Origin of the sequence: Hydrogenophaga sp. (assembly GCF_036675665.1) — a bacterium.
Classification (GTDB): domain Bacteria; phylum Pseudomonadota; class Gammaproteobacteria; order Burkholderiales; family Burkholderiaceae_C; genus Hydrogenophaga.
Genome location: NZ_JAKFEO010000010.1, coordinates 1 through 112,856 on the forward strand (window position 1 = coordinate 1; position 112,856 = coordinate 112,856).

Genomic DNA, 112,856 nt, shown 5'->3' on the forward strand with positions numbered 1-112,856 from the left:
GCGTGCCAGCATGATCAGCGCGGTGGCCTCTTCAGGCGTCTGTGCGGTGATGTCGGTGAGCTCGTCGGTGGCCAGATCGGCCAGCTCGTCGCGGGTGTGGATGCCGGCGTCGGCCAACTTGGCAATCAGCTCGGGGGTCACGCCTTCGAGGTCGCGCAGATCTTGCGAAACCTCTTCGACGCTTTCTTCCCGGGCGATTTCCATCGTCAGCAGGGCATCCTTGGCGCGGGTGCGCAGCTCATTGACCGTGTCTTCGTCGAAAGACTCGATCTCCAGCATTTCCTGCAGCGGCACGTAGGCCACTTCTTCGAGGCTGGTGAAGCCTTCTTCGATCAGGATGTCGGCAATCTCCTGGTCCACGTCCAGCTTGGCCATGAAGATCTTGCGGATGCCGTCGGCCTCTTCGGCCTGCTTCTGGGCCGATTCATCGGCCGTCATGATGTTGATGCGCCAGCCGGTCAGTTCGGACGCCAGGCGCACGTTCTGCCCTCCGCGGCCGATGGCGATGGCGAGGTTCTCCTCGTCCACCACCACGTCCATCGCATGGCGCTCTTCGTCCACCACGATGGAGACCACGTTGGCCGGAGCCAGCGCGCCGATGACGAACTGCGCGGGATCTTCCGACCACAGCACGATGTCCACACGCTCGCCAGCGAGTTCGTTGGTCACACCGTTGACGCGCGAGCCACGCACACCGACACAGGTGCCGATGGGGTCGATGCGTTTGTCGAAGGTGTGCACGGCGATCTTGGCGCGTGAACCCGGGTCGCGGGCGCAGGTCTTGATCTCCAGCAGGCCTTGTTCGATCTCGGGCACTTCCTGGCGAAACAGCTCGATCATGAAAGCCGGAGCCGAACGCGACAGCAGGATGGGTGCGCCGCGCAGCGTCAGGTCCACGTCCATGATCATGGCGCGCACGCGGTCCCCCGTGCGGAAGTTTTCCTTCGGGATCATCTCGCCGCGCTTCAAGCGGCCTTCGACGCGGCCGCTCTCGATGATCAGGTCGCCCTTGTCCATGCGCTTGACGGTACCGACGAAGATCTTGTCGCCGCGCGACATGAAATCGTTGAGCAGCATTTCGCGCTCGGCATCGCGGATCTTCTGCAGGATCACCTGCTTGGCGGCCATGGCGCCGATGCGGCCGATCGGCACGCTCTCCACCGGTTTTTCGATGAAGTCACCTTCTTCGATGTCGGAGAGTTCGTCGCGGGCGTCGGTCAACAACTCTTCGGCGTCCGGGTTCTGCAGGCCGGCCTCATCGGGCACGACCAGCCAGCGACGGAAGGTCTCGTAGGCACCGGTATCCGGGTCCATGGCCACGCGGATGTCCACGTCGCCCTTGTAGAGTTTTTTGGTGGCCGAGGCCAGCGCCAGTTCCACGGCGCCCAACACGACGTCGCGCTCGACGTTTTTCTCGCGCGAGATCGCATCGATCAGCATCAACATTTCGCGGTTCATTTCACTCGCCCACCTTTCCGAATAGCTTGTCCTGGGTCACTTTGATTTCTCTCATTCATCACTGTCTGGAGCATTTGCTCCGGGAGCCTGCCGGCCCTTGAAATTCACGATCGGCGCCAACCGCGCCTGCTGGATGTCGTCCAGCGAAAATGTCATGGCCTGCATGGGCACGGGTGCGCGCTTCTTGCTCACCCGCGCGCCAGGCTTGGGTTCGGGCGCATCGCTCCAGACCACCTGCCACTGCACGCCGTCGTCGGCACGCTCGAGCGTGCCCCTGAATTTCTTGCGATTCACCGCCACGTCGGTCCCGGTGGCACCGATCGGCGCCTTCAAGGTGAGGTCGATCACGTGACCTTCAAACCGCACGTAATCGATCTCGCGCTTCAGTGGCCGGTCGATGCCCGGCGAACCCACTTCGAGGCGGCGGTATTCCAGGCCCTCGACTTCCAGCAGGTATTGCAACTGACGCGTGATCTTTTCGCAATCCTCGACCGTAACGAAACGCTCCACAGGCACCGGCTGACCTTCAACAGGCGCTTCCCACGGCAGATCGATCGTGACCTTCAACAGGCCACTGCCCGAGCGCTCCAGCTCCACCAGGTCAAAACCCAGTCCGGTGACGGTCTGCTCTACGATCTCTTGCCAAGCCATGCTGATGGTGTCTGCCCAGGGGTGTGCCGTTGAATCCGCCCTGTGGATTACCCCAGGGTCAAAAGCGTTCGGCCAAAAAAAATGGGCCGGTATTTACCCGCCCATTTGGTCGTGAAGCTCATATTGTAACGCCTGCCAAGGCCAAATGGCAACCCAATGGGCCACTCGGCGCTGAACACCGTTCAAATACCCAGAACCCATTGAATGAGGTTTTTGGCCAGAAACCCCAGCATGCCGAACGACAGCACCAGAAACAGCACGAAGGTGCCGAACTTGCCGGCCTTGGATTCGCGCGCCAGGTTGAACACGATGAAGAGCATGTAGAGGATGAAGGCGCCAACGCCGAAGGTCAGGCCGAACTGTGCGATCTGGCCCTCGGTGTAGCCAAAAAGGGTATTGCCCATGGTTCAGCGCGCCGTCCGATGGGCGGTCAGGTCGCGGTAGGCGTGCCAGCTGGCATGGGCCAGCAGCGGGGTGATCGGGATCAGACCCAGCAAGGCGGTGGCCATGCCCAAGCCGACCAACAGGGCGATCACCACCGCCCACAAGACCATGGGTCCGGGATGGCTGGCCACGGCCCGCCAGCTCTCGGCCACCGCTTCCATCACCGAGGCGCGGGTGTCCACCAGCATGGGCAAGGCGACCACGGTGGAGGCAAACACGGGCGCGGCCAACAAGGCACCGAGCAACAGCCAGACCTCGAACAGGCCGATCTCGCGCACCAGCACCACGTGACGCAGGAAGTCCAGCGGCCTGAGGATGGGCACGGGCGACCCCAAAGTGATCAGCCCGGCCGAGGTGAGCACCCAGCCGGTGCCCGCCAGCCCCAACAGCAGTCCGAACTTCACCAGCCGGCCATCACCCGAACGCCAGAGATGGACCACATCACCAAGCCCGGCTCGCCGCTGGCGGCTGACTTGGTACAACCCGGTGGCCAGGATGGGCGCAACGATGAGGAAGCCCGAGAAGGCGCCGGCCAGCAACCAGAACTGGTCACGTGCGGCCCAGAGCAGCAGCCAGCCAAAGGCGGTGAGCAGGAGCCCGTGAACCAGCCCGGGCACAGGGTTGCGCCGCAGGTCGCCCCAACCCAGGGCCAACCAGCGCCAGGGCGACTGCAGTGTGACGGGAAGCGTTGGCGGCGATGGATCGGTCATGGGGAGCGGTTATACGCTGCCCATCTCGCCTGAGCACTGATGCAGGTCAAGCCTGCGAAATGCTTCAGGCAGCCCCCTGTACCAGCGTTCGGGTGTAGGGATGTTCCGGGGCGCGAAGGACCCGTTCGACGGTGCCGCTTTCCACCACCACTCCGTCCTTCATCACGATCACCTGGTGCGCCATGGCCTGGATCACGTCCACGTCGTGCGTGATCAGCAGGTAGCTCAAACCGCGCTCGCGCTGCAGGCGCTGCAGCAAGGCCAATACCTGCTTTTGCACCGTCACGTCCAGCGCGCTGGTGGGCTCGTCGAGCACCAGCAATTGCGGATCGATGATGAGCGCGCGTGCGATGGCCAGACGCTGTCGCTGTCCACCGGAGAACTCGTGTGGGTAGCGCTGAAGCCAGTCGCCGCCGCGCCGGGGTTCGTCAACCAGACCGACGTCGGCCAGCGCCTTGACCACCCGTTCGCGTCGCTGGGCCACCGACAACTCGGGCTGGTGCACGAGCAGGCCCTCGCCCACGATCTGCTCGATGGTCATGCGCGGCGAGAGCGAGGAGAACGGATCCTGGAACACCACCTGCACACGCTGACGCAGCGCCCTGCCCTGGCCGCTCTTGAGGGCTTGTGCCCAGTCGGACCCGGTCACCTGCAGGCTGCCCTCGTGGGGCAACAAGCCGAGCGCAGCGAGCGCCAGCGTCGACTTGCCGGAGCCCGATTCTCCGATGACACCCAGCGTCTGGCCGGGCGCCACGTCCAGATCGGCACCCTGCACCGCCACGAATTCGCCTTTTTTGAACCAGCCTTGCAACCCCGGCAGGGACACGGGGTAGCTCACACGCAGACCACGAGCCTGCAGTACCGGGGTGGCGTCGGCAGCCGGGGGCTCGGCGGGCGCCACGTCGCGCTGGGGTTTGCTGGCCAGCAGCATCTGTGTGTAGGCATGCTGGGGAGCGGCGAACACGTCGGCCACCACGCCCTGCTCCACCAGATGGCCTTGCTCCATGACCGCCACGCGGTTGGCGAAACGGCGCACCAGGTTGAGGTCGTGCGTGATCAGCAGCACCGCCATGCCGTGCTGTCGCTGCAGGTCGGCCAGCAGGTCCAGGATCTGGCCGCGCAGGCTCACATCGAGCGCGGTGGTCGGCTCGTCGGCCAGGAGCAGTTTGGGCGCGCTGGCCAAGGCCATGGCGATCATGGCGCGCTGGCGCTGACCGCCACTGAGCTGGTGCGGAAAGGCGTTGGCGCGGCGCGCGGGCTCCGGAATGCCGGTGGAAGCCAGCAGTTCCACGGTGGACGCGAGCGCCTGCCGGGGAGTGAGGCCTTTCTTGAGCTGCAGCACTTCGCCGATCTGGTCGCCCACGGTGTAGAGCGGGTTGAGTGCCGTCATCGGCTCCTGGAAGATGATGGCCACCTCGTCGCCACGCACACCGCGCAGTTGGTGTTCGGTCATCTGCAGCAGGTCCCGGCCTTCCAACACAGCCGAACCGCTCACGTCGGCGTTGTGCACCAGGCGCAGCAGCGACAAGGCAGACACGGTCTTGCCCGAGCCAGACTCGCCCACCAACGCCAGCTTCTCGCCGGTCTTGATGGAGAAGTCGATGCCGTGCACGACTTCCTGACCGCCGAACGACACGCGCAGGCCTTTGACCTGGAGGAGCGTGGAGTTGGTCATTTGTCGACTTTCCGTGGGTCCAACGCGTCGCGCAGCGCATCACCCATGAAGGTCAGCAGCAGCAGCGTGATCACCAGCACCGCGAATGTGGAGAGCGAGATCCACCACGCATCGATGTTGTTCTTGCCTTGGCTCAACAACTCGCCGAGCGAAGGCGTGCCGGGCGGCACACCCAGGCCCAGGAAGTCGAGCGAGGTCAACGCCAGAATGGCGGCGCTCATGCGAAACGGCAGGAAGGTGACGACCGGCGTGAGGCTGTTGGGCAGCACGTGGCGCCGGATGATCTGCCAGTTGGACAAGCCGAGCGCACGCGCCGCGCGCACGTAGTCCAGCTGGCGGTTGCGCAGGAACTCCGCTCGCACGTAGTCGGACAGGCCCATCCAGCCGAACAGGCTGAGCAGGATCAACAGCAGGCTGATGCTGGGTGCGAACACAGCCGAGAAAATGATCAGCAAGTAGAGCTCGGGCATGGAACCCCAGATCTCGATGAAGCGCTGGAAGGCGAGATCGGTCTTGCCTCCGAAGAAGCCCTGGATGGCACCAGTGACCACGCCGAGCAGCACGCCGGTGACGGTGAGCGCCAGCGCGAACAACACGCTCACACGAAAGCCGTAGATCAATTGCGCCAACAGGTCACGTCCGCGGTCGTCGGTTCCAAAAAGGTTGTCCAGCGTGGGCGGCGACGGGTTGGGTAGTTTGGCAAAGTAGTTCAGCGTCTGGGGGCCGTAGGGGTTGGGTGCGTAGAGCGCCCAGTTGTCGCCTTTGGTGAGCTGCTCGCGGATGAAGGGGTCGAGGTAGTCGGTGGTGGTGTCGAAGTCGCCGCCGAACACGGTCTCGGCATAGTCCTTCACCATGGGGAAATAGGTCGTGCCCTCGTAGCGCACGATCAAGGGCCGGTCGTTCGACAACACCTCGGCGAACAGGCTGCCCACCACCAGAACGCAGAACACGATCAGGCTCCAGTAGCCCAGGCGGTTGCGCTTGAAGCGGCGCCAGGCGCGCCTGCCGGGGGACAGCGAAGGTGTCACGGCTTCAGTCGAATTTGACACGCGGGTCCACCCAGACATAGCAGAGATCGGAAATCAGCTTGGTCACCAGACCGATCAGCGTGAAGAAGAACAAGGTGCCGAGCACGACGGGGTAGTCGCGCCGGATCACGCTCTCATAGCTCAGCAGGCCCAGGCCGTCGAGCGAGAACAGGGTCTCGATCAGCAACGAACCCGCAAAGAAGGCGCCGATGAAAGCCGACGGAAAACCAGTGACGATGGGGATCAGCGCGTTGCGGAAGATGTGCTTCCACAGCACCTGCCCCTCACTCAGGCCCTTGGCGCGCGCGGTCATCACGTACTGCTTGCGGATCTCTTCCAGGAATGCGTTCTTGGTCAGCATGGCCGTGACCGCAAAGCTGCCCAGCACCATGGCCGTCACGGGCAAGGTGATGTGCCACAGGTAGTCAACGATGCGCGCGCCCCAACTGAGTTCGTCCCAGTTGGACGAGGTCAGGCCGCGCAGCGGAAACCACTGCAACTGCCCGCCGAAGATCACCAGCAGCGCCACGCCCAGCACGAAGCCGGGGATGGCGTAGCCGATGAGCACGAGCAAGGTGGTGACCAGATCGAAGCGCGAGCCGGCACGCACCGCCTTGGCCACACCCAGCGGCACCGCCACGCCGTAGCTGATGAGGAAGGTCCACAAACCGAGCGAGATGGAGACCGGCAGCTTCTCCACGATGAGTTCGGACACCGCCTTGTTCTGGAAGAAGCTGGTGCCCAGATCGAAGCGCGCAAACTGGCCCAGCATCTGGAAGAAGCGCTCGTGCGCGGGCTTGTCGAAGCCGTACAGCGCCTTGATCTGTTCGATGCGCTTGGGGTCCACGCCTTGCGCCCCGCGGTACACCGAGCCACCCTCGGCACCGGTGCCTGCTCCGGTGCGCGCTTCGGCCAGGTACTGGTCCACCGGCCCGCCCGGCACGAACTGGATCACCACGAAGGTCAGCAGCAGCACCCCGAACAGCGTCGGGATCATGAGCAGCAGGCGTTTGAGGATGTAGATCCACATGGCGTTCAGTCCTGACGCGGTGGCTTTGCCCACCAGGTGTCGATCGCCCAGGCCTCGCCTGCCGCATAGGGTGGCATGTCCTGCGGGCGCGCCAACCGCCAGGCGTTGTAGGCCATGCGGTGTGTGGTGGCCGTCCATTGCGGGATCAGATAGTGGCTGTGGGTGACGGCGCGGTCCAGCGCCCGGCAAGCGGCCAGGAAGTCCGGCTGCGTGCGGGCGCCGGTCATGTGGGTGATGAGGGCGTCCACCGCCGGGCTGGACACGCCAGCGTAGTTGCCGGAATCCTCCGTCTTGGCGGCCTGGCTGCCGAACATGTCGGCGTACTCGGAACCCGGGTTGTTGGTGCCCTGGAAGTTGATCGAGATGATGTCGAAATCAAAACCGCGCAGGCGCTGCTGGTACAGCGCGAAGTCCACCGGGCGGAAGCGCAGCTCGATGCCCAGCTTGGCGAGATTGCGGATCCAGGGCGTGACCACGCGCGCGCCGGTCTCTGCGCTGTCGAGGTACATCAGCGACAGGGCCTGGCCTTGGGCATTGCGCAACTGGCCGCTCTGCACCGTCCAACCGGCCTCTTTCAGCAACGCCTGGGCCCGTTTGAGGTTGCCGCGCAAAGAACTCTGACCGTCGGTGCGTGGCGGCTTGTACATGGGCCCGAAAACGGCCGGCGGCAACTGCTTGCGCCAAGGCTCCAGCAGGGCCAACTCCTCGGGCGAGGGTGTGCCCTGCGGTGAACAATCGGTGTTGCCAAAGAGGCCTTCCACGCGCTGGTAGGCGTTGTAGAACATCTGGCGGTTCATCCACTCGTAGTCCATCGCCAGGCCCAGCGCCTCGCGCACGCGGATGTCGTTCAGCGGCGGGCGGCGCGTGTTGAGCACATAGCTCTGGAAGCCCATGGGCAGCCGGTGCGTGAACTCGCCCTTGACGAGTTCACCGGTGTCGAAGCGCTTGCCGTTGACGCGGCGTGCCCAGTCACCCGCCGAGAAGAAACGCATGAGATCGAACTCGCCCGCCTTCAGCGCTTCGAGCCGCGCGGTGTTGTCCTTGTAGATCTTGACCACGATGCGGTCGAAGTTCGCGGTGCCGCGGCGCACCGGCAGGTCGCGCGCCCAGTAGGCCGGGTCGCGCACGTAGGTGATGTCCTTGCCGAACTCAACCGGGCCGATTCTGTAGGGCCCACTGCCGATGGGAATATCGGTCACGACCTGGTCAAAGGTCTTGCGCTGGCCGGTCTTGGGATCGATGGCATTGCCCCAGGCACGGCTGAACACCGGCAATCCGCCCACGGTCAGCGGCAGTTCGCGGTTGGGCTTCTTGAAACGGTAGCGCACGGTGCGCTCGCCCAGCACGTCCAGCCCGACCACATCCTGCAGCACGGTCTTGAACGCCGGCGAGGTGTGCGGGCCCATGAGCGTGTCGAAGCTGTGCTTCACGTCGGCTGCGAGCACCGGGTCCCCATTGTGGAAACGCGCAGTGTCGCGCAGCTTGAACGTGACCGACAGGCCGTCGGGGGCTGCGCTCACGTCTTCGGCCAGCAGGCCGTAGCCGGCACCGTTCTCGTCCAGCGCGCCGGTGAGCAACGAATCGAACATCAGGTCCGACAGGTAGGCCGGTGCACTGCCGCGCAGCGTGAACGGGTTGTACTTGTCGAAGGTGGACAGCCGAAGGTTGCTCACCAGGCGCAACTCACCACCCTTGGGCGCGGTCGGGTTGACGTAGTCGAAGTGGGTGAAGCCGTCGGGGTACTTGAGCTTGCCCCACAGCGCGTAGCCGTGTGCGGCCCGACCCAGCGGGCTCCAGAGCAGCAGCAACACGGCCAGGGTCAGCGAAACGAGTCGGTGGCCGGGGCGGGTGCTGTGAATGTGCATGCGACAATTCTGAAGGATTTTTCACTGGAGACTGAAACATGGGTTTTCTCGCTGGCAAGAAATTGCTGATCACGGGCGTGCTGTCCAACCGATCCATCGCCTACGGCATCGCCAGAGCCTGCCATCAACAAGGCGCCGAGCTCGCTTTCAGCTATGTCGGTGAGCGCTTCAAGGACCGCATCACCGAGTTCGCAGCCGACTTCGACTCCAAACTCATCTTCGATTGCGACGTGGGCGACGATGCCCAGATCGACAAGCTGTTCGCCGACCTCGCGCTGGTGTGGCCCAGGTTCGACGGCTTCGTGCACAGCATCGGCTTCGCGCCACGCGAAGCCATCGCCGGTGACTTCCTCGACGGCCTGAGCCGCGAGAGCTTCCGCATCGCGCACGACATCAGTGCCTACAGCTTTCCCGCGATGGCCAAGGCCGCGCTGCCAATGCTCAACGACAAGTCGGCCCTGCTCACCCTCACCTACCTCGGCGCCCTGCGCGCCGTGCCCAACTACAACACCATGGGCCTGGCCAAGGCCAGCCTGGAAGCCTCGGTGCGCTACCTGGCCGAGTCGCTCGGCCCCAAGGGCATGCGCGTCAACGGCATCAGCGCCGGCCCCATCAAGACGCTCGCGGCCAGCGGCATCAAGGACTTCGGCAAGCTGCTGGGCATGGTGGCCAGCGCCTCGCCGATCCGGCGCAACGTCACCATCGAGGACGTCGGCAACGTGGCAGCCTTCCTGCTGAGCGATCTGGCCGCTGGCGTGACCGCCGAAATCACCTACGTGGACGGAGGCTACAGCCACACCACGGGCGTGAGCCGCGACAGCGACGCGTTGAACTGATTCGTTCCGGTTTGGGGAACGCACACTGCGCTGCAATGCCATGAGGCGACGCGAGCTGCTGGCCTGGCTGGGCGTCACCGCGTGTGGCCTGCCGACCGCAGTACGGGCGGGCGATGCGCCCGCCTTGATGCTCGCCAACGTTTACCGACCCGGCGTGCCGCTGAATGAGTACTGGTTGAGCGAAAAGTACGATGGTCTGCGCGGCTTCTGGGATGGCCAGCGACTGATCACCCGCGGCGGTGAGGTGATCGTGGCACCCGCCTGGTTCACCGAAGGCTGGCCCGCCGAGCCCATGGACGGCGAACTCTGGATGGGCCGTGGTCTATTCGAAGAAACACTGTCTGCTGTGCGCCGGCAGACGCCCATTGATGACGCGTGGCAACGGATCCGCTTCATGGTGTTCGACCTGCCCGCGCACCCGGGGCCTTTCACCGATCGCATCCAGGCCTACCAAGGGCTCGTGCGGCAAATCGATCGCTCCTGGGTGCAAGCAGTGCCGCAGGAACGCGTGGTCAGCCACGCCGAGCTGATGGCGCGACTGGACCGCATGGTGAAGGACGGCGGAGAAGGCCTGATGCTGCACCGGGGCGACTCGCTCTACCGCACGGTGCGCAGCGACGACCTGTTGAAGGTGAAAACCCACGAAGACGCCGAAGCACGCGTGCTCGCGCACCTGCCCGGCCAGGGCCGACATGCCGGCCGCATGGGCGCCCTGCTCGTGCAGACACCCCAAGGTGTGCGTTTCCGGCTGGGCACCGGCTTCACCGATGCCCAGCGCGAGCAACCGCCCGCCGTGGGCGAGTGGGTGACCTACCGCTTTCGCGGCGTCAACCCGAGCGGCGTGCCACGCTTTGCCAGCTTCTTGCGGCTGCGTCCGGACGCACCGCGCTGACACTCGGTCGGTCAGGCCTTCACGCAGTCGGCGAAATAGCGCTTTCTGCCGTCATCGCCCATCATCTCCACGAGACCGTGGATGTCGGTCTCGAAGCCTGGACACTGCTGGTTGAACTCGCGCGCGAACTTGAGGTAGTCGACGATCTTCTTGTTGAACACCTCACCCGGAATCAGCAGCGGGATGCCCGGCGGGTAGGGCGTGACCAGGCTGGTGGTGATGCGGCCTTCGAGTTCGTCGATCGGCACGCGCTCGGTGGTGCGCTGCGCGATGTGCGCAAACGCGTCGGTCGGCTTCATGGCCGGCGTAAGGTCGCTCAGGTACATCTCGGTGGTCAGGCGCGCGATGTCATAGCGTGCGTAGAGCTCGTGCACGTGCTGGCACAGGTCGCGCAGGCCCATCTGCTCGTAGCGCGGGTGCTTCTGGCAGAACTCGGGCAGGATGCGCCACATCGGCTGGTTCTTGGCATAGTCGTCCTTGAACTGCTGCAGTGCGGTGAGCAGCGTGTTCCAGCGGCCCTTGGTGATGCCGATGGTGAACATGATGAAGAAACTGTACAGGCCGGTCTTCTCCACCACCACACCGTGCTCGGCGAGGAATTTGGTGACGATGGACGCTGGAATGCCTTCGGGCTCGAAGCGGCCGTCCAGATTGAGGCCCGGCGTGACGATGGTCGCCTTGATCGGGTCCAGCATGTTGAAGCCCGGCGCCATGTCGCCGAATCCGTGCCAGTCCTTGGCCGTGGCCTGCGAGCCGGCCGGGTCGGGGTTGAGCACCCAGTCGGTTGCCTCGCCCATGCCCTCCTCGGCCAGATCGTCCGGGCCCCAGACCTTGAACCACCAGTCGTCGTCGCCGAACTCGGCGTCGATCTTGCGCATGGCGCGGCGGAAGTCCAGCGCTTCAAAAATGCTTTCTTCCACCAGTGCGCGGCCACCGGGTGGCTCCATCATCGCGGCAGCCACGTCGCAGCTGGCGATGATCGCGTACTGCGGGCTGGTGCTGGTGTGCATCAGGTAGGCCTCGTTGAAGAGGTGGCGATCGAGTTTGACGTTCTGCGAGTCCTGCACGAGCACATGGCTGGCCTGGCTGATGCCGGCGAGCAGCTTGTGGATGGACTGCGTGGCGTACACCACCGACTCCATGGGTCGCACCCGCTTCTTGCCCATGGCGTGGTAGTTGCCATAGAAAGGATGGAACGCCGCGTGCGGCAGCCAGGCCTCGTCGAAATGCAGGTTGGCCACATAGCCGTCGAGCATCTGCTTGATGGCCTCGGTGTTGTAGAGCACGCCGTCGTAGGTGGACTGCGTGAGCGTGAGCACGCGCGGCTTGACCGCGTCGGCGTCCACGCCCGCCAGCAGCGGGTTGGCGCGGATCTTGGCCTTGATGGCATCGATCTCGAACTCGCTCTGCGGGATCGGGCCGATGATGCCGTAGTGGTTGCGCGTGGGCTTCAAGAAAACGGGGATTGCGCCCGTCATGATGATGCTGTGCAGGATGGACTTGTGGCAGTTGCGATCCACCACGACCACGTCGCCCGGCGCCACCGTGTGATGCCAGACCATCTTGTTGCTGGTGCTGGTGCCGTTGGTCACGAAAAAGCAGTGGTCGGCGTTGAAGATGCGCGCCGCGTTGCGCTCGCTGGCGCCAATGGCGCCGTTGTGGTCCAGCAGCTGGCCGAGTTCTTCCACCGCATTGCACACGTCGGCGCGCAGCATGTTCTCGCCGAAGAACTGATGAAACATCTGACCCACCGGGCTCTTGAGAAAGGCCACGCCGCCGGAATGGCCGGGGCAATGCCACGAGTAGGAGCCGTCTTCGGCGTAGTCGAGCAAGGCCTTGAAGAAAGGCGGCTGGATGCCTTCGAGGTAGCTCTTGGCCTCGCGGATGATGTGGCGTGCCACGAACTCCGGCGTGTCCTCGAACATGTGGATGAAACCGTGCAGCTCGCGCAGGATGTCGTTGGGCAAATGCCGGCTGGTCTTGGTCTCGCCGTAGATGTAGATCGGCACGTCCGAGTTCTTGCGCCGAACCTCGTCGATGAAGTTGCGCAGGTTCAGCACCACCGGATCGAGGTCGGCACCGTGACTGAACTCCTCATCGTCGATCGACAGGATGAAGGCGCTGGCGCGGCTTTGTTGCTGGGCGAACTGGCTCATGTCGCCATAGCTGGTCACACCGACGACCTCGAAGCCCTCGATTTCGATGGCCTGCGCCAGCGCGCGGATGCCCAGACCCGAGGTGTTTTCCGAGCGAAAGTCTTCGTCGATGATGACGATGGGGAAGCGAAATTTCATGAGATTCTCCAGCCGCGGGGGCGGCCATCAGGCAAAAGAAGGCAGACAACGAAAGCGCCGTTGATGGCAAAGCAGGCGCGAAGTGTACGGACAACGTGTGTCCGCGCCCTGGGAGCGCATGGCATTTGCCCCAGAATGTGGCGCTGGTCCTACACACGCCGCTCCCGGACACGGGGCCAGCGGCGAGCACACAGGCCAGTCGTACTTGATCAACAAAGCGGGAGCATGCATGTCGGATTCAACATTGTGGTGGTTGTTGGCGGGTTCCACCGTCGCGCTGGAGCTGTTCACGGGCACCTTTTACCTGCTCATGCTGGCCGTGGGCATGGTGGCTGGCGCGTTCGCGGCCCACGCCGGCCTGGACATGGCGGGACAACTGATTGCTGCCGCCTTCACCGGGACGGCGGCGGTCGTGGCCTGGTACGTCGTCAAGAGGCGACGCACCACCGACCCGTCCGTGCGCGCCATGCGCAGCGTGAACCTGGATGTGGGCGAGATCCTGCAGATCGACGAATGGAACGCCGATGGCACCGCCAGCGTCAAATACCGGGGTGCCCTGTGGACCGTGATCCAACGCCCGGGCAATCCACCCGTACCCGGTGCCTACCGCGTGGCCGAATTGGTCGGTAGCCGTCTGCTGGTCGACAAGGTCTGAGCTTCGACCCCCACCATGCCCTTGCGCTAACCTCACCCTCTTCCAACTTTCCTGAGAACCACCCCGCCATGGAAATCGCCATCCTGTTGATCATCGTCGCTGCCATCTTCATCACGCGCTCCATCAAGGTGGTGCCGCAGCAAAACGCCTGGGTGGTGGAACGCCTGGGAAAATACAACTCGTCGCTCGCTCCGGGCCTGAACTTTCTGATCCCCTTCATCGACAAGGTGGCCTACAAGCACAGCCTGAAGGAAATCCCGCTCGACGTCCCCAGCCAGGTCTGCATCACGCGCGACAACACCCAGTTGCAGGTCGACGGCATCCTGTATTTCCAGGTCACCGACCCCATGCGTGCCAGCTACGGCTCGTCCAACTACATCGTGGCCGTGACCCAGCTCGCCCAGACCTCGCTGCGCTCTGTCATCGGCAAGCTGGAGCTGGACAAGACCTTCGAAGAACGCGACATCATCAACGCCCAGGTGGTACACGCCATCGACGAAGCCGCGCTGAACTGGGGTGTGAAGGTGCTGCGTTACGAAATCAAGGACCTCACGCCACCCAAGGAAATCCTGCTGGCCATGCAGGCCCAGATCACCGCCGAACGTGAGAAGCGCGCTCTCATCGCCGCCTCCGAAGGCCGCCGCCAGGAGCAGATCAACATCGCCACCGGCGAACGCGAAGCCTTCATTGCCCGCTCCGAGGGTGAGAAGCAGGCCGAAATCAACAACGCGCAGGGCGAAGCCTCAGCCATCCTCGCCGTGGCCGAAGCCACCGCCGAGGCCATTCGCAAGGTGGCAGACGCGATCCGTCAGCCCGGTGGACAGGAAGCCGTGCAGCTGAAGGTCGCCGAGCGCGCCGTGGACGCCTACAGCAAGGTCGCCGCCGACGCCACCACCACCCTGATCGTGCCCAGCAACATGACCGAGGTCTCTGCCCTGATCGCCTCGGCCATGAAGATGGTCGGCGCCACCAAGACCAACTGACCCTCCGCCCTTGTCGAGACCACCATGACCCTCGCACGCAACGTTCTCGGTGGCGAACTGCTGCCCTGCTCCTACGACCCACTCACCGGGTTCTACCGGGACGGTTGCTGCGAGACCGGCCCCGACGATCAAGGCACCCATGTGGTGTGCGCACGCGTCACCGAGCCATTTCTGGCGTTTTCGCGCGAGCGGGGCAACGACCTCAGCACGCCTCGGCCGGAGTGGCGCTTCGCCGGCCTCAAACCCGGCGACCGATGGTGCGTTTGCGTACAGCGCTGGCAGGAAGCGCTGCAGGCAGGCGCCGCCCCGCCCGTGGTGCTGGAGAGCACCAACGCCGCCACCTTGCAATACGTGAAGCTTGAAGTGCTGCAACAACATGCCTGGCACAAGACGGCCGACGGCAGCCCGACCGCCTGAGCCAGCCAGCGAGGCTGCTACAATCGTGGGCTTCGCGGAGAGGTGGATGAGCGGTTTAAGTCGCACGCCTGGAAAGCGTGTGTGGGCTAATACCCACCGCGGGTTCGAATCCCGCCCTCTCCGCCAGGGATCAAGCAAAAACGGGCCTCACGGCCCGTTTTTCATTTCTGCACCTCTCGCATCCGCCGTCATCCCGCGAGCACGGTCCGCATGCGCTTGAGGTCTCGCCGGTACTTGCCAGCCAAGCTGCTCTTCTGCGCATCGCTCAGGATTTTCCCGGACAGCTGGAAGAACTTGGTCTCCTCTTCCTTGAGGTGGTGGTGCACTTCGTGTGACAGCTTCCTGGCCAGCTCGGGCCAAGCCTTCGGGTCTTCGTGCGCTTCGCCCAACGCTTCGACGCACTCGTCGATCTCGTGGTGCTCGGACAAGGCGTGCCGCGATGGCTTGAGGCCCAGGTCGTCCAGCAGGATGGGGGCATACAGGAATCGCTCTTCCGCAGCAGCGTGGGCAGCCAATTCGATGCGCAGCGCCTTGTAGGTTTCCTGTGCACGCGGATCTTCAGGTCTGATGCGAACCAGTTGCCGACACAGCTTGCGCTGAACCTCGTGACTCTCCCTCAGGGCTTCGTAGATGTTGTCCATGTGGATCTCCGTGGGTGTATTGCCCTTCACGATAGCCGCATCGAGGTGCCGGTGATGTAGGACATCGGCGCGACGTCAGGTTCAGACTGCCTTTCCAGATCAAGCGGCGACTCGACACCCCCAAAAAAGGAAAAAGCCACCCGAAGGTGGCTTTTTCAAAAGAACCGGAGCGCTGGATCAGCGGATCACGGCCAGGGTGGTGCGAACGCCGCCCTTGTAGGTCATGAGCGTCAGGGCGCCGTTCTTGATGTCGCCTTTTTCGTCAAACGCGATGTTGCCTGTCACGCCTTTGTAGTTGGTGGCCTTGAGTGCGGGCAGGTAGACCTTGGGGTCTGCGGAGCCAGCGGTCACCATGGCGTTGGCCATGACTTTGACAGCGTCGTACACGTAAGGTGCGTACACCTGAACGTCGGCACCGAACTTGGCCTTGAAGTCGGCGCGGAACTTGTCCATGCCTTCTTTCTGCTCGCCTTCAACACCACCGGCTTCGGCGCAGTACACCTGCTCGTCGGCCATGCCGTCGGCGGCCAGCTTGGGCAGCTCGCTGGAGCAGATGCCGTCGCCGCCCATGAACTTGGCGTTGATGCCGAGTTGCTTCATCTGCTTGAGCATCGGGCCGGCCACGGCGTCCATGCCGCCGAAGAACACGACGTCAGGCTTCTTGGCCTTCAGGGTGGTCAGGATGGCGTTGAAGTCGGTGGCTTTGTCGTTGGTGAACTCACGGCCCACCACGGTACCGCCAGCAGCGGCCACACCTTTTTCGAACTCGTCAGCCACGCCCTGGCCGTAGGCCGTGCGGTCGTCGATCACGGCCACGGTCTTGGCCTTGAGCGTTTCCACGGCGTACTTGCCCAGCGTGCCACCGAGGTGCACGTCGTCAGCCACCATGCGGAACACGCCGGCGTAACCCTGGCGGGTGTACTTGGGGTTGGTGGCCGATGGGGAAATCTGGGGAATGCCAGCGTCGTTGTAAATCTGCGAAGCGGGAATGGTGGTACCGGAGTTCAGGTGACCGATCACGCCAGCAACCTTGGCATCCACCAGCTTGGTGGCGGCTGCGGTGCCCTGCTTGGGATCGGCAGCATCGTCTTCAGCCAGCAATTCGAAGGTGACTGGAGCGCCAGCGATGGTCAGACCAGCCGCGTTGAGTTCTTCAATCGCCATCTTGGCGCCGTTTTCGTTGTCCTTGCCGAGGTGGGCAATCGCACCACTGGTGGGTCCGACGTGACCAATCTTGATGACCTGGGCTGCAGGTGCAGGAGCCGCCGCAGGTGCTGCGACCGGCGCGGCTTCTTCTTTTTTGCCGCAAGCGGCAAGGGCGACGGCCGCAGCAAGAACGGCCAGTTTCAGGTTCAGTTGCATGGTTTTCCTCGAAAAGGATTGAAAAAGTTAAGCGATGGGAACTTTTGCCATCACGCGCACAAAGATACTCTAAAAATGCCGTGAATTTCACATGCATGACAAGGCGAAAGCGCTATCGAGGGTTTTCCCAGACGACATCATCGCGATGAATGACGCATTAGCAGGGATCATGTCCCGCCGGGAAGCCGCCTTGTCGAACTGCGCTCAGTCCGACGGTGCCAGCTGAAGATCGTGCCGCAAAGGCTCCAGCCCGAGCGCCTTGTACTGGCGCCAGCGCTCGCGAGCGGGTGCGCGATCGGCCTCGTCGAGCGTCACGACCTCGATGATCCGGCTGAAGGCGGCCGGATCATCGGGCATGTCGTGGCGCAAGTTCACCAGAATGAAGGCCCCGCGCTCATCGGGCAGCCGATGGCCCAGTTGGATGGGTGAGCGGCTTTTCAGCAGGTCGGCGTCATCGGCGCGGCAATGCGGGACGAATTCGCCCGAGCCCATGGTCCACAGCGCAGCATCGAGTCGGGTCAGATCGCCCTCTGACACCCAAACAAACAGGCGGGCCTTGCGCAAGTAGGCCTTGCGCAACAGCCGGCAGGCATACCCCAGCCGATCAGGCGCGTTGAAGTGGAAGGCGACTTCGGGCAAACCGGCCTCAGGCTTTGGCGGCGCGACGGGCCGGCTTGGCCGAAGGCGCTGCCTTGTGGGGTACGTTCGCCTGATCCAGCAGGTATTGCAGCAGCAGCGGCACGGGCCGGCCGGTGGAACCCTTGGCCGCGCCACTCTTCCAGGCGGTACCGGCGATGTCGAGGTGGGCCCACGGCAGTTCGGTGGCGAACTTCTGCAGGAACTTGGCTGCGGTGATGGCGCCGCCGGCGCGACCGGCCACGTTGCCCATGTCGGCAAAGTTCGACTTGAGGCCTTCGGCGTACTCGTCGTCCAGCGGCATGCGCCAGCACAGGTCGAGCGACTTCTCGCCCGCGCTGGCCAGCGCCTGGGCGAGGTCGTCACGGGCCGAGAACAGCCCGGAGCGCACACCACCCAGAGCGATCACGCAGGCGCCGGTGAGGGTGGCAATGTCGATCACGCTGCGGGGCTTGAAGCGCGCGGCGTAGGTCAGCGCGTCGCACAGAATCAGGCGGCCCTCGGCGTCGGTGTTCAGGATCTCGATGGTCTGCCCGCTCATGCTGGTGACCACATCCCCGGGTTTGACGGCCTGGCCGTCGGGCATGTTCTCGCAACTGGGAATGAGGCCCACCACGTTGATGGCCGGCCTGAGCTCGGCCAAAGCCGCAAAGGTCCCGAGCACGCTGGCAGCGCCACCCATGTCGAACTTCATCTCGTCCATCTCGGCGGCTGGCTTGATGGAGATGCCACCGGTGTCGAACGTGATGCCCTTGCCCACCAGCACCACCGGCGCGCTGTCCTTGGCGCCGCCGTTGTAATGCATGACGATGAAGCGCAGCGGCTCCACCGAGCCGCGCGCGACCGACAGGAAAGAACCCATGCCCAGCGCCTCCACCTGTTTGGGGCCCAGCACGTCGGTCTTCATGCCGGGCTTGCGGCCGAGCTTGCGCGCCGCTTCGCCCAGCATGGTGGGGGTCGCGTGGTTGGCAGGCCGGTTCGCCCATTCCTTGGCGAACTCCACACCCACCACCTGGGCCTTGCCCACCTCAAAGCCACGCAGCACATCCCCCGCCTTCGCCACGCCCACCACCACTTGCTTGACGGTGCGCGCTTTGGCGCTGGGCTTGGTGGTGGTGTAGCAGTAGGTGGCGTCGGCACAGGCCTGCATGGCAGCGCGCACGCCGTCCTCGGTGGCTTCCATCAGGCTGAACACCAGCCCGAGCTTCTGAATACCGGGTTGTTTGAGCGAGCCCATGCCGGCGGCAACAGCCTTGCGTACCGAGGCGGCCGATCCATCGCCCACCCGCACCAGGGTCACGCGCGAGGCCTTGAACCCTTCCGGCCGGTAGCAGGCCAGCAGCTTGGCCACGCCGTTTTCAAGGTCCTTGAGCTCGACGGCCCGCGCCACCAGACAGGTCAATGCCTGGTCGGCGGACTTCGTCGTCGGGGTCGTGTCGGGCACCAGCACCAGCAGCGCGTCGACGGGCAGTTGGGCCACTTGTGCAGCGCTGAGGGATTTGAGTTCGAAGTCCATAATTGTGGTTTCCTGTTGTGAATCGATGTTATTCCATTCTTCCATCCGCAAAGAGCTGGCGCGCAGCTTCGGGGCCACCTTGGTGGTGCTGTTCACCATCGTGTTGACGATGCTGCTGATCCGCACGCTGGGCCTGGCTTCGCGGGGCAGCGTGAACCCGCAAGAGATCGCCTTGGTGCTCGGCTACACCGTCATCGGCCGCATGCCCACCATCCTCACGCTGGCCTTGTTCGTGGCCATCGTCTTCACGCTCTCGCGCATGTACCGCGACAGCGAAATGATCATCTGGTTCTCCAGCGGGCGCTCGCTCGGGGGCTTTCTCGGGCCGGTGTTGCGCTTCTCCTGGCCGATTCTGGTGGTCATCACGCTGATGGTGTTCTTCGTCTGGCCCTGGGCCAACCAGCAAACCGACAACCTGCGCAGCCGGTTCGAGCGACGCGGCGATCTCGAGCGGGTGGCGCCCGGCCAGTTTCAGGAGTCGTCGAGCGGACGTCGCGTCTTCTTCATCGACAAGGACACGGCTGGTGGAACCGAAGGCCGCAACATCTTCATCTCAAGCACCGAGGACGACGGCCGCGAAACGGTCACGTCCGCACGCTCAGGGCGGATCGAATGGATCAACGACCAGCAGTTCCTCATGCTCAACAACGGCCAGCGGCTGGAGACGGCCGCCGACGGGAGCGGTTTGAAGGTCAGCGAATTCGAGAGCTACGGCACGCAGATCGGATCCAGCTCGATCGCTGAAGGAGGCGCACAGGCGCTCAAGTCGCGCAGCACGCTGCTGCTCATCACCGAGCCCGACCGCGCCAACCTCGGTGAGTTGGGCTGGCGCATCGGCATGGCGCTCACCGCGCTCAACTTCGTGCTGATTGCCTTGGCCACCACCACGGGCAATCCGCGCGCCGGCCGTGGCGGCAACCTGTTCTTCACGCTGTTTTCGTTCGTGTTCTATTACAACCTGCTCAACCTCGGCCAAAGCTGGGTGGCCGGCGGGCTGGTGGGGCTGGGCGGCTTCATGCTGTTGCTGCACGGAGGGGTGTTCGTGCTGACCGTGCTCTGGTTGATCAAGCGGCACTACAACGTGAGCATGCGCAGCTGGCTCAACAGCCGTCGCAACGCCAGCGCAGCGGAACAAGGGGCCGCTGCATGAAGACGATTCGACGTCTGATCTACGGCGAAATCTTCCTGGCCGTGGGCTTCGTGCTGCTCGCCTTCCTGTCGCTGTTCTTCTTCTTCGACTTTGTGGACGAGCTGCCTGCGCTGGGCAAACCGTCGGCGCTGGATTCCACGCTGATATACGAAGTGCCCCATGCCCTGTTGTATGTGGGCCTGCTCATGCCCAACCGCATCTACGAACTGCTGCCGATCTCGGTGCTGATCGGTGCGGTGTTCGTGCTGGCGCGGCTGGCGCAGGGATCCGAATACACGATCCTGCGCACCAGCGGGCTGGGGCCCTGGCGCGCACTGCGCACGTTGCTGGGCCTGGGCGCCGTGTTCGTGGTGCTCACCTTTGCGCTGGGCGACTACGTGGCCCCCCTCTCGGACCGTACGGCCCAACTCCTCAAGGCGCGCTACCAGGGCAACATCAGCGTCGGCCAGACCGGCGCATGGCTCAAGGAGCGCCAGCCCTACAGCAACTTCTCGGTCAACGTCGGCTCGATGTCCTCTCAGGGTGGGCTGGGCAACGTGCGGATCTTCGAGTTCAACAACCAGGGTTCACTGGTCTCCACACTCACGGCCGCCACCGGCCAGATCGAGGCAGACGACTCGTGGACCCTGCGCCAGGTTCAGCGGCGCGAATTCGACACCGCCGGCAAGGCGTCGGCCCGCATCGTGCGCAGCGAGCTGGAGACCTTCCGCTGGCCCAGCGGGATCAACAGCGAGATGGTGTCGGTGGCCTTGCTCAAGCCCGAAACCATGCGCACGGCCGACCTGTTCGGCTACATCCGCCACCTGCAGGCCAACGGGCAGACCGCACAGCGCTACGAGATCGAGTTCTGGCGCAAGGTGTTCTACCCGCTCAGCTGCCTGGTCATGGTGGTGCTCGCCCTGCCCTTCGCTTACCTGCATTTCCGCTCGGGCAGCATCACCGCCTATGTGTTTGGTGGCGTGATGATCGGCATCAGCTTCTTCCTTCTCAACAACGTGTTCGGCTACATCGGCAACCTCAACCAGTGGCAGCCCTGGCTGGCGGCGGCCTCACCCGCGCTGATCTATTCGGTGTTTTCGTTGGCCGCGTTTGGCTGGCTCGTCTTGCGAAGGTAGCGTGTCCATGCTCGGTGTGATCGTGTTTGCCCATGGGTCGCGCGACCCGTTGTGGCGCCTGCCGGTGGAGGCGGTGGCGCAGCAGATCGCGCGCACCGACCCCACTGCCGCCGTGTCTTGCGCCTACCTGGAACTGTGCGAGCCCGACATGGCCTCTGCGGCACGCCGAATGATCGAGGCCGGCGCCACCTGTGTGCGGGTGCTGCCGCTGTTTTTCGGCATGGGCAAACACGCGCGCGAAGACCTGCCCCAACTGATGCGCGAACTCCATGAAGCCCATCCGCGGGTGCGGTTCGAGCAACTTCCCACTGCGGGCGAAGATCCCCGGCTGACCGCATTGCTCGCGCAGATCGCGCTGGAGAACTCAATGGAGAGCGCGCCATGAACCTGCACCAGTTCCGCTTCGTCCAGGAAGCCGTGCGCCGCAACCTGAATCTGACCGAAGCGGCCAAGGCCTTGCACACCTCGCAGCCCGGCGTGTCCAAGGCCATCATCGAACTCGAAGACGAGCTCGGGATTGAAATCTTTGCGCGCCACGGCAAGCGCATCAAGCGCGTGACCGAACCCGGCGTGCAGGTGCTCAAGAGCATCGAGATCATCCTGCGCGAGGTCAACAACCTCAAGCGCATCGGCGAGCAGTATTCGGCCCAGGACAGCGGCACGCTCTCCATTGCCACCACCCACACCCAGGCCCGCTACGTGCTTCCCGGGCCGGTGGCCGCATTGCGCCAAGCCTATCCCAAGGTCGGCATCAGCCTGCACCAGGGCTCGCCCGACCAGGTGGCCAAGATGCTGATGGAAGAGGTCGCCGAGATCGGCATGGCCACCGAGTCGCTGGTCAATTACCCCGAACTCGTCACCCTGCCCTGCTACGAATGGCAGCACGTGCTGGTGTTCCCGTTCGATCATCCCCTGCTGGAGCGCGAACGCATCACGCACGAAGACCTGGCCCAGGTGCCCCTGATCACCTACCACCCGAGCTACACCGGCCGCACCCGCATCGACCAGGCGTTCGCACTGCGCCATTTGCAGCCCAACATCGTGCTGGAAGCGATCGATTCCGACGTGATCAAGACCTACGTGAAGCTGGGCATGGGCGTGGGCATCGTGGCCGAGATGGCCATGGCGGGTGACAACCAGACGCCCGACCTGGTGTCCCGCCCCGCGGCCGACCTGTTTGGTCACAACCTGGCGCGCGTGGCCTTCAAGCGCGGCACCTACCTGCGCCACTTCGTGCTGCGCTTCGCCGAGCTGCTGAGCGAACGCCTCACGCGCGACCAGATCATGCGCGCGATGAGCGGCACCCCTGACGACTACCAGCTGTGATTTCATGAGCCCGAATCCACCCCGCACACCCACTCTCACCTCCCGCCTGCCCAACGTGGGCACGACCATCTTCACCGTCATGTCTGCATTGGCGGCCGAACACAAGGCGGTCAATCTGGGCCAAGGATTTCCGGATTTCGATTGCGACCCTGCCTTGGTCGACGCTGCGACGCGGGCGATGCAGGCCGGCCACAACCAGTACCCGCCCATGCCGGGCGTGCCGTCGCTGCGCCAGGCCATGGCGACCAAGATGCAGGCGCTGTACGGCCTGAGCTGCGACCCGACCACCGAGATCACCGTGACCGCCGGTGCCACACAGGCCATCCTGACCGCCCTGCTCGCCGTGGTGCACCCCGGCGACGAGGTGATCGTGCTGGAGCCCTGCTACGACAGCTACGTGCCCAACATCGAGCTGGCCGGCGGCGTACCGGTGCGCGTGCCGCTCACCCCCGGCAGCTTCCGCCCCGACTTCGACCGCATTGCCGCAGCCATGACGCCGCGCACGCGCGCCATCGTCATCAACAGCCCACACAACCCCAGCGGCACCGTATGGAGCGCGGCCGACATGCAGCGCCTGCAAGACCTGTTGGACCCCACCGATGCGCTGTTGATCAGCGACGAGGTCTACGAGCACATGGTGTTCGACGGTCAGCACCACCAGAGCGCCGCACGCTTCCCCGGCCTGGCCGCGCGCGCCTTCATCGTGAGCAGCTTCGGTAAGACCTACCACGTGACCGGCTGGAAAGTGGGCACCGTGGTGGCGCCCGCTGCGCTCACGGCCGAGTTCCGCAAGGTGCACCAGTTCAACGTGTTCACGGTGAACACGCCGATGCAGCACGCCCTGGCCACCTACATGGCCGACCCCGCGCCGTACCTCGAACTGAGCGCGTTCTACCAGCGCAAACGCGACCTGTTCCGCGAAGGCCTGGGTGCCACGCGCTTTCGCATGCTCGCGGGCGAAGGCACGTATTTTCAGTGCGTCGACATTTCCAACCTGGCCGTGCCCGAGCGCAACCTGCCCGAAGGCGACTTCTGCCAATGGCTCACACGCGAGATCGGCGTGGCCGCCATTCCTTTGTCTGCCTTCTACGGCGACGGGTTTGATCAACGGGTGGTGCGGTTCTGCTTCGCGAAGAAGGACGACACTTTGCGCGAAGCGTTGAAGCGGTTGTCGCGGCTCTGATTGCCCGGCCTGGGTTTGTTTCTCGCCTGCACCCTCGCGGGCTCGTGAGCGCACGGGGCAGCGAAATCAAGGAGGAGGAGCCAAAGGCCCCGGGGGACATTCGCGGAGCCGTGCCCCATGGCCGCCGATGACCGGAACCCCCCAGCGAAAAAATCAACAGCGAACAGGGTTGCGGCAGTATCGGTCGAGTTCGCGCACCGTGCTTTGCCGCGCCACCGTCTGTTTGGCGTTCGGCCCCACTTCCAGACTCAGCTTCATTTCGTACTTCTTGAAGAAGTCGTCGAACAATTCACCGCCCAATGTGCCGGTGGCCGTCAGCTGATCGGTCGTCACGTCGTGTTCGATCAGCACCGCGCACAGCGGCTGCTCGGCCGGTCCATCGAGAACCTGGGCGCCGCGCGCCGGGTCGTACTGGCTGTGATCGGCGCAGCAATGGATCAGATCGTTGCCCTTGCTCGGCGTCTGTGGATTCACCGCCGCGCCCTTGCGAAAGCTGATGAAGCTCAGCTCTTTCGTGGGGTAGACCAGCTTGTGCGCGCAGATGGCCGAGAACGCCACCAGGCTGCGCTGTGGGCCGACGCCGCCGGGCCACTGGTAGGTCTGCTTCTCGCGCGTGACGAGCCGGGTTGCTGTGGCCGGCTTGCCCAGGTCGAGCAAAAAGACGGGCGTGGCCTCGAAGGGATAGTGAAACACGTAGTTGGTCTGAGCGCGCAAGCTGGCGGCCTTGAGCGGCCGGCCGTGTTCGTCCATCAACAGCACGCGGCCGTAGCTGCGGGGCTTGGTGTCGGCCGCCCAGGCCGTGCCGGACAGCGCTGCGGCCAACGAACCCGCGCCCAGCGCGCAACTTTCCACGAATTCACGACGATCCATCGGTAGACCCCCAGTGCGGTGAAACAGCGACCACGACCGTGGCCTGCTCCGCAGTGAAACGCATCGGCGACCATGGTGTCAACCAAGGCGCACATGCCCCAGTCGACCAGGGGGACAAGCGGTTTTTTGCCTGTGCCCACCGCGCGCTGGGCGCAGAGCCACTCACAGATTGATTTGCGCCCAGGCCTTGTCCAGCCGTTTCACGCTGACCGGCTGTGGCGTGCGCAGCTCCTGCGCGAAGAAGCTCACCCGCAATTCCTCCAGCAGCCAGCGCAGTTCCTGCAGGCGCGCGTCCTGCACACCCTTGCGCTCGGCCACCAGGCGCCAGAAGCGCTGGTCTTGCGGGCGCAACTCGGCCAGCCTTGAAGCGTCGCGCGCCGGGTCGGCCCGCAGCTTGTCCAGCCGCAGCTGCACCGCCTTCAGGTAGCGCGGCAGGTGCTGCAGCTGAGCGTAGGGGGTGAGCAACAGGAAGCGCTTGGGCACCAGCCGAGCCAACTGCTGCCCCACATCGGTGGCCACATCGGCGGGTGGTTTGCTGTCCTTGAGCTTGCGCGCGGCGGCGGCGTATTCGGTGAGGATGGCGCCGGCGCTGCGCGCGATTTCGCTGGCAATCAGCGTGAGGCGCCCTCTTCCTTCTTCCACACGCTGCTTGAAGGCCGCCTCGTTGGTGGGCAGGGGCTCGGCCAGGAAGGCGCGGTCCAGCGCCAGTTCCAGGATCTGCGTGCGCAGTTCTTCCAGCGTGCCACCGCCGCCCGACTCCTTGCCCACCTGCATGTAGGCTGCGGCCATGGTCTGCAGGCCGGGCAGGTTCTTCTCCAGATACTTGAGCGCGTCGCGGATCTGCAGCGCACACAGGCGGCGCAGGCCCTCACGGTGTCGGACCTTGGCCACGTCCGGCTCGTCGAACACCTCCAGCCGGACCGCATCACCGTCGTCGATGAGCGCGGGAAAACCGATCAACGATTGCTGGCCTTTGCGGATCTCCATCAGCTCGGGCAGTTCGCCGAAGTCCCAGGTGGTGTGGCGTTGTGCCGCGCTCACCGCAGGCGTGGCGGGTGCTGCTTTGCCTGCAGCTTTGGCCAACTGCGCGGCAGGTCGCTGCTCCTGAACAGGCGCAGCCGGGCGCAGACTGTCCAGTTTGATGGAAGCCAGCGCCTGGAAAGCACCGCGCGCCTGGCTGCCCAGCTCGGCCTTGAGCGCGGCCAGACTGCGGCCCTGGCCCAGTTGACGGCCGTGTTCGTCCACCACACGCAGGTGCATGAAGTGGTGTGGGCTGAGCATGTCGACCTTGATGTCGTTGCGCTGGATGTCGAGCTGCGTGGCTTCGCGCACGAGTTTGAGCAGTGCGTCCATCAGGTTGCCCGCGCCAAACACCGCCGGTTCGCACAGCGTCTGTGCAAAGCGTTCGGCCGTGGCCGGCAAGGGCACCAGGCGCGAGCGCGGACGCTGGTGCAGCGTCTTGAGCAGCGCCAGCAGCTTGTCCTTGAGCATGCCGGGCACCAGCCAGTCGCAGCGGTCGTCGCTGGCCTGGTTCAGCGCAAAGATCGGCAGCGTCACCGACAGGCCATCGCGTGGGTCGCCCGGCACGTGCAGGTAGTCGCAGGCGCAGTCCACGCCGCCCAGGCGCAGGGTCTTGGGAAATGCCTGCGTGGTGATGCCCGCAGCCTCGTGGCGCATGAGCTCTTCGCGCGTGAGCAGCAGCAGTTTGGGGTTGCGCCGCACCTCGTCCTGGTACCAGCGCTCGAAGCTTGCACCGTTGCAGATGTGCGCGGGCAACTGCTGGTCGTAGAAGGCGTAGATCAGCTCGTCGTCGACCAGCACGTCCTGCCGGCGCGACTTGTGTTCCAGCTCGGTCACCTGCTGCACCAGCTTCTGGTTGGCGGCCAGGAACGGCAGACGCGTCTCCCATTCGCCCGCCACGAGCGCTTCGCGAATGAAGATCGCCCGTGCGCCCACCGGGTCCACGCGGCCGTAGTCGGTGCGCCGGTTGTTGTAGACCACCAGGCCGTAGAGCGTGGCACGCTCCAGCGCCGTCACCTGGGCCGACTTCTTTTCCCAATGCGGATCGAGCAGCTGCTTTTTGAGCAGGTGCGAGCCCACTTGCTCCAGCCACAGCGGCTCGATGCCGGCGATGCCACGGCCAAACAGGCGGGTGGTCTCCACCAGCTCGGCACAGACAATCCAGCGCCCGGGCTTCTTGCTCAGGTTAGCGCCCGGGTGGCGGTAGAACTTGATGCCGCGCGCGCCCAGGTACCAGTCTTCCGCCTCGCTCTTCTGGCCCACGTTGCCCAGCAGGCCGGCCAGCATGGCCAGGTGCAGCTGCTCGTAGCTCGCGGGCTGGGTGTTGATCTGCCACTTGTGCTCGGCCACCACGGTGTGCAGCTGGGTATGGATGTCGCGCCATTCACGCACCCGGCGCACGTTGACGAAGTTCTCGCGCAGCAGGTTCTCGTACTGACGGTGGCTGAGCTTGTGGTCCTTGCCATGGCCGCCTTTCGTGTCTTCAAGCCATTTCCAGAGCTTGAGCGTGCCGCTGAATTCGCTCTTCTCGTCGTCGAACTTGGCATGCGCCTGGTCGGCCTGGGCCTGCTTGTCCAGCGGTCGGTCGCGCACGTCCTGCACGCTCAGGGCCGAGGCGATCACCATCACCTCGTCGAGCGCGCCGCGCTGCTGCGCCTCCAGGATCATGCGTCCCACGCGCGGGTCCAGCGGCAGGCGCGAGAGTGTCTGGCCGATGGGTGTGAGTTCGTTGTCGTCGTCCACCGCACCGAGTTCGGCCAACAGCTGATAGCCATCGACGATGGCACGTTTCTGCGGTGCTTCGATGAAGGCGAAGTCTTCCACCGCGCCCAGGCGCAGCGCCTTCATGCGCAAGATCACGCCGGCGAGCGAGCTGCGCAGGATCTCGGGGTCGGTGAATTTCGGGCGGCCGTTGAAACCGGCCTCGTCGTACAGGCGGATGCAGATGCCGTCGGCCACGCGGCCGCAGCGCCCGGCGCGCTGGTTGGCCGCGGCCTGGCTGATGGGCTCCACCATGAGCTGCTCCACCTTTTGGCGGAAGCTGTAGCGCTTCACCCGCGCGTTGCCGGCGTCGACCACGTAGCGGATGCCGGGCACGGTGAGCGAGGTCTCGGCCACGTTGGTGGAGAGCACGATGCGCCGCCCGCTGTGGTCCTGGAAGATGCGGTCCTGCTCGGCCTGCGACAGGCGCGCAAACAGCGGCAGCACCTCGGCGTTGCGCAGCGTGGGGATGTGGCTCAGGTGCTTGCGCAGGTGGTCGGCCGCCTCACGGATCTCGCGCTCACCGGGCAGGAACACCAGGATGTCGCCCCCCTGGGGACCGCGCCACAGTTCATCCACCGCATCGGTGATGGCGCTGTTGAGGTCGTAGTCGCGGCTCTCTTCGAACGGACGCCAGCGCACTTCCACCGGAAAGGTGCGCCCCGACACCATGAGCACCGGCGCGGGGCCCTTCTTCGACGCGAAATACTGCGCGAAGCGGTCGGCGTCGATCGTGGCCGAGGTCACGACCACCTTGAGGTCGGGTCGGCGCGGCAGCAGCTGGCGCAGGTAACCGAGCAGGAAGTCGATGTTGAGGCTGCGCTCGTGTGCCTCGTCGATGATGATGGTGTCGTAGGCGCGCAGGTCGGGATCGGTCTGTGTCTCGGCCAGCAAAATGCCATCGGTCATGAGCTTGACGGACGCGTCCTTCGAGAGCCGGTCCTGAAAGCGCACCTTGAAGCCGACCACGTCGCCCAGCGGGGTCTTCAATTCTTCGGCAATGCGCTTGGCCACACTGGAAGCGGCGATGCGCCGCGGCTGCGTGTGGCCGATCATCTGGCCGCGTTGCCCGGGTTTGGCGTTGCACTTGCCTCTGCCCATGGCCAGCGCAATCTTCGGAATCTGCGTGGTCTTGCCGGAGCCGGTTTCACCGCACACGATGACCACCTGGTGCTCCCGCATGGCCTCCTCGATCTCGTGGCGGCGGGCCGAGACGGGCAGCGTCTCCGGGAATTCGATGTGCAGCGGTGTGGAGGACAAGTGGAGAACTTCGGTCAGAATCGGGCAGCCGGCCATTATCCGCGCCCGGCCCACCGCCTGCCCGCCATCCGCCCCATGTCCACTGTCTTCAACTTCACCTTCGTTCCCTGGTTCCGTTCGGTCGCGCCCTACATCCACAAGCACCGGGGCAACACCATCGTGGTCGGCATCGCGGGCGAAGCCATCGCGGCCGGCAAGCTGGAGAAGCTGGCGCAAGACCTCGCGCTGATCCAGAGCATGGGCGTGGAGATCGTGCTGGTGCACGGTTTTCGCCCGCAGGTCAACGAACAACTGCGACTGAAAGGCCATGAGGCGAAGTACTCGCATGGCATGCGCATCACCGACGAGGTGGCGCTGGACTGCGCGCAGGAAGCCGCCGGCCAGCTGCGCTACGAGATCGAGGCGGCCTTCAGTCAGGGCCTGCCCAACACGCCCATGGCCGGCGCCACCGTGCGCGTGATCTCGGGCAACTTCATCACCGCGCGGCCCGTGGGCCTGATGGACGGGGTGGATTTCCTGCACTCGGGTCTGGTGCGCAAGATCGACACCGAGGGCATCCAGCGCACGCTCGACATGGGCGCCATGGTGTTGCTCTCGCCCTTCGGTTTCTCGCCCACCGGTGAGGCCTTCAACCTGACCATGGAAGACGTGGCGACCTCGGTGGCCGTGGCGCTGCAGGCCGACAAGCTGATGTTCCTGACCGAGGTGCCCGGCATTCGCGTCGACCAGGCCGACCCGGAAAGCGACATCGACACCGAACTGCCGCTGGCCGACGCGAAGAAGATGCTGGCCGCCCTGCCCGCACCCACGCAACCGACCGACACCGCGTTCTACCTGCAGCACTGCATCCGCGCCTGCGAAGGCGGCGTGGAGCGCAGCCACATCCTGCCGTTCTCTGTGGATGGCGCACTGCTGCTGGAGATCTACACCCACGACGGCATCGGCACCATGATCGTGGACGAAAAGCTGGAGAGCGTGCGCGAAGCCACCATGGACGACGTGAGCGGCATCGTGGCACTGATCGAGCCGTTCGAGAAGGACGGCACACTGGTCAAGCGCGACCGCACCGAGATCGAACGCGACGCCGGCAACTACACCATCATCGAGCACGACGGCGTGATCTTCGGCTGCGCCGCGCTCTACCCCTACCCGGAAGCGCGCACCGGCGAGATGGCCGCCCTCACTGTGTCACCCGATACGCAGAGCCAGGGCGACGGTGAACGGCTGCTCAAACGCATCGAGGTGAGGGCCAAGGCCCAAGGCCTGCAGAGCATCTTCGTGCTCACCACGCGCACCATGCACTGGTTCATCAAACGCGGCTTCGTGCAGGTCAACGCGGACTGGCTGCCCGAGGCCCGCAAGCGAAAGTACAACTGGGATCGAAAGAGCCAGGTGCTGGTGAAGAAGCTGGGCTGAACCCCAGCGCGCCACCTTCAGGCGGGGGTGCGCTTGACCCAGAGCACGACTGCCGCCAGTGCAATCGCGGTGAAGCTGAGGAACGACCAGTTGGCGATCGACAAGCCCAGAAAGGTCCAGTCGATCACCGAGCAGTCGCCACTGCCGCGGAAGATCATGGGAATGGCGCGGCGCAGCGGAAACGACTCGATCATTCCGAAGAAGTCGCGTCCGCAGCTCAGGACCTCCGGCGGATTCCATTGCAGCCAGCTCTGGCGAGCAGCCACGAACGCCCCGAAAACGGCGAGCACACCCATCTTGATGATGCCGCCCAGCAGCCAGAAGCGGCTGCGAAGAAACGCCGTGACCCCGGCCACCAGCGCCACCCCGATCAGCGCGTAGCGCTGCACGATGCACATCGGGCATGGCTCAAGACCCACCACGTGCTGCAGGTAGAGGCCAAAAGCCAGCATGCCGATGCACACCAGAGCAATCAGGCCCAGAAGCTGGCGGGGGTTGCGTTCGAGAAAGGAAGGCCGGGCGGTCGGGATGGTGGTGATCAAGGGAGACCCTGTGGTTGAACGGTGCTTCGGAACAGAGCGCTCACAGACCGCTCAAGTTCCTGCGAACGCACGCTCGATCACGAAAGCGCCCGGCCGGCTGGTGTTGCCTTCTTCGAAGCCCAGCTTTTCAGCCAGCGCCTTGAGATCACGCAGCATCTCGGGGCTGCCGCAGATCATGATCCGGTCTTCCGCCGGGTTCAGCATGGGGATGCCCAGGTCCTTGGCGACCCGGCCTTCGGCCAGCAGTTGCGGGATGCGGCCCTGATGCACGAAGGGCTCGCGGGTGACCGTGGGGTAGTACAGCAGCTTCTGCTGCACCATCTCACCCAGGAATTCGTCGTGGCGCAGCGCATCGCTGAGGTACTCGCGGTAGGCCAGTTCCTTGACCTGGCGCACGCCATGGATCAGCACCACCTGCTCGTAGCGCTCGTAGGTCTCCGGATCGCGGATGACGCTGAGGAACGGTGCCAGCCCGGTGCCGGTGGCCAGCAGGTACAGGCGCTTGCCGGGCAGCAGGTAGTCGATCAGCAGGGTACCGGTGGGCTTGCGGCCCACGATGATGGTGTCGCCCACCTGGATGTGTTGCAGTCGCGAGGTCAGCGGACCGTCGGGCACCTTGATGCTCAGGAACTCGAGGTGATCGGCGTAGTTGGGGCTGACGATGCTGTAGGCACGCAGCAACGGCTTGCCATCAACACGCAGGCCGATCATGGTGAAGTGGCCATTGGAAAACCGCAGCGACGCGTCGCGCGTGGTGGTGAAGCTGAACAGCCGGTCGGTCCAATGGTGAACGCTGAGCACGCGCTCTTCCTGAAATGCACTCATGAGGGGTCCTGTGAAGGCGAAGATGTCTATTGTAAAAAGGCGTCGTGGCAACAAGGCCACCATGGACTTGCGCACCAGAGATCATGCAGACTGCAGCCCTGATGACTTTGCGGTCGATCAAAGGTTGCTACAGTCGCCTTCTGCCGCACGAAGCCGCATCATGCCGGCCTTCGCAAGACACTGGAACGAATAAATTCTTCCATTCGTTATAACCAAATCATCTGACCCACACCAAGGACACCCCCATGGCACGCACCGTCAACTGCATCAAGCTCGGCAAAGAGGCCGAAGGCCTGGACTTTCCGCCCTACCCTGGCGAGCTGGGCAAACGCATCTATGAAAGCGTGAGCAAGGAAGCCTGGGCCGCCTGGCTCAAGCACCAGACCATGCTGCTGAACGAAAACCGCCTGAACCTGGCCGATGCGCGCGCCCGCCAGTACCTCGCGCGCCAAATGGAAAAGCACTTCTTCGGCGAAGGCGCCGACGCCGCCGCCGGCTACGTGCCGCCACCTTCGGCCTGATCCGCGCAACCCACGCACCCCCGCCCGTGTCTGACGCTCGACGCCATGCCTTGGTGATCGGCGCTGGTCTGGCTGGCGCGGCGGCCTGCTCCACGCTGGCTCGACGTGGCTGGCGCATCACGTTGCTGGATGCGGCTGGCGGACCAGCCAGCGGCGCATCGGGCCTGCCGGTGGGCATGCTCAGCCCCCACGTCACACGCTCACCCACACCGCTGTCGCGCCTGTCGGCCCTGGGCGTGACCGACACCCTGGCCGAGCTGCGGCGTCTGGTGCCAGAAGGATCGGGCTGGCAAGCCTGTGAGGTCGACAACCTGGCCCACGATCCTGGCCGCTGGCCCGCCGCCCTGGTGCGTCCTTCCGCATTGGTGCAGGCCTGGCTGAATGAGGCGACGGGCCTCGACGCGCTGACCTGTCTCTGGAGCGCACACGTCCACCGGCTGAGTCTCGACACGAGCCGCGACCCGTCTTCCCCCGCGGTCTGGCAAGCCTGGGACGCAGAAGGTCACCCGCTGGCCGACGCACCGGTGGTGATCGTCGCGGCGGCACTGGGCAGCTTGAGCTTGCTCGCGGGCGGTTCGGGTCAACTGTCAGGCGGTGATTTGCCGCTGCGCCCGGTGCAGGGACAAATGAGCCTCGCAGCGCTGGAAGGCCCTGCCCTGGCCGAGCGGCCTCAGCGCAACGACGGCGTGTTCGTGCCGCGGTACCAGGACAGTGGCCTGCCGCCTCAGTGGCCCGACACGATCTGGACCATGGGCTCGACCTATGAACGCGGCCTGACCCACACCGACGTGAACGCTGAGGCCCATGAGCGCAATGCCCGAAGCCTGCACGCCATCCAGCCGGCGGCCGCCGACCGTCTTCGATCCACTCTGGCCCAAGGCCGGTTGCTGGGTTGGGCGCAGGTGCGTTGTGCCTCGCTGGACCGGCTTCCCCTGGTGGGCGCGGCGCCCGACACCGCCGCGCTTCGCGACCTCATGGCATCGGGGCGCGGGCAACGTGTTCGTGTGCAACTGGCAGATGTTCCCCGCTGGCCGGGTCTCCATCTGCTCAGCGCCATGGGCTCGCGCGGCCTCACCCTGGCCCATTGGTGCGCAGAGCAACTGGCCACGCAACTGGCGGGTGAAGCCACACCGGTCGAACAGGGTTTGCTGGAGGCACTGGACCCAGCGCGGTTTGCCCTCAGAAACGCCCGCCGTCAGGGCGCCGCACAGGAACGGGCTACAGCAGGTTGAGCCAGACCGAGATTTCGGGCGGCTGAATTGGGCGCGCCAACAAGGCCGAGACGCCCGCGCGCTGGGCATGGCGTCGCACGCGGCGCCGACTCCACCATCCGGCCGATGGACCCGCAAGCTCGCTGGTGGCCAGGGTCAGGGCCTTGGGGTTGTGCTCGGCAAACAGCCGCATCAACAGCCAGACATCCAGTTGGGGATCGTCCAGATTGAAGACACCGCAGACATAGTCACTGCGGGCAATGATCGCAATCGCGGCTTCGGTGGTGGTGACCTCGTCCACCTGCGCCACGCCGGCCAGGGCCAGGCGGGTTCGCAGATAGGTGCGCTCCTGCTCGTCGGCACCGGCCACCAAGGCACGGCGCACCCCGATGACGTCTTCACCAAACGCCACGTCGAGCGGTGCAGGGGCGGTCACATCCAGATCGAGCAGACCGGAGTCGGCCTGCTTGGCCGCATAAACCGCATCCAGATCGTTCAGCACGGCGGCCCAGTCGATTGGCCGGTTCATGACGCGCCACGCATGGTCTGGTGCATCCCGGCCGACCCAGATCAGGCGCTGCCCCGTCGGCATTTCCTTGGCGTGCGACAACACCGCCTCGGCACTCTCCCCATCCACCAGAGCCACTTCAGACACCCCCTTGGGCGCGGCCACACCAGGGGCGGTCAAGGGAACGTAGGGGGCATACGACAGATCCCGGGACTGGGAAAGGCGGAACACGGTGTTCAAGGCGTGTCGCTCCACGTCGGAGAAACCCACCACGCTGACCAGAACACGCTGTTTTTGCATGGCGGCGATGTTACGTCAGCGCCTCTGCGCGCCGCAGCGCGCGCGTCAGCCCGTGGGGACCGACGTGCAAAGCCACACGCTCGGACTTCTATATTCACCTGAGGCATACCCCCATAAAGAAAAAATCGTTTGGGATATAAGCCCGGCTCCGTAAAGTCGCGCCCATGCCTGACATCGCCATCATCCTGGCCGGATTTGCCGTGGGACTCATCGTGGGTCTCACGGGTGTGGGTGGCGGTTCGCTCATGACGCCCATCCTCATCTTCTTCTTCGGCGTCAAACCGTACCTCGCGGTCGGCACCGACCTGCTGTTTGCGGCCTTCACCAAGATGGGCGGCACCGTCAACCTGGCGCGCCAGAAGCTCGTGCCATGGCGCGTGGTGGGACAGCTTTGCGCGGGCAGCATCCCCGCCGCGCTGATCACCCTGGGCGCCCTGCACCAGTTGGGCCCCGCCAGCCCCCTGGTGCAATCGCTCATGACCAACACCCTGGGCATGGCGCTGCTGCTCACCGCCGCCGCCATGCTCTACAAGGCCGCGCGCGGCAAGCAGTTGCCACGAACCCTGGCCGCAGGTCAGTTGGAAGCCGCGACACACGCTCGCCACTGGAGCCTGCCGGTGCTGTTTGGCGCAGTCATCGGCACGCTGGTCACGCTCACCTCGGTCGGCGCCGGTGCCATCGGCGTGTCGGTGCTGTTGCTGCTGTTTCCGCTGCTGCCCCTGCCGCGCATCGTCGCCGCCGACATCGCCTACGCCGTGCCCCTCACGCTGGTGGCCGGCCTGGGTCACGCCAGCATGGGCTCGGTCGACTGGCCGCTGCTGGGCAAGCTGCTCGCGGGCTCGCTGCCCGGTATCTGGCTCGGCACCCGTCTGATGCGCCACACGCCCGAGCGCCTGGTGCGCTCTGCGCTCTCGGTGTTGCTGGCCTACGCCGGCATGAAACTGATCGCCCTCTGATTCTTACTGCCCCACGACGACGATGTACCAATATTCCGACTTTGACCGCCAGTTCGTGCAATTGCGCGCCGACCAGTACCGCGACCAGCTTACCCGCTGGCAAGCCGGCACGCTGGGCGACGACGAGTTCAAGCCGCTGCGTCTGCAGAACGGCTGGTACGTGCAGCGCTTCGCACCCATGCTGCGCGTGGCCGTGCCCTACGGCGAGATCAACAGCGCACAGCTCAAGGTGCTCGCAAAGATCGCGCGCGACTTCGACCACAAGGAGGACCACGACGTCTCCAAAGCCAACGCCGGCCTCTCCGAAGTGCCCACGCTGCCCGACCGTTGCGGCCACTTCTCCACGCGCCAGAACGTGCAATACAACTGGATCCCGCTCGCACGATCGGCCGACGTGATGGACCTGCTGGCCAGCGTGAACCTGCACGGCATCCAGACCAGCGGCAACTGCATCCGCAACATCACCACCGACGCGCTGGCCGGCATCGCGGTCGACGAAGTCGCCGACCCGCGCCCGTTTGCCGAAATCATGCGCCAGTGGAGCACGCTGCACCCCGAGTTCGCCTTCCTGCCGCGCAAGTTCAAGGTGGCCATCACCGGTGCGCGCGAAGATCGCGCCGCCACCGCCTGGCACGACGTGGGCCTGCGCCTGCTGCGCAACGTGGACGGCGAACTGGGCTTCCAGGTGCGCGTGGGTGGCGGCATGGGCCGCACGCCCATCATCGGCAGCGTGATCCGCGAGTTCCTGCCCTGGAACCAGATCCTCAACTACCTCGAAGCCGTGGTGCGCGCCTACAACCGCTTCGGCCGCCGCGACAACATCTACAAGGCCCGCATCAAGATCCTGGTGAAGGCCGAAGGCCAGGCCTTCAACGACCAGGTGGAGGCCGAGTACCGCGACATCATCGAAAAAGACGGTGCGCCCCACACCATCAGCCAGGCCGAGTTCGACCGCGTGAGCGCCTTCTTCGTGCCGCCGCAACTCAATTGCGACCGCAAGAGCGCCGACGCCAAGATCGCGCACATCCTCAAGGCCGCGGCCGAGGACGACATGGAGTTCAGCCGCTGGCTCACGCAGAACGTGAAGCCGCACCAGAACCCCGACCTGCGCGCGGTCACGCTGTCGTTCAAGCGCTTGGGCCAGGCGCCCGGCGACGCCACCGCAGACCAGCTGGACCGCGCTGCCGACCTGGCCGAGCGTTTCTCGGCTGGCGAAGCCCGCGTGACGCACGAGCAAAACCTGCTGCTGCCCTGGGTGCGTTGCGACCAACTGCCCGAACTCTGGCGCGAAGCCCGCCGCCTGGGCCTGGCCAAGCCCAACATCGGGCTGCTGACCGACATGATCGCCTGCCCCGGCGGCGATTTCTGCGACCTGGCCAACGCGCGCTCCCTCCCTTTGGCGCAAGCGATCCTGGGCCGCTACAAAGACCTCGACGAGCTGCACGACCTGGGCGAGATCGACCTGCACATCAGCGGGTGCATCAATTCCTGCGGTCACCACCACAGCGGACACATCGGCATCCTCGGCGTCGACAAGGACGGCCAGGAGTGGTATCAGGTCACGCTCGGTGGCTCGGACGGCACGCGCCTGTCGGGCGAGGCCACGCCGGGCAAGGTGATCGGCCCCTCGTTCGCCGCGAGCGAAGTGCCTGACGTGATCGAAGCCTTGCTCGACACCTACCGCACCCAGCGCGTGAGCGGCGAGACCTTCGTGGCCACACTGCGACGTACTGGTGCCGACCCCTTCAAGAGCGCAGCCAACGCTGTGCGCACGAGCACGGCCCGCGTCACCGCCTGAGGACAGACACCATGAGCCAGACCCTTCAACTCTTCAGCGCAGGCGCCTTCACGCCCACCGAATCCGAGGCACAGCGCCTGTCGCTCGCCAACGACACAGACCCACGCGAAGCCGACCTCTCCGGCATCACCGTGATCGAACTGCACTTTCCCAAGTTCAGCGATGGCCGCGCCTTCAGCCAGGCCTTCCTGCTGCACCGCCGCCTGGGCTTTACCGGTCAGATCCGCGCCACCGGCGACGTGCTGATCGACCAGCTCGTGCAGATGCAGCGCAGCGGCTTCACGCAGGCCGTGCTGCGCGCTGACCAGAACCTGGCGCACGGCCAGGCGCTGCTGGCGCACTACCCCGCCTTCTACCAAGGCGATGCGGTGCACACCGCACCCCACTTTGCCGCTGCGTGAGGACTGCCTTCATGAAAGCCCTCGACCTCTACAACAAGCCCTCCAGCGACTTTGCCGCCAAGGTGGAGCGCAGCATCGCACTGCTGAGGGAAACCTCGGCCACCCACCCCAGGCTGACCCAGGCTTCCAGCCTCGGCGCTGAAGACATGGTGGTCACCCACCTGATGCACCTGGCCGGCATCGATGCCAGCGTCTTCGTGCTGGAAACCGGCAAGCTGCACGCCGAGACGCTCGCCATGATCCCGAAGATCGAGCAGCGTTACGGCATCAGCGTGCAGGTGTTCCGCCCGAAGCAGGAGTCGGTCATCCACTTCGTTCGCAAGAACGGTGAAGAGGCGATGTACCAGAGCATCGAACTGCGCAAGGCCTGCTGTGACATCCGCAAGATGGAGCCGCTCGCTCGCGCCCTCGCCGGCCACGATGGCTGGATCACCGGTCTGCGCCGCGAGCAGTCGAATGCACGCGCCGAAGTGGGCGAGGTCATTCAAGAACCAGGCCGCATCAAGGTCAGCCCCATCGTCGAATGGACCTGGGGCGACGTGTGGCACTTCATTGCCCAGCACCAGCTTGACACCAACGCGCTGCACGACCAGTTCTATCCCAGCATAGGTTGCGCGCCCTGCACCCGTGCCATCAGCGTCGGCGAGGACTTTCGCGCCGGCCGCTGGTGGTGGGAACAGGAAAGCGCCAAGGAATGCGGCCTGCATGTGCAGCCCGCCACGTCCTCACTTGTTTCTCCCCTCGTGTCCTCACTCGAACGGACCCCCTCATGAACGCCCGCACCGAATCCGCCGTGATCCAGACCGCCCTGCAGCACGCCAGCGACCACCACCTGAGCAACGCCCACCTGGATGCACTGGAAGAAGAAACCATCTTCATCCTGCGGGAGGTCGCGGCCGCCTTCGAGCGCCCGACGCTGCTGTTCTCTGGCGGCAAGGACTCGTTGGTCATGCTCAAGTGCGCCGAGAAGGCGTTCGGCGCGGGACGCATCCCGTACCCACTGTTGATGATCGACACCGGTCACAACTTTCCCGAGGTGACCGACTTCCGCGATCAGCGTGCGAAGGAACTGGGCGCAGAACTCATCGTGCGCAGCGTCGAAGACTCCATGGCGCGCGGCACCGTGCGCCTGGCGCACCCGGGCGAGAGCCGCAACGTGCACCAGTCGGTCACGCTGCTTGAAGCCATCGAAGAGTTTCGCTTTGACGCGCTGATTGGTGGCGCTCGCCGCGACGAGGAAAAGGCCCGCGCCAAAGAGCGCATTTTTTCCCACCGCGACAGCTTCGGCCAGTGGCAACCCAAGGCCCAGCGTCCCGAGCTCTGGACCCTGTTCAACACCCGGTTGCAGCCCGGCGAGCACTTTCGCGTGTTCCCGATCAGCAACTGGACCGAACTCGACGTGTGGCAGTACATCGCCCGCGAAAACATCGCCCTGCCCTCGATCTACTACACGCACCAGCGCGAGGTGGTCGACCGCCGCGGCCTGCTGGTGCCGGTGACCGAACTCACACCACCGCGCGACGGTGAAACCGTGCAGGTGCGCGACGTGCGATTCCGCACCGTGGGCGACATCACCTGCACCTGCCCGGTGGAGAGCCTGGCCGCCACGGCCGACGACATCGTGATCGAGACGCTGGCCGCCGAGGTCAGCGAGCGCGGTGCCACGCGCATGGACGACAAGACCTCCGACGCCTCGATGGAAAAACGCAAAAAAGATGGCTATTTCTGAAGCCGCGCCGACACAGGACACCGACATGACCACACTCGCTCCCCAGGCCACCGCGCCACAAATCGCCACAGGCCCCATCGACACGCGTTCGGCCCTGCGCCTCATCACCTGCGGCAGCGTGGACGACGGCAAGAGCACGCTGATCGGCCGCCTGCTGGTCGACAGCAAGGCCGTGCTTCAAGACCACCTGGCCGGTGTGCAGCGCCACGGCCAGACCGACCTCGCCCTGCTGACCGACGGCCTGTCGGCCGAGCGCGAACAAGGCATCACCATCGACGTGGCCTACCGCTACTTCAGCACCGAGGCGCGCAAGTTCATCATCGGTGATGCGCCGGGCCACGAGCAGTACACCCGCAACATGGTCACGGCCGCATCCAGCGCCGACGCCGCCGTGGTGCTGGTCGACGCCACCAAGCTGGCCTGGGCCGACGCCGCGCTCAAGCTGCTGCCCCAGACCCGCCGCCACAGCCTGCTGCTCAAGCTGCTGCGCGTGCCCTCGGTGGTGTTTGCCATCAACAAACTCGACGCGGTGGAGGACAGCAAGCTCGCCTTCGAACACATCGGCGCCGCGCTGCGCGAATTCGCCGCGCTGGCCGGCATCCCGGTCACCGCTGTGGTGCCCATCTCGGCACTCAAGGGCTGGAACGTCGTCGACGCCAGCGAACAGGCGGGCTGGTGCGGCTACAGCGGCCCCACGCTGCTCGAGATTCTTGAAGGCCTGCCCGTGACACCGGCAGACAGCACGCTGCCTTTCGCCTTTGCCGTGCAATGGGTGGAGAAATTCAGCAGCTCCGCCGACACCTCACAAGGCCGTCGCGTGTTCTGGGGCCGCGTGGCCACCGGAGGCGTGCAGCCAGGCCAGAGCGTGCGCATCATGCCCAACGGCCAGACCGCCGTGGTGGCCCAGGTGCTCAACCACGTGCGCCAACCGCAGGCCGTGCTCGCGGGCCACAGCGCGGGCATCGTGCTCGACCGCGAGGTCGATGTCTCGCGCGGTGACTGGCTGCTGGCCGATGGCGAAGGCGAGGCTTTGAGCGGCAGCCGCGAGATCCGCGCCACCGTGGCCTGGCTCGACGACGAAACCCTGGTGCCCGGCCGCGTGTACTGGGCGCTGCACGGACATCGCTGGGTCAAGGCCAAGATCAAGCGCATCGTGCACCGGCTCGACATCCACACCCTGGCAGAAGAAGACGCCAACCAGCTGGAACCCAACGCCATTGGCCACATCGAACTGACACTGCAGGAACCACTGGCCACGCTGCCTTTTGCGCAATCGCGGGCCTTGGGTTCGTTGGTGCTGGTGGACACCGCGAGCCACCGCACGGCGGGGGCCTTGCTGGTTCAGTGACCCCTCGCGGGCCGACTACTCGGCCCGCATCCGCTTAACTTGTGTCACGGCAAGGGCCATGGCCCAGCCCGTCCCTGCCGGAAACCCTAAAATCACGGCTTCCACCGATTCCCAAGACCACCATGACTCACGTTGTCACCGAAGCCTGCATCCGTTGCAAATACACCGACTGTGTGGACGTCTGCCCCGTGGATTGCTTCCGCGAAGGCCCCAACTTCCTCACCATCGACCCGGACGAGTGCATCGACTGCGCGGTCTGCATTCCTGAATGCCCGGTGAGCGCGATCTACGCCGAAGAAGACCTGCCCAAAGATCAGTTGCACATGACCAAGCTCAACGCCGATCTGGCACAGTTGCCTGGCTGGAAGAGCATCACCAAGCGCAAGGCCCCCCTGGCCGACGCCGACGACTGGAAAGACCGCACCGGCAAACTTCCCGAGTTGCTGCGCTGATCGGCATGGAGCCGGACCTGAACACGGCGGCCAGGACGACCGCTGCCGTGCGCGAAGGGTTCATCGAAACCGACGCAGTCGTCATCGGAGCCGGCCCCGTCGGTCTGTTCCAGGTATTCGAGCTGGGCTTGCTGGAGATCAAGGCCCACGTGATCGACGCCCTGCCCTACCCGGGTGGGCAGCCGGCCGAGCTCTACCCCGACAAGCCGATCTACGACATCCCGGCCATTCCGGTGTGCACAGGCCAGGAACTGGTCAACAACCTGCTCAAGCAGATCGAGCCCTTCGGCGCGACCTTCCACCTGGGGCAGGAAGTCACCACGGTTGAACAGCAGGATGACGGCCGCTTCTCAATAGCCACCTCCCGTGGCACACGGTTTCTCACCAAGACGCTTTTCATCGCCGCAGGCGTCGGGGCGTTCCAACCTCGTGCTCTCAAGCTCGACGGGCTCGATGCATTTGAAGGAAGACAACTCTTCTACCGAGTCAAGAACCCCGACGAGTTTGCTGGCCAGAACATCGTGATCGTGGGCGGCGGTGATGCGGCGCTGGAGTGGGCCACGACCTTCGCCGCACAGGGTCCCAACCACGCCAGGAGCGTGACCTTGATCCACCGTCGCGATGGCTTCCAGGCTGCTGCTGCGAGCATCGCCCGCATGCGTGAATGCTGCGAGCGTCGCGAGATGCGGTTCATGGTCGGTCAACCCACCGGCATCGAATCCAACGGTGATCGCCTCACGGCCGTGCAGATCACCGACCCGCAAGCCGTGACCCACTCCGTACCGCTCGACGTGTTGCTGGTCTTCTTCGGCCTCTCGCCCAAGCTCGGCCCCATCGCCGAATGGGGGCTGGACATCGAACGCAAACAACTCCAGGTGGACACCGAGAAGTTCTCCACCAGCGTGCCGGGTATCTTCGCCGTGGGCGACATCAACACCTATCCCGGCAAGAAGAAGCTCATCCTCTCGGGCTTTCACGAAGCCACCCTCGCAGCCTTTGGCGCGGCACCCTTCATCTTCCCCGACAGGAAGGTGATGCTTCAATACACAACCACGAGCACCAAACTGCACAAGGTGCTCGGTGTGGCATCACCCATGTTCGATTGAACAGGACAAATTTTCGACAAAATCTGCGTCGTGTCAGAAATCGAAAAATTCAACGCTATAATTTGAGGCTGTTCCCTGATAGCTCAGTTGGTAGAGCGACGGACTGTTAATCCGCAGGTCCCTGGTTCGAGTCCAGGTCGGGGAGCCACCCAACATCCACTCAAAGGCCTTCTTGCGAAGGCCTTTGTTGTTTCTGCAAGCCCATGCCTGCCATGAACCCACGACTGATCAGAGCCATTTTCTGGTGCAGCGCCATCGTGCTGGCCATTGCCTCTCTTGTGCCCTTGGGTTTGTTGCCGCGCGAAGCCGCAACGATCTGGGACAAGGGCCAGCATGCCTTCGGGTTTGCCTGGTTGGCGTTGGTGGGCCTGCTGGCATACGGCCGCAGACCTTGGCCGATGCTCGCGGGGCTGGTTGTGTATGGCGGTGTCATCGAGCTGTTGCAGGCCGCCACCGGTTGGCGCTACGGCGAGTGGCTGGATTTTCTGGCCGATGCCATCGGCATCTTCATCGGCGCGGCCCTGTGGCAGGGTCTGAGGCGCCTCGCAACACCGCAAAACTGAGGCCAGCCGCACAATAGCGGCATGTCGCACGCCCCACCCAATCGCGCCCTGCCCTGGCTGGAACCTGGGCAACCGTTTCCTCCGGTGGAGACAGCGTGGGGCTCAGGCGATCCAGCGCCTGGCCTGTTGGCTGCTGGTGGCGTGCTCGATGTGCCGTCCCTCATTGCGGCCTACTCGCGGGGCATCTTTCCCTGGTTCAGCGCCGGACAGCCCATTCTGTGGTGGAGCACCGATCCCCGCATGGTGCTGGAGACTCAGGCTTTTCGCCTGCACCGGTCGCTGCGCAAGACCATCCAGAAAATGCGCCTCGAAGGCCGTATGGAGATTCGCTTCGACCACGGTTTCGAGCGTGTGATCCGGGCCTGCGCCAGCACGCCGCGGGATGGTCAGGATGGAACCTGGATCCTGCCGGCCATGGTGCAGGCCTATACCCGATTGCACCATGCGGGCATCGCGCACAGTGTGGAGACTTGGATCGATGGCGAACTCGCCGGTGGCCTGTACTGCATCAACCTGGGCGGCATGATCTATGGCGAATCCATGTTCAGCCGGCAAAGCGATGCCTCCAAGATCGCGCTCGCCGCACTGGTGGCCTTCTGCCGGGCCAAGGACTTGCCACTGATCGATTGCCAGCAGAACACGCCACACTTGGCCAGCCTCGGGGGGCGATTGATGTCTCGAGTGGCCTTCTGCCGACACGTCAGCGAGGCCATGTCGCGCCCTGCGCCAAGGTGGGAATTCCTCCCCATATACTGGCAAAACGTCATCCCTGAACAACGTCGGCACGCGTGACACACCTCAAAGAACTCCCGCTCCAGGCGCTGCAGTTTTACGCCACAGCGCCCTACCCGTGCAGCTATCTGCCGGGGCATCAAGCCAGATCACAGGTGGCCACGCCCAGCCACCTCATCCACAACGACGCCTACTCCGATCTGGTCACGCACGGCTTTCGTCGCAGCGGCATGTTCACCTACCGCCCGTACTGCGATGGTTGCCAGGCCTGCGTGCCACTGCGCGTGCCCGTGGCGGGCTTCAAGCCCAGCCGCAGCCAGCGTCGCTCCCACGCGCAGCATGCCCATCTGCAAAGCCGTGTGCTCAAGCTGTGTTTCGTGCCGGAGCACTACCAGCTTTACTTGCGATACCAGAACAGTCGCCACGCCGGTGGCGGCATGGACCACGACAGCATCGACCAGTACACCCAGTTCCTGCTGCAGAGCCGGGTCAACTCGCGCTTGATCGAGTTCCACGAGCCGGGCATGGATGGGCAGCCATCGCGCCTGAAGATGGTGTCCATCGTCGATGTGCTCAACGACGGCTTGTCGGCGGTCTACACCTTCTACGAGCCCGATGACAAGGCCAGCTACGGCACCTACAGCGTGCTCTGGCAGATCGAGCAGGCGAAGGCGTTGGACCTGCCGCACATCTACTTGGGCTACTGGATCGCCCAGAGCAGCAAGATGAGCTACAAGGCGGGCTTTCAACCACACGAGTTGTTGCTCGATGGTCGATGGGTCCCGGGCGCTTGAGACCGAATGACGCACGCACCACACGGCACCTGATTTCATCTCGTAAAATTTCGGTCACACTCGTGCCATGACCAAACGCTCCGACTCCCTCCCCGCCACGCCCACGGTTCAGGTCATTGAACGCATGTTCAACCTGCTCGAAGTGCTTGCCTCCAAAGAAGAGCCGGTGTCGCTCAAGGAGATCAGCGAAAAGACGGGATTGCACCCGTCCACGGCGCACCGCATTCTCAACGACCTCACCATCGGACGCTTTGTTGACCGCCCCGAAGCGGGCAGCTACCGGCTGGGCATGAGGCTGCTGGAATTGGGCAACCTGGTGAAAGCCCGACTGAGCGTGCGCGACGCAGCCTTGCTGCCCATGCGCGAATTGCACAAGCAGATCCAGCAACCGGTCAATCTGAGCGTGCGCCAAGGCGACGAGATCGTGTATGTCGAGCGCGCCTACAGCGAGCGCTCGGGCATGCAGGTGGTGCGAGCGATTGGCGGCCGCGCGCCACTGCACCTCACGTCGGTGGGCAAGCTCTTCCTCGCCGATGACGAGCCACAACGTGTCAGGGCCTACGCCACGCGCACGGGGCTGGCCGGCAACACGCGCAACAGCCTGACCCAGTTGCCCAGCCTGGAACGCGAGCTGGCGCAATGCCGCCAGGCCGGCGTGGCGCGCGACAACGAAGAACTGGAATTGGGCGTGCGCTGCATGGCCGCCGGCATCTATGACGACCAGAACAAATTGGTGGCCGGACTGTCGATTTCCGCACCGGCGGATCGGATTGACGAAAGCTGGCTTCCCAAACTCAGGACCACGGCAGCGGAAATATCGTCGGCCCTGGGATGTTCACGACCGGCGGCCTCCGCAGGACGATGAGCCCAGTGGTGTCAATGAAAAACGGTCCTGCAAGGACCGTTTTTCATCACTCGGGCGACCCCCGATTCAACCCTGCGGGCGCGCGGCCATCATCGGGCGAGGCGTTGTTTCAGTCTGTAATTCCACCCAACGCCGCACGCGCTCCGCGTCCTGCATGCGGCTCAGTTTGCCAGCCGAGTCCAGGAACACCATGATCAACTGGCGACCCGCCACCTTCGCCTGCATCACCAGGCAGCGACCTGCTTCAGAGATGTAGCCCGTCTTTTGCAGGCCGATCTCCCAGTCCGGGTTCTTGATCAGGCGATTCGAATTGTTGTAGTGCAGCGTGCGGCGGCCCAACTCGATCTCATGGCCAGGCGAGGTGGACAGGCTGCGCAGAATGGGCCGCTCATAAGCCACCGACACCAGCGTGGCAAGATCGCGCGCGCTGGACTGGTTCAGGCTGGACAGCCCCGTGGGTTCGACGTAGCGGGTGTCGCTCATGCCGAGTTGCCGTGCCTTGCTGTTCATCAGTCGGACAAACTCGCTCAAGCCGCCTGGGTAGGTGCGTCCGAGGGCATTCGCCGCGCGATTTTCGCTGGACATCAGTGCCAGATGCATCATTTCGCCACGCGACAACGTGCTTCCCACGGCCAGCCGCGAACTGCTGCCCTTGTAGGTGTCCACATCGTCCTGGGTGATGGTGATCAACTCGTTCATGTCCAGATTTGCGTCGGCGATCACCAGACCGGTCATGAGTTTGGTCAAGGAGGCGATGGGCAGCACGGCTGCGTCGTTCTTGCTGAACAGGACCTCATTGGTTTCCTGATCGATCACCAACGCCACGCTGGAGTTGAGTTCCAGGCGATCATCGCTGCCACGCAGGCCCAACTGCTCCCCCATGGACAGCCGCGCTGGTGCGACCACCCGCACCACGGCAGTCTTGTAGGACTTGCTGGCTGCGTTGCGGGAGGTCACCTGACGGGCTGTGGGCTTCTTGCCCGACGCGATCTGAACCTTGACTCGGGATGCCCCGCTTTTCGCCGCGACCACCTTCTTTGGCTTGGCTGTCGCCAGCTTGCGGGTGGGTGCTTGGGCCGACACAGCTTTTCGCTTGGTCGCGACTTTGGCCGACGCTGCTTTTGAGGTCTTGCCGACCTTGGCCGTGCTGGAAGCCGCGTTCACCACCAAGGGCAATGCGCACACGCCCATCCAGGCGGCCACCGTGGCTGCAAAGATCAGTTTTCGAATGCGGAAAACGCCTAGGCTCATGACTTCACTCCAGCACAGGGATTGCGCTGGAGTGAAGTATAGGCACACGCAAAAAAACTAGCAATATCAATTGCTTGGGAAATTCTCTTAAATGATCGGTAGAACAGGTGCTACTTTTGGTGTCATTTCTGACGATCAAAACACTGCGTGTCTTAAGTGGTTGATTTTGCTCACCTTTATCCCTGTGCTGCCACGCGGTCGAACTTGCTGTGCAATTTGTTCAAGGCGCTCAGATAGGCTTTGGCGGAAGCCACAACGATGTCGGGATCCGCACCCACACCATTGACGACGCGGCCACCATGCTGCAAACGCACCGTCACTTCACCCTGGCTCTCGGTCGAACCACTCGTGATGGCATTGACCGAATACAGAACCAATTCCGCACCGCTTTTGACATGGATCTCGATGGCCTTCAGTGACGCATCCACCGGGCCATTGCCATCGCTCTCAACCTGAATTTCCTGGCCATCCACGGTGAACACCACGCTGGCGTGCGGACGTTCACCGGTCTCGCTGCGCTGCTTGAGCGAGACCAGTCCATATTGCTCCTTTTCGGCGGTGACACTCTCATCGCTGCACAACGCGAGGATGTCCTCGTCGAAGATCTCGCTCTTGCGATCAGCCAGTTCCTTGAAAGCAGCAAACGCGGTGTTGATCTCGCTCTCGGACTCCATCTCGATGCCCAGGTCCTGCAGACGCTGCTTGAACGCATTGCGGCCGCTGAGCTTGCCCAGCACGATCTTGTTGGCACTCCAACCCACGTCTTCGGCACGCATGATTTCGTAGGTGTCGCGCGCCTTGAGCACACCGTCCTGGTGAATGCCGCTGGCATGCGCGAAGGCATTCGCGCCCACCACCGCCTTGTTGGGCTGCACCACGAAACCGGTGGTCTGGCTCACCATGCGGCTGGCGGGCACGATCTGCGTGGCATCCACGCCCACGTCAAGTCCAAAGTAGTCGCGCCGCGTGCGCACCGCCATCACGATCTCTTCGAGAGAGCAGTTGCCTGCGCGCTCGCCCAAGCCGTTGATGGTGCACTCCACCTGACGTGCGCCGCCGATCTTCACACCCGCGAGGGAGTTGGCCACCGCCATGCCCAAGTCGTTGTGACAGTGAACCGACCAGATCGCCTTGTCGGAATTGGGAACGCGCTCGCGCAAAGTGCGGATGAACTCACCATACAGCTCAGGCACCGCATAGCCCACGGTGTCGGGGATGTTGAGCGTGGTGGCGCCTTCCTTGATCACGGCTTCCAGAACGCGGCAAAGATAGTCCATGTCGCTGCGGTAGCCGTCTTCCGGGCTGAACTCGATGTCGTCCACCAGGTTGCGCGCAAAACGCACCGACTGCTTGGCCTGTTCCAACACCTGCTCGGGCGTCATGCGCAGCTTCTTCTCCATGTGCAGCGCGCTGGTGGCAATGAAGGTGTGGATGCGGGCCCGGTGCGCGCCCTTGAGCGCCTCGGCGGCGCGCGCGATGTCTTTGTCGTTGGCGCGTGCCAGCGAGCACACCGTGGAGTCCTTGATCACGGCGGCGATCGCCTTGACGGATTCGAAGTCGCCATTGGAACTGGCGGCAAAACCGGCCTCGATCACGTCCACCTTGAGGCGTTCAAGCTGGCGTGCAATACGCAGCTTCTCGTCTTTCGTCATGGACGCGCCGGGCGACTGCTCGCCGTCGCGCAAGGTGGTGTCAAAAATGATCAGTTTGTCGCTCATGGGAAAACTCCGTGGGAAATGATGGACGTGGGCAAGCGGGCGTCAGCGGTGTCGGGCTCACTGGCGTGTGGCCGTGCCACCCGCTGCAGGCCGGACACGATGGCCTTGAAGGACGCGGAAACGATGTTCGCATCGATGCCGACACCGAACAGCGTTTGCGTGTCGTCGACACGCAGTTCCACATAGGCCACGGCGCGCGCCTGCGCGCCGGAGCCGATGGCGTGTTCATGGTAGTCCAGCACCCGCAGCTGGCGACCCGTGGCCGCGGCAAGTCCGTTGACAAAGGCGTCGATGGGGCCGTTGCCCTGCCCGTCCACAGCCACCAGTTGGCAACCGATCTGCAATCTCGCAGATACGCGCACGCCTTGCCCGTCGACGTCCTCCATGACAGGCTGCAGCGGTGCATGCGCTTGCGACAAGCCGTACTCGCGCTCGAAGATGGCCCAGAGGTCTGCTGCGCCCAACTCCTTGCCTTGCGCATCCATCACCGCCTGCACCACCTGACTGAACTCGATCTGCAGGCGGCGCGGCAATTCGAGACCGTACTCGTTCTCGAGCAGGTACGAGATGCCGCCCTTGCCCGACTGGCTGTTGACGCGAATCACGGCCTCGTAGCTGCGACCCAGGTCCTTGGGGTCGATGGGCAGGTAGGGAATGTTCCAAGGCTCGTCTTCACGGCGCGCGGCAAAGGCCTTGCGGATCGCGTCCTGGTGCGAACCCGAGAACGAGGTGTACACCAGCTCGCCCACATAGGGATGGCGCGGATGCACCGGCAACTGGTTGCAATGCACGACGGTGCGGCGGATCTCGTCGATGTTGGAAAAGTCCAGGCCCGGCGAAACGCCTTGCGTGTACAGGTTGAGCGCGACGTTGACCAGATCGAGGTTGCCCGTGCGCTCGCCATTGCCGAACAGGCAACCTTCGATGCGATCCGCGCCCGCCATCAGGGCAAACTCGCCCGCTGCCGTGCCCGTCCCCCGGTCGTTGTGAGGGTGCACGGACAACACGATCGCCTCGCGCCGAGCGAGGTGGCGGTGCATCCACTCGATCATGTCGGCAAAGATGTTCGGGGTGCTGTGCTCCACCGTGGAAGGCAGGTTGATGATGCACTTGCGCTCGACCGTTGGCTGCCAGACCTCGGTCACGGCATCAACCACGCGCTTGGAGAACGCCAGTTCGGTGCCCGAGAACATTTCAGGCGAGTACTGGAAAGTCCATTGCGTGCCGGGTTGCTGCGCGGCGATCTCGTTGAAGAGGCGAGCGTGCGCGCTGGCAAGTTCGACAATCGCATCCTCATCCATGCCCAGCACCACCCGCCGCATCACCGGCGCGACCGCGTTGTAAAGGTGAACGATGGCGCGGGGCGCACCTTGCAAAGCCTCGAAGGTGCGCCGGATCAGGGGCTCGCGCGCCTGGGTCAGGACCTGGATGGTGACGTCGTCGGGGATGAGCCGCTCATCGATCAGGCGGCGCAGGAAATCGAACTCGGTTTGAGAAGCCGAGGGAAATCCCACCTCGATTTCCTTGAAACCGATCTTCACCAGCAACTCGAACATGCGCAGTTTGCGCTCGACATCCATGGGCTCGATCAGCGCCTGATTGCCGTCTCGCAGGTCGGTGCTCAGCCAGATGGGAGCCTGGGTGATGACGGCGTCAGGCCAGGTGCGGTCCTTGAGGCCGACAGGCTGGAAGGCTGGGTACTTGCTGGCAGGTTGTTTCAACATGGTGCTCTTTCGATGGTACTGAAACCCGCAGCCCCAAATACAAACGGCCCGCTGCAGGTGCAAACGGGCCGTTTTGAATGGAATGCGCGTGCGCTACCAAGCCTGCCCGTGTCGGACATCCAGTAGTAGGGCGAAAGCGCGAAAACTCATGCCGCAAACTGTATCACAAACCTGCTGCCACGCGACTCTCAGTCGTGCAGCCCGCGCTCATCAGGCTCATCGGTGGAAGTGCTGATCACGCTGGTGGGGCGGCCCTTGGCCTTGCGCCAGAAGTACACCGCGTAGCCGGACAGGCCATACACCACAAACAGGCCAAACAAAACCGTCGGTGGGTGAATGTTGATCACGGCAATGGCCAGCGCCACCAGCACGATGGCTGCAAACGGCACGCTCTTGCGCAGACTCAGGTCCTTGAAACTGTAAAAGGGCACGTTCGTCACCATGGTCAATCCGGTGTAGAGCGTGATGGCGAACATGACCCAGGTGACGTCCTGAGGGGGTATCTCCAGCTCGGCCATCAGCCAGATGAAACCCGCCACCAAGGCTGCCGCCGCCGGCGAAGGAAGACCTTGAAAGTAGCGCTTGTCCACCACCCCGGTGTTGACGTTGAAGCGGGCCAAGCGCAGCGCAGCGCAGGCGCAATACACAAAGGCAGCGATCCAGCCCCAGCGGCCCAGATCCCTCAAGGTCCACTCATAGGCGATCAGGCCGGGGGCCGCGCCGAAGGACACCATGTCGGAGAGTGAATCCATCTGCTCACCAAAGGCGCTCTGCGTGTTGGTCATGCGGGCCACGCGCCCATCGAGACTGTCGAGCACCATGGCCACGAAGATGCCCACGGTGGCCAGGTCGTAGCGACCGTTCATGGCCATGACCACCGAGTAGAAGCCACCGAAGAGGGCGGCCAGCGTGATCATGTTGGGCACCATGTAAATGCCCTTGGAACGCTTGGGCCGGTCTTCGTGCTGGATATGCTGGGGATCGGAACCGTCGTGCATGAGATTTGTGTTGAAGGGCGCCAGAGGCCACCTCGCAAGATTCAAAGGTGCAGTGTAAGGCAGTGCCCCCTGCGCGCAGAAACAACAAAGGCCACCAAGGTGGCCTTTGCTTCGGGCAGATTCACGCGATCAGGCCATCAGAGGCCTGCGCAAGACCGCTCAGTTGCGGGTCTGGTCGACCAGCTTGTTCTTGGCAATCCAGGGCATCATGGCGCGCAGCTGGGCGCCGACCACTTCGATCTGGTGATCGGCGGTCAGGCGGCGGCGAGCCGTCATGCTGGGGTAGTTGGTGCGGCCTTCCGAGATGAACATCTTGGCGTACTCACCGGACTGGATGCGCTTCAAGGCGTTGCGCATGGCTTCGCGGCTCTGGGCATTGATCACTTCGGGGCCGGTCACGTACTCGCCGTATTCGGCATTGTTCGAGATCGAGTAGTTCATGTTGGCGATGCCACCTTCGTAGATCAGGTCCACGATGAGCTTGAGCTCGTGCAGGCATTCAAAGTAGGCCATCTCGGGCGCGTAGCCAGCTTCCACCAGCGTCTCGTAACCCATCTTGATCAGCTCGACCGCACCACCGCACAGGACGGCCTGCTCGCCGAACAGATCGGTCTCGGTCTCTTCCTTGAAGTTGGTCTCGATGATGCCGGCCTTGCCGCCACCGTTGGCCATGGCGTAGCTCAGCGCCAGGTCACGCGCCTTGCCGCTCTTGTCCTGGTGAATGGCGACCAGGTGGGGCACACCGCCACCCTGGGTGTAGGTGTTGCGCACGGTGTGACCAGGGGCCTTCGGCGCCACCATCCAAACGTCCAGATCGGCACGCGGCACGACCTGGTTGTAGTGCACGTTGAAGCCGTGAGCGAAGGCGAGCGATGCGCCCTGCTTGATGTGGGGAGCCACGTTCTGGTGATAGACCTCGGCGATCTGCTCGTCGGGCAGCAGGATCATGACCACGTCGGCCGATTTCACCGCGTCGTTGACTTCCATCACGTTCAGGCCGGCCTTGCCGACCTTGTCCCACGAGGCGCCGCCCTTGCGCAGGCCGACCACGACCTTCACGCCGCTGTCGTTGAGGTTCTGTGCATGTGCATGGCCCTGGCTGCCGTAGCCGATGATGGCCACGGTCTTGCCCTTGATCAGGGACAGGTCACAGTCTTTGTCGTAGAAAACTTTCATGAGTTGCTCCAGTTGAAATCTTGAAAAAACAAGCGATGTTAGCGGGACAGGGGTTCAGTTCAGTTGGCGCCGTGGAACCGGCTTTGCCGGGCCACAGGCGCCGCCCCCTTGAGGGGAAGCCGCAAAGCGGCGCAGGGGTGATTCCATTTACACGCGCAAGATGCGCTCGCCGCGTCCGATGCCGCTGGCACCGGTGCGCACTGTTTCGAGAATCGCAGAGCGGTCGATGGCCTCCAGGAACGCATCGTTCTTGGTCTGGTCACCCGTGAGCTCGATCGTGTAGCTCTTCTCGGTCACGTCGATGATGCGGCCGCGGAAGATGTCGGCCATGCGCTTCATCTCTTCGCGCTCCTTGCCCACCGCGCGCACCTTCACCATCATGAGCTCGCGCTCGGTGTAGGAACCCTCGGTGAGATCGACCACTTTGACCACCTCGATCAGGCGGTTGAGATGCTTGGTGATCTGCTCGATGACGTCGTCCGACCCGGTGGTCTGGATCGTCATGCGGGACAGGCTGGGGTCTTCGGTGGGCGCCACGGTGAGCGACTCGATGTTGTACCCACGGGCAGAGAACAGGCCAACCACGCGGGACAGGGCCCCGGGTTCGTTTTCCAGCAAGACAGCGATGATGTGTTTCATGTGCGATTCCTCTTTTCGCCGCCCTCCCCTGCGCACGGTAATGCGCAGGCTCGGCGGGCAATAGATTCGTCTGAGGGGATGAAGCAGCGGGCGACCGCTGCTTCGCGGGGGGTCAGAGGTCTTCGGAACCCAGCAGCATCTCGGTGATGCCCTTGCCGGCCTTGACCATGGGGAAGACGTTCTCGGTCGGGTCGGTGCGGAAGTCCATGAACACGGTGCGGTCCTTGAGCTTGCGCGCCTCCCGAAGAGCGCCCTCCACGTCCTGCGGACGCTCGATCAGCATGCCGACGTGACCATAGGCCTCGGCGAGCTTCACGAAGTTGGGCAGTGCGTCCATGTAGCTGTGGCTGTACCGGCCTTCATAGTCGATCTCCTGCCACTGCCGAACCATGCCGAGGTAACGGTTGTTCAGCGCCACGATCTTGATCGGGGTGTTGTACTGCAGACAGGTGGAGAGTTCCTGGATGCACATCTGCACCGAGCCTTCGCCGGTCACGCAGAACACTTCGCTGTCGGGCTTGGCGAGCTTGATGCCCATGGCGTAGGGAATGCCCACGCCCATGGTGCCCAGCCCCCCGGAATTGATCCAGCGGCGCGGCTCGTCAAAGCGGTAATACTGCGCGGCCCACATCTGGTGCTGCCCCACATCCGACGTGATGTACGTGTCGGCGTCCTTGGTCATGTTCCAGAGCGTTTCCACCACGTACTGCGGCTTGATCACGTCGGTGTTGCCACGGTCGTACTTCAGGCAGTCCTTGGTGCGCCATGCCTCAATGGTGTCCCACCATGCGGACAGCGCCTTGCCATCGGGCTTGGTGGTGCTCTCGCGCACCATGTTGATGAGCTCGGTGAGCACGTCCTTCACATCGCCCACGATCGGCACATCGACCTTGACGCGCTTGGAGATGCTCGACGGGTCGATGTCGATGTGGATGATCTTGCGTTCGTTCTGCGCGAAGTGTTTTGGGTTGCCGATCACGCGATCGTCAAAACGCGCGCCCACGGCCAGCAGCACGTCGCAGTTCTGCATCGCATTGTTGGCTTCGATCGTGCCGTGCATGCCCAGCATGCCGAGGAACTTGCGGTCGGACGCCGGGTACGCACCCAGGCCCATCAGCGTGTTGGTGACGGGGTAGCCCAACATGTTCACCAACGTGCGCAACTCGTTCGTGGCGTTGCTGAGCAACACGCCGCCGCCGGTGTAGATGTAGGGTCGCTTGGCCGCCAGCAAGAGTTGCAAGGCCTTGCGGATCTGTCCGCCGTGGCCCTTGCGCACCGGGTTGTACGAGCGCATCTCGACCGACTCGGGGTAGCCGGTGTAGGGCACCTTGTTGAAGGACACGTCCTTGGGGACGTCCACCACCACAGGGCCGGGACGGCCACTGCGCGCAATGTGAAAGGCCTTCTTCATCACCATGGCCATGTCGCGCGCATCCTTCACCAGGAAGTTGTGCTTGACGATGGGGCGCGTGATGCCGACGGTGTCGCACTCCTGAAAGGCGTCCAGGCCGATCGCGGCCGTGGGCACCTGGCCGGTGATGATCACCATCGGGATGCTGTCCATGTAGGCGGTGGCGATGCCGGTGATGGCATTGGTGACGCCAGGGCCCGAGGTAACGAGCGCCACGCCCACGTCACCGGTGGCGCGCGCATAACCGTCGGCCGCGTGAACGGCCGCCTGCTCGTGGCGCACCAGCACGTGCTGGATGGTGTCCTGCTTGTAGAAAGCGTCGTAGATGTGCAGCACAGCACCACCTGGGTAGCCCCAGATGTACTTGACCCCTTCGGCCTGAAGGGCCTTGATGAGGATTTCTGCGCCGCGGAGTTCTTGGGTGGCTGCGCCGGTGGCGGCAGCGGCCGAGGCCAGTTCGGCCTTGTTGATTTCCATGATGAACCTTTCGAGAATTTCTCTGACGAAATACCTTGGGTGCCTCTTGACCAACCCTTGTGGGGCGGTGTCGAGACTTGAGACCAGTGGCCATGAGCGGGCACATACCCCGCCGGACCCTGATCCGTTTGCCGTGTTTTGAAGTGCAGCGTGGATTATCGCACTGCAACACGCGCCCAGCCAAGCCGATACCGGCGCAACGCCCTCAAAAGCTGGCGTCTTGGCTCCAATGCGACAATTCGCGGTTGCGATCAATGGGCCGAATTTCCCGTCCACACATGTCCATCTCCCTCCCATCCCCCTCCACCACACCCACTGATGCGGGCGCTGCCCTGGACCTCATGGCGCCGTCCCTTCGCCGGCGCATGGCCTGCTGGCTCTATGAAGGCACCTTGATGTTCGGCGTGGTGTTTCTGGTGGGCGTGTTGTTCACCACGAGCTACGTGCTGTCGTCGTTCACCGAGTCAGGCAACGCCCTGGACAACCGCCATCTGCAGCAGGCGCTGGTGTTCGTGGCGTTCGGCATCTACTTCGGCTGGTTCTGGGCCAAAGGTCAGACTCTGGCCATGAAAACCTGGCACATCCGCGTGGTCGATCGCCATGGCAATGCCTTGACGCAGGGCCGTGCGCTGTGGCGCTACGTCCTGTCGTGGCTGTGGCTGCTGCCGCCGCTGGCGGTGGCAGGGCTCATGCACCTGTCGGGTCAGCAGCTCTCGGTGCTGCTGGTGGGCTGGGTCGTCATCTGGGCGCTGCTGTCGCGCTTTCATGCCCAGCGCCAGTTCCTGCACGACGCCCTGGCAGGAACCCGTCTGATTCATTTCAAGCCGGTGGAAGACACCGGCAAACCTCGGCGTTGGTGGAGCTGACAACATGAGCCTCAACCCAGACCGGGAACCGGTGAACGCGCAAAAGCTGCGCAGCGGCGTCTCCCGCATGTGGCACGCCTTCGGTTACTCGTTGGCCGGACTGCGCGCAGGCTGGGGCGAGACCGCCTTCCGTCAGGAGGCCATGGCGTCGGTCGTCATGATTCCGCTGGCCTTCTGGATCGGTCAAACCTGGGTGGAAACCGCCTTGCTCGCGGGCTCGGTGATGCTGGTGATGATGGTCGAACTGCTCAACACCGGGATTGAAACCGCCATCGACCGCATCGGCCCGGAATGGCACGACCTGTCCAAACGCGCCAAGGACATGGGCAGTGCGGCTGTGTTGCTCAGCCTGGTGCTGTGTGTGGGCATCTGGCTGGCGGCGGTCTGGACTCGGTGGGTTTGACGACAAGGATCCAGCCGATGAGACAACCCAGCTTCTCAATCTGCGTTTACTGCGGCTCCCGCCCGGGCACCTCACCCGCATTCGCCGACGCGGCGCGTGCCGTGGGCCAATGGATCGGTCAGCATGGCGGTCAACTGGTGTACGGCGGTGGGAGCAATGGCCTCATGGGCATCGTCGCCAACGCCACCCTGGCCGCCGGTGGTCAAGTGGTTGGCATCATCCCGAAAGCGCTGGTCGAAAGGGAGTGGGCCCACCACGGCTGCACCGAGCTGCACGTGGTGGACAACATGCACGAGCGCAAACGCCTGATGGCCGACAAGGCCGACGCATTTTTGGCCCTGCCCGGCGGCATCGGAACGTTTGAAGAGTTCTTTGAAGCCTGGACCTGGCGCCAACTCGGCTACCACGACAAGCCGGTGGGTCTGCTCAACGTGGCAGGCTATTACGACGGCCTCATGGCCTTCATGCGCTCCAGCGTGGAGCAGCAGTTCATGGGTGACGCACAGATGGACTTGATCCGCGTCGACGCGGACATGGCCACCTTGCTGTCCGAACTGGTGCAGGCCGCCGGCATGGCGCCGCAAGCCCGCATCGAAGCCATCTGATCGTTCAGACGGCGGTTTCGTCCTCTTCCCCGGTGCGGATGCGCACCACACGCTCGACCGACGTCACAAAGATCTTGCCGTCACCAATCTTGCCGGTGCGGGCTGCCCGAATGATCGCGTCAACGCAGCGTTCCACGTCACCAGACTTCACCACCACCTCCACCTTCACCTTGGGCAGGAAGTCGACCACGTATTCGGCGCCGCGGTAGAGCTCGGTGTGGCCCTTCTGCCGGCCGAAGCCCTTGACCTCGGTCACGGTCAGGCCGGTCACGCCCTGCTCGGCCAGCGCCTCGCGCACCTCTTCCAGCTTGAAAGGCTTGATGACGGCGGTGATCTGTTTCATGCAATGTCTCCAGGGCGTGGCTTTGGGTAAGGGCGTTGTCGTTTCATTATGCCCAAGGCTCTCTGCGCTGTTCGTACACTGCACAGTCAACCCAAGCACTCGCACATGACATGAATTCACACGCCCTGCCCCGCCACGTGCCCATCACGGTCGCCTACCGCGGCGGCCACCCGGAAAACATCCACCACGGCTCGCTGGCGGTGGTGAACGCGCAGGGCGAGTTGCTGGCCAGCGTGGGCGATGTGGACTCGCCGCTCTTCACCCGCTCATCGCTCAAGCCCTTCCAGGCCATGCCGCTGATCGCTCAGGCAGCCGAGCGTTACGACCTCAGCGACGCCGACGTGGCCCTGCTCTGCGCCAGCCACAGCGGTGAACCCATGCACGTGGAGCGCGCTGCGGCGCTGCTGGCCAGGATAGGCGCGGGTGAATCCAGCCTGGCCTGCGGCAGCCATGTGCCCTTCTTTTTCAGCACCAACGGTGTCACGCCTGAGCCCGGTGCGCGCTTCAACCGCCTGCACCACAACTGCTCGGGCAAACACACCGGCATGCTGCTGCTGGCCCATGCGCTGGGCGCGCCGCAGGGCGGCTATCTCGACGTCGGACATGCCGTGCAACTGGCGATCGCCAGCAGCGTGAGCCATTTCTCGGGCGTGCCGGTGACCCGGCTCGTGCGTGGCACCGACGGTTGCAGCGCGCCCAACTACGCCCTGCCCCTGCGTTCGCTGGCGCATGCCTTTGCCCGCCTGACGCTGACCGAGCCCGATCCGGTCTACGGCAAGGCACCCCGACGCGTCGCACGCGCCATGAGCGAGCATCCCGAGCTCGTGAGCGGCCAGGGACGCAACGACCTGGCGTTGATGCGCGCGGGGCGCGGCGACTGGGTGAGCAAGGTGGGGGCCGACGGCGTGCAGGCGCTGGCCAGCTTCAGCCGTGGCATCGGCATCGCGGCCAAGTGCAGCGACGGTCAGCTGGCACCGCTGATGGTGGCCTTCGTCTCGGCACTGGAGCAACTGGGTTGGCTCGATGTCCAGAGCCATGCCGCGCTGGCCAGTCTGATTCCTCCGCCGTTGAAGAACGCTGCGGGCATCGAGGTCGGGGAAATGCGCGCTGTGCTGAAACTGCAGCGGACTTAAGCCCGGTATTTGCTCGTGATGGGGTAGCGCCAGTCCTTGCCGAAGCTGCGGTGGGTCACGCGGATGCCCACTGGCGCCTGGCGGCGCTTGTACTCGTTGATGCGGATCAGGCGCACCACCTTGTCCACGTCCGCGCGCCCGAAGCCCGCTGCCACGATGCTCTCGGGGCTCTGGTCGTTCTCCATGTAGCGCTCGATGATCGCGTCGAGCACCGGGTACTCGGGCAGGCTGTCCTGATCTTTCTGGTCGGGGCGCAGCTCGGCGCTGGGTGGGCGCACGATGATGCGCTCGGGGATCGGGTTGGCACCGGTGCCGTAGGGGTCGTGCGCGTTGCGCCAGCGGGCCAGCTTGAAGACCATGGTCTTGGCCACGTCCTTGATGACCGCGAAGCCACCGGCCATGTCACCGTAGAGCGTGCAGTAGCCGGTGGCCATCTCGCTCTTGTTGCCGGTGGTCAGCACGATGCTGCCGAACTTGTTGGACAAGGCCATGAGCAGCGTGCCACGGATGCGCGCCTGCAGGTTCTCTTCGGTGGTGTCCTCGGGCAGCCCCGCGAACTCGCTGGCCAGACTGGCCTTGAAGGCCTCGAACTGCGGCGCGATGCCGATCTCGTCGTAGCGCACGCCCAGGCGTGCGGCCATGTCGCGCGCGTCGATCCACGAGATGTCGGCCGTGTAGGGCGAGGGCATCATGACCGTGCGCACGCGGTCCTTGCCCAGCGCATCGACCGCGATGGCCAGCACCAGGGCCGAATCAATGCCGCCGGACAGGCCGAGGATGGCGCCGGGGAACCCGTTCTTGCCCAGGTAGTCACGCACACCCAGCACCAGCGCGTGCCACAGGTCGGCCTCCGGGCTGTGCGCACGGTCGGCGTCGGCGGTGATCTGCCAGCCGGAACCCTGCCGTGTGAAGGCAGCGTCAAACAGCGTCTCTTCAAAACTCACCGCGCGCCCAGCCAGCGCGCCGTCGGCCGCCAGCACGAAGCTGCGGCCCTCGAACACGATCTCGTCCTGTCCACCCACGAGGTGGGCGTAGACGAGCGGCAAGCCCGTGGCCTGGCAGCGAGCGCGCATGGCGGCTTCGCGGTCGCCGCCCTTGCCGGCGTGAAACGGGGATGCGTTGATCACGGCCAGCACCTCGGCGCCAGCGGCCTTGGCATCCGCAGCCGGGCCATCGAACCACGCGTCTTCGCAGATCAGCAGGCCGACGCGCACCGGCTTGCCATCGCTGTCCAGCACGTCGAACACGCAGGTCTCATGCCCCGGCACGAAGTAGCGGCGTTCGTCGAACACCTGGTAGTTGGGCAGCTCGCGCTTGGCATAGGTGTGGGTCACGGCCCCGGCGTGCAACACGCTGGCGGCGTTGTGCAGATGGGCCACCGACACACTGCGTTCGCGCCGCTGTCCGGCTGCCGCCGAGGGCCGTGCCGGGTGTCCCACCACGATGTGCAGGCCTTTGAGGTGGGCGGTACCGGCCGCCACGGTTTTGAGGGCATCATCACAGGCATCGATGAACGCGGGCCGAAGGTACAGGTCTTCGGCGGCGTAACCGCTCAGGGCCAGTTCGGGCGTGAGCAGCAGGTTCATGCCGCGGGCGTGGGCCGCTTCGGCGGCATCGATCATCTTTCGGGCGTTGCCCGCCATGTCGCCCACCACGAAGTTGAGCTGGGCCACGCAAATGGAAAGAGTCATGGGGTCTGAAAACGTTGCGGAATGGGCTTTGAGCTCGCTGTGTGCAGGAGCTGCAAGTGACTGAAATCGATTATGTCACCCGGGTCTTTTCATCGCCGTCGCAGATCGAAGCGTCCGCATGGAACGCCCTGCTGGCGCTGGAGTCCGACCCGAGCCCGTTCATGCGCCACGAGTACCTGGTGGCCATGCACGAGAGTGGCAGTGCAAAACCGCGCGCGGGCTGGCAGTCGCAGTTCGTGACGCTCTGGCGGGGCAACGAACTGCACGCTGCCTGCCCGATGTACCTCAAGAACAATTCGTATGGCGAGTACGTGTTCGACTGGGCCTGGGCCAACGCCTATGCGCAACACGGCCTGGACTACTACCCCAAGGCGCTGGTGGCCGTGCCGTTCACGCCAGTGCCCGGTGCGCGGCTGCTTGCGCGCGACGGCGGGGCGCGCACCGCCCTGGTCAAGGCCCTGATCCAGCGGGTGCGCGAGGAAGACCTGTCGTCGGTCCACCTGCTCTTTGGGCAACCCAAAGACATCGCTGCCTGCGAGGACGCCGGCATGATGTTGCGCCACACGGTGCAGTTCCACTGGAAGAACGTAGCCCCCACGCTCCCCACTGCGTTGGGTTCGCTGCCCCCCGGGGGGGCTCGTTTCGCCTTGGGACGGCCCGGCGGCGAAACCTTTGACGCGCCTTTCACCAGCTTCGAGCACTTCCTCGCCAGCCTGCAGCAAGAGAAGCGCAAGAAAATCCGCCAGGAACGGCGCAAGGTCACCGAAGCCGGTGTCACGTTTCGCTGGTCACGCGGGGCCGACATTGCTGACGCCGACTGGGCGTTCTTCTACCGCTGCTACGAACGCACCTACCTCGAACACGGCAACGCGCCCTACCTCAACCGCGATTTCTTCCGCCGCGTGGCGCAGACCATGCCGCAGCACTGGCTGCTCTTCGTCGCCGAGCGCGAAGGCCAGGCCATTGCCTGCAGCCTGATCGGCATCGACGACGTGGCCCGCGTGGCGTACGGTCGCTACTGGGGCGCCCTGGAGCGCGTCGACTGCCTGCACTTCGAGGCCTGCTACTACGCGCCGCTGGCCTGGTGCATCGAGCACGGTTTCCAGCGCTTCGAGGGCGGCGCCCAGGGCGAACACAAGATGGCGCGCGCCCTGCTCCCGGTCAAGACCACCAGCGCGCACTGGCTCGCACACCCGTCGTTTGCCGAGGCGGTCGAACGTTTCCTGGAGCGCGAGAGCCAGGGCATCGGCCAATACATGGACCACCTTGCCCAACGCAACCCGCTCAAGCCGGGCCTGGCGGTGCGTGATGTGGCACCGCCCGTCACGGAGTTGTGAAGCGCTGGCGTTGCGCGGTGCCCCGCTAAACTCGGTCGCCATGGACGAAACCGACGCCTTCTTCACCCACACCATCGTGGGCGCGCCCTTCTCGGTGCTGCTGGGGCGCCGCCAAGGCCCGGCAAGTGTGTCCACGCAGGGGCTGGAAGTCTCTCTTGCCGATGGCAGCGCTGATCTGAGCGAAGGCTGGCGCAGCTGGGCCGTCCTCGACCATCTCGACACACCCGCCGGACAACCCCGGCGCCGACCCAGGCGCTTGCGCCGCTGGCTGGAACGCCATGCCTTGCTCATTGCGCTCGTCGGCCTCCTGATGCTGCTGGGCAGTGCGCTCATATGGGCAATCACATTGCTGCCCGCCATGGGCTGGGTGCCTGTGAGCTGGATGGGGCGCTGGCCATGGAACTGAAAACACCTCAGGACACGTTGACGATCGACCCGGTGGCGATGAACGTCGTCAACCGCGTTGCGGCAGGCGGCCAGCTGCAGGGGGAGCTGGAATTCAACGGCGGGCTGCTGGTGCAAGGTGAGATTTCGGGCCACATCCGCGTCAACGGTCCTTTGATCATCTGGACCGGTGGGGTCGTGCGCGGACGCATCCGTGTGCTGGGCGATCTCTACCTGTTCGGCAACCTGGGGGCCGCCGGCGCCAGCGCGGTCGAGACCAGCCTGGAGTGCCAGGGCATGGCCTATGTGTCCAAAACCGGCGTGTCCACCGGCACGCTCATGGCGAGGCGCCTGCAGCTTTACGACGGTGCCAACTTGCAAGGCCCCTTCAAGACCCTCAAACTCGGGGACAACCTGCCCGTGCTCAACGACGTGCTGGCCGACCCCACCTGAACGTTGCCCCAGGCAGCGGCACGCGAACCGGGAAACCCGACATGAACCAAGACGCCGACCAAGGCCCCTATCCCTGGGTGAATTCGTCCAACGACACAGCGCAGGGTGACGAGCAAGACCCGCAACCGCACCCGACCACCACGCTTGAAGTGCCGGTGGGCAATGCCCTGCCGCCCTTGCAGTCGGCCACCATCCCGGTGCTTCAACCCCTGAACGTGTCCGTGGACGTGAACCAGAACGCCGAAGGCGTGCCCGGGCGCAGCATGCTGGCCGACGGCATGCATTTCGTGGGCAACGCCGTGTTGCGCGGCCCGTGCAGCATCGCCGGACTGCTGGAGGGCAACCTGATGCAGGACCAGGGCGCCGAGGTGTCGGTGGTCGTCACGGAAACCGGACGGGTCAAGGGCGACATCACCGCACAGAAAATTTCCGTGATGGGGCAGACCGACGGCATCCTCGACGCGGGCCAGGGCGAGGTATCGCTGCACGACACGGCCCGCGTGCAGGGTTTGGTGCGGTATGGCCGCATCCAGGTCAATGGTGCCGACCTCAATGCCACGCTGGAGCGGGCCAACCCGCCCCAGACCGTGCGCTGAGCCGCAGCCACCGTGTCCCGATTCCGTGCTGCCCCAGCGCCCTGCCCCGCCTTGCGCCGTGCCCGACTCCGAGACACTGCGCCAAACCGCGCTGCGTGCCAGCTGGCAACGCGACCAGCGTGTGGGCCGCCGACGCCGGTGGGCACGCTGGCTGGCCTGGGCGTTCTGGCGCTACGGCCTGGCGCTGCTGATGGTGGCGGGAGCGGTCAGCCTGGTGGTCTTGTGGCTGCTGCCGCTGGCCAGTGGCTGGCGGCCCTGAGCAGAGCCGCCTCCACAACACCGTTTCCAACCCCTTCCGGAGCCTTCAAGCCATGAGCCAACAACCCACCGCCACCCGCCTGGTGCCTGCCGAACGGCTGGGCGCCATCACCAGCCTGATCGCCGAGGGCTCGGTCTTTGAAGGCCACTTCCACGCCAGCCGGGACCAGGGCATCAAGATCGATGGCGTGCTCAAGGGCAACATCACGTTTGAGAACGGCGGCACCCTGCACGTGGGCGCCACCGGCGTGATCGAGAACACCCGGCTGGAAGCCGACTACGTGTTCATCGAAGGCAAGGTGACCGGGACCGTGATCGCGCGCAAGGCGCTGGAGATTGCCGGTTCGGCCACCCTGCTGGGCGATGCGAGCTACGACGAGCTGATCGACATGCACCCGCGAGCCCGGGTGCGCGGCAAGATCGAATACCGCGGCGACATCGAAGCCGCCGCAGACTGATCAGCCCTTGTTCGCTTCGTAGGCGGCCATGCCGTCCACGATCTCCTTGTGGGCGGCGTCCTTGCCTTCCCAGCCAATCACCTTGACCCACTTGCCCGGCTCCAGGTCCTTGTAGTGTTCAAAGAAGTGCTGGATGGTGTTCAGACGCATCGGGTTCAGGTCTTCCGGCTTCTGCCACTGGGTGTAGATCGACAGAACCTTGTCGATCGGCACCGCCAGCACCTTGCCGTCTTCCCCGGCTTCGTCCTGCATTTTCAGGATGCCGATGGCGCGGCACGGCACCACAACACCGGGAATCAGGGGCACGGGCGTGATCACCAGCACGTCGACCGGGTCACCGTCGCCCGAAATGGTCTTGGGCACATACCCATAGTTGGTGGGGTAGTGCATGGCCGTGCTCATGAAACGGTCCACGAAGATCGCGCCGGTTTCCTTGTCCACTTCGTACTTGATCGGATCGGCGTTCATCGGGATTTCGATGATCACGTTGAAGGATTCGGGCACGTTTTTGCCAGCGGTGACGTTGTCGAGGGACATGTTGTTCGAGGGAGGTTGGTTGAAAACTGAAGCAGCCGGTGCAGGCCTGCTGCCTTCTGGAGAGGCATCTGGCGTGTCTCATGCGACCGGCACGCCTAGGATTTACCCTGATTTTACTGATTCGAAGCTGACTTCTCTGCCGGCTTTCACATGCGCATCATGAATTGCCGCTAAATTCGCCATGTTGGCCAATCGCCCTGTTTCAACGCTGTGCAACGCAGCGCAACCGGCAGCGAGGAAGCAACGCAGCGGGGGCACCCCGGAGGCGTTGCCCCTTCCAAGTCGAAACAACGAGGAGCGATTCAATGGTTGGTCAATCAGCGCTGATATTCGTGTTGGTCTGTGGGCTCGTGGCCGTGGCATACGGTTTCTGGTCGCGCAGCTGGATTCTTTCTCAGGACGCGGGCAACGCCCGCATGCAGGAAATTGCCGAGGCCATTCAAACCGGTGCGGCGGCCTACCTGGCCCGGCAATACAAGACCATCGCGGTCGTGGGCGTGGTCATCACCATCCTCATTGGATTCTTCCTCGGCACCACCACCGCCATCGGCTTCGTGCTGGGTGCGGTGCTCTCGGGTGCATGCGGCTTCATCGGCATGAACATCTCGGTGCGCGCCAACGTTCGCACCGCACAGGCCGCCACCCGGGGCATTGGCCCGGCACTCGATGTGGCCTTCCGCGGTGGCGCCATCACCGGCATGCTGGTGGTGGGTCTGGGCCTGCTGGGCGTGGCCGGGTTCTTCTGGTTTCTGGTCGGCAACGGCAACCTGACGCCCGTCGAGGACCTCGCCAAGTTGCTCAACCCCCTGATCGGTTTTGCCTTCGGCTCTTCGCTGATCTCGATCTTTGCGCGCCTGGGCGGCGGCATCTTCACCAAGGGCGCTGACGTCGGCGCCGACCTGGTGGGCAAGGTCGAGGCCGGCATTCCGGAAGACGACCCGCGCAACCCGGCCGTGATCGCCGACAACGTGGGCGACAACGTGGGCGACTGCGCCGGCATGGCAGCCGACCTGTTCGAGACCTACGCCGTCACGCTGATCGCCACCATGGTGCTCGGCGCGCTCATGGTCGCCGCCGCGCCCATGCAGGCCGTGCTCTACCCGCTGGTGCTCGGTGGCGTGTCCATCCTCGCATCCATCGTGGGCTGTTTCTTCGTGAAGGCCAGCCCCGGCATGAAAAACGTGATGCCGGCGCTCTACAAGGGCCTGGCCATCGCCGGCGTGCTCTCGCTGATTGCCTTCTGGTTCGTCACCGCCTGGATCATCCCGGACAACGCCATCACCGCCACCGGCAGCCAGCTGCGTCTGTTCGGCGCCTGCGCCGTGGGCTTGTTGCTCACCGCCGCGCTGGTCTGGATCACCGAGTTCTACACCGGCACACAGTACTCGCCGGTCAAGCACATCGCACAGGCCTCCACCACCGGCCACGGCACCAACATCATTGCCGGCCTGGGTGTGTCCATGCGCTCCACCGCGTGGCCGGTGCTGTTCGTCTGCGTCGGCATCCTGGCCTCGTACCAACTGGCCGGCCTGTACGGCATAGCCACCGCCGCCACCGCCATGCTGAGCATGGCCGGCATCGTGGTTGCGCTGGACGCCTACGGCCCCATCACCGACAACGCCGGCGGCATTGCTGAAATGGCCGAGCTGCCCAGCAGCGTGCGCGACGTGACCGACCCGCTGGACGCCGTGGGCAACACCACCAAGGCGGTGACCAAGGGCTACGCCATCGGTTCCGCCGGCCTGGCCGCGCTGGTGCTGTTCGCCGACTACACCCACAAGCTGGAAACCTACGGCCACCAGATCACCTTCGATCTGAGCGACCCGATGGTCATCGTCGGCCTGTTCATCGGCGGCATGATTCCCTACCTGTTCGGCGCCATGGCCATGGAAGCCGTGGGCCGCGCCGCCGGTGCGGTGGTGGTGGAGGTGCGCCGCCAGTTCAAGGAGATCCCCGGTATCATGGAAGGCACGGCCAAGCCCGAGTACGGCCGCGCCGTCGACATGCTGACCACGGCCGCCATCAAGGAGATGGTGATCCCCTCGCTGCTGCCGGTGGTGGTGCCGATCCTGGTCGGCGTGTTCCTCGGCCCCAAGGCCCTGGGTGGCCTGCTCATGGGAACCATCGTCACCGGCCTCTTCGTGGCCATCTCCATGTGCACCGGCGGCGGTGCCTGGGACAACGCCAAGAAATACATCGAAGACGGCCACCACGGCGGCAAGGGCAGCGAGGCGCACAAGGCCGCCGTGACCGGCGACACCGTGGGCGACCCCTACAAGGACACCGCCGGCCCGGCCGTGAACCCACTGATCAAGATCATCAACATCGTGGCGCTGCTGATCGTGCCGCTGCTGCCGATGGCGACCTGATCCGCGCCCTGATGGCTCAGACGGCCCGCTTCGGCGGGCCGTTTTTCTTCATGTCGGGCGCAGGCGGCCCACCCGCGAGCAGGCGCACCACGGCGCTGGTGCTGGGCGTGAGCCGCTCCAGTTGCGCCGCCTCGCCGCGTTCGATGGCTTGCAACACGAGCTCGTGGATGCCCCCCACCGCTGCCATCGCCATGGTGGGGGTGAGCACCGATGCCTGCGCGTTGATCGTCTCCAGCATGTAGTCGGCCAGGTGCTGCATCACCTCGCGGCGCACGCTCGCACCGGCCTGCCCGAGATGGTGGATCTCCACGAACAACATGCGGATGAGTTGCGGTCCGGCCGCCAGGTGCGCGAGGTAGGCACCCAGCGCATGCTCCACCTGGTCTTGCCAGGGACGCTCGGGCTGCACCGATTCGCGCAGCGTGCGCAGGGCCGACGCGCTGGCAGCGCGGTAGAGCTCGAGAAAACACGCGTCCTTGTCAGCGAAATGCTCGTAGAACGTGCGTTTGGAAACCCCGGCCTCGGCCACCACCGCGGCAATGGAGGTGGCCGCCAACCCCTGCGTGGCGGCCACGTGCGCCATGGCCTGCAGCAGGCGTGCACGGTGTTCGTTGGGCACTTCCTCGGGGCCCTGGGTGTTCTTCGGCTTCATGAGCACGGATCTTAGGCGCTCGACCTTGACAGACCCGCGTTCGACGCGCACCATCGCGTTTTGGTACCAACGCGTACCACCTTGAAAACATCCACCCGATCCCACCATGACCGAACTCGTCGTCCGCCGCCTCCTGATCGATCTGGAACCACCCGTGGCGCGCCACTGGTGCGCGAACGATGCCTTCCTCACGGCGTGGTTCAACGCCCTGTCGATGAGTTTTCCCGTGGGTGAACAGTTCTTTCTGGACTCGGTGCGCAACGGTGCCAAGACCCTGTCGCCGCAAGAGCAGGCCCGATGGCAAGCCGAGGTGCAAGGCTTCGTGGGCCAGGAGGCCACGCACCGGCGCATCCACGCGCTGTTCAATGCGCAGATCGAACGGCACGGGCTGGTGAACACCTGGGGGCCCCGCATCGAAGAGCGCATGAAAGTGCTGGCGGGTGCCGATCCGCGCCACCACCTGGCCATCACCGCCGCCAATGAACACTTCACGGCCCTGTTCGCCGAATGGATGCTCTCGCATCCCGAAGTGTTCAACCACACCGAGCCACGACTGAAGAACCTCTGGCTCTGGCACAGCGCCGAGGAGTCCGAGCACAAGAGCACCGCGTTCGACGTCTACCAGGCACTGGGCGGCAGCCACGCCTGGCGCGTGAAGTGGATGCGCCGCGTGACGGTGTTCTTCCTCACCGATGCCCTGCGCCAGACCGCGCTCAACCTGCACCGCGACGGCACACTGTGGCGCTGGTCCACCTGGCGCAGCGCGGCCCGGCATCTGCTCGGACGCGAGGGTTTGCTGAGCAACAGCTTCAAACCCTGGCGTGCCTATTTCCGGCCTGATTTCCACCCCAACCAGCAGTCGAGCGATCTCTCAAGCCATTGGCTGGAGCGCAACGCCGACCAGTACACGCGTGTCGGGGCGGGTTGAGGCCGCGGCCCTGCGCTACCCCGCAGGGTGTCATCGATAATGACCGGATGTCCGAACGTGTCATTCCCCTGATCGATCAGCGCCTCGTCAACACCGTGGCGCGCATTCCCACCGTGCCGGTGGCTCCCACTGGCCTGCTAGGCGATGCCCTGGGCCGCCCGCTGCGCGACCTGCGCATCAGCGTCACCGACCGGTGCAATTTCCGCTGCAGTTACTGCATGCCCAAGGAAATCTTCGACAAGGACTACGCCTACCTGCCGCACAGTTCGCTGCTGACCTTCGAAGAAATCACCCGCGTGGCCACCCAATTCGTGGCACACGGCGTGCAGAAGATCCGCCTCACCGGTGGCGAGCCGCTGCTGCGCAAGAACCTGGAAATCCTCATCGAGCAACTGGCCGCCCTGCGCACCACCGAAGGCCAGCCGCTTGACATCACGCTGACCACCAACGGCTCGCTGCTCAAACGCAAGGCCGCTTCGCTCAAGGCCGCGGGCCTGCAGCGCGTGACCGTGAGCCTGGACGGCCTGGACGACACCATCTTTCGCGCCATGAACGACGTGGACTTTCCCGTGGCCGACGTGCTCGAGGGCATAGCGGCCGCGCAGGCCGCGGGCCTGGGTCCGATCAAGGTCAACATGGTGGTCAAGCGCGGCACCAACGACCACGAAATTTTGCCGATGGCGCGCCACTTCAAAGGCACGGGCATCGTGCTGCGTTTCATCGAATACATGGACGTGGGTGCCACCAACGGCTGGCGCATGGACGAGGTGCTGCCCAGCGCCGAGGTGGTGCAGCGCATCCATCAAGAGTTGCCTCTGGTGCAGCTGGGTGCCGCCGCGCCGGGCGAAACCGCCGAGCGCTGGGGCTATGCCGATGGCTCGGGCGAGATCGGCGTGATCAGCAGCGTGACCCAGGCTTTCTGCAGCGACTGCAACCGCGCCCGTCTGTCCACTGAAGGGCAGCTCTATCTGTGCCTGTTTGCCAGTCAAGGCCACGACCTGCGACCACTCATCCGCGGCGGTGCCACCGACAAACAATTGGCCGGTGCGATTGCGGCCATCTGGCAAGGCCGCAGCGACCGGTATTCGGAGCTCCGCGCCAGCCTGCCGCCTGACGCATCGACCGGCACCCGCCGCGTCGAAATGAGCTACATCGGTGGCTGATGCAAATGCCCCCCTGCGCCGCTTCGCGTCTTCCCCCGTGGGGGACCACGCCCGTGGCCCGGACAAGAGACCTCTTTGACAGGAACCACTTTTGATCCACACCAACGAAATCACAGCTCTCGTCTTGGCCGGGGGCCGCGGCTCCCGCATGGGCGGGCTCGACAAGGGCTTGCAGAACTTCAACGGCACGCCGCTGGCGCTGCACACGGTCTTGCGCCTGCAGATGCAGGAAGGCGGCTTGATCGGTGAGCTCATGCTCAACGCCAACCGCAACCTGGCCGCCTACGAGGCCTTTGGTGCACCGGTGTGGCCCGACACCATGAGCGACTTCGCGGGGCCACTGGCGGGTTTCATGACCGGCCTGGAGCGGTGCGAAACACCCTACATGCTCACCGTGCCGTGCGACACGCCGTTGTTTCCCTTCGATCTGGCCCGACGCCTGGCGCGGGCCTTTGAAGACGAGAGCACCGAGATCGCCATGGCCGCCGCGCCCGAGGAAGACGGGCAATTGCGCCCGCAGCCGGTGTTCTGCCTGATGCGCGTGGAGTTGCTGGAGAGCCTGGTGGTCTTCACGCAAGCGGGCGGCCGAAAGATCGACCAGTGGACAGCGAAGCACAAGACCGTCATCGTGCCGTTCAATCTGCCCGGTGACGACCCACGGGCCTTCCACAACACCAACACCCTGGCCGAGTTGCACGCGCTGGAAAAGAGCTGATCCCATGAAGTCGATGGAGCAGATCGCAGCGGAACTGCAGGGCTACGACCCCAAGGCCCTGAGCGCCGACCGGGTCAACGATTTCCTGGACCGACTGGTGGAGCCCGTGACCGCGACCGAAGAGGTGGGCGTGTTCGAGGCGCTGGACCGCACGCTGGCCGCTGATGTGATCTCGCCCATCAGCGTGCCACCGCACGACAACTCGGCCATGGACGGTTTCGCCTTCGACAGCCAGTTGCTCAAGCCGGGCCAGCCGCTCAAGCTGCGCGTGGCCGGTACTGCCTTCGCCGGCAAGGCCTGGGCGGGCGCATTGGGCACCGACCAGTGCCTGAAGATCATGACCGGCGCCATCATGCCGGCCGCACTGGACACCGTGGTGCCGCTGGAATTCGTGAAGATCGAGGGCGACGCGGTCGAGATTCCACCCGGCGCGGTGAAGGCGGGTGACAACCGCCGACTGCTCGGCGAAGACCTGATGGCCGGTCAGCCGGCGTTGCGCAAGGGCCAGACGCTGGGTCCTGCCGCACTCGGTCTGATCGCCAGCCTGGGTCTGCCGACAGTGACGGTGTTCCGCCGCATCAAGGTGGCGTATTTCTCCACCGGCGACGAGATCCTCACCCTGGGTGAACCGATCCGCGAAGGTGCGGTGTTCGACAGCAACCGCTACACGGTCTTTGGACTGCTCAAGCGCATGGGCGTGGACGTGATCGACATGGGCGTGGTGCCCGACGAGCCGGCGCTGCTCGAAGCCGCCTTCCGCACCGCTGCCGTGCAGGCCGACGCGATCATCACCAGCGGCGGCGTGAGCATGGGCGAGGCCGACCACACCAAGGCCATGATGAAACAGCTGGGCGACGTGGCCTTCTGGCGCATCGCGATGCGACCCGGCCGCCCGATGGCGGTGGGCCGCATCACGGAGGCTGGCAAATCATCTGTGTTGTTCGGGTTGCCTGGCAACCCGGTGGCCGTGATGGTCACATTCCTCGCATTCGTGCGCCCTGCCCTGCAGCGGCTCATGGGCGGCACGGCGACGGCGCCGGTTCTGTTGCAGGCACACAGTCTGGAGCCGCTGCGCAAGAAGCCTGGGCGCACCGAATACCAGCGCGGCATTGTCAGCAAGGCGGCCGACGGTTCGCTCACGGTTCGCATCACCGGCAACCAGGGCTCGGGGGTTCTCAGCTCCATGGTCGAGGCCAATGGTCTCATCGTGTTGCACCACGAACAGGGCAATGTTGCCGTGGGCGATGCGGTGGACGTGATGATGTTTTCCGGGGTGGTCTGAGTTTTTCTCCGGCTGGTCCGGTCGTCGGCGACCACGGGGCACGGCTCCGCGAATGTCCCCCGGGGGCCTTTGGCCCCCTCCTCCTTTATTTCGCTGCGCCGTGCCCCGTGGCCGCCGATGACCTCGTTGCGCTCGCCAAGGTTCACTCCAACGTCACTTCAGGCTCGCGGGCGTGGTGTGCTCTGCGCAGCGGCATAAAGGAGGAGGACCGGCGCAGCCGGTCCGGGGGACAGCCGCGGAGCAGAGCGCACCGCGTTCGCGAGCCCGCGAGGAGCAGGCAAAAAAGGCAATTCCAGCAAAACCCTACTTGGCAGGAACAGCCTCTGCATGCCCATCCACAGGCACAGGAGGCTTGTGTGACTTCGCACGCGACAACAACGAATACATGGTCGGCACGACAAAAATGGTGAGCAGGGTGCCCACGCTCATGCCACCCACGATCACCCAGCCGATCTGTTGGCGGCTCTCGGCGCCGGCGCCACTGGCCAGCGCCAGCGGAATGGCGCCCAGCACCATGGCGCCTGTGGTCATGAGGATCGGGCGCAAACGCAGTGCCGCCGAACGTTTCACAGCTTCAAGTTTTTCCACCCCCTGCTCGCGCAACTGGTTGGCGAACTCCACGATCAGGATGCCGTGTTTGGTGATCAGGCCCACCAGCGTGATGAGACCGATCTGGCTGAACACATTGAGCGTGCCTCCGGACAGTTTGAGTGCGAGCAGCGCGCCGAGCATGGACAGCGGCACACTGAGCAAGATGATCAGTGGATCGACGAAGCTCTCGAATTGGGCAGCGAGCACCAGGTAGATGAACAACAGCGAGAGCACGAACACGATGGCCAGCGAGCCCGACGAATTTCGGAACTCGCGGCTCTGTCCGTTGAGGTCGGTGGCATAGCCCGCGGGCAGAATTTCAGACGCGGTCTGCTCCATGAACTCCAACGCCTCACCCAGCGAATAGGTGGGGCTGATGTTGGCCGTGATCGACGCGCTGCGCCGCTGCCCGAAGTGGTTGAGCTCACGCGGCACCACCACCTCGCGGGTGGTCACCAGAGAGCCCAGCGGGATCATCGCGTCACCGCGCCCGCGCACGAACAGGCGGTCGATGTCCTCGGGTGTGCTGCGGTTGGCAGAGACGGTCTGCACCACCACGTCGTACTGCTCACCGTCGCGCTTGTAGCGCGTGACCACACGCCCGCCCAGCATGGTCTCGACCGTGCGCGCAATGGTGTCCACGCCAACGCCCATGTCGGCCGCGCGTTCGCGATCCACGTCCATGCGAATCTCGGGTTTGTTCAGGCGCAGGTCGGTGTCGACCTGCACGAAACCAGGGTTCTGCGCCAGCCGGTCCTGGAACTTGCGCACGTTGGCCGACAGGTTTTCATAGGTGTCGCTGGTGACGATCACGAAGTTGATCGGTCGCTCGCGAAAACCCTGGCCGAGCGAGGGAGGCGTGATGGGGAAGGCGCTGACGCCCGGCAGCGCCGCCATGCCCGGGGCCATGGCGCGCGCGATTTCCATCGTGGTGCGGTCGCGATCCTCCCAGGCCTTGCCGCGCATCACCACGCTCGCCTGCGCCACCGAAGGGTTCCCCACGATGGTGAAGATGCGATCGAACTCCGACTGCTGCGTCGCCATTTTCTCGATCGCCTCGGCGTAGCGACGCGTGTAGGCCAGCGTTGCGCCGTCGGGTCCGTTGATGTTGGCCAGCACGACGCCACGGTCTTCCATGGGTGCGAGCTCCGAGCGCGTGGTCTGCAGCAGCCACCAGCTGCCGGCGGCACTGGACACCATCACCGCCACCACCAGCCAGCGCACGTTCAATGAGCGGCCCAGGGCGCGGTCGTAAGCCGTGTTCACGCCCGTGAGAACGCGTTCCATGAACCGATCGAATCGACTGGGCTTCTCTGTATGCCGCAGCAGCTTGGAGCACATCATGGGCGAGAGCGTGAGCGCCACAAAGCCAGAGACCACCACGGCACCCGCCAGCGCCAGCGCGAATTCGGCGAACAGACGCCCGGTGCGTCCCGGTGTGAAGGCCAGCGGTGCATACACCGCCGCCAGAGTCAGTGTCATCGCGACGATGGCGAAGCCGATCTCCCGTGCGCCCTGGATGGCGGCCTCAAAGGGCTTCATGCCCTCTTCGATGTGCCGGTAGATGTTCTCCAGCATCACAATCGCGTCGTCCACCACCAGGCCGATGGCCAGCACCAGGGCCAGCAGCGTGAGGGTGTTGATGGAGAAACCGAACAACGCCATCAGCGCGAACGAGCCGATCAGGCTGACGGGAATGGTGATCAACGGAATGACCGACGCGCGCAGTGTGCGAAGGAAGACGAAGATCACCAGTGCCACCAGCACCGCCGCCTCGGCGATGGTGGTGTACACGGCCTTGATCGAGCGGTCGATGAAGATCGAGTTGTCGTTGGCCACCTCGATGCTGACGCCCTCGGGCAGTTCCTCGATGATGCGCGGCAGCATCTCCTGCACCGCAGCCGAGAGCTCCAGCGGATTGGCCGTCGCCTGGCGGATCACACCCAGTGAGATGGCGTCGCGTCCGTTGTAGCGCACCGAGGTGCGCTCGTCTTGCGGTGCCTGCTCCACGCGCGCCACATCGTCGATGCGGATGGTCTGACCGCTGACGGTGCGGATGCCGATGGCTCGGAACTGCTCCGGCGTCTGCACGTCGGTGGCGGCAGTCACGTTGAACTCGCGCAGCGAACTCTCGATGCGGCCGGCGGGCACTTCCAGGTTGGAGCGGCGCAGCGCGTCCTCCACGTCCTGCACGGTCAGGCCGTAGGCGGCGAGACGGTCGGGGTCGATCCAGATGCGCATGGAAAAGCGCCGCTCGCCCCAGACACGCACATCAGCCGCTCCAGGCGCGGTCTGCAGCCGGGGTTTGATGAGCCGATTGGCCAGATCGCTGAGCTCCAGCGACGTGATGGTGTCGGAATTGAGCGCCAGCCAGATGACCGGCGAGGCGTCGGCCTCGACCTTGGCGATGGTGGGCTCGTCAACGTCATCGGGCAGGCGCTGGCGCACGCGGCTGACCTTGTCGCGCACGTCGGCAGCGGCGGAGTCGGGGTCGCGCTCCAGCTTGAAGCGCACGGTGATCTGGCTCTGCTCCTGGCGGCTGATGGAGGTGATGATGTCCACGCCCTCGATGCCGGCAAGCGAGTCCTCCAGCACCTTGGTGACCTGGGACTCGATGACCTCGCTGGAAGCGCCGCCGAAGCGCGTCGTGACGGTGACGGTAGGTTCGTCGATGCGCGGATACTCGCGCACCGTCAGCCCCGTGAACGACACGAAGCCGATCAGCAGAATGAGCAACGACAGCACGGTGGCGAACACCGGGCGCCGGATGGCAATTTCAGGCAGTTGCATGGGGATTCCCGTCGGTCGGCGGCGTCAGGGCGTGACGGGCTGGCGCGCCTGCGCAGCGCCGTTGGTGGTTGACACCATGTTCACCACCCGCACGGCAGTGCCGTCACGCTGCAGGCGCTGCTGTCCAGCCACCACCACCGTGTCACCCGAAGCCACGCCCTTGACGATCTGAACGACGGACCCGCGCCGCACGCCCGGTTCGACCTCGACCCGGCGCGACAGCAACTTCTTTGCGTCGCCCTGTCCCTGCTCATCGAGCAGGAAGACAAACTGCTTGCCGCCCTGGGGCACCAAGGCTTCCTCGGGCACCACCAGGGCCGCGTCGTTCACCGAAAACACGATGAGCACGCGTGCGAACATGCCCGGACGCAGATCGGCGCCCGCCGTTCTGGGCATCACCGCGCGCACCGAGATGGATCGCCCATTGGCGTCCAGGAGTGGATCGACCGCCAGCACCTGGGCTTCGAAGGTCTTGCCCGGCAGGGCGTCGAGTTGCACCTGCACCGACTGGCCGGCGGCAATGCGGCTCTGGTAGCGCTCGGGCAAGCGGAAATCCACGGTCAGCAACGAGGTGTCCTCCAGATTCACCAGGTCGTCGCCATCGCCCACGTACTGGCCCAGGTTGATGCTGCGCAGGCCCACGGTGCCGTTGAAGGGGGCCGTGATGCGCATGCGCTGCATGCGCGCCGTGGCCAGGGCCACCTGGGCTTCAGCCACCTGCAGATTGGCCTGGCTTTCTTCCACCACGCGGGTGGCCACGAAATTCTGCGCCACCAGTTCCTGGTTGCGCTTGAGGTTGGCACGGGCGATCGACTGCTGCGCTTGCGCCTGACTCAGTTCGGCGCGCTGCAAGGTGTCGTCCAGTTGCACCAGCAACTGACCCGCCTTGACCTGCGCACCGTCGGCAAACGCGATGCGGACCACCCGGCCACTGACCTCGGGCTTGAGCGTGACGCTTTGGCGCGAACGCAGCGTGCCCACCGCCTGGGCGTCGTCCCGCAGGCGCACGGCCTTGACTTTGGCCACTTCCACCCCGGGCGCCGTACCTATGCCACCACCACTCGCCGGTGTGGCGGCCGCTGCCCCGCCCGTACCCGGGGCAGCCACCGCCGCGGAGGGCTTGTTCTGCAGCCACCAGGCTGCACCGGAGGCCGCGGCGATGCCCGCAACCGCCACCAGCACATAGATCACTTTCTGGGCCATGGTTTCTCAGTGGAATTTCAAAAGAGGGTGTCGGGCCGCTGCGCTCAGCTCAGCCGTGCATCGATGGCATGCTCACGATCTTTGCAATGTAGCAGTGCTGAGCACCGCGCAGGCGTGAAGTTCCCAACACCCCAGAGGCATTGAGAGGCTCATCAACCCGGGACACCGCGGTTGGCCAACGCGTCGGCCCGCTCGTTACCCGGATCGCCCGCATGGCCTTTCACCCAATGCCATTCGATCTGGTGGATGCCGCCATGTACCAGGGCGTCCAGCCGCTGCCAGAGTTCGGCGTTTTTCACCGGCTGCCTGGCTGCGGTGATCCAGCCCTTGCGCTTCCAGCCGTGGATCCATTCGGTGATGCCCTTGCGCACGTATTCGCTGTCGAGATAGAGCGACACGCGGCAGGGGCGCTTGAGCGCGGCCAGCGCCTCGATCACCGCGGTCAGCTCCATGCGGTTGTTGGTGGTGTCGCGCTCGCCGCCCCACAACTCCTTCTCGAACCCTTCCGAGCGCAGATACACGCCCCAACCGCCAGGCCCCGGATTGCCTTTGCAGGCACCGTCGGTGTAGATCACCACATGGTTCAAACGTCAAACTCCTGAAGAAATGGAAGTGGATGGCCGCACACGACGACTCAGCGCCGGTTGGCCACCGGCACGGGCGCGGGCGTCGCAACGCGCCGGGGCTTCCAGGCCGGCCCCAGCAGACGCATGCCGCGCACGCGCTTGACCGCCACCACGAAATACACCGCGCCAAAGATGGGCCACCAGCGTGCACCTGCCCGGTCCATCCAGGCGGTGCGCTGCAACCATTTGTCGGTTTTCATCGCCGGGCGGTAGCAGCCGAAGCGGTCCGACTCTACTTCAAAGCTCAGCAGACGCAGCCAGTCGCGCAGGCGCCAGGGACCGATGAATTCACCCGCATCCGGCAGAAACAGATCGGGCCTTCCCAGCACGCCCACGCGCCCGCTCAGCCGGGCCCGTCCCTGGCGCAAGCCCCACAGGCTGCCCGGGTTGAAGCCGGAGATCACCACCCGACCCTCGGGCACCAGCACGCGCTCCACCTCGCGCAGCACCTGGTGCGGATCGGCGCTGAGCTCCAGCGTGTGCGGCAACACGACAAGATCGAGGCTGGCCGCGGGAAACGGCAGGGCCGCCGCGTCGGTGACCAGCGCCACCCGCATGCGCTGCGGCTGCCCGTTCGAGTCACCCGTTCGTGCATCTTGTGCCAATTGGGACTGCAGTTCCTCCGGCAGGGCCAGCCAGCGGTGCGGCATGCGGTTGGCCTGCAAGGTCTGCAGTTCGGGCAGCCCCAGCTGCATGGCGTTGTAGCCAAAAAGGTCGGCCACCGCCAGGTCGAATTGCGTCTGCTCCCAGCCCAGCAAATACTGGCCGGGCGGGGTTTGAAACCATTCGGTCAACCCTGTCAAGTTTTCGGTCATGGGTGGCGTCAGAGGGGCGATGAAACAGCCGAAGTCTGCGACACTGCAAACCACCGCGAAAGCCCCCTCGGACTCTACACGTCCCCGCCCCATCGACACACGCCCCGACCCATGGAACTGTTCCCCCTGCCAGCCTTCAGTGACAACTACATCTGGATCCTCCACGATGGTCAGCGCGCGCTGGTGGTCGACCCCGGCGAGTCCGATGGCGTGCTGGCCTGGCTGGAGCAACACAGCCTGACGCTCGACACCATCCTGATCACCCACCACCACGCCGACCACACCGGTGGCGTGGCCGCGCTGCGCGAGGCCACCGGCGCACACGTGATCGGCCCGGCCTTTGAGCCCATGCCCGAACCCCTGCAGCGCGTGAGCGCCGGTGAACACGTGGATGTGCTCGGCCTGCGCTTCGAGGTGATCGACGTGCCAGGTCACACGGCCGGCCACATTGCCTATTACGCCGCCCAGGCCAAGGGCTCACCGCTGCTCTTCTGTGGCGACACGCTGTTCTCGGGCGGCTGCGGCCGTCTGTTTGAAGGCACGCCCGCGCAGATGCTCGACTCCCTCACCCGGCTGGCGGCCCTGCCCGCCGATACACGCGTGTGCTGCACCCACGAGTACACGCTGTCCAACCTGAAGTTCGCCCAGGCCATCGAGCCCGACAATGGCGCCCTCGCCGCTTACGTTGCGAAATGCCAGCAACAACGCGCCCAGAACTTTCCCACGCTGCCCAGCTCCATCGGAGTCGAAAACAGCATCAACCCGTTCCTGCGCACCGCAGAGGCGGCCGTGGTGCGAGCGGCCCAAGCCCACGAGCCGGCCACCACCGCCGACGCCGTGTCGGTCTTCGCCACGCTACGGACCTGGAAAAACAATTTCAAATGACGCACGCCTTCGCCTTGCCATCGCCCCCTGCTTTCCCCTCTCGCAACCGCCGCTGGTGGAGCACTGCCGCCCTGGCAGCGGGTCTCTTTCTTTCAGGCTGTGCCACGGTCGACAACGGCAATGGCAACAGCACGCCAGCGCCGTCGGCCGTCGATCCGTTCAGCAACCGCGCGAGCGCCGCGCCGCCGCGCCTTCCCTCGTACCGCTTGCCGGGCGACATTCCTCTGAGCGACATCGGCGTGGCCAGCACCAGCGTGCCACCCGTGACCCTGCTGGCCGCACCGGCGGACCTGTGGGAGCGCATCCGCCGCGGTTTTGCCATGACCGATCTGGACAACGATCTGGTGCGCGATCAGGAACGCTGGTACGCCACGAGGCCCGACTACATCCAGCGCATGACCGAGCGCTCCAGCCGCTACCTGTTTCACATCGTCGAAGAGATCGAACGCCGCAACATGCCGATGGAACTGGCGCTGCTGCCGTTCATTGAGAGTGCGTTCAACCCGCAGGCGGTGTCCAGTGCGCGCGCCGCCGGCATGTGGCAGTTCATGCCGGCCACCGGGCAGTCGTTCGACCTCAAGCAAAACGTCTTTCGCGATGACCGCCGCGACGTGCTGGCCTCCACCCGCGCCGCGCTGGACTACCTCCAGCAGCTCCACGGCCGTTTCGGCGACTGGCACCTGGCGCTGGCCGCCTACAACTGGGGCCAGGGCAACGTGAACCGCGCCATCACCAAGAACCAGCGCCTGGGCCTGCCCACCGGCTACACCGACATCAACATGCCGCTGGAGACGCGCACCTACGTGCCCAAGCTGCAAGCGGTGAAAAACATCATGGCCCAGCCGCAGGCGTTCAACACCACCCTGCCCCTGATCGGCAACCACCCGTTCTTCGACACCGTCACGCTTGACCGGGACATCGATGTGGCCGTGATCGCGCGCCTGGCCGAGGTGAGCGAGGCCGACTTCCGCGCACTCAACCCCTCGCTCAAGCAACCGGTGGTGATGGCCGCCGGCACGCCCAACATCTTGCTGCCCTGGGACAACGCGGTGATCTTTCAGACCAGGCTGCAAAGCCACGACGGGCCGTTGGCCAGCTGGACCGCCTGGGTTGTGCCCACCACCATGACGGTGGCGCAGGCCGCCTCGCGCGTGGGCATGAGCGAATCCGATCTGCGCGAGGTCAACAACATTCCGCCGCGCATGAGCTTGCGCGCCGGCTCCAGTCTGCTGGTGCCGCGCACCGGGCAACGCAACAGCGACGTGCCCCTGCACGTGGCCGACAACGGCCAGCTCAACCTGCAGCCGGACGTGGTCTTGCGGCGTTCGGTGGTCAAGGCACGCAAGGGTGACACCCTGGCACGTCTGGCGCAGCGCTACGGCGTGAGCGCGGTCAGCGTGGCCGGCTGGAACAACCTGGCGGTCAATGCCGCCCTCAAGCCCGGTCAGCGAGTCAAGCTGATGCTGCCCAAGCGGATCTCGCTGGCGGCCTCCGGCGGCACGCCCGCAAAGAAGGCTGTCGCCAGCGGTACCCGCAAGGTGGCCAAGAGCGCGGGCCAGCCCACCAAGGCAAAAGCCAGAGTGGTGGTCAAGAAAAAGACCACCAGATCGGTTGCATCGAGCAGCGCCAAGACGCGCCTGGCTTCCACCGCCAAGACCGACAAGAAGCCCTGATCCCGTGCGCCTCAGGCCCTGAAACGGGCCTTGGCCTTGCGGGCGAACACGTTGGTGAAGGTGTTCGGCAGATCGAAGCGGTCCATCGACCCGGGCTCGTCGAACTGGGCCACCAGGCGCGCCGCGATCTCCGGCCCCTCGTTGGGCATCAGGCCGTCGGGCGACCAGGACTCACGCGCCCGGTTGAACGCCGCGAGGTAGAGCGAACGGTCACCCTGAAAGTAGCGCTCCGGCACCACCTTGATGATGTCGGATGGCCCCGCGGTCTGCAGCCACTTGAGCGCATGCACCATCGCGTCCGCCATGGACTGGCTGGCGCGCGGAAACTGGGTGAGGAATGCGCTGGTGGCACACAGACAGGCCGAGGGCATCGGCCCGCCAAACACATCGGCGTTGCCGCGCACGCTGCGCGTGTCGGCCACCACCTTCAGCTCTCCCGCCTGCTCCAGTTGCGTCACCGTGGGGTCGGTGTAGCTGATGGCATCCAGCGCGCCGTTGCGAAAGGCCGAGATCGCCGCCCAGGCATTCGGAATGGCCACGAACTGCACGTCACCCGAGCGCAAACCGCCGCGGCTGAACACGGCACGGGCAACACGGTGCGCGGAAGACCCGATGGCTTGCACCCCCACCCGCTTGCCCCGGAGATCGGACAGCTGGCGGTAGTGCGCGAACGTCTTGGTCGACACACCCACCACGATCTGGGGCGTGCGCCCCTGCAGCACGAACGACTGCAAGGATTGGCCGCGCACCTGCCAGGCGATGGTGCTGCTGTAAGGCGCCGACAGCGCGTGGACCGCGCCCGAGAGCAAGGCCTGCATGGCTTGAGACGCTTCCGCGAAGTCCCGCACCTCCACATCCACACCTTCGCTGGCAAAGTAACCCAGCCGGTCGGCAATGGTCAGGGGCAGGCAGGAGAAGTCGGTGCGGTTGTCCACCGCGATCACCAGCTTGGGGGCATTGCGTGGCAGGGGTGTGGCGGGCGGCACGATCAATTGCGCGCGCAGCTCCGGCATGCCCGCAGCCAATGCCGCTGCGGCCACCGCTCGACCCCAATCTCTGCGCTTGAGCATGCCCCCATGTCCTCTCTGTATTGCTTTATGAATACACAGAGATTAGGGGGCCCACTGCCCGCCCGCATCGGGACCATTCCCGAGCGGGTTTGTACCGAGCGTTTTCAGGGTATTTTTTGCAAGCTGATGTAACCGCACCGCCACCAGCGTGGCAGCGTGCTCAGGCGAACAGGATCGCGACGTTCACCAGGAAGGCCAGCCCCCACACCAGACTTCGCACGGTGGCCAGGTCGGCCACGTACATCATGATGTAGAGCAGGCGCAGCACGATGTAGAGGAAGGCCAGCACGTCCAGCCGCAGCTGCGAGGCGCCAAGCTGGTGGGCGATGATCACCGCGCCCATGAAAAACGGCAGCGCTTCAAAGCTGTTGGCCTGCGAGGCGTTGGCACGGGCGCGCCAATCGGTCTGCTTCGCGAGCCATTGACGCGGGTGGTGGTTGTCGAAACCGCCCTGGCGTCTGGGTATGGCCAACATGCCCCACTTGGCCAGACCCGCGCACAGGATCGGCAACACCGACGCCACGAGCACGCACCAATAGGCCACGGTCAATCCCGCCAGTTTCATGGGATGGTTCTTTCAGGAAAATAAAAGCGATGCGCTCAGCGCCGGTCCACCAGCGCATGGGCAATGGTGCCCAGGTCCACGTATTCCAGCTCACTGCCCACCGGCACGCCTCGGGCCAGCCGAGTGACCTGCACGCCGCGCCCCTTGAGCGCCTGGGCGATCACGTGTGCGGTGGTTTCGCCCTCGGCGGTGAAGTTGGTCGCCAGGATCACCTCACGCACCTCGGACACACCGGTCGGCGTCTGGGCCGGCGCGTCGATGCGGTCGAACAGCTTCTGCAAGCCGATGTCGTGCGGCCCCACCCCGTCCAGCGGGCTGAGCTTGCCCATCAGCACGAAGAACAGGCCCTTGTAGGCGCCCGTGCGCTCCATCGCGGCCTGGTCGGCGGGTGTCTCCACCACACACAGCTGGCTGCGGTCGCGCCGCGGGTCCAGGCAGGTATGGCAGATGGCTTCTTCGGTGAAGGTGTGGCACAACGCGCAGTGCTGCACGGAAGCGGCCGCGTGCTCCAGCGCACGGGCCAGATGCAAGGCGCCCTCGCGGTCGTGCTGCAGCAAATGAAACGCCATGCGCTGGGCCGATTTGACGCCCACGCCCGGCAGGCGGCGCAGGGCCTGAACCAGATGTTCAAGGGAATGGGTTTCGGCCATGCGCTGGGGCAGCGGCCGTCAGAAAGGAAACTTCATGCCACCAGGCAGACCCGGCATGCCGGCGGTGATCTTGCCCATCTTCTCGGCGGAGGTTTCTTCGGCCTTGCGCACGGCGGCATTGAACGCTGCAGCCACCAGGTCCTCGAGCATGTCCTTGTCGTCGGTCAGCAGGCTGGGGTCGATGGTGATGCGTTTGACATCGTGCTTGCAGGTCATGAGCACCTTGACCAGTCCGGCACCGGACTCGCCCGTGACTTCGACGAAGGCCAGTTCGTCCTGTGCCTTCTTCAGGTTGTCCTGCATGGCCTGAGCCTGCTTCATGAGGCCGGCGAGTTGTCCTTTGTTGAACATGCTGTGTCTTTCTTTGTAGGAATGAATGAGAGGCTCAGGCCCGTGTGGCCTTGAGCGTGCCAGGCACGATTCTGCCGCCAAAGTCGCGCATCATGGTCTGCACAAACGGATCACCCATGATCTGCGCTTCAGCCTGGCGCTGCAGCCGCTCGGCCTCCAGCGCCAGGCGCCGGGAAGGTGAGTCGATCACGGTGCCGATCTCCACCACCAGGCGCACCTGGTGGCCAATGGTTTGCAAGGCAGTGGACAGGCGCTCGCGGCTGTTGCCCTGGTTGAGCGACTCGCGCTCCACCCGCAACACCCAGCGGTCGGTGTCACGCGCCACCAGTTGTGACTGCAGGCCCAACTCACGCACCAGCGCCGAAATCGTTTCATTGCGCACCAGTTGCATGATGGCGTCGAACCAGAAATCGCCCTCTTCGGTGGACGCGATGGGCGCGAGGCCCGAAGGCGTTGCGGGGGCACGGACCTGGGGCTGGTCCGCGCGGCCGGGTTCACCCGCATCGCGCACGGGAATGGCCACCGTGCGGCTCGGAGTGGGCGCGGTCTCGGGGTTCTCCTCCCAGGGAGGACCGTCGTCTTCGGGCCAGGGTGCATCGTCCATCTCCGGCGAGGCTGCGGCTTGACGGGCGGGTGCAGGAACCGGTGGCGACTGCACCACCACGGGCTGGGGGGCAGGCGCCGCGACGGGGGCGGCAACCGGCACCACAACAGGGGATGCGGCGGGCACCACACGCACCACCGGAGCACTCACCGGCGCTGAGGCCACCACCGGCGGTGGGGCGGCCTCAGCGGGTTTCAGAGTTTTTTTTTCCGCTGCGGCCACCGCCGCATTCGCAGGCTTGAAGGCCAGCAGCCTCAGCAGCACCATGGTCAAACCGGCGTATTCGTCGGGCGCCAGGCCGAGCTCGGCCCGGCCATGCAGGCACAGGCTGTAAAGCAACTGGGTCTCATCAGCGGGCAAGCTGCCGGCCAGGCGCTCGATTTCGATGTCGTCCGGGTCTTCCAGGCCATCGGCCGGCGCGCGGCCCGGCACCGCCTGGAGCACCGCCATGCGCTGCAGCACGCCGGTCATGTCTTCCAGCGTGGTGGCGGCGTTCAGTCCGTTGAGGCGCAACGCATCGATGGTGTCCACCACCGTGGCGCCGTCGGCCCGCGCCAGCGCGTCGATCAGGCGCAGCACATACGAACGGTCCACCGCGCCCAACATCTGGCGCACCGTGGCCTCCTGCAACTGACCACCGCCGAATGCAATTGCCTGGTCGGTGAGAGACAGCGCGTCGCGCATGGAGCCGCGTGCGGCCCGCGAGATGAGGCGCAAGGCCTGGGTTTCGGCGGGCACCTGCTCGGCCTGCAGCACCTGCATCAGGTGCTCCTGCACCGTCTCGGGCGCCATGGGTCGCAGGTTGAACTGCAGACAGCGCGACAACACCGTGACCGGCACTTTCTGCGGGTCGGTCGTGGCCAGCACGAACTTGAGGTACTCGGGCGGCTCTTCCAGCGTCTTCAACATGGCGTTGAACGCCGTGTTGGTCAGCATGTGAACCTCGTCGATCATGAAAACCTTGAAGCGGCCCTGCACCGGCTTGTAGACCGCCTGCTCCAGCAGGGCCTGCACCTCGTCCACGCCCCGGTTGGAAGCGGCATCGAGCTCGGTGTAATCCACGAAACGGCCACTGTCGATGTCGGTGCAGGCCTGGCACACGCCGCAGGGTTCGGCGGTGATGCCGCCCTGCCCGTCGGTGCCCAGGCAGTTGAGCGACTTGGCCAGGATGCGCGAGACCGTGGTCTTGCCCACGCCGCGCGTGCCGGTGAACAGGTAGGCGTGGTGCAGCCGCTGGGTGGTCAGCGCGTTGGAAAGCGCCTGAACCACATGGCCCTGGCCTACCATTTCGGTGAAATTGCGCGGGCGGTATTTGCGGGCCAGAACGACATAGGACATGCGGTCGATTCTAAGCGGCGGGTTATGGGCCAAAGCCCTGCGCCACCACAGCGCATCGCCTACAATTCACCTCGACGGGCCTTCCCGCATGGTGAAGCGGCCAACCGGGTCAGGTGGGGAACCAAGCAGCCCTAACTGTGAATCCAGTGCCGGGGTCAAGGCTCGTCACCTTCTTTTTTTCAGACTCCCTCCAGGCGACTGTCGCGATGGCCAAGCCCAGCGCGCGGGCGCCTGTACAGCCCCCCATTGATCGTGATACAAGCCCTTGCAAAACCAGTGAGGTTGAGCCATGGGGAAGGTGTGCGCGAAGTGCGGGACGGAGAACCGCGAAAAGGCGATGTTTTGCAAAGGCTGCGGTGGCAAGTTGGCCACCGGGTCGAGCCCAGCGTCGGTTGAAGGGGCGTCGTCGAGCTGCCCGGCGTGCAGGGCGTCCAATCCGCCGGGTTCAAGATTCTGCAAGTCTTGCGGCTGCTCCCTGTTGCAGGCACCCCCAGCACCAGCACCAGCACCAGCACCAGCACCAGCACCAGCACCAGCACCAGCACCAGCACCAGCACCAGCAGTTCCGCTCCTGGCGGATACGGCCCGTGTCGATGTTCATCCAGCGTTCGAACCCGTGGCCGGATCGAAGGGCCTGAGCAGCAGGAAACTCGCGTTGGTGAGCATGCTGCTGGTCACCGCCGCATTGACAGCAGGGTTCTACCTGCAGCAACAGAGGACCCCATCGCTTTCATCTTCGCCCGTTCCCGCAACGCTGGCGACCGAGTCGGCGCCACCCGCAGCCCATCCGACGGTGGCGACGGTGCTGGAGGTGAAGGAGCCGACCGTCAGCGCGCCGGCCACCGAGACCGCCAGCTCCGCTGCCCCGCCTGTGGTGGACCCTGCTGCAGAGGCTGCAGAGGCCGAACGGGTGAATGCGCTGAACGCGCACAACGCCCGACTGAAACAGCAGCGACTCGAACGCGAGAGACGCGAGAGACGCGAGCGAATGTTGGCGGCTCAGGAGCAGGCCCGCGCCGCGCAGGAACTCGAACAACAGCGCGCCGAGCAGGCACGTCGTCAGGCCCAGAACACACCCGTGCCTGCCGTCGCTGTGCCCGCGCCGGCAAAGCCCGTGGCCCCGGCGCCCACCGTGGCCCGGATCTGCGCCGAAGCCGGCAACTTCTTCACGCGCGAATTGTGTCGCGCGCGCGAGTGCCTCAAGACCTCGCAAGCGAACGATCCGATCTGCGTGAATTTCCGCAAGCTGGAGGAGGCCAACCGTGCAAGAGAACCCTACAACTAGCATGACCACACGCAACCCCACCTCCATCGACAGTTGGCACGCCCATGTGTACTTTGGCGCAGACAGCCGCGACGCAGCCTGGGCATTGCGCGAAGTCATCGCCACCGAGCTCGGTGCGCGGGTAGCCATCGGGCGGTTCCATGAAAAGGCGGTCGGGCCGCACCCGGCCTGGACCTACCAGCTGGCTTTTGATGCGCCGGAGTTCGCCCATGTCGTGGGCTGGCTGTCGCTCAACCACGGCGCGCTCGACGTGCTCATCCACCCCAACACCGGGGACGCGCTGAGCGACCACCGCGACGCCGCGCTGTGGTTGGGCAAGTCGTACGCGCTGAACCTGAGCGCGCTCGCGTGACTCAGGCTGGCAAGCCCGCGATCCAGCGTCGCACGCCCTCCCCTGCCGCCACACCGCTGGCCAGGCAGGCCGTGAGCAGGTAGCCACCGGTGGGCGCTTCCCAGTCCAGCATCTCGCCAGCACAGAACAGGCCCGCTCGGGCCTCGACCATGAGGTCGTTGTTCAAGGCCTCCCAGCGCACGCCACCGGCGCTGCTGATCGCTTCATCGATCGGCCGGGCCGCTTGCACGGTGATGGGCAAGGCCTTGATGGCTGTTGCGAGCCGCGCGGGATCGTTCATCGTGTCCTTGTCCAGCCGCTCGTGCAGGATGCCCATCTTGATGCCGTCCAGGCCGAGCCGGCTCTTGAGGTGGCTGGACAAGCTGCGGGAGCCGCGCGGATGGCTCACGTGGGTCAGCACCTGCTCGGTGCTGCGGTCGGGCAGCAGGTCGAGCTCGAACGTGGCCTGGCCGTTGCGAGCGATCTCGTCGCGCAGCAGGCTGGACGCGGCGTAGATCAGACTGCCTTCGACACCGGTGGCCGTGGCCACGAACTCGCCCTTGCGCTGAAAGTGCTGACCGAGGCTGTCGGTTGTGTGGATGGCGACCGACTTGAAGGGCTGACCAGCGAAGCGTTCGCTGAAATGCGCACTCCACCCCTGGGCCACACCGTGTGCCGCCGAGCCGGCCACGTCGAAGCCGCAGTTGCTTGGCCGCAGCGGGTTCACCGCCACGCCCGCGGCCTGCAGCCACGGCACCCAGGCGCCGTCGGACCCCAGGCGCGCCCAGCTGGCGCCGCCCAGTGCGAGCACGGTCGCGCGAGCGTGCACTTCAACCCGGCCGCTGGGGGCTTCAAACACCAGCGGACCGTCGGGCGAGGCGTTCCAGCCCAGCCAGCGGTGGCGCATGTGGAACACCACCGGCACGCCACCCTCGTCCGGGTGGCGCAGCCGATGCAACCAGGCGCGCAGCAAGGGCGCGGCTTTCATGTCGGTGGGGAAGACGCGGTTCGAGGTGCCCACGAAGGTCTGAATGCCCAGGCCGGTGGCCCAGTCGCGCACGGCTTGTGGGCCCCAGTGCTGCAGCAGGGCCTGAACGCGGTCTTGCGCCCCGCCGTAGCGCGTGACGAAGGTATCCAGCGGCTCGGCGTGCGTGAGGTTCATGCCACCCTTGCCGGCCAGCAGGAACTTGCGCCCCACCGAGGGCATGGCGTCGAACAGGTGGACCGCCAGACCGGCGCGGCTCATGACCTCGGCAGCCATCAGACCGGCGGGGCCGCCGCCGATGATGGACACGTCCACGTTGAAGGATGAAATGGCGCCGGGGTGGGTCATGGGGTGATCGATGTGTCTTGCAGTTCGATCAAACGACCATGCAGGTTGATGAAGGCCAGGCGCACCAAGGCGCCGGGCCGCGCGGCTTGCACCGCGTGGCGGTAGCTCTGCATTTTCGCAAGCAGCTCCACTTGTTGTTCCGGGTTCTCCGCGCTCTTGAAATCGAGCACCCACCACTCGCCGGTGTCGGCGCGCCGCACCAGGCGATCCAGCCGCAGGAGCTCACCGCCGTGAAAGAGCTCGACCTCGTTGCCGGTGGCGTCGACCACGGCGTCATCCCAGGCCCAGGCGGCTTCGCCTTGCACGATGCGCCGCGCCATGGTCTGAGCCTGCGTGGCCTGGGCTGGGCTGAGCGCGAACTCGCGGGCCACGGCGTGGGTGTGCACGGAGGACCAGTCGAAGCCGCGCGCGGGCGTGGGGTGCCACTGCAGCAGGCGGTGCAGCGCCAGGCCGACGCGGGTGCGCTCGTCGTCCACCACCGGCACGGTCGCTGTGGGCAGCCCGGTGCTCGCGGGCTGTGTCAACCGTGGCAGCGCGAGCAGGCTGAAGGTGTCGGTGGCCGGCACATCCGAAGCGACCTGTGGTGCCGGTGAGGTGTGCACATCCACCGGCTGCGTGAGCGGCAACAGCCGCTCGTACCAGGTACTCGCGTTGCCGCGCGCATGGGGCTCGAAGCTGGAGATCACCAGGCGCGATTCGGCCCGCGTGAGCGCCACATACAGGGCATTGAGTTCTTCGAGCGAGCGGGCCTGTTGCTCCAGCACCAGGGCGCTGGCCGCGCAGGCCGGCGGGTTCCTTTCACTGGCCAGAAACACGAAACGGCGCGGCACAGGCGCTTCGCCCGGCCAGTCGATCAGCACGCCCATGCTCTCGGGGCGCGAAGGGCCGGTGTCGGTGTCGAGCAGGAGCACGGTGTTGGCTTCCAGCCCCTTGGCACCGTGGATCGTGAGCAGGCGGACAGCGCCGCTGTTGTGCGTGGGCGTGGCCTTGATGCCACCGGCCTTGAGCGCGCGCACGAAGCGGTAGGGCGTGAGGAAACGCCCGCCGTCCTGCGCCAGCGCGGTGGCCAGCAGGTCGCGCAGTTGTGCGAGCACGCCGCCGCGCTGGCTGACAGGCACGGTGCGGGCAAATCGCGCGAGCACGTCACCATCGCCATAAATGGCCGAGAGTGCGTCATGGGGCGGCAGGCTCTGCACCCACTGGCGGTAGCGAAGTAGGCGCCCGGCGGTGGCGGTGAACTCCTGCGCCAGCGGCTCCGGCACTGATGGCAACGTGGTTTTCTCATACGCTGGCAGCTCCGCGAAGCGCTGCAACACGTTCCACCATGAGGACTTGACGGATTTGGCGTCGGTGCCGGGGCGCACCGTCCAGTGCTGCTGCAAGCGGGCCAGCCAGGCCAGCGCGTCGTCGCTCCAGCCAAACAGTGGCGACTTCAGCGCACGCGCCAGGCTCAGGTCGTGGCGGGTCGATACCAGCGCGTCCAGCAGCGCCACCACGTCCTGCACCGCCGGTGACTCGCACAGGTCGAGTTTTTCCGGCTGCTCGCTGGCAACGCCACGCTCGCGCAGCGCCTCGAACATCCACGCCAGGCGTTCGCGCCGGCGTGCGAGCACCATCAAACCATCGGGGCTCAAACGACCCGAGCCGATTTCGGCGGCAATCCAGTCGGCCGCCTGGCGCGCTTCCAGCGCGGACATGGTGTCTTCCAGCAGCACGCGGGGTGTGACGAGGCTGTCGCGCCAGATCGCTTCATGTCCCATGTCGGTGTCGCGTTCGCGCGCGCTGCGCGGCACCTGCGGCAAGGCCACCACCTCACCGGGCTCGTGGCTCTCGGTGGTGTGCTGGCGAAAATCGCTGCTGTATTCCCCGGCCTGCACGGCGGCGAGCATGGCGCTGTTGAGCGCTTCCACCACGGCGGGTGCGCAGCGGCGGGTGTGGTCGCAGCTGAGCAAGGCGCCCGAGAGGCCTTGCACCACGAAGGCCTGCGCGGCCTTGAACACCTGCGGCTCGGCGCGGCGAAAGCGGTAGATGGACTGCTTGGGATCGCCCACGAGAAACACACACGGCGCCTCGCCCGGGCCGGCGCCGGCGTAAGCCGAGAGCCAGCCGTAGAGCGCCTGCCACTGCAGCGGGTTGGTGTCCTGGAATTCGTCGATGAGCAGGTGGCGCACGCGTGCGTCCAGCCGCTGCTGCAACCAGCCCGAGAGTTCGGCGTCACCCAGCAGGCGGCGCGCGGCGGACTCCACATCGTTCATGTCGACCCAGCCACGCTCGCGCTTGAGCGCCGCGAAACTGGCCAGCAGCACCCGCGTGAGGCGGGCCATGCGCTGGTGATGCAGCCAGGCCTGGTGCTGCGAGCGCGCGGCCAGCACGCGCAGCGCAATCTCCTGCGCTGCCCGCACCTGTTCGATGCCGGCGATCTTGTCGCTGAACTTGCGCGGCTCGCTTTTCTGCGTGAGCAGGGCGTCGATCGCGGCTGCCCCGTCCAGCGCGGTGATGGCCTTCTCCAGCTCGACGCCCTTGGCCGCAAAGGTCACGGCGCTGGCCCGGCCGAGTGCAACGGCGGCACCCGACAACAGGTTGCGGGAGGGCGCGTGCTCGACCAGCCAGCGAAGTGGATCGTCGAACCCGGCGAACTCGGGGAACTGCTCACCCATCGCATCCACCGAGCCCTGCACCACGCCCGATGCATCGGCCAGGGCAAATTCCACGCGCTTTTGCAGCGCCTTGCGCAAGGCTTGTTGCGTCTGAAAACGACCGTGCGTGCCCACCGCGTCGACAAAATCCTGGCGGTCGGGGACGCTGGCGGCGAGCGCGCCGTAAAAGCGCGGCCACACCTGCTCCACGGCCTGCGTGTCGTCTTCGAGCAGCTCGTACTGCACCGGCAGCTGCAGCTCTTGCAACACCGACAATGGGGCGCCGCGCAGCAAGGCCGCGAACCAGCTGTGGAAGGTGCGCACCTGCACCGGCCGCCCCAGGGCAGTCACGCGCGCATGCAGGCTCCGGGCTTCGGGCACGCGCCGCTCGGCATCGGCTGCACCCAGGCCGCGCTGCTGCAACACCTCCAGCAGCTCGCCATCGGACAGATCGGCCCAGCGGCGCAGTTCGTCCCCCAGGCGTTTGCGCATTTCGCCCGCGGCCTTCTTGGTGAAGGTGATCGCCAGGATGTCTTGCGGAGCACAGCCGTCAAGCAGCGCGCGCAGGATGCGCGAGACCAGCATCCAGGTCTTGCCCGCGCCGGCGCACGCCTCCACCGCGATGCTGCGCGCGGGGTCGCAGGCGAGCGCGTAGAAGTCTTCGCGGGACACGGGCGTGCCGTTGATGCGGTAGGCCTTCTGGGGGCTCATGCCAGGCTCCAGAAATCTTTGCGACACAGGCCACGGGCCTTGCAGAACTCACACACCCGGCCCTCGCCCAAGGCGGGCATGGGGTGACCTGCGGCCACGCGCGCCATGTCGTGCGAAACACCAGCGCGCAGCTGCTCGCGCGCCTCCAGCACCTCGGTGTGCTCCACCAGTTTCGTGGCGCTTTCGGTGGCCGCCGAGCCCGGCCGGTCGTTGATGCTGAGGTAGGCGGCGCGCAGGTTGTCGTCGGGCAAGAGAGCGGCGTAGAAGGCCAGCTGCACGTCTTCCAGCGGCTCCTTCAACCGATCCAGGGTGGTCTTGCGGTTCTCGGTCTTGTAGTCGATCACGAACGGAATCGGGCCCTCGGGACTGTCCTGCGCATCCACGCGGTCGAGCTTGCCGTACAGCTTCCACGGGCCCACGCTGGCCGTCATCACCGCTTCAGCTTCTACGAAGCGTGGGCCGGGCCGATCGGATGTGGCCTCGAACGTGGCCAGCCATTCCAGGTAGCCATCGCGCGTGGCGGGCCATACCACCTCGTAGGGCAGGAATCCCGCCCCACCTTCGCCGGCATTCAGTCCCATGGCGGCGGCGGTCTCGATGGCGATGCGATCGAGCGCCGCGCGATCCGCCTCGGCCCCGGGGCGCGAATCGCCGCGTTGTTCGTGAAAGGCGCGCAGCACCGCGTGCAGCCAGTTGCCCATGTCACGCTGGTCCGGCTCGGCCGCGAGTTCGGGCGCATCGACCAACCGCAACTGGCGCAGGGCGAAAAAGCGGTACGGGCAATCGCGCAGATCCTGGTAGGCGCTGGCCGACAGCGCACCGGGCAACACGTCGCCGGCCGACGGAGAGGGGCGCACGGACGGCACAGACACCAGGGTGGTCGGCGTGCGTGGGTCGATGCCGTTGCGGTCCTGCTCGGCCTGCAGTGCCAACACCCAGGCGCTGGGCATGACGGGTTCGCCGAGTTCCTGCGTTCGCCACAGCACATCCAGGCGCGGCATGCACAGCAGCAACTGCCAGGCGCTGGCCGTGGCCTGGGCCAAGGTCTCGCGGGAGGGCAGGCCCAGCAGATCGCGCTGCGCTGCGGTCCACGAGCCGGGCGGCTCCGGGCTGGGGTTGAGATGCACTTCGTCACAGCCGGGCACCACCGTGGCCGCGAACGAGCGGCCGAGCAATTGCGCCATCGGCAGGATCACCACCGACGCCTCGCCAGTGCCTCGCGGCATGAAGGTCGCGCCCTCGAGCACGTCGCGCACCCAGGCGGTGAACGCAGCGAGAGATTTGCGCCCGGCTGCCCGGTGCGCGGTCGGTTCGGCCGAGGTCTCGCCTATGTCCGAGAGCTCGCGCGCCGCGCCGTCTTCGAGGCGCAGCACCTGCAAAGCCTGCTGCCCTGCCGCATCCCGTTGCAGCGCATCCCACAGGCCGATGGCCTTCAAGGCCTGCGCCACCGCGTCCAGCCAAGGCACCAGTCTGCGAGACGACTGCAAGCCCTCCAGAATTTCGCTCAGGCCGTCGGGCAAGGCCTGCTCCAGCCTGGCCATGCGCATGGCGGCACGCCACTGCGACACACCGGCTTCGCGGGCCAGTTGCTCCAGCGTCAGCACAATCTCCTCGGACCAGCGCGGGGCCTGCTTGAGCAGGTCCAGCACATCGTCCATGGAGGCGCGCGGCGAGGCGGCGCGCAACAAACTCATGAGTTGCGCGGCCGCGTGGGTGGTGGAGAGCTTCCAGCCGGTCTCGTCGCGCACGGCCACGCCAGCGCCGTGCAGCAGCGCGCTCACGCGCCGTGTGAGCAGCCGGTCGATGGTCACCAGCGCCACAGGCTGATGACCCTGGTTGATCCGCGCAATCACACAGGCCGCCGCGCGTTGCGCTTCGTCTTCGGCGTCGTCACAGGCGTGCAAGGTCCAGCCCGAGGTTTCGGCATTCGGCGGCTGACCCACGTCCCACGACAGGTTCAGCGCGCGCTCGCCCCAGTGCGCCACCAGAGCGGCGGCCAGCGGATCGGTCTGAAAGCCTTGCAGCACCACCAAAGCCTGTGCGCCCGCGCCGGGGCCGGCCTGCGGGCTCCACAACACGTCGGTGGCGTATGTGGATGTGCTGGCCCAGGTCAGCGCCAGCGTGGCCACCAGTCCTTCCCATTGCAGCGAGGCCGGGCCCGGCAACAGGTCCAGGCGCAGCGATTCGGCCCAGGCCGTGCGTTGCTCCGGCGGCACGGCCGCAGCCAGTGGCGCAAGTTGTCGCGCGGCCTCCACCAGGCGCGTCACCATCACGGCGCGCAACTCGGCGTCGGCCCGGGCCGGCGCCACCCGGTCGATGAAGGCCGCGGCCACGAGGCTGTCGCGCGCCATGTCCATGCTCAGGTCGGTGGCGCCGGGCAAGAAGGGCTGCAGCGATGCCGCCCAGTTGCGGCTCGACTCGAAGCGCGGCGCAAAGCCGTCGGGGTGGTGAGTCGACCAGGCACGCCGTCCGACGTCCATGAGTTGGGCGTAGGGCACCAACACCACCGCGCTGCCCGCATCCAGGCCGCGCTCGGCCAGCGCACGCGACAGGGTCTCGATCAACAAAGACCAATCGCTAGCGCCGCCTTCGATTTCTTGCCCGGGCAAGGCGGGAAGACCGGATTCGGAAGGCGGGTTGGCAGGCGTCATGGAATGGGGGTTTCTGTCACAATTGCCCGGACTGGTTGGCCCAGCGGTGACCTTCAAGCTCTTGAAGCCCGCGCAAGTGCCCAAACTTTAACCTCCCCGTTCAACGTTTTTTAGGATGAATCATGGCGAGCGACCTGATCAAACATGTTTCCGATGCAAGCTTCCAGGTCGACGTGCTGGATGCGCAGGCGCCCGTCCTGGTCGACTTCTGGGCCGAATGGTGCGGACCCTGCAAGATGATTGCCCCCATCCTCGATGAAGTGGCCGGCTCCTACGACGGCAAGCTCAAGATCGCCAAGCTCAATGTGGACGACAACCGCGACGTGCCGGCCAAGTTCGGTATTCGTGGCATCCCCACGCTGATGCTGTTCAAGGACGGCCAGCTGGCAGCCACCAAGGTCGGCGCCATGAGCAAGGCCCAGCTCACCGCGTTCATCGATCAACAGCTCGCCTGATGCTTTGTTGAGGAGTGCCTGGGTGCAATGCCCGGGCACCCTTCTCAGCCGCTTTCTTTTCCTGTCATAATTTCCCGCAGGCGGATCCGACAGACCCCGCCTCTCAATTGCGTACCGTCCGACATCCGGACGCCAGCGCCCCCTCCCCCGGTTCCCGACTCAACTCCCTCCCGGAGTGAATTCCATGCACCTCAACGAACTCAAGGCACTGCACGTGTCTGAAGTCCTCAAGCAGGCTGAAGCGCTTGAGATCGAAAACACCGGCCGCATGCGCAAGCAGGAGCTGATGTTCGCCATCATCAAGAAGCGCGCCAAGGGCGGCGAACTGGTGTACGCGGACGGCGTGCTGGAAGTGCTGCCCGACGGCTTTGGCTTCCTGCGCGCGCCGGACACCAGCTATACCGCCAGCACCGACGACATCTACATCTCGCCCAGTCAGATCCGCCGCTTCAACCTGCACACCGGCGACATGATCGAGGGCGAGGTTCGCATCCCGAAGGACGGCGAACGCTACTTCGCGCTCAACAAGCTCGACAAGATCAACGGCCTGCCCCCCGAGGACAACAAGCACAAGATCATGTTCGAGAACCTGACGCCACTGTTCCCCAAGGAGCAGATGCGTCTGGAGCGCGACATCAAGAGCGAAGAGAACATCACCGGCCGCGTGATCGACATCATTGCCCCCATCGGCCGCGGACAGCGCGCCCTGATCGTGGCACCGCCCAAGAGCGGCAAGACGGTCATGATGCAGCACATCTGCCACGCCATCTCCGCCAACCACCCCGAGGTGGAACTCATGGTGCTGCTGGTCGACGAGCGCCCCGAAGAAGTGACCGAGATGCAGCGCACCGTGCGCGGCGAAGTCATTGCGTCCACCTTCGACGAACCCGCCGCGCGCCATGTGCATGTGGCCGAGATGGTGATCGAGCGTGCCAAGCGGCTGGTCGAACTCGGCAAGGACGTGGTGATCATGCTCGACTCGATCACCCGCCTGGCCCGTGCCTACAACAACGTGCTGCCCTCCAGCGGCAAGGTGCTCACCGGTGGCGTGGACGCCAATGCGTTGCAGCGCCCCAAGCGCTTCTTTGGTGCCGCCCGCAAGATCGAAGAAGGCGGCTCGCTCACCATCATCGCCACGGCCTTGGTCGACACCGGTTCGCGCATGGACGAGGTGATCTTTGAAGAGTTCAAGGGCACCGGCAACTGCGAAATCCACCTGGACCGCCGGTTGTACGAAAAGCGCGTGTTCCCCTCGATCCAGCTCAACCGCAGTGGCACCCGCCGCGAAGAGTTGCTGCTGCAGCCCGAAATCCTCCAGAAGACCCGGATCCTGCGCCAGTTCATGTACAACATGGACGAAATCGAGGCGATGGAGATGGTGCTCAAGAGCATGAAGTCGACCAAGAACAATTCCGAGTTCTTCGACATGATGCGAAGGGGTGGGTAACCCCCCTGCGCGCCTGACGGCGCTTCCCCCCTGGAAGGGGGACAACACCTGAGGCCCGGCAGAGCCGGTTCCTCGGTGTTTCTGGTAGCGGGCACTTCGCTCCGATCGGGACTATCGAGCTATAATCTGCGGCTTTACCAAACGCGACAAGTACAGGGGAATGGTTCCCTTGCGGCTGCCGCACCTGAACCTCAAGGACACGTCATGAAAGACGGCATTCACCCCAACTACCGCGAAGTCTGCTTCCAGGACCTCTCCAATGGCTTCAAATTCGTGACCCGCTCCTGTGCGAACACGAAAGAGATGATCAAGATGGAAGACGGCCGCGAGCTGCCGCTGTACAAGCTGGACACCTCCAGCGAGTCACACCCCTTCTACACCGGCACGCAGAAGAGCGTGGACAACATGGGTGGTCGTGTGGAGCGTTTCCGCAACCGTTACGGCAAGACGACGCCTGCCGCCAAGTAAGCGGCTGGCTGGTCAGCGTCCCGCGGGGCGCTGGGTCCTGCACAAGAATGGCAGCTGGTTTCCCGGCTGCTTTTTTTTCGTCTTCAGCTTCCCCACCGTCGGCCACGGGCCCCTTGTATATTCCCCGCAGTGAACCAGCCCACCCCCGCCATCGTCACCCAGTCAGCCGTGCGCCGGCTCCCCCGGATCGCCCTGTTCCTGTTTTGCGCGGCCTACGTGCTGCCGGGATTCTTGGGGCGTGAACCCTGGAAGAACGCCGATGTGTCTGCCTTCGGCGTGATGCTGGAGATGGCCGCTGGCCACAGTGGGTGGTGGAACCCGCAGGTGCTGGGTGTGGCGGTGGAAGAAGCCGGGCCCCTGCCCTACTGGCTCGGCGCGATCTTCATCAAGCTGCTTCCATTCCTCTCCCCCGAGTTCGCGGTGCGCGTGCCCTTTGCACTGCTGCTGGCCCTCGCCCTGGCCTGCACCTGGTACACGGTTTACCACCTGGCTCGTCAGCCCGCCGCACAGCCGGTGCAGTTTGCCTTCGGGGGCGAGGCGCAGCCAACCGACTATGCGCGCGCGCTCGCCGATGCCGGCTTGCTGGCGCTCGTGGCCTGTCTGGGCCTGGCCCAGTTGTCTCACGAGACCACTCCCGATCTGGCGCGGCTCGCACTGGTGTCGCTGATGCTCCTGATGGCCTCACGCATGGCGCACACCGGTTACCGGCAGCCGTGGCGCAGCGTGGCCATCTGGGGCGTGGCCGTGGTGTGCCTGGTGTTCAGCGGGGCACCGTGGATCGCTGTCACGCTCGGTGGTGGCCTGCTGCTGATTCTGGGTCTCTCACGTCGCGGCCAGGAGGAGCCCGACACCTCGTGGCTCACCAGCGAAGCACCTTCGCAGCGCGATCCGGTGATCTGGTCGGCGGTGGTGCTGGGGCTGATCGTGGCCGCCTCAGCACTCAGCGGACAAGTCCCTGTCCCCGGCCTGCAAACCGCGCTGAATCAAGTGGAATGGCAGAGCTGGGGCAAGCTGCTGGTGTGGTTCACCTGGCCCGCTTGGCCGCTGGTGTTGTGGACGCTCTGGCGCTGGCGCCACCAGTTGCTGCGCCCCCACGTCGCCTTGCCCCTGTGGGCGGCGCTGGTGAGCGTGGTGGACAGCGCACTCTCACCCGAACGCGACCGGGCCCTGCTGCTGGCCTTGCCCGCGCTCGCCGCACTGGCGGCCTTTGCCCTGCCCACACTGCGTCGCAGCGTCTCGGCCCTGATCGACTGGTTCACGCTGATCTTCTTCTCGGGTTGCGCCCTGGTCATCTGGGTCATCTGGTTCGCCATGCAGACCGGCATTCCGGCCAAGCCGGCAGCCAACGTGGCCAAGCTGGCGCCCGGATTCGTGCCCGAGTTTTCCTGGACGCTGTTTCTGGCGGGGGCTGTGGCCACCGGCGCATGGCTTTGGCTGGTGTCATGGCGCGTCGGCAAACACCGGCAGGCGCTGTGGAAGAGCCTCGTGTTGCCTGCGGCGGGCAGCACCTTGTGCTGGTTGTTGCTCATGACGCTTTGGCTGCCTTTGCTGGACTTCGGCCGCAGCTATGGCCCGATTTCACGGCGCATTGCGACCTTGGTCCCGGCCGAGGGCTGTGTGCTGGCCGACGGGCTGAGTCAAGCCCAGATTGCTGCGCTGCAGTACCACGGATCGCTGAATCTGGTGCGCACCTCGAACCGCGGCGCTGGCGCCGATTGCCAGAGCCTGGTGGTGGCGCCGGCGAGCCAGGCCACGCTGCACCAACGCGTCGAACTCACCCATTGGGCATTCAAGTCCACCGTGAGACGGCTCACCGACACCAAAGAGAGCTTGCTGATCTACCAGCGTGTGGGCAACTGAGAGCGGCTCAGCCGGTGACTCGCTCACGCACCCGATTGGGCGGCAAGGCAATCGCAAACCGGGAGCCTTCTCCGACCACGCTTTCGGCGTCGATATGACCACCGTGGCGCTGCGCCACGTGCTTCACGATCGCCAGACCCAGACCGGTGCCGCCGGTTTCCCGCGATCGGCTGCGGTCCACCCGGTAGAAGCGCTCGGTCAGCCGCGGCAGATGCTCGGCGGCGATGCCCGGCCCGGTGTCCTTCACGAAGAACTCACCCCAGCCGTCGGATCGCAAGCGCCAGCCCGTCTGGATGAGGCCTCCACCCGGCGTGTAGCGCACGGCGTTGCTGAGCAGGTTGGACATGGCGCTGAGCAGCTCGGTTTTGGCGCCTGACACCCACATGGATGGCCCTGCCAGGGGATCGATCTGGTGCGGTGTGGCGGAGATCGCCTGCGTCAGGCCTCGGGCCTCCTGCACAACGTGCGTGAGCAGCTCTTCACTGTCGATCCACTCACCCGGGCCGGGTGCGGGGCTGCCTTCAAGACGCGAAAGCGTGAGAAGGTCGCTCACCAGCGTCTGCATGCGGTGGGCCTGCTGGCTCATGAGGCCCAGGTAACGCGTGCGGTCGGCCTCTTCCAGCGGGATGCTCTGCATGGTTTCGACAAAGCCGCTGAGCACGGTCAGGGGCGTTCGGATCTCGTGCGACACGTTGGCCACAAAATCGCGCCGCATGGTCTCGGCCAGCTGCACAGCGGTGACGTCGCGGGTGAGCATGAGCTTGCGCTTCTTGCCGTAGGGGTGGATCTGCACCGATATCTTGGACGGCTGGGAGGGACGTGGCCCGATCCCGTCGATCTGGATCTCCTGGTTGAACTCCCCACCCGCCAGATAAGCGGTGAACGCCGGATTGCGCACCATGTTGCGCACGTACTGTCCCAGGTCGCGCTGCGGGTCGAAGCCCAGGTGGTTGGCTGCGGTGAGGTTGGACCATTCGATCCGGCCAGCGGAGTCCAGCAGCACGACGCCATTGGGCGAGGCCTGGATGGCGGCGAGAAAGTCTTCCAGGCGGGCATCGCTGCTCTGCGCCTTCTTCTCCAGCTTTTTGACCAGTTTGCGTGCCCGGTCCACCATCTCGCCCCAGGTGCCTGAGAGGCGGGGCTGGCGGGTCACGTCGGCCTTGTTGAGCCAGTGCAGAAAGCTGCGGGCGCGCAATCCGTCAATGACCGACCAGAACAGCGCGCCGACCAATGCGCCCGCAAATGTCCAGCCGGGGGAATCCTGCGTCCAGCCCAGCACCGCCCCAAATGCGACCAGGAGCAGGAGCTCTATCGCGCGCCGCGTCATGCCGCGGAAATGGGGGTGCCTTGCGCCGGTCGCCCGGTGTTGTTCATCGAGGTGAGCCGGTAGCCGGCGCCACGGACCGTTTCGATCATGCCCGAGGCTTCACCCAGTGATTCCCTCAATCGTTTGACATGCACGTCCACGGTTCGCTCCTCGATGAAAACATGGTCTCCCCAGACCTTGTCGAGCAGCGTACCACGGGTATGCACTCTCTCTGCGTGCTTCATGAGGTAGTGCAGCAGCTTGAATTCGGTGGGCCCGACCTTGAGCTCGGCGCCACGGAAAGTGATGCGGTAAGTGGCTGCATCCAGCGCCAGTTCGCCCACCTGCACCGAGTCGTTGACGATCTCGGGCGCACGCCGGCGCAGGACCGCGCGGATGCGTGCGAGCAGCTCCTGGGTCGAGAACGGTTTGGTGATGTAGTCGTCGGCACCGGCGTCCAGCCCCTGCACCTTGTCGCTCTCGTCGCTGCGAGCGGTGAGCATGAGGATGGGCACGGTCTTCGTGCGTTCGTTCTTGCGCCATGCGCGAGCCAGCGAAGCGCCGCTCTCGCCGGGCAGCATCCAGTCGAGCAGGATCACGTCGGGCAGCACGGCATCCACCTCGCGCTGCGCGGCAACGCCGTCAAACACCACCGTGGGCGCAAAGCCGTTGTGGCGCAGGTTGACCGCGATCAACTCGGCAATGGAGGGTTCGTCCTCGACCACGAGGACTCGGGGAAGTTTTCTCATCCGACCACCGACTCCACCTGAGACATGGGGGTGTGGCGAACGTCCTCACCCTTCACGATGAAGATGATCTGCTCGGCAATGTTCTTGGCGTGGTCGCCCACGCGCTCGATCGACTTGGCCAGAAACAGCAGGTCCAGGCTGGGCGAGATGGTGCGTGGGTCTTCCATCATGTAGGTGATGAGTTTGCGCAGGAAGCCGTTGTACTCGTTGTCGATGGCGTTGTCGCCCTTGATGATGGCCACCGCCATGGTGGTGTCCAGGCGCGCGAACGAGTCGAGTGTCTTGCGCAGCAGGGCCGAGGCCAGGTCGGCGGCCATGCGCAGCTCGGAGCTGGGCAGGTTGCGCGGCGAACCATTTTCAATGATGGACTTGACCATGCGGGCAATGCGGGCCACCTCGTCACCGGCGCGCTCCAGATTCTGCGTGGTGCGCGAGATGGCCATCAGGAAGCGCAGGTCGCGCGCGGTGGGCTGGCGCCGGCCGATGGTGGAGATGATCTCGTGATCGATCTGCATCTCCATCTGGTTGATGCGGTTCTCGTTCTCGATCACCTGATCGGCCGACTCCATGCTCATGTGCACCAGCGCGTACACCGCCTGGTGCAGCTGGGACTCGACCAGGCCACCCATTTCAAGGACCTGGGACGAGATGGAATTCAGCTCGGCGTCGAACTGGCTGGATATGTGTTTGTCACTCATGAAATATCTCCCGTGATGGCTTGGAACTGGTCGATTTTCAACCCGCGGCGAATCAGCCGAAACGCCCGGTGATGTAGTCCTCGGTCTCGGTCTTGGCTGGCTTGAAGAAGATCTGCTCGGTGGAGCCGAACTCCACCAGTTCGCCCAGGTACATGTAGGCGGTGTAGTCGCTGCAGCGTGCCGCCTGCTGCATGTTGTGGGTGACGATGGCGATGGTGTAGTCCTGCTTGAGCTCGTGCACCAGTTCTTCCACTTTGCCGGTGGAGATCGGGTCCAGGGCCGAGGTGGGCTCATCGAGCAGCAACACCGAGGGTTTCACCGCCACGCTGCGCGCGATGCACAGGCGCTGCTGCTGACCACCCGAGAGCGACAGGCCGCTCTGGTTGAGCTTGTCCTTCACTTCGTTCCACAGCGCGGCCTTGGACAGCGCCCATTCCACACGGTCGTCCATCTCGCTGCGGCCCAGGTTCTCGTAGAGCTTCACGCCGAAGGCGATGTTGTCGTAGATGGACATGGGAAACGGCGTGGGCTTCTGAAACACCATGCCGATGCGCGCGCGCAGCAGGTTGATGTCCTGCTTGTCGTCCAGGATGTTCTGGCCGTAGAAGTTGATTTGCCCTTCGGCGCGCTGGCCTGGGTACAGGCTGTACATGCGGTTGAGCGTGCGCAGCAGGGTCGACTTGCCGCAGCCCGAGGGACCGATGAACGCGGTGACCTTGCGCTCCTCGATGTTCATGTTGACGTTCTTCAGACCCTGGAACTTGCCATAGAAGAAGTTGAGGTTGCGCAATTCCAGCGCGTTCTTCGCGGCGACTGCGGGTTGGGCTGCGAGGGCGGCATTCGGCATGGTCATGTCCATATCTTTGAAAACTGGGAGGATGGGGAGCGCCGGGATCAACCCAGCTTCTTCTCGCGCAGGAACACGCGGGCCACGATGTTGAGCACCAGCACCGACAGGGTGATGAGCAGCGCACCACCCCAGGCCAGGCGGATCCAGTTGTCGTACGGGCTGAGCGCAAACTGGAAGATCACCACCGGCAGGTTGGCCATGGGTGCGCCCATGTTGGTGCTGAAGAACTGGTTGTTGAGTGCGGTGAACAGCAGCGGCGCCGTTTCACCGCTGATGCGGGCCACCGCGAGCAGCAGGCCGGTCATGACACCGCTCTTGGCCGCGCGCAGCGTGACCAGCGTGGCCACCTTCCAGCGCGGCGCACCCAGGGCGAATGCCGCTTCACGCAGGCTGCCCGGCACCAGGCGCAGCATGTTCTCCGTGGTGCGCACGACCACCGGCACGGCGATCAGCGACAGGGCCAGACTGCCGGCCCAGCCGGAGAAGTTGCCCACCGTGGCCACGGCGATGGCGTACACGAACAGGCCCAGCACGATGGAAGGAGCCGACAGCATGATGTCGGTCACGAAACGGGTGAGCTCGGCGGTCTTGCTCTCGTCGCCGTACTCGGCCAGGTACACCCCGGCGAAGACGCCGATGGGCGTGGAGACCAGCACCGAGAAGCCGACCATCATCAGGCTGCCGACGATGGCGTTGGCCAGGCCACCGCCATCGCTGCCCGGGGCCGGCGTGGACTGGGTGAACATGTTCCAGTCGAGCGCGGCCAGACCGTTGGTCAGCAGCACGCTCAGGATCCAGAGCAGCACCACCAGGCCGAGCACCATGGCGCCCATGGAGAGCGTGAGGCCGACGGCGTTGGCGCGCTGGCGGGCTTTGTAGATGGGGTTGTTGAATTCCATGTCAGAACCCTTTGGCCTTCTCGGCGCGCATCATCATGATCTTGGCCGCCGAGAGCACCAGGAAGGTGATCACGAACAGCAGGAAGCCCAGCGCGAACAGCGTGGAGAGGTGGAAGTCCGCGGCTTCACCGAACTCGTTGGCCAGCGTGGAGGCAATGGAAGTCCCTGGAGAGAACAACGAGGTCGGCATGCGGTTGGCGTTGCCGATGACGAAGGTCACCGCCATGGTCTCGCCCAGGGCCCGACCGAGGCCGAGCATGATGCCGCCGATGACACCCTTTTGCGTGTAGGGCAGCACCACGCGACGCACCACCTCCCAGGTCGTGCAGCCCAGGCCGTAGGCCGATTCACGCAGGATGGGTGGCACGATCTCGAACACGTCGCGCATCACCGCGGCCACGAAGGGCAGCACCATGAAGGCCAGCACGATGCCGGCGGCCAGGATGCCGAAACCGTTGGTGCTGCCGCCAAACAGGAAGCCCACCAGCGGCATGCCGCCGAGCACGTTCTGCACCGGCACCTGGAAATGGTCGGCAAACAACGGCGCAAACACGAACAGGCCGAACATGCCGTAAATGATGGACGGCACGGCCGCCAGCAACTCGACCGCCGTGCCCAGCGGGCGGCGCAGCCACACGGGGCATGTTTCGGTGAGGAAGAGCGCGATGCCGAAGGCCAGCGGCACGGCAATCAGCATGGCGATGGTGGCGCTGGCGATGGTGCCGACGATGGCAATGGCGGCGCCGAATTCTTCGTTGATGATGTCCCACTCGACCCGCCAGATGAAGTTGAAACCGAACTTCTGGAAGGTGGGCCAGGCGTTGATGAACAGCGAGACGATGATGCCCAGCAGGGCGATCAGCACCAACAGCGAAAAACTCTGGGTAATGCGGTGAAACAGGACATCCTGGAAGCGTTGCCGCTTGGCAATCGACGCCATGTTGGGGTTGTCCAGGTGCACGGACACAGGTTGCGAACTCATGGTGGTTCCCAGGCTCATGGTGACTCCGATCCGGTTGAAACCGGCCCCACAAATCAACATCCGCCGGCCCGACTGAACCGACCGGCGGATGCGACTTGCGAAGCAGACTAACTTACTTGGCGATCTGCGTCCAAACCTTGGAGCGGATCTGCGCGGTCAGCGCATCGGGCAGTGGCACGTAGTCCAGCTCGGAAGCCAGGCCTTTGCCGTTCTTGAAGGCCCAGTCGAAGAACTTCAGCACTTCGGCGGACTGCGCCTTGTCAGCCGGGTCCTTGTACATGAGGATGAAGGAAGCCGTGCTCACGGGCCAGCTGGCAGCGCCCTTGGCGTTGACCATGGAGATACCCATGCCTGGCATGCTGAACCAGTCGGCGCTGGCGGCTGCAGCTGCAAAGGCCGAGTCATCAGGGCTGACGTACTTGCCTTCTGCGTTCTGCAGTTGCAGGAAGTTCATCTTGTTTTTCTTGACGTAGGCGTACTCGACATAGCCCAGCGCGCCCTTGACGCGGTTCACGTTGGCTGCAACACCTTCGTTGCCCTTGCCACCGACGGAGGACGGTGCAGGCCACTTGACGGCGGCGCCCTTGCCCACGGTGTCGGCCCAGTCTTTGCTGACCACGGTCAGGTAGTCGGTCCAGTTGTAGGTCGTGCCCGAACCGTCAGCGCGGTGCACCACGGTGATGTTGGCGTCAGGCAATGCCTTGCCTGGGTTCAGGGCGGTCAGCTTGGGGTCGTTCCACTTGGAAATCTTGCCCAGGAACATCTCGGCCAGCACGGGGCCCGTCACGCGCAACTCGCCAGGGGCGAAGCCTTCCAGGTTGATCACGGGCACGGTGCCACCGATGATGGCGGGGAACTGGACCATGCCGTCCTTGTCGAGGTCAGCGCCGGGCACGGGCGCGTCGGAAGCACCGAAAGCCACGGTCTTGGCGCGGATCTGGCGAATGCCGCCGGACGAGCCGATCGACTGGTAGTTCAAACCGGTGCCGGTTTCCTTCTTGTAGGCCTCGGCCCATTTGGCGTAGATCGGGAAGGGGAAGGTGGCGCCGGCGCCGGTGATGTCGGCGGCGATGGCGGAACCCATGCCGGCGGTCGCCATGGCGGCGGCGGCCACGGCCTGAAGGAAGATGCGTTTGTTGATCATGTCGAGACTCCTTGCGGTTGGGAAGAGGAACAGGAGCGACTCTAGGCAGGCAATGTGACAACCCCGTGACAACTCGCGAATGTCACAGAGCCGGCGGTGCCGGGCGCCCCCCGATTCGGGGTACTGGCCCGGGCATGCGTCACAATCCGGGCTCGCCCCGCCATCCTCGTTTTCCCTGAGCCATCCAGGCTCACCGCTCCCCCCTTCGCATGCAAAACGGAACCCTCCTCGCCGCCATCGACCTCGGCTCCAACAGTTTCCGGCTGGAAATCGGCCGGTACCACTCGGGCCACATCGAGCGCATCGAATACCTCAAGGAGACCGTGCGCCAGGGCAACGGGCTGGACGAAGAAAAAAACCTCAGTCAGGCGGCCATGGAACGCGGCTGGGAGTGTCTGGCCCGTTTTGCCGAGCGGCTGCACGGCTTCAAGCGCCAGCAGGTGCGCGCCGTGGCCACGCAAACCCTGCGCGAGGCCAAAAACCGCGACGAATTCGTGCGCCAGGCCCAGGCGATCCTGGGATTCACGATCGACGTGGTGTCCGGCTACGAAGAAGCACGCCTGATCTACCAGGGCGTCTCGCGCCTGCTGCCGCACTCCGACGAAAAACGCCTCGTGGTCGACATCGGCGGGCGCTCCACCGAGATGATTTTGGGCCAGGGCTACTCGCCCCGCACCATGGAGTCGTACCGCCTGGGCAGCGTGGCCTGGTCCACGCGCTATTTCTCACGGGGCCAACTCACCGCTGCCGCCTTCAAGACGGCCGAGGTGGCGGCCAAGGCGGTGATCGACGAAGCGCTGGACAGATTCCCCCCGGCCGACTGGACCGTGGCCTACGGCTCTTCCGGCACGGTGGGCGCCGTGGCCGACATGCTGGCCGCCAACGGCTGGGCCTCCGGCGTGGTGACCCGCTCAGGACTGGACTGGCTCACCGATCGCATGATCAAGGCGGGCAACGTCGACCAGTTGCGCATCGAAGGCCTGAAGGACGACCGCCGCCCCGTGGTGGGCGGAGGCGTGAGCGTGCTGCGCGCGATCTTCGACTTGTTCGGCATCGAGCAGATGTTGCCCGCCCAGGGCGCGTTGCGCCACGGCGCGCTGTACGACCTGATCGACCGCGATACCGACGGCGGCGACGTGCGCGAACGCACCGTGAACTGGCTGACCCACCGCTTCTCGGCCGATGAAGCCCAGGGCAAACGCGTCAGCGCGGTGAGCACCGCACTCTTCTCGCAGATCGCCGCGCTGGATGCACAGAACGAGCGCTACTCGCAGAAGCTGGCCTGGGCCGCGCGGCTGCACGAGATCGGCACCCACATCTCGCACGAACGCTCGCACCACCACGGCGCCTACATCCTGGACAACGTAGACGCCCGCGGTTTTTCGCTGCCCGAACTGCACCGCATGAGCCAGCTGGTGCTCGGCCAGCGCGGCAAGCTGCGCAAGCTCGAAGAAGCGCTGCAGGACGAGCTGTTCGCCAAACAGCTCATGGCCCTGCGCCTGGCGGTGCTGCTGTGCCACGCGCGGCAGATGCCCGAGCACGAGTCGGTCAAGCTGAGCTACAAGCCGCGTGCTTTCAAGCTGGCCACCAACCCGGGTTGGGCCAAGCGCTACCCGCAGTCGGCCTGGTTGCTGGGCGAAGAGGTGGTGGCCTGGCAGAAATCGTCGTGGAAGTTCACTGCCGATATCAGATAGGGAACACCCCCGTCGCTTGCTCACTGCGTGTAGCCGCATCCCCCCTCAAGGGGGCAATGCCTGTGCCCCGGCAAAGCCGGTTGCACGGCATTTCCGGCTTGCGTTGCGTCACGCGTCTGTCGTCATACTGTCACAACCGTATAAACGATTTATACGGTTTATACTGCCCTTCTTTTTTTCACCAACGGAGAGCATTCATGGCCAGTCAGAGCAGCAAGATCAGCAGCAAGAAACCCAAGCTCGTGCGGGACAGCTTCACCATCCCCAAGACGGAGTTTGCCGCCATTGAAACGCTGAAGACACGCGCCATCGCGCTGGGCACCAGCGTGAAGAAGAGCGAACTGCTGCGCGCTGGCCTCATGGCCTTGCAAGCACTCAACGACGCGGCCTACAAGGCTGCGCTGTCCGCCGTGCCCACGCTCAAGACCGGCCGCCCCACCGGCACCGAGAAGAAGCCTGAAGCCGCGAAGAAGCCCGCAAGCAAGCCGGTTGCCAAGGCTGCGGCGAAGGCCCCGGTCAAGGTCGCGACCAAGGCGCCTGCCAAGCCAGTGGCCAAACCCGCCAGCAACACCACCTCCCAGCCGGTCGCGAAGAAGGTTGTGGCCAGGCCCGCAGCGAAAAAAGCCGCCGCTCCAGCCAAGAAGGTCGCGGTCGTGTGAAACCCACCCGGGGCGCAGCCCCGGGTTCGTTCAGATCAATTCCGGCGTCTGAACGGTCACCACGACGGTCTGGCTGCCACTGGCGCGCTCGCGGTGGCGCAGCCACCACAGCGCGCCCTTCTTCACCGAGCACTCGTCCTCGGCCAGATTGAGCAGGCGCGCGATCACCCGGCCCAGCGTGGGCTGGTGGCCAACCACCACCACCGGTGACTTGCCGTGCGGCCACTGCACCAGCTCCAGCAGGGCCAGCGGATCGCCCTCGGGCAACAGATCTTCGCGCATCTTGAACTTGCGTCCCGTGGCCAGCGCGGTCTGCTCGCACCGCACGGCGGGGCTGCACCAGATGCGCGCACCTTCGGGCAATTGCCGGTCCAGCCAGGCGGCCATGCGCGCGGCCTGCTTCTCGCCGCGCGGGGTGAGGCGTCGCGCCAGGTCTTTGGCGTCGCCCGGCACACCGGTCAGGAGATCGGGATGCTCATGGGCTTCGGCGTGCCGCCAGAGAATCAAGTCCATGCTGCGTCCCTCCATTCCTACCCCTTGCTGCCGTAGCGGGCCATCAAGCTGGCTTGCGCCGAATGCATCACCGCGCGGGTGCGACCACTGCCGGTGATGCTGGCCCGCACATAGCGGCCATCGGGCTGCAGCAGCCAGGCGTCCTTGGTGTCGTACAGGTAGGCCGACAGGCACTCGTCCATGATGCGGTGGCGCAGCGCGTTGTCGGTCACGGGCCAGGCCAGTTCGATGCGGCGCAGCATGTTGCGGTTCATCCAGTCGGCACTCGATAGCCACAGCTCCTCTGCCTCTCCCATGCGGAAATAGAACACCCTGGAGTGCTCCAGCAGGCGTCCGATCACGGAGCGCACACGCACGTTGTCGGTGAAGCCCGGCACCTGCGCGGGCAGGATGCAGGCGCCGCGCACGATCAGATCGATCTTCACGCCCTGCTGCGATGCCGTGGCCAGCGCACGCGCCAGCTGCTCGTCGGTGAGGGCGTTCATCTTCACGATCACGCGAGCGTCTTGCCCCGCCTTGGCTGCAACGCCCGCGGCTTCGAGCTTGTCGAGCATGGCCTTGTGCAAGTGGAACGGTGCGATCAGCGCCTTGTTGAGTTTGGGCAACCGGTTCTGGCTGGCCAGGTGCAGGAAGATCTGCTCCAGGTCGGCGGTGAGCGCGTCGTCGGCGGTGAGGTAGCTCAGGTCGGTGTAGAGCCGGGCCGTGCCCGGGTTGTAGTTGCCGGTGGACAGGTGTGCATAGCGCTTGAGCCCACTCTCCTCGCGGCGGGTGACGAGCAACATCTTGGCGTGGGTCTTGAGGCCCACCACACCGTAGACCACCTGGGCACCCACCGATTCCAGCCGCTCGGCGTAGTTGATGTTGGCCTCTTCGTCAAAGCGCGCCTTGAGTTCCACCACGGCGGTCACTTCCTTGCCGCGGCGCACCGCCTCACGCAGCAGGTTCATCAGCTCCGACTTGGCACCGGTGCGGTAGATGGTCTGCTTGATGGCCAGCACGTCGGGGTCTTCCACCGCCTCGCGAAGAAAGGCCAGCACGGCATCGAAGCTCTCGTATGGCTGGTGGATCAGGACATCACCCTGCTGCAAGCGCTCGAAGTACGACTGCCCGGGCGTGAGCTGAGCCGGCCAGCCCGCGTTGTAGGCCTCGAAGCGCAGCGCGGGTGCGTCCACCTTGTCGATCAGCTGGTTCAGGCGCACCAGGTTCACCGGCCCGGGCACGCGGTACAGCGCCTGGTAGGGCAAGGCAAACTGCTCAAGCAGGAAGTTGGACAGGAACTCCGAGCAACCCGCCGACACCTCCAGGCGCAGGGCCTGGCCGTAGTGGCGCTGCTGCAGGCCCTTGCGCAGCGCAGTGCGCAGGTTCTTCACCTCTTCCTCGTCCACCGCCAGATCGGAATGCCGCGTGATGCGGAACTGCGAAAACTCGGTGACCTGCCGGCCCGGGAACAGATCGCCCAGGTGGGAGCGGATCAGGCTGGAGATGGAAACGAAATGCGTCTGCCTGGAACCCTTGATGGGGGGCATGCGGAAGAACCGCGGCAGGATGCGCGGGACTTTCACGATGGCGATCTCGTTCTCGCGCCCGAAGGCGTCCTTGCCCGCCAGGCGCACGATGAAGTTGAGCGACTTGTTCGCCACCTGCGGGAACGGGTGCGCCGGGTCCAGCCCCACCGGCATCAGCAGGGGCTGCACTTCGTTGACGAAGAACTCCTTGACCCACCGGCGCTGGCGCGGATTGCGCTCGCCGTGCGAGATGAGCTTGATGCCCTTTTTCTCCAGCAGCGGCAGCAACTCGTTGTTGTAGATGGCGTACTGCTGCGCAACGAGTTCGTGGACCTTTTCGGACAGCCTCTCGAAGGTCTGCGCGGTGTACTGGCCCCGCTGCTCGTTGGCCTGGGCGGCCGTCAGGTGTGGAGCGACGCGAACCTCGAAGAACTCGTCAAGGTTGCTGGAGACGATGCTGAGGTAGCGCAGGCGTTCCAGCGGCGGAACGTCGGGGCGGCGCGCCCAGTCCATGACGCGTTCATTGAAGGCCAGGATGCTGTGATCGCGATCGAGGAAAGGAAACTTGCTGTTGGAGTTGTTGCCGCTCATGTCTGTTGTCGTTGTTGTCGCCGGGCGCGTCTGCCCAGTGGCGCAGGACGCCGTGCCTTGCCCAGTGTGCCCGGCCGTCACCCCCTGCCTTGTGACGATTATTCAACGACAGGATGACGTTTGTGTGACAGTTTCGTGATGCCCCCGAGTTCGTGACTCTGCATGCCAAAGCCCGATCGCAGGCGCTGCCGCCGGTGCCGCGGCAAGACCACCAGATGCGACAGAAACGACGCACTCGAGCGACCCCAGCCGAACAGCAGCGCGCGGTCGCGCGCCTGATGTCGTTGCACCTTGAGCGCCTCGAACCAGGCTTCACGCAAATCGCCGTGCAGCGCGCCCGCGCGGCTCTGCCCCAACAATTGCAACGGCCCGTCCACCGGGTAGGCCGCCACCGGCACGCCACAGGCCATGGCCTCCAGCATGGCCTGGCCCTGGGTTTCTCCGCGACAAGGAAACACAAACACGTCGGCCGATGCATACACCTGCGCGAGTTCGTGCCGCGGCAGCTCGCCGAGCCAGTGCACGTTGGGGTAGCGTGCGCGCAGGCTCGAGGCCATGGGGCCTTCGCCACACACCACCTTGCTGCCGGGCACATCGAGCGACAGAAAGGCTTCGACGTTCTTCTCGGCCGAGAGCCTGCCGACATACAGGCTGACCGGGTGGGCCAGCGGGCCGAGCGAGGTGAACGACCGGGTTCGATCGCTCAGCGCAAACAGGTGCGTGTCCACGCCCGGCGTCCACAGACGCAGGTGCGCAAAGCCGCGCGCTTGCAATCGGTCGAGCAAACCCTGGTTGGGCACCATCACGCCGCTGGCCGGTCGGTGAAACCAGCGCAGCAAGGCATAACCCCAGGACAGCGGCAGCTTGAACGAGGTTTGCAGCATCTCTGGAAGCCGGCTGTGAAACGCGGTGGTGAACGGCAGACCGCGTTTCAAGCAGTGACGCCGAGCCGCCCATCCCAGCGGGCCCTCGGTGGCAATGTGGATGGCATCGGGATCGGCCGCATCCATGAGTGAACGCAGCCGCGCACCAGGAAACAAGGCGATCTCCAGGCCAGGATGGCCCGGACAAGGCCGTGTGCGGAACTGTCCGGGCTGGATCACCACCACCTCGTGGCCACTCACCTGCAACTGGCGCACCAACGCCACCAGGGTGGAGACCAGCCCATGAACCTGCGGCTGCCAGGCGTCGGTGACGATCAGGATCTTCATGCGCGCATCAGGCCCTCAGGAAGTGCTTGCGGTAGCGCGCGGGCAGGTCGGCGATGCGCATGAGCATGGGCAGGTCGGCTGCGTTGAAGTCCGGGTCCCAGGCCGGCGGGCCCAGCACCTTGGCACCCAGTCGCAAATAGCCTTTGATCAGCGCGGGTGGCTCCACGTCGAGCGTGTCGTCCAGCCGCTCCACCGGCAGTGGCAGGCGCGGGCGCACGTGGAAGTCGATCGGAGCCAGGTGCGTCTGCCGCACCTGGCGCCAGATGCTCGCCGCGGCGTGGCCGCCGCCCACCATGCCGTGCGGGCCCTCGTGCTGCATCGGAATGCTGGCGCAGCCGATCATGGTGTCGAGCTGATTGCGCACCATGAACTCGGCCAGCGCGCCCCACAGCGCCATGATCACGCCGCCATGACGGTGGTCGCGATGCACGCAGCTGCGGCCCAGCTCCACCATGCGTTCGCGCACGCCGCGCAGGCGGGTGAGGTCGAATTCGGTGTCGCTGTAGGTGCTGCCCACGCGCAGGGCCTGGGCCGGGGTGAGCACGCGGTAGGTGCCGATCACCTGGCGGGTCGCGCTGTCACGCACCAGCAAGTGCTCGCAGAAGTCGTCGAACAGGTCCACGTCGTGGCCGGGCACCGTGTTGGGCAGGCGGGCGCCCATCTCGGTGGCGAACACGCTGTAGCGCAGCTTCTGGGCCTCGCGCACCTCGCTCTGGTGCCGGGCCCAGGAAACCTCGATGCTGTGCGCGACCGGTTGCGCTGGCACAGGGACGAACGCCGTCGCTGACGGAATGGCGTGAGAGATAAAGGCTGTGGTCATGACCCTGCAGTGTGAAAACCGGTCATGACTCTCTCAAGGCATTCGCATGAAGTTTTGGTGACACGCCTTGGTCGCTCTTCATTTCTATATTTCAACTATCATTGAATCAAATGAAGGGCATTTGAAAGACATGAACCTCGCCGACACCCTCAACCTGGGCTGCGCCTGCCAGACGCTGTCCCTGCCCCGCTTGCGCGAACAGCTCGAAACCGGCCCGGCTCTCGACGGCCTCGCCGCGCGGCTCGCGCTCAGCCACCCGCACCTGTTCTCGGCCAGCGCCGTGTTCCTGGACAGCGGCGTGGCGCTGCAGATCCGCGAAGCGGTGGCTGCCATCGAACGTGTGATCGCCCTGCCCGCCTGGCGCGACCAGGCGCTGGCGAGGGCGCCAGACATCGCCGCACGGGACCACGGTCCGGTGGGTGCGTTCATGGGCTACGACTTCCACCTCAGCGACGCGGGACCGCGGCTGATCGAGATCAACAGCAACGCCGGCGGCGCGGTGCTCAACGCCGCACTGGCCCGCGCGCACAGCGCTTGCTGCAACGCCTTCGGTCAGGTGCTGGACCCGCACGATGCGCTGCGGTCGCTCGACACGGTCTTCGTCGACATGTTCCGATCCGAGTGGACATTGCAGCGCGGCGATGCACCGCTGCGCACCGTGCTCATCATGGACGACGCGCCCAGGCAGCAGTACCTCGCGCCCGAGTTCGATCTGGTTCGTGAAATGTTCGCTGCGCACGGCCTGACCGCGCTGGTGGCCGACGCAGCCGAGCTGCAGTGGCGAGACGGCCAGTTGCACCACCCGGCCCTGCCTGTGGGCACGGCGGTGGATCTGGTCTACAACCGGCTGACCGACTTCTACCTGCAGGATGACACCCACCAGGCATTGCGACTCGCTCACGAGGCCGGTGCGGTCGTGTTGACGCCACACCCGCGCACCCACGCCCTGTACGCCGACAAGCGCAACCTCATTGCGCTCTCCGACACCGATCTGCTGGCCCGTTGGGGCGTGAGCGAGCCCGACCGCGCGCTGTTGCGGGCGGTGGTGCCCACCACGCAACGGGTGCACGCCGGCAACGCGGACGCACTCTGGGCGGGGCGCCGGGGCCTGTTCTTCAAACCGGCCGCTGGCTTCGGCGCGCGCGCGGCCTACCGCGGCGACAAGCTCACGCGCCGCGTGTGGGGCGAGATCATGGCCGGCGACTACGTGGCGCAAGCCCTGGTGCCGCCAAGCGAACGGCTGGTGCGGGTGCAAGACGACACGCTCCTGCTCAAGCTGGACCTGCGCGCCTACACCTACCGCGGCGAAGTGCAATTGATGGCCGCGCGCACCTGGACCGGCCAGACCACCAACTTCCGCACCGAGGGCGGCGGCTTCTCGCCGGTGGTGGTGTTGCCCACCGTGCCCGCGCCGCTGTCACAGGTCGGTCACGAAGCTGCACAACAATTCAACACACATTGAATTATCGGGGCGTGCCGCGCCCCCAACCTCCACCGGACCATCCACATGAAAGTTGGCATCAACGGCATGGGCCGCATCGGCCGCCTGGCCCTGCGCGCCGCCCTCGGCGCGGCCGAACGCGAAACCACCGACCCGCGAGCCGGCAACCGGCTGCAGGTGGTGCACCTCAACGAGCTCAAGGGCGGCGCTGCGGCCACGGCCCATCTGCTGGCCTTTGACAGCGTGCAGGGCAAGTGGCGCGCCGACATTGCCGCCGAGGGTGAGGACAGCATCCGCATCGACCAGCACCGCATGTCGTTCAGTTCGCACGCCACCGCTGGCGAGATTCCGTGGGGCGATCTGGGCGTGGACCTGGTGCTGGAATGCACCGGCAAGTTCCTCACACCCGAAACCCTCCAGGGCCACCTGGACCGTGGCGCGAAGCGCGTGATCGTGGCCGCGCCGGTGAAGGTGGGCGGTGTGCTCAACATCGTGGTGGGCGTGAACCACACGCTGTACGAGCCGGCGCGTGACCGCATCGTGACCGCCGCCTCGTGCACCACCAACTGCCTGGCGCCGGTGGTGAAGGTGGTGCACGAAGCCATCGGCATCCGACACGGCCAGATCACCACGCTGCACAACCCGACCAACACCAACCTGGTGGTGGACGCGCCGCACAAGGACCTGCGCCGTGCACGCAGCGCGCTGATGAGCCTGGCACCCACCACCACCGGCAGTGCCACCGCCATCGCGCTGATCTACCCGGAACTCAAGGGCAAGCTCAACGGCCACGCGGTGCGCGTGCCGGCGCTCAACGCCTCGCTCACCGACTGCGTGTTCGAGCTGCAGCGTGAAACCACGGTCGATGAGGTCAACGCCCTGTTTGCCGCGGCGGCGCAAGGCCCGCTGGCCGGCATCCTGGGCTACGAGACACGCCCCTTGGTCAGCGTGGACTACGCGCGCGACACGCGCTCGAGCATCGTGGACGCGCCCTCGACCATGGTGACCGACGGCACGCTGCTCAAGGTCTACGCCTGGTACGAC

Annotated in this window: 104 protein-coding genes, 2 tRNA genes, 1 other RNA gene and 1 pseudogene (1 of these 108 running past the window's edge); 56 read left to right on the forward strand and 52 right to left on the reverse strand. The window is 65.1% G+C overall.

Translation table 11 applies throughout. The features are described from left to right. The 8 genes from nusA to V6M63_RS06190 form a co-directional block, all read right to left on the reverse strand. A partial coding sequence (gene nusA / locus V6M63_RS06155) for a transcription termination factor NusA (protein WP_332740528.1) occupies positions 1-1,458 on the reverse strand: 1,458 nt, incomplete at its 3' end. A gap of 51 nt (positions 1,459-1,509) precedes the next feature. Continuing rightward, entirely contained in the window at positions 1,510-2,109 is a 600-nt protein-coding gene (gene rimP / locus V6M63_RS06160) for a ribosome maturation factor RimP (RefSeq protein ID WP_291086825.1), read from the reverse strand. Between the two features lie 182 nt (positions 2,110-2,291). Beyond that, positions 2,292-2,513 (reverse strand): DUF2788 domain-containing protein, encoded by a 222-nt coding sequence (locus V6M63_RS06165; RefSeq protein WP_056274579.1) that lies wholly within the window; start codon positions 2,511-2,513, stop codon positions 2,292-2,294. Positions 2,514-2,516: 3 nt separating this feature from the next. Then, on the reverse strand, positions 2,517-3,263 hold the full coding sequence (locus tag V6M63_RS06170; RefSeq protein ID WP_332740533.1) for a DUF2189 domain-containing protein: 747 nt from the start codon (positions 3,261-3,263) through the stop codon (positions 2,517-2,519). Positions 3,264-3,327: 64 nt separating this feature from the next. Then, positions 3,328-4,938 (reverse strand): ABC transporter ATP-binding protein, encoded by a 1,611-nt coding sequence (locus V6M63_RS06175; protein ID WP_332740535.1) that lies wholly within the window; start codon positions 4,936-4,938, stop codon positions 3,328-3,330. Next, positions 4,935-6,005 (reverse strand): ABC transporter permease, encoded by a 1,071-nt coding sequence (locus V6M63_RS06180; RefSeq protein ID WP_332740537.1) that lies wholly within the window; start codon positions 6,003-6,005, stop codon positions 4,935-4,937. Before V6M63_RS06180 ends, V6M63_RS06175 begins: the two co-directional genes overlap by 4 nt. Beyond that, positions 5,971-6,996, reverse strand: coding sequence for a microcin C ABC transporter permease YejB (locus V6M63_RS06185; RefSeq protein ID WP_332740539.1), 1,026 nt, complete (start codon positions 6,994-6,996; stop codon positions 5,971-5,973). The genes V6M63_RS06180 and V6M63_RS06185 overlap by 35 nt, the downstream gene beginning before the upstream one ends. Positions 6,997-7,001: 5 nt before the next feature. After that, a complete protein-coding gene (locus tag V6M63_RS06190) occupies positions 7,002-8,861 on the reverse strand; it encodes an extracellular solute-binding protein (RefSeq protein ID WP_332740541.1) in 1,860 nt (619 codons plus the stop codon). A gap of 38 nt (positions 8,862-8,899) precedes the next feature. Between V6M63_RS06190 and fabI the strand changes: the two genes are divergently transcribed. Both fabI and V6M63_RS06200 read left to right on the forward strand, forming a co-directional pair. Continuing rightward, positions 8,900-9,697 carry an enoyl-ACP reductase FabI gene (gene fabI / locus V6M63_RS06195; protein ID WP_332740543.1) on the forward strand — a complete coding sequence of 266 codons (798 nt, stop codon included), beginning with the start codon at positions 8,900-8,902 and terminating at the stop codon, positions 9,695-9,697. A gap of 40 nt (positions 9,698-9,737) precedes the next feature. Then, the gene (locus V6M63_RS06200) at positions 9,738-10,589 is read left to right on the forward strand and encodes a DNA ligase (RefSeq protein WP_332740545.1); all 852 of its coding nucleotides are present in this window, start codon (positions 9,738-9,740) and stop codon (positions 10,587-10,589) included. 11 nt (positions 10,590-10,600) lie between these two features. Here the strand turns inward: V6M63_RS06200 and V6M63_RS06205 are convergent, their stop codons facing one another. Then, positions 10,601-12,883, reverse strand: a complete 2,283-nt coding sequence (locus V6M63_RS06205; RefSeq protein ID WP_332740547.1) for an arginine/lysine/ornithine decarboxylase — start codon at positions 12,881-12,883, stop codon at positions 10,601-10,603. 229 nt (positions 12,884-13,112) lie between these two features. On the opposite strand from V6M63_RS06205, the gene V6M63_RS06210 reads away from it, so the two are divergent. From V6M63_RS06210 to V6M63_RS06225, 4 genes are all read left to right on the forward strand, one after another. Beyond that, on the forward strand, positions 13,113-13,538 hold the full coding sequence (locus V6M63_RS06210; RefSeq protein ID WP_332740549.1) for an NfeD family protein: 426 nt from the start codon (positions 13,113-13,115) through the stop codon (positions 13,536-13,538). A gap of 68 nt (positions 13,539-13,606) precedes the next feature. Further along, complete coding sequence (locus V6M63_RS06215) at positions 13,607-14,521, forward strand: SPFH domain-containing protein (RefSeq protein ID WP_332740551.1); 915 nt, start codon at positions 13,607-13,609, stop codon at positions 14,519-14,521. 24 nt (positions 14,522-14,545) lie between these two features. Further along, on the forward strand, positions 14,546-14,938 hold the full coding sequence (locus tag V6M63_RS06220; RefSeq protein ID WP_332740553.1) for a DUF2237 family protein: 393 nt from the start codon (positions 14,546-14,548) through the stop codon (positions 14,936-14,938). Positions 14,939-14,974: 36 nt separating this feature from the next. Beyond that, positions 14,975-15,064: transfer RNA gene (locus V6M63_RS06225), tRNA-Ser, on the forward strand. 62 nt (positions 15,065-15,126) lie between these two features. Here the strand turns inward: V6M63_RS06225 and V6M63_RS06230 are convergent. The 4 genes from V6M63_RS06230 to V6M63_RS06245 form a co-directional block, all read right to left on the reverse strand. Continuing rightward, positions 15,127-15,579 carry a hemerythrin domain-containing protein gene (locus V6M63_RS06230; RefSeq protein ID WP_332740555.1) on the reverse strand — a complete coding sequence of 151 codons (453 nt, stop codon included), beginning with the start codon at positions 15,577-15,579 and terminating at the stop codon, positions 15,127-15,129. 177 nt (positions 15,580-15,756) lie between these two features. Then, positions 15,757-16,941 (reverse strand): branched-chain amino acid ABC transporter substrate-binding protein, encoded by a 1,185-nt coding sequence (locus V6M63_RS06235; protein ID WP_332740557.1) that lies wholly within the window; start codon positions 16,939-16,941, stop codon positions 15,757-15,759. A gap of 204 nt (positions 16,942-17,145) precedes the next feature. Continuing rightward, the gene (locus V6M63_RS06240) at positions 17,146-17,580 is read right to left on the reverse strand and encodes a DNA polymerase III subunit chi (protein WP_332740559.1); all 435 of its coding nucleotides are present in this window, start codon (positions 17,578-17,580) and stop codon (positions 17,146-17,148) included. Between the two features lie 7 nt (positions 17,581-17,587). Beyond that, entirely contained in the window at positions 17,588-19,093 is a 1,506-nt protein-coding gene (locus tag V6M63_RS06245; protein ID WP_332740561.1) for a leucyl aminopeptidase, read from the reverse strand. Between the two features lie 25 nt (positions 19,094-19,118). Between V6M63_RS06245 and lptF the strand changes: the two genes are divergently transcribed. The 5 genes from lptF to V6M63_RS06270 are packed head-to-tail and all read left to right on the forward strand — an operon-like array spanning position 19,119 to position 23,867. Then, positions 19,119-20,243 carry an LPS export ABC transporter permease LptF gene (lptF, locus tag V6M63_RS06250; RefSeq protein WP_332740563.1) on the forward strand — a complete coding sequence of 375 codons (1,125 nt, stop codon included), beginning with the start codon at positions 19,119-19,121 and terminating at the stop codon, positions 20,241-20,243. Beyond that, complete coding sequence (gene lptG, locus V6M63_RS06255; RefSeq protein WP_332740565.1) at positions 20,240-21,358, forward strand: LPS export ABC transporter permease LptG; 1,119 nt, start codon at positions 20,240-20,242, stop codon at positions 21,356-21,358. The genes lptF and lptG overlap by 4 nt, the downstream gene beginning before the upstream one ends. A 7-nt stretch (positions 21,359-21,365) precedes the next feature. Continuing rightward, on the forward strand, positions 21,366-21,743 hold the full coding sequence (locus V6M63_RS06260) for a sirohydrochlorin chelatase (protein ID WP_332740567.1): 378 nt from the start codon (positions 21,366-21,368) through the stop codon (positions 21,741-21,743). Then, positions 21,740-22,684 (forward strand): CysB family HTH-type transcriptional regulator, encoded by a 945-nt coding sequence (locus V6M63_RS06265; protein WP_056274611.1) that lies wholly within the window; start codon positions 21,740-21,742, stop codon positions 22,682-22,684. Before V6M63_RS06260 ends, V6M63_RS06265 begins: the two co-directional genes overlap by 4 nt. A 4-nt stretch (positions 22,685-22,688) precedes the next feature. Further along, the gene (locus tag V6M63_RS06270; protein WP_332740570.1) at positions 22,689-23,867 is read left to right on the forward strand and encodes a pyridoxal phosphate-dependent aminotransferase; all 1,179 of its coding nucleotides are present in this window, start codon (positions 22,689-22,691) and stop codon (positions 23,865-23,867) included. Positions 23,868-24,020: 153 nt separating this feature from the next. Here the strand turns inward: V6M63_RS06270 and V6M63_RS06275 are convergent, their stop codons facing one another. Together V6M63_RS06275 and hrpA are read right to left on the reverse strand one after the other, a co-directional pair. Continuing rightward, the gene (locus tag V6M63_RS06275) at positions 24,021-24,737 is read right to left on the reverse strand and encodes a (2Fe-2S)-binding protein (RefSeq protein WP_332740572.1); all 717 of its coding nucleotides are present in this window, start codon (positions 24,735-24,737) and stop codon (positions 24,021-24,023) included. A 162-nt stretch (positions 24,738-24,899) separates the two neighbouring features. Then, a complete protein-coding gene (gene hrpA, locus V6M63_RS06280) occupies positions 24,900-28,778 on the reverse strand; it encodes an ATP-dependent RNA helicase HrpA (RefSeq protein ID WP_442909552.1) in 3,879 nt (1,292 codons plus the stop codon). A gap of 75 nt (positions 28,779-28,853) precedes the next feature. On the opposite strand from hrpA, the gene argA reads away from it, so the two are divergent. Further along, positions 28,854-30,194: an amino-acid N-acetyltransferase gene (argA, locus tag V6M63_RS06285; RefSeq protein WP_332740576.1), complete on the forward strand. Its 1,341-nt coding sequence runs from the start codon at positions 28,854-28,856 to the stop codon at positions 30,192-30,194. A 17-nt stretch (positions 30,195-30,211) separates the two neighbouring features. On the opposite strand, the gene V6M63_RS06290 is transcribed toward argA, so the two are convergent. Further along, complete coding sequence (locus tag V6M63_RS06290; RefSeq protein WP_332740578.1) at positions 30,212-30,736, reverse strand: disulfide bond formation protein B; 525 nt, start codon at positions 30,734-30,736, stop codon at positions 30,212-30,214. Positions 30,737-30,787: 51 nt separating this feature from the next. Beyond that, a complete protein-coding gene (locus V6M63_RS06295) occupies positions 30,788-31,561 on the reverse strand; it encodes a ferredoxin--NADP reductase (protein WP_056274622.1) in 774 nt (257 codons plus the stop codon). Between the two features lie 245 nt (positions 31,562-31,806). On the opposite strand from V6M63_RS06295, the gene V6M63_RS06300 reads away from it, so the two are divergent. Both V6M63_RS06300 and V6M63_RS06305 read left to right on the forward strand, forming a co-directional pair. Continuing rightward, a complete protein-coding gene (locus tag V6M63_RS06300) occupies positions 31,807-32,082 on the forward strand; it encodes an oxidative damage protection protein (RefSeq protein ID WP_056274624.1) in 276 nt (91 codons plus the stop codon). Positions 32,083-32,108: 26 nt separating this feature from the next. After that, the gene (locus tag V6M63_RS06305; protein ID WP_332740583.1) at positions 32,109-33,314 is read left to right on the forward strand and encodes an FAD-dependent oxidoreductase; all 1,206 of its coding nucleotides are present in this window, start codon (positions 32,109-32,111) and stop codon (positions 33,312-33,314) included. On the opposite strand, the gene V6M63_RS06310 is transcribed toward V6M63_RS06305, so the two are convergent. Beyond that, the gene (locus V6M63_RS06310; protein ID WP_332740585.1) at positions 33,301-34,101 is read right to left on the reverse strand and encodes a hypothetical protein; all 801 of its coding nucleotides are present in this window, start codon (positions 34,099-34,101) and stop codon (positions 33,301-33,303) included. The genes V6M63_RS06305 and V6M63_RS06310 overlap by 14 nt on opposite strands. 164 nt (positions 34,102-34,265) lie before the next feature. On the opposite strand from V6M63_RS06310, the gene V6M63_RS06315 reads away from it, so the two are divergent. From V6M63_RS06315 to V6M63_RS06375, 13 genes are all read left to right on the forward strand, one after another. Then, the gene (locus tag V6M63_RS06315) at positions 34,266-35,057 is read left to right on the forward strand and encodes a sulfite exporter TauE/SafE family protein (protein WP_332740587.1); all 792 of its coding nucleotides are present in this window, start codon (positions 34,266-34,268) and stop codon (positions 35,055-35,057) included. Positions 35,058-35,079: 22 nt separating this feature from the next. Then, on the forward strand, positions 35,080-36,855 hold the full coding sequence (locus tag V6M63_RS06320; RefSeq protein WP_332740589.1) for a nitrite/sulfite reductase: 1,776 nt from the start codon (positions 35,080-35,082) through the stop codon (positions 36,853-36,855). An 11-nt stretch (positions 36,856-36,866) separates the two neighbouring features. Beyond that, a complete protein-coding gene (locus tag V6M63_RS06325) occupies positions 36,867-37,256 on the forward strand; it encodes a DUF934 domain-containing protein (protein ID WP_332740591.1) in 390 nt (129 codons plus the stop codon). 11 nt (positions 37,257-37,267) lie between these two features. Next, the gene (locus tag V6M63_RS06330; RefSeq protein ID WP_332740593.1) at positions 37,268-38,029 is read left to right on the forward strand and encodes a phosphoadenylyl-sulfate reductase; all 762 of its coding nucleotides are present in this window, start codon (positions 37,268-37,270) and stop codon (positions 38,027-38,029) included. Beyond that, positions 38,026-38,985 carry a sulfate adenylyltransferase subunit CysD gene (gene cysD / locus V6M63_RS06335; protein WP_056274640.1) on the forward strand — a complete coding sequence of 320 codons (960 nt, stop codon included), beginning with the start codon at positions 38,026-38,028 and terminating at the stop codon, positions 38,983-38,985. The genes V6M63_RS06330 and cysD overlap by 4 nt, the downstream gene beginning before the upstream one ends. Before the next feature lie 25 nt (positions 38,986-39,010). After that, entirely contained in the window at positions 39,011-40,333 is a 1,323-nt protein-coding gene (locus V6M63_RS06340) for a sulfate adenylyltransferase subunit 1 (RefSeq protein WP_332740596.1), read from the forward strand. Positions 40,334-40,455: 122 nt separating this feature from the next. Further along, positions 40,456-40,785: a ferredoxin FdxA gene (gene fdxA, locus V6M63_RS06345; protein ID WP_159606196.1), complete on the forward strand. Its 330-nt coding sequence runs from the start codon at positions 40,456-40,458 to the stop codon at positions 40,783-40,785. Positions 40,786-40,790: 5 nt separating this feature from the next. Then, positions 40,791-41,891: an NAD(P)/FAD-dependent oxidoreductase gene (locus tag V6M63_RS06350; RefSeq protein WP_332740600.1), complete on the forward strand. Its 1,101-nt coding sequence runs from the start codon at positions 40,791-40,793 to the stop codon at positions 41,889-41,891. 72 nt (positions 41,892-41,963) lie between these two features. Continuing rightward, positions 41,964-42,039, forward strand: a tRNA-Asn gene (locus V6M63_RS06355). 64 nt (positions 42,040-42,103) lie between these two features. Further along, positions 42,104-42,454 (forward strand): VanZ family protein, encoded by a 351-nt coding sequence (locus V6M63_RS06360; protein ID WP_332740602.1) that lies wholly within the window; start codon positions 42,104-42,106, stop codon positions 42,452-42,454. Between the two features lie 21 nt (positions 42,455-42,475). Beyond that, entirely contained in the window at positions 42,476-43,246 is a 771-nt protein-coding gene (gene aat, locus V6M63_RS06365; protein ID WP_332740604.1) for a leucyl/phenylalanyl-tRNA--protein transferase, read from the forward strand. After that, positions 43,243-43,980, forward strand: a complete 738-nt coding sequence (locus V6M63_RS06370) for an arginyltransferase (RefSeq protein WP_332740606.1) — start codon at positions 43,243-43,245, stop codon at positions 43,978-43,980. The genes aat and V6M63_RS06370 overlap by 4 nt, the downstream gene beginning before the upstream one ends. Before the next feature lie 67 nt (positions 43,981-44,047). Beyond that, a complete protein-coding gene (locus V6M63_RS06375; protein WP_332740608.1) occupies positions 44,048-44,845 on the forward strand; it encodes an IclR family transcriptional regulator in 798 nt (265 codons plus the stop codon). Positions 44,846-44,911: 66 nt separating this feature from the next. Here the strand turns inward: V6M63_RS06375 and V6M63_RS06380 are convergent, their stop codons facing one another. From V6M63_RS06380 to V6M63_RS06410, 7 genes are all read right to left on the reverse strand, one after another. Further along, entirely contained in the window at positions 44,912-46,096 is a 1,185-nt protein-coding gene (locus V6M63_RS06380) for a serine hydrolase (RefSeq protein ID WP_332740610.1), read from the reverse strand. A 176-nt stretch (positions 46,097-46,272) separates the two neighbouring features. Next, positions 46,273-47,814 (reverse strand): 2-isopropylmalate synthase, encoded by a 1,542-nt coding sequence (locus V6M63_RS06385; protein WP_332740612.1) that lies wholly within the window; start codon positions 47,812-47,814, stop codon positions 46,273-46,275. After that, a complete protein-coding gene (leuA, locus tag V6M63_RS06390) occupies positions 47,811-49,538 on the reverse strand; it encodes a 2-isopropylmalate synthase (protein WP_332740614.1) in 1,728 nt (575 codons plus the stop codon). Before leuA ends, V6M63_RS06385 begins: the two co-directional genes overlap by 4 nt. Before the next feature lie 188 nt (positions 49,539-49,726). After that, the gene (pssA, locus tag V6M63_RS06395) at positions 49,727-50,536 is read right to left on the reverse strand and encodes a CDP-diacylglycerol--serine O-phosphatidyltransferase (protein ID WP_332740616.1); all 810 of its coding nucleotides are present in this window, start codon (positions 50,534-50,536) and stop codon (positions 49,727-49,729) included. A gap of 159 nt (positions 50,537-50,695) precedes the next feature. After that, positions 50,696-51,712 (reverse strand): ketol-acid reductoisomerase, encoded by a 1,017-nt coding sequence (gene ilvC, locus V6M63_RS06400; protein WP_056274667.1) that lies wholly within the window; start codon positions 51,710-51,712, stop codon positions 50,696-50,698. Positions 51,713-51,859: 147 nt separating this feature from the next. Beyond that, the gene (ilvN, locus tag V6M63_RS06405) at positions 51,860-52,351 is read right to left on the reverse strand and encodes an acetolactate synthase small subunit (RefSeq protein ID WP_056274670.1); all 492 of its coding nucleotides are present in this window, start codon (positions 52,349-52,351) and stop codon (positions 51,860-51,862) included. A 112-nt stretch (positions 52,352-52,463) separates the two neighbouring features. Continuing rightward, positions 52,464-54,239, reverse strand: coding sequence for an acetolactate synthase 3 catalytic subunit (locus tag V6M63_RS06410; protein WP_332740620.1), 1,776 nt, complete (start codon positions 54,237-54,239; stop codon positions 52,464-52,466). A gap of 278 nt (positions 54,240-54,517) precedes the next feature. On the opposite strand from V6M63_RS06410, the gene V6M63_RS06415 reads away from it, so the two are divergent. The 3 genes from V6M63_RS06415 to V6M63_RS06425 are packed head-to-tail and all read left to right on the forward strand — an operon-like array spanning position 54,518 to position 56,113. Further along, the gene (locus V6M63_RS06415; protein WP_332740622.1) at positions 54,518-55,105 is read left to right on the forward strand and encodes an RDD family protein; all 588 of its coding nucleotides are present in this window, start codon (positions 54,518-54,520) and stop codon (positions 55,103-55,105) included. Between the two features lie 4 nt (positions 55,106-55,109). Then, the gene (locus V6M63_RS06420) at positions 55,110-55,508 is read left to right on the forward strand and encodes a diacylglycerol kinase (protein WP_332740624.1); all 399 of its coding nucleotides are present in this window, start codon (positions 55,110-55,112) and stop codon (positions 55,506-55,508) included. A 17-nt stretch (positions 55,509-55,525) separates the two neighbouring features. Next, positions 55,526-56,113 (forward strand): TIGR00730 family Rossman fold protein, encoded by a 588-nt coding sequence (locus V6M63_RS06425; RefSeq protein ID WP_332740626.1) that lies wholly within the window; start codon positions 55,526-55,528, stop codon positions 56,111-56,113. A gap of 4 nt (positions 56,114-56,117) precedes the next feature. Here the strand turns inward: V6M63_RS06425 and V6M63_RS06430 are convergent, their stop codons facing one another. Next, positions 56,118-56,456 (reverse strand): P-II family nitrogen regulator, encoded by a 339-nt coding sequence (locus V6M63_RS06430; RefSeq protein WP_332740628.1) that lies wholly within the window; start codon positions 56,454-56,456, stop codon positions 56,118-56,120. Positions 56,457-56,566: 110 nt separating this feature from the next. Here V6M63_RS06430 and V6M63_RS06435 point away from each other — a divergent pair, with 110 nt between their 5' ends. Beyond that, positions 56,567-57,589 (forward strand): asparaginase, encoded by a 1,023-nt coding sequence (locus tag V6M63_RS06435; protein WP_332740630.1) that lies wholly within the window; start codon positions 56,567-56,569, stop codon positions 57,587-57,589. On the opposite strand, the gene V6M63_RS06440 is transcribed toward V6M63_RS06435, so the two are convergent. Next, positions 57,586-59,280, reverse strand: coding sequence for an NAD+ synthase (locus V6M63_RS06440; RefSeq protein ID WP_332740632.1), 1,695 nt, complete (start codon positions 59,278-59,280; stop codon positions 57,586-57,588). The genes V6M63_RS06435 and V6M63_RS06440 overlap by 4 nt on opposite strands. A 56-nt stretch (positions 59,281-59,336) precedes the next feature. Here V6M63_RS06440 and V6M63_RS06445 point away from each other — a divergent pair, with 56 nt between their 5' ends. The 6 genes from V6M63_RS06445 to V6M63_RS06470 are packed head-to-tail and all read left to right on the forward strand — an operon-like array spanning position 59,337 to position 62,766. Next, positions 59,337-60,617 (forward strand): GNAT family N-acetyltransferase, encoded by a 1,281-nt coding sequence (locus V6M63_RS06445; RefSeq protein WP_332740634.1) that lies wholly within the window; start codon positions 59,337-59,339, stop codon positions 60,615-60,617. A 40-nt stretch (positions 60,618-60,657) separates the two neighbouring features. After that, on the forward strand, positions 60,658-61,023 hold the full coding sequence (locus tag V6M63_RS06450; protein ID WP_332740636.1) for a hypothetical protein: 366 nt from the start codon (positions 60,658-60,660) through the stop codon (positions 61,021-61,023). Beyond that, a complete protein-coding gene (locus V6M63_RS06455) occupies positions 61,014-61,454 on the forward strand; it encodes a bactofilin family protein (protein ID WP_332740637.1) in 441 nt (146 codons plus the stop codon). Before V6M63_RS06450 ends, V6M63_RS06455 begins: the two co-directional genes overlap by 10 nt. Before the next feature lie 41 nt (positions 61,455-61,495). Then, positions 61,496-62,050: a bactofilin family protein gene (locus V6M63_RS06460; RefSeq protein ID WP_332740638.1), complete on the forward strand. Its 555-nt coding sequence runs from the start codon at positions 61,496-61,498 to the stop codon at positions 62,048-62,050. Positions 62,051-62,108: 58 nt separating this feature from the next. After that, positions 62,109-62,309 carry a hypothetical protein gene (locus V6M63_RS06465; RefSeq protein WP_332740640.1) on the forward strand — a complete coding sequence of 67 codons (201 nt, stop codon included), beginning with the start codon at positions 62,109-62,111 and terminating at the stop codon, positions 62,307-62,309. Between the two features lie 52 nt (positions 62,310-62,361). Then, positions 62,362-62,766: a bactofilin family protein gene (locus V6M63_RS06470; RefSeq protein WP_332740642.1), complete on the forward strand. Its 405-nt coding sequence runs from the start codon at positions 62,362-62,364 to the stop codon at positions 62,764-62,766. On the opposite strand, the gene ppa is transcribed toward V6M63_RS06470, so the two are convergent. Beyond that, positions 62,767-63,303, reverse strand: a complete 537-nt coding sequence (gene ppa / locus V6M63_RS06475) for an inorganic diphosphatase (protein WP_332740644.1) — start codon at positions 63,301-63,303, stop codon at positions 62,767-62,769. A gap of 305 nt (positions 63,304-63,608) precedes the next feature. Here ppa and V6M63_RS06480 point away from each other — a divergent pair, with 305 nt between their 5' ends. Continuing rightward, positions 63,609-65,672 (forward strand): sodium-translocating pyrophosphatase, encoded by a 2,064-nt coding sequence (locus V6M63_RS06480; protein WP_332740646.1) that lies wholly within the window; start codon positions 63,609-63,611, stop codon positions 65,670-65,672. Between the two features lie 16 nt (positions 65,673-65,688). On the opposite strand, the gene V6M63_RS06485 is transcribed toward V6M63_RS06480, so the two are convergent. Next, positions 65,689-66,324 (reverse strand): TetR/AcrR family transcriptional regulator, encoded by a 636-nt coding sequence (locus V6M63_RS06485; protein ID WP_332740648.1) that lies wholly within the window; start codon positions 66,322-66,324, stop codon positions 65,689-65,691. A 106-nt stretch (positions 66,325-66,430) separates the two neighbouring features. Between V6M63_RS06485 and V6M63_RS06490 the strand changes: the two genes are divergently transcribed. The 4 genes from V6M63_RS06490 to moeA all read left to right on the forward strand — a co-directional run bounded on the left by V6M63_RS06490 (position 66,431) and on the right by moeA (position 70,412). After that, a complete protein-coding gene (locus V6M63_RS06490) occupies positions 66,431-67,252 on the forward strand; it encodes a metal-dependent hydrolase (protein ID WP_332740650.1) in 822 nt (273 codons plus the stop codon). A 47-nt stretch (positions 67,253-67,299) separates the two neighbouring features. Beyond that, a complete protein-coding gene (moaA, locus tag V6M63_RS06495; RefSeq protein WP_332740652.1) occupies positions 67,300-68,415 on the forward strand; it encodes a GTP 3',8-cyclase MoaA in 1,116 nt (371 codons plus the stop codon). A gap of 91 nt (positions 68,416-68,506) precedes the next feature. Then, positions 68,507-69,130 (forward strand): molybdenum cofactor guanylyltransferase MobA, encoded by a 624-nt coding sequence (gene mobA, locus V6M63_RS06500; RefSeq protein ID WP_332740654.1) that lies wholly within the window; start codon positions 68,507-68,509, stop codon positions 69,128-69,130. 4 nt (positions 69,131-69,134) lie between these two features. Next, entirely contained in the window at positions 69,135-70,412 is a 1,278-nt protein-coding gene (moeA, locus tag V6M63_RS06505; protein WP_332740656.1) for a molybdopterin molybdotransferase MoeA, read from the forward strand. A gap of 303 nt (positions 70,413-70,715) precedes the next feature. On the opposite strand, the gene V6M63_RS06510 is transcribed toward moeA, so the two are convergent. The 4 genes from V6M63_RS06510 to V6M63_RS06525 form a co-directional block, all read right to left on the reverse strand. After that, positions 70,716-73,793, reverse strand: a complete 3,078-nt coding sequence (locus V6M63_RS06510) for an efflux RND transporter permease subunit (RefSeq protein WP_332740658.1) — start codon at positions 73,791-73,793, stop codon at positions 70,716-70,718. Between the two features lie 24 nt (positions 73,794-73,817). Beyond that, complete coding sequence (locus tag V6M63_RS06515) at positions 73,818-74,996, reverse strand: efflux RND transporter periplasmic adaptor subunit (protein WP_332740660.1); 1,179 nt, start codon at positions 74,994-74,996, stop codon at positions 73,818-73,820. Positions 74,997-75,148: 152 nt separating this feature from the next. Next, positions 75,149-75,583, reverse strand: coding sequence for a ribonuclease HI (gene rnhA / locus V6M63_RS06520; protein WP_332740662.1), 435 nt, complete (start codon positions 75,581-75,583; stop codon positions 75,149-75,151). A 47-nt stretch (positions 75,584-75,630) separates the two neighbouring features. After that, positions 75,631-76,437 carry a class I SAM-dependent methyltransferase gene (locus tag V6M63_RS06525; RefSeq protein WP_332740664.1) on the reverse strand — a complete coding sequence of 269 codons (807 nt, stop codon included), beginning with the start codon at positions 76,435-76,437 and terminating at the stop codon, positions 75,631-75,633. A 111-nt stretch (positions 76,438-76,548) separates the two neighbouring features. Between V6M63_RS06525 and gloB the strand changes: the two genes are divergently transcribed. Together gloB and V6M63_RS06535 are read left to right on the forward strand one after the other, a co-directional pair. After that, complete coding sequence (gene gloB, locus V6M63_RS06530) at positions 76,549-77,322, forward strand: hydroxyacylglutathione hydrolase (RefSeq protein ID WP_332740666.1); 774 nt, start codon at positions 76,549-76,551, stop codon at positions 77,320-77,322. After that, positions 77,319-78,995 carry a transglycosylase SLT domain-containing protein gene (locus V6M63_RS06535; RefSeq protein WP_332740668.1) on the forward strand — a complete coding sequence of 559 codons (1,677 nt, stop codon included), beginning with the start codon at positions 77,319-77,321 and terminating at the stop codon, positions 78,993-78,995. The genes gloB and V6M63_RS06535 overlap by 4 nt, the downstream gene beginning before the upstream one ends. 11 nt (positions 78,996-79,006) lie before the next feature. Here V6M63_RS06535 and V6M63_RS06540 read toward each other — a convergent pair whose 3' ends face one another. From V6M63_RS06540 to dnaX, 5 genes are all read right to left on the reverse strand, one after another. Next, entirely contained in the window at positions 79,007-80,065 is a 1,059-nt protein-coding gene (locus tag V6M63_RS06540; RefSeq protein ID WP_332740670.1) for an ABC transporter substrate-binding protein, read from the reverse strand. Between the two features lie 160 nt (positions 80,066-80,225). Further along, a complete protein-coding gene (locus V6M63_RS06545) occupies positions 80,226-80,630 on the reverse strand; it encodes an MAPEG family protein (RefSeq protein WP_332740671.1) in 405 nt (134 codons plus the stop codon). A gap of 35 nt (positions 80,631-80,665) precedes the next feature. After that, on the reverse strand, positions 80,666-81,280 hold the full coding sequence (gene recR / locus V6M63_RS06550; RefSeq protein ID WP_056274722.1) for a recombination mediator RecR: 615 nt from the start codon (positions 81,278-81,280) through the stop codon (positions 80,666-80,668). An 18-nt stretch (positions 81,281-81,298) separates the two neighbouring features. Continuing rightward, positions 81,299-81,631 carry a YbaB/EbfC family nucleoid-associated protein gene (locus V6M63_RS06555; RefSeq protein WP_056274724.1) on the reverse strand — a complete coding sequence of 111 codons (333 nt, stop codon included), beginning with the start codon at positions 81,629-81,631 and terminating at the stop codon, positions 81,299-81,301. 34 nt (positions 81,632-81,665) lie between these two features. Further along, positions 81,666-83,573, reverse strand: coding sequence for a DNA polymerase III subunit gamma/tau (dnaX, locus tag V6M63_RS06560; RefSeq protein ID WP_332740675.1), 1,908 nt, complete (start codon positions 83,571-83,573; stop codon positions 81,666-81,668). A gap of 73 nt (positions 83,574-83,646) precedes the next feature. Between dnaX and ffs the strand changes: the two genes are divergently transcribed. The 4 genes and pseudogenes from ffs to V6M63_RS06575 all read left to right on the forward strand — a co-directional run bounded on the left by ffs (position 83,647) and on the right by V6M63_RS06575 (position 85,210). After that, positions 83,647-83,743, forward strand: an RNA gene (gene ffs, locus V6M63_RS06565) — signal recognition particle sRNA small type. Positions 83,744-83,862: 119 nt separating this feature from the next. Next, positions 83,863-84,030: pseudogene (locus V6M63_RS24545) on the forward strand (double zinc ribbon domain-containing protein); the annotation flags it as partial. A gap of 207 nt (positions 84,031-84,237) precedes the next feature. Then, positions 84,238-84,858, forward strand: coding sequence for a hypothetical protein (locus V6M63_RS06570; RefSeq protein WP_332740677.1), 621 nt, complete (start codon positions 84,238-84,240; stop codon positions 84,856-84,858). 1 nt (position 84,859) lies between these two features. Continuing rightward, complete coding sequence (locus V6M63_RS06575) at positions 84,860-85,210, forward strand: DOPA 4,5-dioxygenase family protein (protein WP_332740679.1); 351 nt, start codon at positions 84,860-84,862, stop codon at positions 85,208-85,210. 1 nt (position 85,211) lies between these two features. Here the strand turns inward: V6M63_RS06575 and V6M63_RS06580 are convergent, their stop codons facing one another. The 3 genes from V6M63_RS06580 to V6M63_RS06590 are packed head-to-tail and all read right to left on the reverse strand — an operon-like array spanning position 85,212 to position 92,433. Then, a complete protein-coding gene (locus V6M63_RS06580; RefSeq protein ID WP_332740681.1) occupies positions 85,212-86,522 on the reverse strand; it encodes a TIGR03862 family flavoprotein in 1,311 nt (436 codons plus the stop codon). Continuing rightward, on the reverse strand, positions 86,519-89,869 hold the full coding sequence (locus V6M63_RS06585) for a UvrD-helicase domain-containing protein (protein ID WP_332740683.1): 3,351 nt from the start codon (positions 89,867-89,869) through the stop codon (positions 86,519-86,521). Before V6M63_RS06585 ends, V6M63_RS06580 begins: the two co-directional genes overlap by 4 nt. Next, on the reverse strand, positions 89,866-92,433 hold the full coding sequence (locus tag V6M63_RS06590) for a PD-(D/E)XK nuclease family protein (protein ID WP_332740685.1): 2,568 nt from the start codon (positions 92,431-92,433) through the stop codon (positions 89,866-89,868). The genes V6M63_RS06585 and V6M63_RS06590 overlap by 4 nt, the downstream gene beginning before the upstream one ends. 209 nt (positions 92,434-92,642) lie before the next feature. Between V6M63_RS06590 and trxA the strand changes: the two genes are divergently transcribed. The 4 genes from trxA to V6M63_RS06610 all read left to right on the forward strand — a co-directional run bounded on the left by trxA (position 92,643) and on the right by V6M63_RS06610 (position 96,750). Further along, a complete protein-coding gene (gene trxA / locus V6M63_RS06595; protein ID WP_332740687.1) occupies positions 92,643-92,975 on the forward strand; it encodes a thioredoxin TrxA in 333 nt (110 codons plus the stop codon). 184 nt (positions 92,976-93,159) lie between these two features. Continuing rightward, positions 93,160-94,422, forward strand: a complete 1,263-nt coding sequence (gene rho, locus V6M63_RS06600) for a transcription termination factor Rho (RefSeq protein ID WP_291090042.1) — start codon at positions 93,160-93,162, stop codon at positions 94,420-94,422. A gap of 204 nt (positions 94,423-94,626) precedes the next feature. Beyond that, positions 94,627-94,890, forward strand: a complete 264-nt coding sequence (locus V6M63_RS06605; protein ID WP_332740692.1) for a type B 50S ribosomal protein L31 — start codon at positions 94,627-94,629, stop codon at positions 94,888-94,890. A gap of 129 nt (positions 94,891-95,019) precedes the next feature. Next, positions 95,020-96,750, forward strand: coding sequence for a hypothetical protein (locus V6M63_RS06610; RefSeq protein WP_332740694.1), 1,731 nt, complete (start codon positions 95,020-95,022; stop codon positions 96,748-96,750). Positions 96,751-96,757: 7 nt separating this feature from the next. Here the strand turns inward: V6M63_RS06610 and phoR are convergent, their stop codons facing one another. From phoR to pstS, 7 genes are all read right to left on the reverse strand, one after another. Further along, entirely contained in the window at positions 96,758-98,077 is a 1,320-nt protein-coding gene (phoR, locus tag V6M63_RS06615) for a phosphate regulon sensor histidine kinase PhoR (protein WP_332740696.1), read from the reverse strand. Continuing rightward, positions 98,074-98,805, reverse strand: a complete 732-nt coding sequence (phoB, locus tag V6M63_RS06620) for a phosphate regulon transcriptional regulator PhoB (protein WP_056274749.1) — start codon at positions 98,803-98,805, stop codon at positions 98,074-98,076. The genes phoR and phoB overlap by 4 nt, the downstream gene beginning before the upstream one ends. Next, positions 98,802-99,503 (reverse strand): phosphate signaling complex protein PhoU, encoded by a 702-nt coding sequence (gene phoU, locus V6M63_RS06625; protein ID WP_056274751.1) that lies wholly within the window; start codon positions 99,501-99,503, stop codon positions 98,802-98,804. Before phoU ends, phoB begins: the two co-directional genes overlap by 4 nt. A 52-nt stretch (positions 99,504-99,555) precedes the next feature. Continuing rightward, complete coding sequence (gene pstB / locus V6M63_RS06630) at positions 99,556-100,350, reverse strand: phosphate ABC transporter ATP-binding protein PstB (RefSeq protein ID WP_056275055.1); 795 nt, start codon at positions 100,348-100,350, stop codon at positions 99,556-99,558. Positions 100,351-100,397: 47 nt separating this feature from the next. Further along, the gene (pstA, locus tag V6M63_RS06635; RefSeq protein ID WP_332740701.1) at positions 100,398-101,252 is read right to left on the reverse strand and encodes a phosphate ABC transporter permease PstA; all 855 of its coding nucleotides are present in this window, start codon (positions 101,250-101,252) and stop codon (positions 100,398-100,400) included. A gap of 1 nt (position 101,253) precedes the next feature. Then, on the reverse strand, positions 101,254-102,252 hold the full coding sequence (gene pstC, locus V6M63_RS06640; RefSeq protein ID WP_056274756.1) for a phosphate ABC transporter permease subunit PstC: 999 nt from the start codon (positions 102,250-102,252) through the stop codon (positions 101,254-101,256). A 94-nt stretch (positions 102,253-102,346) separates the two neighbouring features. Continuing rightward, a complete protein-coding gene (gene pstS / locus V6M63_RS06645; protein ID WP_332740703.1) occupies positions 102,347-103,378 on the reverse strand; it encodes a phosphate ABC transporter substrate-binding protein PstS in 1,032 nt (343 codons plus the stop codon). 209 nt (positions 103,379-103,587) lie between these two features. Here pstS and ppx point away from each other — a divergent pair, with 209 nt between their 5' ends. Together ppx and V6M63_RS06655 are read left to right on the forward strand one after the other, a co-directional pair. Continuing rightward, entirely contained in the window at positions 103,588-105,072 is a 1,485-nt protein-coding gene (gene ppx, locus V6M63_RS06650) for an exopolyphosphatase (RefSeq protein ID WP_332740705.1), read from the forward strand. Between the two features lie 197 nt (positions 105,073-105,269). Continuing rightward, on the forward strand, positions 105,270-105,731 hold the full coding sequence (locus V6M63_RS06655; RefSeq protein WP_332740707.1) for a hypothetical protein: 462 nt from the start codon (positions 105,270-105,272) through the stop codon (positions 105,729-105,731). A 30-nt stretch (positions 105,732-105,761) separates the two neighbouring features. On the opposite strand, the gene V6M63_RS06660 is transcribed toward V6M63_RS06655, so the two are convergent. From V6M63_RS06660 to V6M63_RS06675, 4 genes are all read right to left on the reverse strand, one after another. After that, complete coding sequence (locus tag V6M63_RS06660) at positions 105,762-106,244, reverse strand: SixA phosphatase family protein (RefSeq protein WP_332740709.1); 483 nt, start codon at positions 106,242-106,244, stop codon at positions 105,762-105,764. Positions 106,245-106,261: 17 nt separating this feature from the next. Beyond that, positions 106,262-108,340 carry a polyphosphate kinase 1 gene (gene ppk1, locus V6M63_RS06665; protein WP_332740710.1) on the reverse strand — a complete coding sequence of 693 codons (2,079 nt, stop codon included), beginning with the start codon at positions 108,338-108,340 and terminating at the stop codon, positions 106,262-106,264. A 98-nt stretch (positions 108,341-108,438) separates the two neighbouring features. Then, entirely contained in the window at positions 108,439-109,551 is a 1,113-nt protein-coding gene (locus V6M63_RS06670; protein ID WP_332740712.1) for a glycosyltransferase family 4 protein, read from the reverse strand. A 7-nt stretch (positions 109,552-109,558) separates the two neighbouring features. After that, the gene (locus V6M63_RS06675) at positions 109,559-110,371 is read right to left on the reverse strand and encodes a GNAT family N-acetyltransferase (RefSeq protein WP_332740714.1); all 813 of its coding nucleotides are present in this window, start codon (positions 110,369-110,371) and stop codon (positions 109,559-109,561) included. A gap of 130 nt (positions 110,372-110,501) precedes the next feature. Between V6M63_RS06675 and V6M63_RS06680 the strand changes: the two genes are divergently transcribed. Both V6M63_RS06680 and V6M63_RS06685 read left to right on the forward strand, forming a co-directional pair. After that, the gene (locus tag V6M63_RS06680; RefSeq protein WP_332740716.1) at positions 110,502-111,833 is read left to right on the forward strand and encodes a hypothetical protein; all 1,332 of its coding nucleotides are present in this window, start codon (positions 110,502-110,504) and stop codon (positions 111,831-111,833) included. A 45-nt stretch (positions 111,834-111,878) separates the two neighbouring features. Further along, positions 111,879-112,856 carry the 5' portion of an ArsJ-associated glyceraldehyde-3-phosphate dehydrogenase gene (locus V6M63_RS06685; RefSeq protein WP_332740718.1) on the forward strand. 66 nt of this gene lie beyond the right edge of the window, so the window shows 978 of its 1,044 coding nt (coding positions 1-978); its start codon is at positions 111,879-111,881; its stop codon lies beyond the right edge, outside the window.

Excerpts from the sequence above, each read along its gene's own strand:
- rimP (WP_291086825.1), bottom strand. The coding sequence starts at position 2,109 with ATGGCTTGGCAAGAGATCGTAGAGCAGACCGTCACCGGACTGGGTTTT.
- V6M63_RS06165 (WP_056274579.1), bottom strand. The coding sequence starts at position 2,513 with ATGGGCAATACCCTTTTTGGCTACACCGAGGGCCAGATCGCACAGTTC.
- V6M63_RS06170 (WP_332740533.1), bottom strand. The coding sequence starts at position 3,263 with ATGACCGATCCATCGCCGCCAACGCTTCCCGTCACACTGCAGTCGCCC.
- V6M63_RS06175 (WP_332740535.1), bottom strand. The coding sequence starts at position 4,938 with ATGACCAACTCCACGCTCCTCCAGGTCAAAGGCCTGCGCGTGTCGTTC.
- V6M63_RS06180 (WP_332740537.1), bottom strand. The coding sequence starts at position 6,005 with ATGTCTGGGTGGACCCGCGTGTCAAATTCGACTGAAGCCGTGACACCT.
- V6M63_RS06185 (WP_332740539.1), bottom strand. The coding sequence starts at position 6,996 with ATGTGGATCTACATCCTCAAACGCCTGCTGCTCATGATCCCGACGCTG.
- V6M63_RS06190 (WP_332740541.1), bottom strand. The coding sequence starts at position 8,861 with ATGCACATTCACAGCACCCGCCCCGGCCACCGACTCGTTTCGCTGACC.
- fabI (WP_332740543.1), top strand. The coding sequence starts at position 8,900 with ATGGGTTTTCTCGCTGGCAAGAAATTGCTGATCACGGGCGTGCTGTCC.
- V6M63_RS06200 (WP_332740545.1), top strand. The coding sequence starts at position 9,738 with ATGAGGCGACGCGAGCTGCTGGCCTGGCTGGGCGTCACCGCGTGTGGC.
- V6M63_RS06205 (WP_332740547.1), bottom strand. The coding sequence starts at position 12,883 with ATGAAATTTCGCTTCCCCATCGTCATCATCGACGAAGACTTTCGCTCG.
- V6M63_RS06210 (WP_332740549.1), top strand. The coding sequence starts at position 13,113 with ATGTCGGATTCAACATTGTGGTGGTTGTTGGCGGGTTCCACCGTCGCG.
- V6M63_RS06215 (WP_332740551.1), top strand. The coding sequence starts at position 13,607 with ATGGAAATCGCCATCCTGTTGATCATCGTCGCTGCCATCTTCATCACG.
- V6M63_RS06220 (WP_332740553.1), top strand. The coding sequence starts at position 14,546 with ATGACCCTCGCACGCAACGTTCTCGGTGGCGAACTGCTGCCCTGCTCC.
- V6M63_RS06230 (WP_332740555.1), bottom strand. The coding sequence starts at position 15,579 with ATGGACAACATCTACGAAGCCCTGAGGGAGAGTCACGAGGTTCAGCGC.
- V6M63_RS06235 (WP_332740557.1), bottom strand. The coding sequence starts at position 16,941 with ATGCAACTGAACCTGAAACTGGCCGTTCTTGCTGCGGCCGTCGCCCTT.
- V6M63_RS06245 (WP_332740561.1), bottom strand. The coding sequence starts at position 19,093 with ATGGACTTCGAACTCAAATCCCTCAGCGCTGCACAAGTGGCCCAACTG.
- lptF (WP_332740563.1), top strand. The coding sequence starts at position 19,119 with ATGTTATTCCATTCTTCCATCCGCAAAGAGCTGGCGCGCAGCTTCGGG.
- lptG (WP_332740565.1), top strand. The coding sequence starts at position 20,240 with ATGAAGACGATTCGACGTCTGATCTACGGCGAAATCTTCCTGGCCGTG.
- V6M63_RS06260 (WP_332740567.1), top strand. The coding sequence starts at position 21,366 with ATGCTCGGTGTGATCGTGTTTGCCCATGGGTCGCGCGACCCGTTGTGG.
- V6M63_RS06265 (WP_056274611.1), top strand. The coding sequence starts at position 21,740 with ATGAACCTGCACCAGTTCCGCTTCGTCCAGGAAGCCGTGCGCCGCAAC.
- V6M63_RS06270 (WP_332740570.1), top strand. The coding sequence starts at position 22,689 with ATGAGCCCGAATCCACCCCGCACACCCACTCTCACCTCCCGCCTGCCC.
- V6M63_RS06275 (WP_332740572.1), bottom strand. The coding sequence starts at position 24,737 with ATGGATCGTCGTGAATTCGTGGAAAGTTGCGCGCTGGGCGCGGGTTCG.
- argA (WP_332740576.1), top strand. The coding sequence starts at position 28,854 with ATGTCCACTGTCTTCAACTTCACCTTCGTTCCCTGGTTCCGTTCGGTC.
- V6M63_RS06295 (WP_056274622.1), bottom strand. The coding sequence starts at position 31,561 with ATGAGTGCATTTCAGGAAGAGCGCGTGCTCAGCGTTCACCATTGGACC.
- V6M63_RS06300 (WP_056274624.1), top strand. The coding sequence starts at position 31,807 with ATGGCACGCACCGTCAACTGCATCAAGCTCGGCAAAGAGGCCGAAGGC.
- V6M63_RS06310 (WP_332740585.1), bottom strand. The coding sequence starts at position 34,101 with ATGCAAAAACAGCGTGTTCTGGTCAGCGTGGTGGGTTTCTCCGACGTG.
- V6M63_RS06315 (WP_332740587.1), top strand. The coding sequence starts at position 34,266 with ATGCCTGACATCGCCATCATCCTGGCCGGATTTGCCGTGGGACTCATC.
- V6M63_RS06320 (WP_332740589.1), top strand. The coding sequence starts at position 35,080 with ATGTACCAATATTCCGACTTTGACCGCCAGTTCGTGCAATTGCGCGCC.
- V6M63_RS06325 (WP_332740591.1), top strand. The coding sequence starts at position 36,867 with ATGAGCCAGACCCTTCAACTCTTCAGCGCAGGCGCCTTCACGCCCACC.
- V6M63_RS06330 (WP_332740593.1), top strand. The coding sequence starts at position 37,268 with ATGAAAGCCCTCGACCTCTACAACAAGCCCTCCAGCGACTTTGCCGCC.
- cysD (WP_056274640.1), top strand. The coding sequence starts at position 38,026 with ATGAACGCCCGCACCGAATCCGCCGTGATCCAGACCGCCCTGCAGCAC.
- V6M63_RS06340 (WP_332740596.1), top strand. The coding sequence starts at position 39,011 with ATGACCACACTCGCTCCCCAGGCCACCGCGCCACAAATCGCCACAGGC.
- fdxA (WP_159606196.1), top strand. The coding sequence starts at position 40,456 with ATGACTCACGTTGTCACCGAAGCCTGCATCCGTTGCAAATACACCGAC.
- V6M63_RS06350 (WP_332740600.1), top strand. The coding sequence starts at position 40,791 with ATGGAGCCGGACCTGAACACGGCGGCCAGGACGACCGCTGCCGTGCGC.
- V6M63_RS06360 (WP_332740602.1), top strand. The coding sequence starts at position 42,104 with ATGAACCCACGACTGATCAGAGCCATTTTCTGGTGCAGCGCCATCGTG.
- aat (WP_332740604.1), top strand. The coding sequence starts at position 42,476 with ATGTCGCACGCCCCACCCAATCGCGCCCTGCCCTGGCTGGAACCTGGG.
- V6M63_RS06375 (WP_332740608.1), top strand. The coding sequence starts at position 44,048 with ATGACCAAACGCTCCGACTCCCTCCCCGCCACGCCCACGGTTCAGGTC.
- V6M63_RS06380 (WP_332740610.1), bottom strand. The coding sequence starts at position 46,096 with ATGAGCCTAGGCGTTTTCCGCATTCGAAAACTGATCTTTGCAGCCACG.
- V6M63_RS06385 (WP_332740612.1), bottom strand. The coding sequence starts at position 47,814 with ATGAGCGACAAACTGATCATTTTTGACACCACCTTGCGCGACGGCGAG.
- leuA (WP_332740614.1), bottom strand. The coding sequence starts at position 49,538 with ATGTTGAAACAACCTGCCAGCAAGTACCCAGCCTTCCAGCCTGTCGGC.
- pssA (WP_332740616.1), bottom strand. The coding sequence starts at position 50,536 with ATGCACGACGGTTCCGATCCCCAGCATATCCAGCACGAAGACCGGCCC.
- ilvC (WP_056274667.1), bottom strand. The coding sequence starts at position 51,712 with ATGAAAGTTTTCTACGACAAAGACTGTGACCTGTCCCTGATCAAGGGC.
- ilvN (WP_056274670.1), bottom strand. The coding sequence starts at position 52,351 with ATGAAACACATCATCGCTGTCTTGCTGGAAAACGAACCCGGGGCCCTG.
- V6M63_RS06410 (WP_332740620.1), bottom strand. The coding sequence starts at position 54,239 with ATGGAAATCAACAAGGCCGAACTGGCCTCGGCCGCTGCCGCCACCGGC.
- V6M63_RS06415 (WP_332740622.1), top strand. The coding sequence starts at position 54,518 with ATGTCCATCTCCCTCCCATCCCCCTCCACCACACCCACTGATGCGGGC.
- V6M63_RS06420 (WP_332740624.1), top strand. The coding sequence starts at position 55,110 with ATGAGCCTCAACCCAGACCGGGAACCGGTGAACGCGCAAAAGCTGCGC.
- V6M63_RS06425 (WP_332740626.1), top strand. The coding sequence starts at position 55,526 with ATGAGACAACCCAGCTTCTCAATCTGCGTTTACTGCGGCTCCCGCCCG.
- V6M63_RS06430 (WP_332740628.1), bottom strand. The coding sequence starts at position 56,456 with ATGAAACAGATCACCGCCGTCATCAAGCCTTTCAAGCTGGAAGAGGTG.
- V6M63_RS06435 (WP_332740630.1), top strand. The coding sequence starts at position 56,567 with ATGAATTCACACGCCCTGCCCCGCCACGTGCCCATCACGGTCGCCTAC.
- V6M63_RS06440 (WP_332740632.1), bottom strand. The coding sequence starts at position 59,280 with ATGACTCTTTCCATTTGCGTGGCCCAGCTCAACTTCGTGGTGGGCGAC.
- V6M63_RS06450 (WP_332740636.1), top strand. The coding sequence starts at position 60,658 with ATGGACGAAACCGACGCCTTCTTCACCCACACCATCGTGGGCGCGCCC.
- V6M63_RS06455 (WP_332740637.1), top strand. The coding sequence starts at position 61,014 with ATGGAACTGAAAACACCTCAGGACACGTTGACGATCGACCCGGTGGCG.
- V6M63_RS06460 (WP_332740638.1), top strand. The coding sequence starts at position 61,496 with ATGAACCAAGACGCCGACCAAGGCCCCTATCCCTGGGTGAATTCGTCC.
- V6M63_RS06470 (WP_332740642.1), top strand. The coding sequence starts at position 62,362 with ATGAGCCAACAACCCACCGCCACCCGCCTGGTGCCTGCCGAACGGCTG.
- ppa (WP_332740644.1), bottom strand. The coding sequence starts at position 63,303 with ATGTCCCTCGACAACGTCACCGCTGGCAAAAACGTGCCCGAATCCTTC.
- V6M63_RS06480 (WP_332740646.1), top strand. The coding sequence starts at position 63,609 with ATGGTTGGTCAATCAGCGCTGATATTCGTGTTGGTCTGTGGGCTCGTG.
- V6M63_RS06485 (WP_332740648.1), bottom strand. The coding sequence starts at position 66,324 with ATGAAGCCGAAGAACACCCAGGGCCCCGAGGAAGTGCCCAACGAACAC.
- V6M63_RS06490 (WP_332740650.1), top strand. The coding sequence starts at position 66,431 with ATGACCGAACTCGTCGTCCGCCGCCTCCTGATCGATCTGGAACCACCC.
- moaA (WP_332740652.1), top strand. The coding sequence starts at position 67,300 with ATGTCCGAACGTGTCATTCCCCTGATCGATCAGCGCCTCGTCAACACC.
- moeA (WP_332740656.1), top strand. The coding sequence starts at position 69,135 with ATGAAGTCGATGGAGCAGATCGCAGCGGAACTGCAGGGCTACGACCCC.
- V6M63_RS06510 (WP_332740658.1), bottom strand. The coding sequence starts at position 73,793 with ATGCAACTGCCTGAAATTGCCATCCGGCGCCCGGTGTTCGCCACCGTG.
- V6M63_RS06515 (WP_332740660.1), bottom strand. The coding sequence starts at position 74,996 with ATGGCCCAGAAAGTGATCTATGTGCTGGTGGCGGTTGCGGGCATCGCC.
- V6M63_RS06525 (WP_332740664.1), bottom strand. The coding sequence starts at position 76,437 with ATGACCGAAAACTTGACAGGGTTGACCGAATGGTTTCAAACCCCGCCC.
- gloB (WP_332740666.1), top strand. The coding sequence starts at position 76,549 with ATGGAACTGTTCCCCCTGCCAGCCTTCAGTGACAACTACATCTGGATC.
- V6M63_RS06535 (WP_332740668.1), top strand. The coding sequence starts at position 77,319 with ATGACGCACGCCTTCGCCTTGCCATCGCCCCCTGCTTTCCCCTCTCGC.
- V6M63_RS06540 (WP_332740670.1), bottom strand. The coding sequence starts at position 80,065 with ATGCTCAAGCGCAGAGATTGGGGTCGAGCGGTGGCCGCAGCGGCATTG.
- V6M63_RS06545 (WP_332740671.1), bottom strand. The coding sequence starts at position 80,630 with ATGAAACTGGCGGGATTGACCGTGGCCTATTGGTGCGTGCTCGTGGCG.
- recR (WP_056274722.1), bottom strand. The coding sequence starts at position 81,280 with ATGGCCGAAACCCATTCCCTTGAACATCTGGTTCAGGCCCTGCGCCGC.
- V6M63_RS06555 (WP_056274724.1), bottom strand. The coding sequence starts at position 81,631 with ATGTTCAACAAAGGACAACTCGCCGGCCTCATGAAGCAGGCTCAGGCC.
- dnaX (WP_332740675.1), bottom strand. The coding sequence starts at position 83,573 with ATGTCCTATGTCGTTCTGGCCCGCAAATACCGCCCGCGCAATTTCACC.
- V6M63_RS06570 (WP_332740677.1), top strand. The coding sequence starts at position 84,238 with ATGCTGCTGGTCACCGCCGCATTGACAGCAGGGTTCTACCTGCAGCAA.
- V6M63_RS06575 (WP_332740679.1), top strand. The coding sequence starts at position 84,860 with ATGACCACACGCAACCCCACCTCCATCGACAGTTGGCACGCCCATGTG.
- V6M63_RS06580 (WP_332740681.1), bottom strand. The coding sequence starts at position 86,522 with ATGACCCACCCCGGCGCCATTTCATCCTTCAACGTGGACGTGTCCATC.
- V6M63_RS06585 (WP_332740683.1), bottom strand. The coding sequence starts at position 89,869 with ATGAGCCCCCAGAAGGCCTACCGCATCAACGGCACGCCCGTGTCCCGC.
- trxA (WP_332740687.1), top strand. The coding sequence starts at position 92,643 with ATGGCGAGCGACCTGATCAAACATGTTTCCGATGCAAGCTTCCAGGTC.
- rho (WP_291090042.1), top strand. The coding sequence starts at position 93,160 with ATGCACCTCAACGAACTCAAGGCACTGCACGTGTCTGAAGTCCTCAAG.
- V6M63_RS06605 (WP_332740692.1), top strand. The coding sequence starts at position 94,627 with ATGAAAGACGGCATTCACCCCAACTACCGCGAAGTCTGCTTCCAGGAC.
- phoR (WP_332740696.1), bottom strand. The coding sequence starts at position 98,077 with ATGACGCGGCGCGCGATAGAGCTCCTGCTCCTGGTCGCATTTGGGGCG.
- phoB (WP_056274749.1), bottom strand. The coding sequence starts at position 98,805 with ATGAGAAAACTTCCCCGAGTCCTCGTGGTCGAGGACGAACCCTCCATT.
- phoU (WP_056274751.1), bottom strand. The coding sequence starts at position 99,503 with ATGAGTGACAAACACATATCCAGCCAGTTCGACGCCGAGCTGAATTCC.
- pstB (WP_056275055.1), bottom strand. The coding sequence starts at position 100,350 with ATGCCGAATGCCGCCCTCGCAGCCCAACCCGCAGTCGCCGCGAAGAAC.
- pstA (WP_332740701.1), bottom strand. The coding sequence starts at position 101,252 with ATGGAATTCAACAACCCCATCTACAAAGCCCGCCAGCGCGCCAACGCC.
- pstC (WP_056274756.1), bottom strand. The coding sequence starts at position 102,252 with ATGAGCCTGGGAACCACCATGAGTTCGCAACCTGTGTCCGTGCACCTG.
- pstS (WP_332740703.1), bottom strand. The coding sequence starts at position 103,378 with ATGATCAACAAACGCATCTTCCTTCAGGCCGTGGCCGCCGCCGCCATG.
- ppx (WP_332740705.1), top strand. The coding sequence starts at position 103,588 with ATGCAAAACGGAACCCTCCTCGCCGCCATCGACCTCGGCTCCAACAGT.
- V6M63_RS06655 (WP_332740707.1), top strand. The coding sequence starts at position 105,270 with ATGGCCAGTCAGAGCAGCAAGATCAGCAGCAAGAAACCCAAGCTCGTG.
- V6M63_RS06660 (WP_332740709.1), bottom strand. The coding sequence starts at position 106,244 with ATGGACTTGATTCTCTGGCGGCACGCCGAAGCCCATGAGCATCCCGAT.
- ppk1 (WP_332740710.1), bottom strand. The coding sequence starts at position 108,340 with ATGAGCGGCAACAACTCCAACAGCAAGTTTCCTTTCCTCGATCGCGAT.
- V6M63_RS06670 (WP_332740712.1), bottom strand. The coding sequence starts at position 109,551 with ATGAAGATCCTGATCGTCACCGACGCCTGGCAGCCGCAGGTTCATGGG.
- V6M63_RS06675 (WP_332740714.1), bottom strand. The coding sequence starts at position 110,371 with ATGACCACAGCCTTTATCTCTCACGCCATTCCGTCAGCGACGGCGTTC.
- V6M63_RS06680 (WP_332740716.1), top strand. The coding sequence starts at position 110,502 with ATGAACCTCGCCGACACCCTCAACCTGGGCTGCGCCTGCCAGACGCTG.